The 85,306-nt window shown below is 45.8% G+C and carries 70 protein-coding genes, 1 other RNA gene and 11 pseudogenes; 44 read left to right on the top strand and 38 right to left on the bottom strand.

Annotated features, from left to right (window positions below; genetic code table 11):
* The 6 genes from JCM12259_RS13815 to JCM12259_RS04445 all read right to left on the bottom strand — a co-directional run.
* A partial coding sequence (locus JCM12259_RS13815) for a TraG family conjugative transposon ATPase (RefSeq protein WP_148299569.1) occupies nucleotides 1-603 on the bottom strand: 603 nt, incomplete at its 3' end.
* Nucleotides 600-935 (bottom strand): DUF4133 domain-containing protein, encoded by a 336-nt coding sequence (locus JCM12259_RS04465; protein WP_025065567.1) that lies wholly within the window; start codon nucleotides 933-935, stop codon nucleotides 600-602. The genes JCM12259_RS04465 and JCM12259_RS13815, both read right to left, overlap by 4 nt.
* A 3-nt stretch (nucleotides 936-938) precedes the next feature.
* On the bottom strand, nucleotides 939-1,241 hold the full coding sequence (locus JCM12259_RS04460) for a DUF4134 domain-containing protein (protein WP_004365152.1): 303 nt from the start codon (nucleotides 1,239-1,241) through the stop codon (nucleotides 939-941).
* A gap of 156 nt (nucleotides 1,242-1,397) precedes the next feature.
* Nucleotides 1,398-2,174, bottom strand: coding sequence for a hypothetical protein (locus tag JCM12259_RS04455; protein ID WP_025065566.1), 777 nt, complete (start codon nucleotides 2,172-2,174; stop codon nucleotides 1,398-1,400).
* The gene (locus JCM12259_RS04450; protein ID WP_025065565.1) at nucleotides 2,171-2,689 is read right to left on the bottom strand and encodes a DUF3408 domain-containing protein; all 519 of its coding nucleotides are present in this window, start codon (nucleotides 2,687-2,689) and stop codon (nucleotides 2,171-2,173) included. Before JCM12259_RS04450 ends, JCM12259_RS04455 begins: the two co-directional genes overlap by 4 nt.
* Nucleotides 2,676-3,479: a ParA family protein gene (locus tag JCM12259_RS04445; RefSeq protein WP_025065564.1), complete on the bottom strand. Its 804-nt coding sequence runs from the start codon at nucleotides 3,477-3,479 to the stop codon at nucleotides 2,676-2,678. The genes JCM12259_RS04450 and JCM12259_RS04445 overlap by 14 nt, the downstream gene beginning before the upstream one ends.
* 592 nt (nucleotides 3,480-4,071) lie before the next feature.
* On the opposite strand from JCM12259_RS04445, the gene JCM12259_RS04440 reads away from it, so the two are divergent.
* The 3 genes and pseudogenes from JCM12259_RS04440 (at nucleotide 4,072) to mobC (ending at nucleotide 7,839) form a co-directional block, all read left to right on the top strand.
* Nucleotides 4,072-4,485: a plasmid mobilization protein gene (locus JCM12259_RS04440; protein ID WP_025065563.1), complete on the top strand. Its 414-nt coding sequence runs from the start codon at nucleotides 4,072-4,074 to the stop codon at nucleotides 4,483-4,485.
* Nucleotides 4,482-5,759, top strand: a pseudogene (mobB, locus tag JCM12259_RS13810) (conjugal transfer protein MobB). Before JCM12259_RS04440 ends, mobB begins: the two are co-directional and overlap by 4 nt.
* A 76-nt stretch (nucleotides 5,760-5,835) precedes the next feature.
* Nucleotides 5,836-7,839 (top strand): conjugal transfer protein MobC, encoded by a 2,004-nt coding sequence (mobC, locus tag JCM12259_RS04430; RefSeq protein WP_025065562.1) that lies wholly within the window; start codon nucleotides 5,836-5,838, stop codon nucleotides 7,837-7,839.
* 21 nt (nucleotides 7,840-7,860) lie between these two features.
* On the opposite strand, the gene JCM12259_RS04425 is transcribed toward mobC, so the two are convergent.
* The 11 genes and pseudogenes from JCM12259_RS04425 to JCM12259_RS04380 all read right to left on the bottom strand — a co-directional run bounded on the left by JCM12259_RS04425 (nucleotide 7,861) and on the right by JCM12259_RS04380 (nucleotide 21,422).
* Nucleotides 7,861-9,165, bottom strand: a complete 1,305-nt coding sequence (locus JCM12259_RS04425) for a DUF1302 family protein (RefSeq protein WP_025065561.1) — start codon at nucleotides 9,163-9,165, stop codon at nucleotides 7,861-7,863.
* Nucleotides 9,166-9,167: 2 nt separating this feature from the next.
* Nucleotides 9,168-9,947: an outer membrane lipoprotein-sorting protein gene (locus JCM12259_RS04420; RefSeq protein ID WP_025065560.1), complete on the bottom strand. Its 780-nt coding sequence runs from the start codon at nucleotides 9,945-9,947 to the stop codon at nucleotides 9,168-9,170.
* Between the two features lie 45 nt (nucleotides 9,948-9,992).
* On the bottom strand, nucleotides 9,993-12,353 hold the full coding sequence (locus JCM12259_RS04415; RefSeq protein ID WP_025065559.1) for an efflux RND transporter permease subunit: 2,361 nt from the start codon (nucleotides 12,351-12,353) through the stop codon (nucleotides 9,993-9,995).
* A gap of 6 nt (nucleotides 12,354-12,359) precedes the next feature.
* Nucleotides 12,360-14,086, bottom strand: a pseudogene (locus tag JCM12259_RS13805) (ABC transporter ATP-binding protein).
* 21 nt (nucleotides 14,087-14,107) lie between these two features.
* Entirely contained in the window at nucleotides 14,108-15,862 is a 1,755-nt protein-coding gene (locus tag JCM12259_RS04405; RefSeq protein ID WP_025065558.1) for an ABC transporter ATP-binding protein, read from the bottom strand.
* A 27-nt stretch (nucleotides 15,863-15,889) separates the two neighbouring features.
* A pseudogene (locus JCM12259_RS13800) lies at nucleotides 15,890-16,503 on the bottom strand (TetR/AcrR family transcriptional regulator).
* 70 nt (nucleotides 16,504-16,573) lie between these two features.
* Nucleotides 16,574-17,038, bottom strand: coding sequence for an outer membrane beta-barrel protein (locus JCM12259_RS13795; protein ID WP_234396544.1), 465 nt, complete (start codon nucleotides 17,036-17,038; stop codon nucleotides 16,574-16,576).
* Entirely contained in the window at nucleotides 16,987-17,169 is a 183-nt protein-coding gene (locus JCM12259_RS17165; RefSeq protein ID WP_234396543.1) for a hypothetical protein, read from the bottom strand. The genes JCM12259_RS13795 and JCM12259_RS17165 overlap by 52 nt, the downstream gene beginning before the upstream one ends.
* Before the next feature lie 123 nt (nucleotides 17,170-17,292).
* On the bottom strand, nucleotides 17,293-17,682 hold the full coding sequence (locus JCM12259_RS04390) for a hypothetical protein (protein WP_106042318.1): 390 nt from the start codon (nucleotides 17,680-17,682) through the stop codon (nucleotides 17,293-17,295).
* Nucleotides 17,683-17,864: 182 nt separating this feature from the next.
* Nucleotides 17,865-19,103, bottom strand: a complete 1,239-nt coding sequence (locus JCM12259_RS04385) for a DUF4374 domain-containing protein (protein ID WP_051132058.1) — start codon at nucleotides 19,101-19,103, stop codon at nucleotides 17,865-17,867.
* A 21-nt stretch (nucleotides 19,104-19,124) separates the two neighbouring features.
* Entirely contained in the window at nucleotides 19,125-21,422 is a 2,298-nt protein-coding gene (locus JCM12259_RS04380; protein WP_159105370.1) for a TonB-dependent receptor, read from the bottom strand.
* 457 nt (nucleotides 21,423-21,879) lie between these two features.
* On the opposite strand from JCM12259_RS04380, the pseudogene JCM12259_RS13790 reads away from it, so the two are divergent.
* From JCM12259_RS13790 to JCM12259_RS13770, 8 genes and pseudogenes are all read left to right on the top strand, one after another.
* Nucleotides 21,880-23,279, top strand: a pseudogene (locus JCM12259_RS13790) (DUF3945 domain-containing protein).
* Nucleotides 23,280-23,300: 21 nt separating this feature from the next.
* Nucleotides 23,301-25,384 (top strand): annotated as a pseudogene (locus JCM12259_RS13785) (type IA DNA topoisomerase).
* A gap of 106 nt (nucleotides 25,385-25,490) precedes the next feature.
* Nucleotides 25,491-25,796, top strand: coding sequence for a hypothetical protein (locus JCM12259_RS17840; RefSeq protein ID WP_441294693.1), 306 nt, complete (start codon nucleotides 25,491-25,493; stop codon nucleotides 25,794-25,796).
* Complete coding sequence (locus JCM12259_RS17835; RefSeq protein WP_441294692.1) at nucleotides 25,769-26,614, top strand: N-6 DNA methylase; 846 nt, start codon at nucleotides 25,769-25,771, stop codon at nucleotides 26,612-26,614. Before JCM12259_RS17840 ends, JCM12259_RS17835 begins: the two co-directional genes overlap by 28 nt.
* Nucleotides 26,506-30,021 (top strand): helicase-like domain-containing protein, encoded by a 3,516-nt coding sequence (locus tag JCM12259_RS13780; RefSeq protein WP_441294691.1) that lies wholly within the window; start codon nucleotides 26,506-26,508, stop codon nucleotides 30,019-30,021. The genes JCM12259_RS17835 and JCM12259_RS13780 overlap by 109 nt, the downstream gene beginning before the upstream one ends.
* 257 nt (nucleotides 30,022-30,278) lie before the next feature.
* Nucleotides 30,279-31,532 (top strand): site-specific integrase, encoded by a 1,254-nt coding sequence (locus tag JCM12259_RS04360; RefSeq protein WP_025065554.1) that lies wholly within the window; start codon nucleotides 30,279-30,281, stop codon nucleotides 31,530-31,532.
* A 12-nt stretch (nucleotides 31,533-31,544) separates the two neighbouring features.
* Nucleotides 31,545-32,827, top strand: a pseudogene (locus JCM12259_RS13775) (site-specific integrase).
* Nucleotides 32,828-32,880: 53 nt separating this feature from the next.
* A pseudogene (locus JCM12259_RS13770) lies at nucleotides 32,881-33,365 on the top strand (DUF1896 domain-containing protein).
* Between the two features lie 77 nt (nucleotides 33,366-33,442).
* Here JCM12259_RS13770 and JCM12259_RS16910 read toward each other — a convergent pair.
* Nucleotides 33,443-33,598, bottom strand: a complete 156-nt coding sequence (locus JCM12259_RS16910; RefSeq protein ID WP_172792998.1) for a hypothetical protein — start codon at nucleotides 33,596-33,598, stop codon at nucleotides 33,443-33,445.
* Nucleotides 33,599-34,127: 529 nt separating this feature from the next.
* On the opposite strand from JCM12259_RS16910, the gene JCM12259_RS04345 reads away from it, so the two are divergent.
* From JCM12259_RS04345 to JCM12259_RS04330, 4 genes are all read left to right on the top strand, one after another.
* Nucleotides 34,128-34,397, top strand: coding sequence for a helix-turn-helix domain-containing protein (locus JCM12259_RS04345; RefSeq protein ID WP_023983530.1), 270 nt, complete (start codon nucleotides 34,128-34,130; stop codon nucleotides 34,395-34,397).
* A gap of 7 nt (nucleotides 34,398-34,404) precedes the next feature.
* Nucleotides 34,405-34,719 carry a helix-turn-helix domain-containing protein gene (locus JCM12259_RS04340; RefSeq protein WP_021825736.1) on the top strand — a complete coding sequence of 105 codons (315 nt, stop codon included), beginning with the start codon at nucleotides 34,405-34,407 and terminating at the stop codon, nucleotides 34,717-34,719.
* Nucleotides 34,707-35,216, top strand: a complete 510-nt coding sequence (locus JCM12259_RS04335; RefSeq protein WP_023983531.1) for a DUF3408 domain-containing protein — start codon at nucleotides 34,707-34,709, stop codon at nucleotides 35,214-35,216. The genes JCM12259_RS04340 and JCM12259_RS04335 overlap by 13 nt, the downstream gene beginning before the upstream one ends.
* Before the next feature lie 209 nt (nucleotides 35,217-35,425).
* Nucleotides 35,426-35,851: a plasmid mobilization protein gene (locus tag JCM12259_RS04330; protein ID WP_021825675.1), complete on the top strand. Its 426-nt coding sequence runs from the start codon at nucleotides 35,426-35,428 to the stop codon at nucleotides 35,849-35,851.
* A gap of 25 nt (nucleotides 35,852-35,876) precedes the next feature.
* On the opposite strand, the gene JCM12259_RS04325 is transcribed toward JCM12259_RS04330, so the two are convergent.
* The 9 genes and pseudogenes from JCM12259_RS04325 to JCM12259_RS17825 all read right to left on the bottom strand — a co-directional run bounded on the left by JCM12259_RS04325 (nucleotide 35,877) and on the right by JCM12259_RS17825 (nucleotide 46,283).
* Nucleotides 35,877-37,337, bottom strand: a complete 1,461-nt coding sequence (locus tag JCM12259_RS04325) for a PepSY-associated TM helix domain-containing protein (protein ID WP_021825756.1) — start codon at nucleotides 37,335-37,337, stop codon at nucleotides 35,877-35,879.
* 17 nt (nucleotides 37,338-37,354) lie between these two features.
* Nucleotides 37,355-38,226 (bottom strand): annotated as a pseudogene (locus JCM12259_RS13765) (hypothetical protein).
* Nucleotides 38,227-38,276: 50 nt separating this feature from the next.
* Nucleotides 38,277-38,984 carry an HmuY family protein gene (locus JCM12259_RS04315; RefSeq protein WP_025065553.1) on the bottom strand — a complete coding sequence of 236 codons (708 nt, stop codon included), beginning with the start codon at nucleotides 38,982-38,984 and terminating at the stop codon, nucleotides 38,277-38,279.
* 5 nt (nucleotides 38,985-38,989) lie between these two features.
* Nucleotides 38,990-41,047 carry a TonB-dependent receptor plug domain-containing protein gene (locus JCM12259_RS04310; RefSeq protein ID WP_025065552.1) on the bottom strand — a complete coding sequence of 686 codons (2,058 nt, stop codon included), beginning with the start codon at nucleotides 41,045-41,047 and terminating at the stop codon, nucleotides 38,990-38,992.
* A 235-nt stretch (nucleotides 41,048-41,282) separates the two neighbouring features.
* A complete protein-coding gene (locus JCM12259_RS04305; RefSeq protein ID WP_374188303.1) occupies nucleotides 41,283-41,918 on the bottom strand; it encodes a DUF4903 family protein in 636 nt (211 codons plus the stop codon).
* Between the two features lie 30 nt (nucleotides 41,919-41,948).
* A complete protein-coding gene (locus JCM12259_RS04300; protein ID WP_023983534.1) occupies nucleotides 41,949-42,437 on the bottom strand; it encodes a hypothetical protein in 489 nt (162 codons plus the stop codon).
* Nucleotides 42,438-42,488: 51 nt separating this feature from the next.
* On the bottom strand, nucleotides 42,489-43,928 hold the full coding sequence (locus JCM12259_RS04295) for a leucine-rich repeat domain-containing protein (protein ID WP_023983535.1): 1,440 nt from the start codon (nucleotides 43,926-43,928) through the stop codon (nucleotides 42,489-42,491).
* Nucleotides 43,929-44,028: 100 nt separating this feature from the next.
* Complete coding sequence (locus JCM12259_RS17830) at nucleotides 44,029-45,432, bottom strand: TonB-dependent receptor domain-containing protein (RefSeq protein WP_234396541.1); 1,404 nt, start codon at nucleotides 45,430-45,432, stop codon at nucleotides 44,029-44,031.
* Between the two features lie 194 nt (nucleotides 45,433-45,626).
* A complete protein-coding gene (locus JCM12259_RS17825; RefSeq protein ID WP_234396540.1) occupies nucleotides 45,627-46,283 on the bottom strand; it encodes a hypothetical protein in 657 nt (218 codons plus the stop codon).
* A gap of 649 nt (nucleotides 46,284-46,932) precedes the next feature.
* Here JCM12259_RS17825 and JCM12259_RS04285 point away from each other — a divergent pair.
* Both JCM12259_RS04285 and ssrA read left to right on the top strand, forming a co-directional pair.
* Complete coding sequence (locus JCM12259_RS04285; RefSeq protein ID WP_025065550.1) at nucleotides 46,933-48,492, top strand: helicase C-terminal domain-containing protein; 1,560 nt, start codon at nucleotides 46,933-46,935, stop codon at nucleotides 48,490-48,492.
* A gap of 85 nt (nucleotides 48,493-48,577) precedes the next feature.
* Nucleotides 48,578-48,976: a transfer-messenger RNA gene (gene ssrA / locus JCM12259_RS16065) on the top strand.
* 221 nt (nucleotides 48,977-49,197) lie between these two features.
* Here ssrA and JCM12259_RS04280 read toward each other — a convergent pair.
* The 6 genes and pseudogenes from JCM12259_RS04280 to JCM12259_RS04255 all read right to left on the bottom strand — a co-directional run bounded on the left by JCM12259_RS04280 (nucleotide 49,198) and on the right by JCM12259_RS04255 (nucleotide 54,281).
* The gene (locus JCM12259_RS04280; protein WP_004360032.1) at nucleotides 49,198-50,109 is read right to left on the bottom strand and encodes a nucleotidyl transferase AbiEii/AbiGii toxin family protein; all 912 of its coding nucleotides are present in this window, start codon (nucleotides 50,107-50,109) and stop codon (nucleotides 49,198-49,200) included.
* Nucleotides 50,102-50,866 (bottom strand): type IV toxin-antitoxin system AbiEi family antitoxin domain-containing protein, encoded by a 765-nt coding sequence (locus tag JCM12259_RS04275; RefSeq protein WP_004360031.1) that lies wholly within the window; start codon nucleotides 50,864-50,866, stop codon nucleotides 50,102-50,104. The genes JCM12259_RS04280 and JCM12259_RS04275 overlap by 8 nt, the downstream gene beginning before the upstream one ends.
* Before the next feature lie 198 nt (nucleotides 50,867-51,064).
* Nucleotides 51,065-51,373 (bottom strand): helix-turn-helix domain-containing protein, encoded by a 309-nt coding sequence (locus JCM12259_RS04270; RefSeq protein ID WP_004360030.1) that lies wholly within the window; start codon nucleotides 51,371-51,373, stop codon nucleotides 51,065-51,067.
* Nucleotides 51,361-53,426: pseudogene (locus tag JCM12259_RS13755) on the bottom strand (AAA family ATPase). Before JCM12259_RS13755 ends, JCM12259_RS04270 begins: the two are co-directional and overlap by 13 nt.
* Nucleotides 53,423-53,815, bottom strand: a complete 393-nt coding sequence (locus JCM12259_RS04260; protein ID WP_018910663.1) for a hypothetical protein — start codon at nucleotides 53,813-53,815, stop codon at nucleotides 53,423-53,425. The pseudogene JCM12259_RS13755 and the gene JCM12259_RS04260 overlap by 4 nt, the downstream one beginning before the upstream one ends.
* Nucleotides 53,802-54,281: a hypothetical protein gene (locus JCM12259_RS04255; protein WP_018910662.1), complete on the bottom strand. Its 480-nt coding sequence runs from the start codon at nucleotides 54,279-54,281 to the stop codon at nucleotides 53,802-53,804. The genes JCM12259_RS04260 and JCM12259_RS04255 overlap by 14 nt, the downstream gene beginning before the upstream one ends.
* 525 nt (nucleotides 54,282-54,806) lie before the next feature.
* Here JCM12259_RS04255 and JCM12259_RS16905 point away from each other — a divergent pair.
* Nucleotides 54,807-55,040 (top strand): annotated as a pseudogene (locus tag JCM12259_RS16905) (conjugal transfer protein TraG); the annotation flags it as partial.
* 112 nt (nucleotides 55,041-55,152) lie between these two features.
* Here the strand turns inward: JCM12259_RS16905 and JCM12259_RS04250 are convergent.
* Nucleotides 55,153-55,458: a hypothetical protein gene (locus JCM12259_RS04250; RefSeq protein ID WP_025065549.1), complete on the bottom strand. Its 306-nt coding sequence runs from the start codon at nucleotides 55,456-55,458 to the stop codon at nucleotides 55,153-55,155.
* Nucleotides 55,459-55,644: 186 nt separating this feature from the next.
* On the opposite strand from JCM12259_RS04250, the gene JCM12259_RS04245 reads away from it, so the two are divergent.
* Nucleotides 55,645-55,824 carry a hypothetical protein gene (locus JCM12259_RS04245; protein ID WP_025065548.1) on the top strand — a complete coding sequence of 60 codons (180 nt, stop codon included), beginning with the start codon at nucleotides 55,645-55,647 and terminating at the stop codon, nucleotides 55,822-55,824.
* 88 nt (nucleotides 55,825-55,912) lie between these two features.
* The gene (locus JCM12259_RS04240; RefSeq protein WP_025065547.1) at nucleotides 55,913-56,827 is read left to right on the top strand and encodes a hypothetical protein; all 915 of its coding nucleotides are present in this window, start codon (nucleotides 55,913-55,915) and stop codon (nucleotides 56,825-56,827) included.
* A gap of 539 nt (nucleotides 56,828-57,366) precedes the next feature.
* Here the strand turns inward: JCM12259_RS04240 and JCM12259_RS04235 are convergent.
* Together JCM12259_RS04235 and JCM12259_RS04230 are read right to left on the bottom strand one after the other, a co-directional pair.
* The gene (locus JCM12259_RS04235; protein WP_025065546.1) at nucleotides 57,367-57,939 is read right to left on the bottom strand and encodes a hypothetical protein; all 573 of its coding nucleotides are present in this window, start codon (nucleotides 57,937-57,939) and stop codon (nucleotides 57,367-57,369) included.
* Nucleotides 57,940-57,953: 14 nt separating this feature from the next.
* The gene (locus JCM12259_RS04230) at nucleotides 57,954-58,784 is read right to left on the bottom strand and encodes a DUF5715 family protein (protein WP_025065545.1); all 831 of its coding nucleotides are present in this window, start codon (nucleotides 58,782-58,784) and stop codon (nucleotides 57,954-57,956) included.
* 138 nt (nucleotides 58,785-58,922) lie between these two features.
* Between JCM12259_RS04230 and JCM12259_RS04225 the strand changes: the two genes are divergently transcribed.
* From JCM12259_RS04225 to JCM12259_RS04140, 16 genes are all read left to right on the top strand, one after another.
* The gene (locus JCM12259_RS04225; protein ID WP_025065544.1) at nucleotides 58,923-59,870 is read left to right on the top strand and encodes a PhoH family protein; all 948 of its coding nucleotides are present in this window, start codon (nucleotides 58,923-58,925) and stop codon (nucleotides 59,868-59,870) included.
* 26 nt (nucleotides 59,871-59,896) lie between these two features.
* Nucleotides 59,897-60,844, top strand: a complete 948-nt coding sequence (locus JCM12259_RS04220) for a phosphoribosylaminoimidazolesuccinocarboxamide synthase (protein WP_025065543.1) — start codon at nucleotides 59,897-59,899, stop codon at nucleotides 60,842-60,844.
* 7 nt (nucleotides 60,845-60,851) lie between these two features.
* Complete coding sequence (gene ubiE, locus JCM12259_RS04215) at nucleotides 60,852-61,586, top strand: bifunctional demethylmenaquinone methyltransferase/2-methoxy-6-polyprenyl-1,4-benzoquinol methylase UbiE (protein WP_025065542.1); 735 nt, start codon at nucleotides 60,852-60,854, stop codon at nucleotides 61,584-61,586.
* A 42-nt stretch (nucleotides 61,587-61,628) separates the two neighbouring features.
* Nucleotides 61,629-62,375, top strand: a complete 747-nt coding sequence (locus JCM12259_RS04210; RefSeq protein WP_025065541.1) for a shikimate dehydrogenase family protein — start codon at nucleotides 61,629-61,631, stop codon at nucleotides 62,373-62,375.
* Nucleotides 62,376-62,392: 17 nt separating this feature from the next.
* Nucleotides 62,393-63,556 carry an AIR synthase related protein gene (locus tag JCM12259_RS04205; protein ID WP_025065540.1) on the top strand — a complete coding sequence of 388 codons (1,164 nt, stop codon included), beginning with the start codon at nucleotides 62,393-62,395 and terminating at the stop codon, nucleotides 63,554-63,556.
* Between the two features lie 2 nt (nucleotides 63,557-63,558).
* Complete coding sequence (gene prfA / locus JCM12259_RS04200) at nucleotides 63,559-64,671, top strand: peptide chain release factor 1 (RefSeq protein ID WP_025065539.1); 1,113 nt, start codon at nucleotides 63,559-63,561, stop codon at nucleotides 64,669-64,671.
* 12 nt (nucleotides 64,672-64,683) lie between these two features.
* Complete coding sequence (gene pyrF, locus JCM12259_RS04195) at nucleotides 64,684-65,508, top strand: orotidine-5'-phosphate decarboxylase (protein ID WP_025065538.1); 825 nt, start codon at nucleotides 64,684-64,686, stop codon at nucleotides 65,506-65,508.
* A gap of 583 nt (nucleotides 65,509-66,091) precedes the next feature.
* Nucleotides 66,092-67,123, top strand: a complete 1,032-nt coding sequence (gene lpxD, locus JCM12259_RS04185) for a UDP-3-O-(3-hydroxymyristoyl)glucosamine N-acyltransferase (RefSeq protein WP_025065536.1) — start codon at nucleotides 66,092-66,094, stop codon at nucleotides 67,121-67,123.
* Nucleotides 67,124-67,137: 14 nt separating this feature from the next.
* Nucleotides 67,138-68,523, top strand: coding sequence for a bifunctional UDP-3-O-[3-hydroxymyristoyl] N-acetylglucosamine deacetylase/3-hydroxyacyl-ACP dehydratase (locus JCM12259_RS04180; protein ID WP_025065535.1), 1,386 nt, complete (start codon nucleotides 67,138-67,140; stop codon nucleotides 68,521-68,523).
* Between the two features lie 9 nt (nucleotides 68,524-68,532).
* Nucleotides 68,533-69,303 carry an acyl-ACP--UDP-N-acetylglucosamine O-acyltransferase gene (lpxA, locus tag JCM12259_RS04175; RefSeq protein ID WP_025065534.1) on the top strand — a complete coding sequence of 257 codons (771 nt, stop codon included), beginning with the start codon at nucleotides 68,533-68,535 and terminating at the stop codon, nucleotides 69,301-69,303.
* 36 nt (nucleotides 69,304-69,339) lie between these two features.
* A complete protein-coding gene (gene miaA, locus JCM12259_RS04170) occupies nucleotides 69,340-70,239 on the top strand; it encodes a tRNA (adenosine(37)-N6)-dimethylallyltransferase MiaA (protein ID WP_025065533.1) in 900 nt (299 codons plus the stop codon).
* 73 nt (nucleotides 70,240-70,312) lie between these two features.
* Nucleotides 70,313-72,802, top strand: coding sequence for a transglycosylase domain-containing protein (locus tag JCM12259_RS04165; protein WP_025065532.1), 2,490 nt, complete (start codon nucleotides 70,313-70,315; stop codon nucleotides 72,800-72,802).
* Between the two features lie 12 nt (nucleotides 72,803-72,814).
* On the top strand, nucleotides 72,815-74,560 hold the full coding sequence (locus JCM12259_RS04160; protein WP_025065531.1) for an AAA family ATPase: 1,746 nt from the start codon (nucleotides 72,815-72,817) through the stop codon (nucleotides 74,558-74,560).
* Nucleotides 74,561-75,020: 460 nt separating this feature from the next.
* Nucleotides 75,021-75,209: a hypothetical protein gene (locus tag JCM12259_RS04155; protein ID WP_025065530.1), complete on the top strand. Its 189-nt coding sequence runs from the start codon at nucleotides 75,021-75,023 to the stop codon at nucleotides 75,207-75,209.
* Nucleotides 75,210-75,494: 285 nt separating this feature from the next.
* On the top strand, nucleotides 75,495-76,973 hold the full coding sequence (locus JCM12259_RS04145; RefSeq protein WP_148299567.1) for a hypothetical protein: 1,479 nt from the start codon (nucleotides 75,495-75,497) through the stop codon (nucleotides 76,971-76,973).
* A gap of 385 nt (nucleotides 76,974-77,358) precedes the next feature.
* On the top strand, nucleotides 77,359-78,279 hold the full coding sequence (locus JCM12259_RS04140) for a DUF6261 family protein (protein ID WP_025065527.1): 921 nt from the start codon (nucleotides 77,359-77,361) through the stop codon (nucleotides 78,277-78,279).
* 132 nt (nucleotides 78,280-78,411) lie between these two features.
* Here the strand turns inward: JCM12259_RS04140 and panD are convergent, their stop codons facing one another.
* Complete coding sequence (panD, locus tag JCM12259_RS04135; protein ID WP_025065526.1) at nucleotides 78,412-78,771, bottom strand: aspartate 1-decarboxylase; 360 nt, start codon at nucleotides 78,769-78,771, stop codon at nucleotides 78,412-78,414.
* A pseudogene (gene panC, locus JCM12259_RS13750) lies at nucleotides 78,768-79,642 on the bottom strand (pantoate--beta-alanine ligase). Before panC ends, panD begins: the two are co-directional and overlap by 4 nt.
* Nucleotides 79,643-79,811: 169 nt before the next feature.
* Here panC and JCM12259_RS04125 point away from each other — a divergent pair.
* The 8 genes from JCM12259_RS04125 (at nucleotide 79,812) to JCM12259_RS04100 (ending at nucleotide 85,017) form a co-directional block, all read left to right on the top strand.
* The gene (locus JCM12259_RS04125; RefSeq protein WP_025065525.1) at nucleotides 79,812-80,624 is read left to right on the top strand and encodes a glycogen/starch synthase; all 813 of its coding nucleotides are present in this window, start codon (nucleotides 79,812-79,814) and stop codon (nucleotides 80,622-80,624) included.
* Between the two features lie 23 nt (nucleotides 80,625-80,647).
* Nucleotides 80,648-81,040 (top strand): DUF4270 family protein, encoded by a 393-nt coding sequence (locus tag JCM12259_RS17600; RefSeq protein ID WP_309546399.1) that lies wholly within the window; start codon nucleotides 80,648-80,650, stop codon nucleotides 81,038-81,040.
* Nucleotides 81,037-82,128, top strand: a complete 1,092-nt coding sequence (locus JCM12259_RS13745) for a DUF4270 domain-containing protein (protein WP_309546400.1) — start codon at nucleotides 81,037-81,039, stop codon at nucleotides 82,126-82,128. Before JCM12259_RS17600 ends, JCM12259_RS13745 begins: the two co-directional genes overlap by 4 nt.
* On the top strand, nucleotides 82,128-82,250 hold the full coding sequence (locus JCM12259_RS16060) for a dehydrogenase (protein WP_081784151.1): 123 nt from the start codon (nucleotides 82,128-82,130) through the stop codon (nucleotides 82,248-82,250). Before JCM12259_RS13745 ends, JCM12259_RS16060 begins: the two co-directional genes overlap by 1 nt.
* Nucleotides 82,251-82,673: 423 nt before the next feature.
* Entirely contained in the window at nucleotides 82,674-83,153 is a 480-nt protein-coding gene (locus tag JCM12259_RS04115) for a GFO_1088 family ECF-type sigma factor (protein ID WP_025065524.1), read from the top strand.
* Nucleotides 83,154-83,224: 71 nt separating this feature from the next.
* Complete coding sequence (locus JCM12259_RS04110) at nucleotides 83,225-83,671, top strand: PG0215 family putative anti-sigma factor (protein WP_081784150.1); 447 nt, start codon at nucleotides 83,225-83,227, stop codon at nucleotides 83,669-83,671.
* A gap of 31 nt (nucleotides 83,672-83,702) precedes the next feature.
* On the top strand, nucleotides 83,703-84,140 hold the full coding sequence (locus tag JCM12259_RS04105) for a DUF6108 family protein (RefSeq protein ID WP_025065522.1): 438 nt from the start codon (nucleotides 83,703-83,705) through the stop codon (nucleotides 84,138-84,140).
* Nucleotides 84,141-84,150: 10 nt separating this feature from the next.
* The gene (locus tag JCM12259_RS04100) at nucleotides 84,151-85,017 is read left to right on the top strand and encodes a hypothetical protein (protein ID WP_025065521.1); all 867 of its coding nucleotides are present in this window, start codon (nucleotides 84,151-84,153) and stop codon (nucleotides 85,015-85,017) included.
* Nucleotides 85,018-85,306: the final 289 nt, after the last annotated feature.

Raw genomic sequence — 85,306 nt, 5'->3', positions numbered from 1 at the left:
AGACGCATGCCCTTCTTCAGATAGAGAGAAATACCTGTCAAGCAGACCGCCCTTTTCATTTGTGCCAACCAACTCTTCTTCAGTCATGCGGACAATCCTTATCTGCTCGGTATCGTTGATGATGCGCTCAAACTGGTCCACTGCTTCCATGAACTTCATCACTTCATCCTTGTTGGTGATTTCCTTGGGCAGCAGGTGTCCACGGCAGAGCGAAGAGAAGTTGCTCTGCTGTGCCATACGCTGCTTGTTCGTCTTGGTAAGGAAGAGATAGACTGAGTGGTGGAGATAGGGACGCTCGTTGAAGTGCCGTTCAGATGCACGGGCAAGGAAGCTCAGTCCGCCATCGGAGAGTTTTCCTTGATAGTCCTCCTTAATGAACCAGTCCTGCTTGTGTACGATGCTGTAATTGGGTAGCACTTTTATAGCCTTGTGCCAAGCCGAGTGCATCGCCTCGTATTCGGCAGAGGTGACGGTAAAGAGTTCGGGTAGTTCCACACGGAAAGCCACCGTGATGTCAGCGTCCTTGCTCACCATACACCCCTGCTCTACGGAGAGCAGTGGGAACTTCGACTCTAAGGTTGTTATCTTGCTATTGTTTCTCATTTCTTCGCTTTCTTTGGTTGAAGGTTACGGATAAGGTGGCAGACCGTACGGCGGTTTACAAGGTAGCGTGGGTGAATACGCACTGCCCCCTGCTTCATCAGCCCATACTGCCCGTACTTGCGGTTCATGGCGAACGTTTGCCACACCACTATGGTGGCACCCGGCACGCCTATGACAAGACAGGTAATTTGGCTGACTCCACAGAGATAGAGAATAACCACAAGAATAAAGACTGCCAGCAACCCTCCTGCAAAGAGGAAGAGGTACTGCGCCTTCAAGCCCTTGAACTCCACCGTCCGACCTACACCTTTATTGATTTCCCAATTAGCCATCTTTTACAGGAAGAAACTTCTCAAGATTGTGGCAGCCACAATGAGAAAGATACACGCACCGAACCAAGAGGCTGCGGTCTTGCTCGTATCGGGGTCACCACTTGAGAACTTGTTGTACACTTTTATTCCTCCAATCAGACCTACCACGGCTCCGATGGCATAGATAAGCTTTGTTCCGGGATCAAAATAGCTTGTTACCATCTTTGTGGCTTCATTGATACCCGCCATGCCGTTGCCTTGTGCGTATGCTCCTATGGCTGTAGCCGTCAGCAGGAACAGCATTGTGATTTTCTTTTTGTTGTTCATTGTTCTTTTTATTTTATGTTGTTAAATGAATTATTTTCTTTTAGATAGAGGTGGTAAGGGGTGACTCGGTTTTATCGTATGACTGATATTGGTTGATTGTTTTACTTTTGAGCCACCCCTGCATTCCTCCAAAATATGAAAATCAAGAAACCATTTTTACAGATAATAGGACAGCGGTTTGTCGTCAGCATCGCCAACCGCTGTGTCAGATATGCCAGAAACAGGAGGTGTTGGGTTTTGTGATGAAAGCATTGCTGGTTGAGCACTCTGTTCTTCCTTTTCTTCCGCCTTACGGATTTTCTCCAATAGCAAGGCTTGTTCACCCAGCATCTTGGCGATGTTTTCTTTGTACTTATCCAACAGGTCTGAGTCTTGAAGCTGCAGAACGGTCTCTTTGACTTCTTCCTCATTAGCCTCCTCACTGTTCTTTGCCCACTTTTGCAGGCGGACTAAGTCACGTGCGAGGACGGACTGCTCCGAAATTTCGGCTTCGCCCGATGTGGACTCGATGGATAGGTTTAATTCCTCACGGACAATCTCATCTTCGTCCACTCTCTCCATCTCGAAATCAACGTCCATTTCGTTGTCCTCTTTCATTTCTTCCTCCTTTTCGGAGTTCTGCGGTGCAAAATTATTATTATTCTGCTTTGAATTTTCAGATGATGAAACAGAGGGAATTTGTGGGATAATCGGGGAAGTGGAACGGCTTTTTCCAATCAGTACAAACTCGGCTTGCTCTATTGTTCCTTTTCCTTTCTGTCCGTCTTTTTTCTTCGTTGCTCCTTTCTTCTTGCTATCTTCATCGCTCTTTCCGTTTTTCTTGATAATGAAGTCATACGGAGATACATACCGCATATAGAAATACAGGATACCAAGCATCATCCAAATGATGATGAGTACCAATATAAAACTGAAAAGTATTGTTTCCATCATAGTGTTATTGTTGTCTTACGTCTTTGCTTTGCTGCTGCATTATTGAGAAGTTCCTGATGTTCCCGCAGATGCTCCCGGAGGATATTATCAATATAGGAAGCAATAGATACCCTTTCTCCTAAGTCTTGTAGCACATTGCGCAGGTTCTGTAATGTCTCCAAATTGATGGAGAAAGCCGTCCGCATTTGCGAACGTACGGGATGAAAGTATAGGGAACGGTATTCCTCTATGGAAAGGGACGACATGCCAGACTTTTCTATTCTCGGTTTTCTTTCTCTTTTCGGTTCCGTGTTCCCGATTTCCTCTCCTCCAGTTTCGTCTGTTCGTTCTTCTTTTGCCGTCTTCATTTCTTCCGAACTTTTGTCTTCCTCTCGTGATGTTGCGAGGGAAGGCTCGGTGTCCTCGGATGGATCGAAGGGGTTGGGGACCGTGACAGGTTTCACCACTACATTGTCCTCTGCCATTTTCTTCAGCTTCTTTTCCAGTTGCTGCTTTCTTTCCTCAATCGTTGCCATGTTCTGTTTTTGTTTTTAGTTTGAGACGTTGAATTATCTCGGAGACGAGTTCATCCAGCCCCGTGCCCGTTCGTAATCCCCTTGCAGGAGGCTGATAGGTAGAACGGAACACGCCTCGTAGCCCGTATGTGGAAAGTTCGTGGGAGAAACGGTGTGTGGCATATACATAGCCGGGCAGGAGTGTGAGTTCGTGTCCTTGGATAAGTTTTGTGTATTCGTCAATGATGACGTTCCTTACCCTTCTGTCCACCTTGTTCCAGAACAGGATAATGTCCTTTATCCGTGAGTCGGACATAGAAACACCAATATCCGTGATGGTCTTGGCGTATGCCATACAAGAGACGAGTGACTGTATGTCGGCTTCAAGTGGAGATAGGATATAGTCCATCTGAAGGGACAGTTCCATCAGCTCCGTTGTTCCTGCATGACCGGGAAAGTCGAACACAACCAACTGGTACTTCTCATTGCTGATAGCGTCAATCTTACTTTGTGCTGCCTTGACGGCTTCCTTGGGGCTGGACTTGTAAATTCTGTATGCCTTTTTGCCGAGGTGCTGAAAGAATGCCTGCATGGACTTGGAAAGTTCCTCGCTTCCCTGAATGACACTTTTCTCACGTTCTCTCAGCTTGTAAAAGGAATCCTGCGACAGGTCGCAGTCCACCACGAAGAGGTTGATGCCCTGTTCGTAGTACAATATGCTGCTTACGATTTCGGCAAGCGTGCTTTTTCCGACTCCTCCCTTTTGCGAGGAGAACCCCAGAAAGATGGGGCGTTGTTGTTTGTTCTCCATAATGATAATTTCTTAGTTCATATTACTTGTCTATTTGATGTTTGGATGTGCTCTCATTCTTGAGAAGTATCAGCAGACAGTTTGTTCTGGCTGCGTATGGTTCGTGCGATAGTCTGAAAGGACGATTTATAGTTCTTGCTATCTGTTGTACTGACAATAGTTTGTCATGACAACAAATTGTCATGAATATGTTTCGTTTCTTCTTTGCATCTTTGGTGCAAGCCAATGGTAATACGATGTGTCTTTTGCTTGTGTCGTCATACCATAGTTCGCTCGTTTTGACTGCAAAATAAATGATATTTTGGCTGATTATATGACACCGATGAAGTGCAGGGAAATGCAAGGAAAAAGAGTGAATATCACTGATAATGAGATATTTGAAAATCCGCCGTAACTTTGCAGGCGAGAATAATACATGGAGGTAATATCCCGAAGCAGACGCCCCCAAAGGGTGGATACTTCAATCGTATCATTTCTTGATACCGGCAAGGTGTGTCTTTGTAACACAAACTTACAGTTGTACCACAAAGACCCTTGCCTCGGTGCGAGGGAGATAATCACTCCAAAGTCGTAATTAGAAGACCAAATGAATATGAATAAAGACACAGAACATCGTTCAGAACGAAAAAAGGTGGAAAAGCCACGCTGGGATAACTGGCATGTACGTCTTCCCAATCTCAAAGACCAGCAAAAAGCGATTGACTTGTTTCAGCGTTCAGGAGCAGAAACGAAGTCGGATTTTGTGCGTGGGCGTATTCTTGGAGAGAGTTTTAAGGTCATCACGGTGGATAAATCCGCCGTGGAATATTACCGGAAACTCTCGGAATTGACGGCACAAATCCATAAAATTGGAGTGCTATATAATCAAACTGTTCGTGCCATCAACAGTTATCATTCGGTCAAGACAGCACAAATCCTGCTTAAAAAATTGGAGAAACTGTCGACTCAAATCATAGCCTTACAGGAGCAGGCTATCAATCTAACCATAGACTACCGCAAAAGATGATAGCGAAGATTTCTGCCACAGAAAATCTCGGAGGGGCACTTGTATAACTTCAAAAAGGTGGAGAAAGGGGAAGCGAGCATTCTTCTTGCTGCTGAGTTGTATCAAGACAAGGAAGGTAATTATACGATGGAGGAAGTGTTTGCTGATATGGAGCTCTGATACCGAAGAAATGCCGAACGAAGAAAACGGTGTTCCATTGCTCGCTCAATCCGCATCCGGACGAGAAGCTATCTGATGAGCAACTCACGCAGATTGCGAAGGAGTACATGGAGGCACTTGGCTATGGCAAGCAACCCTACATCGTTTTTAAGCATAATGACATTGCCCGTGAACATATCCACATCGTTTCGCTTCGGGTGGATAGCCAAGGCAGAAAAATCAATGACAGGTATGAGGGCAGGCGAAGCAAAAAGATTACTGATGCTCTGGAAAAGAAATATAACCTCATTCCAAGTTCAAAGGTCAGTGAGAGAACAACAACAGAAACACCAAAGTTCAATGTTGTGCAAGGGAATATCAAGGAACAGGTGGCTAACACCGTACATTCTGCTATGAAGCATTATACCTTCTGTTCCTTAGGTGAACTGAATGCCATTCTGAGTAAATACAACCTTGCGGTAGAGGAGGTAAAGATCGAGTATCGGGGCAAGCGATATGATGGGTTGGTCTATGCGCTTACCGATGATAAGGGAAATAAGGTGAGCACACCCATTCACGCCTCGGACATCGGTCGTGGTGTGGGGTATGCTACTATCCAGAACAAGATGCAAAAATCGAAAGAGGCGGTTAAGTCATTGATACCAGCCGTCAGAAGAAAGGTATTAGAAGTAATGCGTACTTCTCCCCAAACGGAGGAAAGACTTCGACAAAGATTGGAGGAACAAGGCTTGCGTGTTATAATCCGCAAGAATGAGGGTGGACGCATCTATGGTATTACATTCATTGATGATGAAAAAGGCATTGCGCTCAATGGTTCTCGATTGGGTAAAGGATATGCCGCCAATAAGTTTAACGAGTACTTCTCTAACCCAGAGAAAAATCCATTCTCGGATGAAACGCTTTATGGTAATCCGTCCGTTAGCCATGAACAGATAAATAACATGCGGTTATTACAACAAGACGCAGAGGAAGGCGACAACCTTGTTGATGAACTTATCGACGATATGGTGGGAGAATCCTTCTCTTCATCGGGTAACGATGATTGGAAAGAAGCGGCATGGCAACGCAAACTCCGAAAACAAAGTAAGGTAAAACTTAGACGCAGGAAGCGATAATGGCACCATTCAAATGGTATTCAAAGATTTTTCAAATAGTATTCAAACGATATTCTAACAACAATAAAATAGCATTATGGCACAAGAAGACGATTTAAGAGCATTAGGTAAAGTCATAGACTTTATGCGGGGAATTTCGGTGATATTCCTCCTTATTAACTGTTATTGGTTCTGCTACGAGGCGTTTCAGTCGTGGCACTTCACGCTTGGTATCATTGACAAGATACTCATGAATTTTCAACGTACTACGGGATTGTTTTCATCTATCTTATGGACGAAACTCTTTTGTGTGGTATTCCTCGCTTTATCGTGTTTAGGCACAAAAGGCGTGAAGGAGGAGAAAATCACATGGCCAAAGATTTGGACGGTGCTTTTCGCAGGTTTTGTGTTTTTCTTCCTGAATTGGTGGCTATTGGCATTGCCTATTGGTAAGATGGGGGCAGCTTCGCTCTATATCTTTACACTCTCTGTGGGCTATATCTGTCTGCTGATGGCAGGTGTGTGGATGAGCCGACTGCTCAAAAACAACTTGATGGACGACGTGTTCAATACGGAGAACGAGAGTTTTATGCAGGAAACAAGGCTGATGGAAAATGAATACTCGGTCAATCTTCCTACACGCTTCTATTATAAGAAAAGGTGGAACAAAGGCTGGATTAACGTGGTCAATCCGTTTCGTGCCTCAATGGTACTCGGCACACCGGGTTCGGGTAAGTCATACGCCATTGTGAATAACTACATCAAACAGCAGATTGAGAAAGGCTTTGCCATGTATATCTACGACTACAAGTTCCCCGATTTGTCGGAGATTGCCTACAATCACCTGCTTCATCATTTAGATGCTTATAAAGTCAAACCACAATTCTATGTGATAAACTTCGACGACCCACGCAGGAGCCATCGCTGTAATCCCATCAATCCTGCCTTTATGACAGATATATCGGATGCTTACGAGAGTGCCTACACCATCATGCTCAACCTCAACCGCTCGTGGATACAGAAGCAGGGAGATTTTTTCGTCGAATCACCGATTATCTTGCTTGCCGCCATTATCTGGTTTCTGAAGATATATGAGAACGGCAAGTATTGCACCTTTCCCCATGCCATCGAATTCCTGAACCGTCCGTACGCACAGATATTTCCGATACTTACTTCCTACGATGAGCTTGCCAACTACCTTTCTCCCTTTATGGATGCTTGGGAGGGCGGAGCGCAAGACCAGTTGCAGGGACAAATTGCCAGTGCCAAGATACCGCTTTCACGTATGATTTCGCCGGCTCTCTATTGGGTAATGACAGGTGATGATTTCTCGCTCGACATCAATAATCCCAACGAGCCGAAGGTGTTGGTCGTGGGAAATAATCCCGACCGCCAGAATATCTACTCAGCAGCACTCGGACTTTACAACAGCCGTATCGTGAAACTCATCAACAAGAAAAAGCAACTCAAATCATCTGTGATTATCGACGAGTTGCCGACCATCTATTTCCGTGGGCTTGACAACCTCATTGCCACAGCCCGTAGTAACAAGGTTGCCGTGTGTCTGGGCTTTCAAGACTTCTCGCAGCTTACCCGCGATTATGGGGATAAGGAAAGCAAGGTGATACAAAACACAGTGGGCAATGTGTTCAGTGGGCAAGTGGTAGGTGAAACTGCCAAGACTCTCTCCGAACGCTTCGGCAAGGTGCTTCAACAACGGCAGTCTATGACAATCAACCGTAATGATAAATCCACCTCTATCTCGACCCAGATGGATAGTCTTATCCCTGCATCGAAAATCAGCAACCTCACACAGGGTATGTTCGTAGGTGCAGTGTCCGACAACTTTGACGAACGCATTGACCAAAAGATTTTCCATGCTGAAATAGTGGTGGATAGTGCTAAAGTCTCTGCCGAAATGAAGCAATACCAGTCCATTCCTGAAATCAATGCGTTTCAAAACGAAGATGGCTCCGATAATCTCAAAGAGACTATCGAAGCCAACTATAAATGTGTTAAGCGAGAAATAATTGTTTTGATTGAAAAAGAAATAAAAAGGATAAAAGAAGATCCTTCTCTTTGTCATCTTATAAAAGAATGAGATGCAATGTCTTTATGTCATTCAAAAACTATATTTCATCTTTGCCCATATTTCAGAATTTCTGTCATACATTTGAAACTTGCCTTTGTCGGCATGGAAGTAATCATAGCCGGCGGTGAGTTCGATTTGGTCGTTCAAGGCATAGGATGCAGAGAAGCGGTTGAAAACGCCGCCATTGGTTACGTCAATATAGGCGAATGTTGAAAGTTTCAGCATATTCCGCAGCAGTTCTTTCGATATTCTTGCCGTGGCAAGGCCGGCATTACGATAAACGGAAAGACCGTCAAGGTTCCCCGCCGTATATTTGTGGCAGTATTGTGCACTGAAGTTCCAATCGTTGCCCGGATACCAGTCCACACCGGCAAGGATATTGTACGTATTTCGGCATACTACGTCTTTTCCCACACCTCTGCTTTGCGCTTCATCGAAATAGCAAGCAGCCTCGCCGCGAAGGACAATCTGTCCGACAGGCAGAGAGCAGTCGGCTCCGAGCATCGTCATCCGGCGGTATTCCCCTTTGGCTAAAAGCGACTTTCCATCGTCGGACACAGCAAGGGAAAGAGCAGGCATCTTGTTCCACGTCCGCAGGGCACTCAGAGAAAAATCAATCCCGCTGAGATTGGTCGTTATCCGCCCGCCGTACTCCATATTCCGAAGTCTTTTCTCCGGTTTGCCACTTTCCAAATCTATGGTATAGGGAAGAGGGGCTGACGGCAGAGTCAGTGCCCACGGATTGCATCGGTCGGTGGGAAGGATGAAGAAATCCGCCACGGGATTACATATCGCCTCGAATGTTACCGAATGCCACGTGTATCTTGCATGCAAGGCATTGACGGGCATACGGATGTCATCGTAGTCCTGCGCAAGGAACTCGGTATAGTCGAACGGCGACACGCAGTCCGTAACGCGCAATGCGTCTGCCACTCCCCATACCACAATCTGCCGCCCCACCCGAAGGTCAAGGTTTCCTTTGGTGTATGCAAGATATGCCTCACGCAGTTCCAGTCCCGTGCGGTCTTTCAGTACGCCGTTGTAGGTAGCGTTCATGGAAACAAAAAGGGAAGCTGCTCCTTTTTCAAGTTTCACCTCTCCGCGCGCTCGGGTTCTCGAAGCCATCCAGTCGTTCCTGCCTTCTGTCCTGACGGCATGGTATGTGTCGAGGAAGCCTTTTACCTGAACACGCAAGGCGTTGTCATCCGTTTCTTCCTCTTGCATATATTCCGTATCAGCAGAATCATTCTCCACCGTCAGCGTATCAATCTGGGCAAATGCCTGTGCCGAGAATATCGGCACAAGCAACAGCGTCCATAATCGCAGTATTTTCATGGTCAGAGTCCTTTTTCCAGTTTGGAGACAGTGAAGAGATTGGGCGCAACCTTGACGTTGAACCGCTGGTTGTCCATCTTGATGATGGTCTTATGCCCCGTCTGTACATTCTCCATCTGCATGAGGTGCATCGTCCAGAATCCCTGCACTTTATTTATATTCGAAATGGTAAGGCTGCGATGCAGTTTATTGAGCTTATCGTAGTATTCCGCCTTAATAACCATCAGACAGTCCTGCCTGATCCATGTGATGCGCTTTGAGTATATTTCTCCCTTGTCCTTAGGCACGGACTGCACCACCCAGCATTTGTGTCCGCTTACCACTTCCTCACGCAGCAGCGTGTGTGTTTCCTCGTCCACGCTGCGTGTACTCATGTCGTCGTATGTAAAATCGCTGCCCATGAAGTAATCGGTCTTCGATGACTTTCCACTAATGCGCCTTGTCTTTTTCATGGCAGGGAGATAGAGCCATTTGTCGTCTGTCTTGCCGGGATTGTCATAGTCCCAAGTGAGAAATCCCGTGCCCTTCACGTCGCCGGGATAGGTGAAGAACATGATTTTCTTTGTGTCCTTACCTTCGTCCATTGCCCACGATTCAATTTTTCGCACACGCTTATGCCCACTTTTTTGAATAAGTGTCATTTCCACGGTGGCATAGCGTGTATCGCCATCGGCACGGTTCTTTACCTTTTGCATAATGTCTCTTCCGGTGAGACCAGCTGCTTGTGCAACACTCATTGTCATCAAGGCAATAAGGGATAAAATAAAATGTCTTGTTTTCATTTTCTTTATATTTTATGATTGAATATTTTAACCTTACTTGTTTGTTTAACTATTTGTTTTTGAACCTTTTTCCTTTCCGAACACCCGCAAATATTTGAAAAGTATCGGCGTGAGGAACAAGTCTGCCAACAATGCCGACACCATACCTGCTACAGCCAGCAAGCCCCAGTTCTTCGTCTGCGTGGCGTCCGACGACATGAAGCCGGCAAATGTAGCCGAGATGATGACCGTTGACATCACGATGGCCAGTCCCTCCGTGCGGAAAGTCTTGCGGATAGCCATGTTATAGTCATTATAACGATTATGCGCCACATGGCAATGGTTGATGAAGTGGATGGTGTCATCGACGGCGATACCCAAAACCATAGGAATGAGCGAGGCTGTCATCATGTCGAGCGGATAGCCCAGCCAGCCCATCATGCCGCCTACGATGATGGCGGGGGCGATGTTGGGTATCATTCCCACCAGTCCCACCTTCCAACTTCTGAACAGGAGTATGAGTATCACGCCAATGACCAGCACCGAGAGCAGCATCGACCACATCTGTCCACGCTCCACATACTGCTGCATCACCGTAAACTGCGGTATATTGCCCACTACCGATACATGTGCGCCGGGGAAGAGCTTGCGTGCTTCGGTTTGGAGCAAATCCATTTCTTTTTCCGCCTCGTTGGAGTTGTAGCTCTTCAACTCGATTTGCAGGCGTAGCCGCTGATAGTCATAGTCCATCCAGTATTCCGACTCCGTACCTCCGGCATTCTCATAGAGCAGCAAGAGCTGAGCCACCATGTCGGCATTGTCGGGAATGCGATATTCCTTCAGATTGTTGCCGTTGAGCGTGCAGTTCATGTCTTTCACAATGTCCGTGACGGAATTGTGCCGCTTGGTGAGCGGGTAGCTTTCCGTGGTGGTTGCCAGTTGGTCGAGTTTTTTCAAGTTCTCGGGCTTCTTCGCGTCGTCGGCATGCGGCAGTGTAATCATCAGGTCGTAGGAGTACATGCTTCCTAATTCCGTGTCGCAGAGGTCGAGGAATTTCTTTACATATTCCACCTTCCGTCCCATAGTCTTCTCAATGTCGAATGCCGGCTCGATGGAGAACATGCCGATGCCGCAAAAAAGCGTGATGGCTACCGAGACAATGAATATCGGGCGGTGGCGACGCAGGATGAAACTACCAAACTGCTCAAACCGTCCGCCGACGTATCCTTCGAGACTCTTAGATACGTCTATGCTTGGCTTGCGGTCTTTTCCGAATGAGAGTATTACAGGGGTAACAATCAGACAGGTAATCAATACCGAAAGCAGGCACAGCGAGGTGTTCACGCCGATAGCCTGCATGGGGACTATCTTCATAGATAGGAAAGTCATCATAGCCGCTATGGTTGTCAATCCCGACAGCAAAACACCCCATCCGGTTTCGCCTACGGCATCGGTGATGGAAGCCTTGCGCCTGCCTGTTTCCACAAACCGCGTCTTGAAGAAGTTGTACAGATGGATGTTGTAGGCAATGGAACAGGCAAAGGCCAGTATGACCGCTATCATGGCGGTAGTCATATCTATATACAGTCCGGTCCAGCCTATCACACCAAAACTTATCAGAAGACCAAACACCGACGTGAGCAACGGGGCGATGACTCCCCGCAATGAACGGGTTACGACAATCATCACCACAATGGAAACAAGGAAAGCTATGAGGAACAGCCGCCCCATTTCATGTTTCAGATAAACCACTTTTTCGTAGCTCAGATAGGGCATTCCTGCGGCAGCAGGCGACAGCTTCGCGTATTTCGCCTTGCCGATGATGTGCCCGGCTTCCTTGCCCGTGAGCATATCCGGGGCAATATCGCTCGTTTTCTTCCATACGCTATCCTCCGGGAAGGGACGCAGCTTCACCATGATCCATGTCATCGTACCGTCCTTCGACACCAGTTTCTTTGAGAGATAGGGCTTGCTGTATGCCTTGCGTCTGATTTCCTTTAGCGAAGCCTCATCCGAAGGTATCTCGTCGGGCACTATCTGCTCGATGGTCATTCCCTCCTCAGTGCCGACGGTAAATTCAAGGTCGGTGAGCGATGTAACCTTGTCGGCATACGACAGGCTGTCCTTCAGCTCCTCGCTCAACTCACGGATAAGTGTCAGGCTGCGCTTGGAGAAGACGTCCTTGTTCTTCACTAATACCGCCACGTAGTAGTCGTTGCCGAAGATGGACTTGAACTCGTTTGTCTTGAGCAACATCGGGTCATCGCTCACGAAATAGTCGTCGAACGATGTTTTCATGACGATGCGCTTTGTACCCACGAACGAGAAAGCGATAAGCAGGGCAAACAGCCCCATTACCAACAGTCGGTGGCGTAATATCCACACCGCCAACTGCCTGAATTTTCTGTTGATGTTTTCGATTTTCATTGCTATTTATTTTTCATTATTGTTTTCCTGTTGCAGTTTTACCATCCGTGCAAATTCTCCACCTTTAGCCATGAGGTCTTCGGGCGTGCCCTGCTCGATAACCGTTCCGCCACCGAGCACCACGATGTGGTTGGCATTGCGGACGGTGCGCATGCGGTGAGCGATAATGATGACGGTCTTACCCTGCACCAGTTCGGAGATGCCCGCCTGAATCTTTGTCTCGTTCTCGGCATCAAGGCTGGCGGTGGCTTCGTCCAAGAGAATGACGGGAGCGTCTTTCAGAAGCGCACGGGCAATGGAGATACGCTGTCGCTCGCCACCTGAAAGGGTTTCGCCGTTCTCGCCGATAACGGTGTCGTATCCCTGCGGCATACGGCTGATGAAGTCGTCGCACTGTGCCAGTTGTGCCACACGCCGCACTTCCTCGTCGGTGGCATCACGCTTACCGATGCGAATATTGTCGGAAACGGAAGCATTGAAAAGCAACACGTCCTGAAACACCACGGCATAGTTGCGAAGCAGCGTCTCGGGGTCGATGTGAGCGATGTCGTTTCCGCCTAATAGAATCTTTCCACCGTCAATGTCCCAGAAGCGTGCGGCAAGTTTGGCAGTAGTGCTCTTTCCTCCTCCCGACGGACCGACAAGTGCCGTTACTTCTCCCTGCTTTGCTGTAAAGGAAACATTGTGCAATACTTGCTTTTCGGTTTCGTAGGCAAAGCTCACGTTGCGGAACTCGATGTCGTAATTATCCATTTTTACCTCCTTGCTTCCCTCCTGCTCCGGCATCGCTCCATTTCCTTCATGCGATTGATGCGCACATCGAGGAAAGCAAGGATGGCGAGGTTGTTGCACACGTCCTGAATAGGATTATAGACCATTGCCGAAACAAGGAGAAATGCCAGATAAATAAAGATTGACACCTCGCCTCTTTGCAACAACCATGCGCCAGTGATAATGACAGTAGGCATACCCAATTTTAATATCATAGCAGAAAGATTAACAAAAACACCTGCTACAAGTTCATGGTTGACCAATTCTTTTTCATAATCTTTCAACCTCTTATCAAAACTTTGGTTATAAGCCTTTTCTCCGCAATACGATTTGATTTCCTGTACACATTCCAATCCTTCCTGTACTTGCTCGGTAACCCCACGTTTCACATGATATAGGTGTACAAATGCTTTGTCCAGCTGATGTCTTGCCAAGAGCAAAGTTGCCAGAGCCATCGGCACCACCCAAAAGAGGGCGACAGCCAGTCGCCAGTCGTAGAAGAACAGGCTTACGGCTATGATGAACATGCTCAGCACCGATGCGAACAATTGGGGTACTGCATGAGAAAATATTTGCTCCAATGAGGTGCAGTCTTCCATAATGGTAGAAGTCAGGTCGGAAAGGTTACGCTCGCCGAAGAATGCTAACGGCAGACGGCGCAGTTTCTCTGCCAAACTGATGCGGCGTTGCGCACTCTCGTTATAGATGGTGGTATAGGTGCTGTCATACTGCCACCGGGCGATGAAGAACATCATGCCCATCAACACCACTGCCAACAATATATAAAACCACAATGTGTGTTGGTCGGTGCCAACTTCCAAGTATTCCATGAGGAAGAGGAAGAGGTAAGTGGGTGGCAACATCAGCGCAAGGTTGAGTAGCGTTGAGAAGACGATACCTCTGCGCAAGTCCTTTGCCCCTTTGTCCGAAAGGGTGAAACGGTTTTGAAAATATCTAATCATCTTGGTGTCTCCTTTGATTGGTTATAGTTTCCATGCCACTGCTTTCTGATATTCGTTCCACATCGTGTGATAGCGTCCCTGCAGGGTCATCAGTTCCTCGTGCGTTCCTTGTTCGGCTATCTGCCCATTGTCCACCACCACGATGCTGTCGGCATTCTGCACGGTGGTCAGTCGGTGAGCTATCATGAGGACGGTCTTGCTGTGAGTGAGGTGTGCCAGAGCCTTTCGGATAAGATGCTCGTTCTCAGGGTCGGCAAAGGCGGTAGCCTCATCAAGCACCACGATGGGTGCATCTTTCAGAATGGCACGCGCAAGGACGATGCGTTGCTGTTCACCACCGGAGAGGTAAGTGCCCTCCGCTCCAATGACCGTATCCAAACCTTGGGGCAGTCGGTCGATGATTTCACGGCTTTGCGAGAGGTCTATCGCCCGGTCTATCTGTTCTGCCGTTGCTTCGGGATTACCATAGCGTAGGTTCTCCAAGAGCGAGGTCTTGAACAGGCGGGTATTTTGGAATACAAACGACACGCTGCGCATCAGTTGCGACTTATCCATCTGCCGGACATCCACTCCGCCGATGCTCACACTTCCCTCACACACATCCCAAAAGCGGGGAATGAGCCGTGCTATGGTTGTCTTTCCGCTGCCCGAAGACCCAACGAGTGCCACCGTCTGCCCCTCGGGAATGGTGAGGCTGAGGTGGCTGACGGCATCCTTTTCCGCGCCGTCGTATCTGAACGAGACTTCCTCAAAACAAATGTCGCAGGCTTGTGGCATCCGGGGCGTGCCGCTCTCGGGCAGCGGAGCAGTATCGGTGAGTTTCTCCAATCTGTCCACCGCCTCATTGGCAAGGAATAGATTCTGACTGAGATACATCATCTTCATCACATTGGTTGCGATGACCGGTGTGATGACGATAAAGAGAATGAGGTCGGCCACGATGATCGCCACGCTTCCCCCATGCCCAATCAGGATGATACCTACCGGTACGAGGACGAAGGCAAAGGCGTTGATGGCAACGGTATAGGCCGACATAGGCGACCGCCACATCAGCGTGTACTGGATGACAAGGTCGCGATAGCGGATGATGCTGTCGTGGAACCGCTTGAACGAGAAGACCGTCTGCTGGAAAACCTTTACTACCGGAATGCCACGGACATACTCCACCGCCTCGCCGCTCATCTTCTCCTGTGCATCGAGATACATCCGCTGGAAATCGTTGTTCTTGGGATTCATCATATAGCCCATGATGCCGAAGGCACAGATGATTGGCAGCATGGCTGCCAAGCCCAATTGCCAATCGACCGTCAGCAGTAGCACCATGACGCCAACGGGGGCAACGATGCTCCCCGCCACATCGGGCAGGATGTGCGCCACGAAGGTGTGGGTCTGCGCTGAGTCCTCGTCAATGATTTTGCGCATACGTCCCGTGTTCTGCGTGTCGAAGAATCCAAGTGGCACGCGCATGAGTCGCTGCATTGCCTTGCGACGCATGTTGGTTTCGATGCGGAACGCAGCAAGATGCGAGAACATGAGTGCAGCAAAGTAGAGCAGCACGTTTGCCACCGACACGATGAAGGCGGCAAGGGCATAGTCCCATACGGGTGCATCGGCGAGACTGCCCTCCGCGGTGAGCAGCGTGCGCACCACAAGCCACAAAAGAACGAACGGGACGAGCGAGAGCAGTCCGTTGACTGCCGACAGCCCGACGGAGCAGGGCAGCAACCACTTGCGCCCTCCCATGTAAGCTCCTAATCGTTTGAGTGTTTTGAACATATCATGATTGTTTTTTTGAATGTTATCCTATGGTTTCATCAGCTCTTTCCAACCTGCCGTTCCAAAGGTGATGTACTGCATGAGTGCTTGTTTGACTTCCTCCTCACTATATTCCTCGTGTTCCACCAATTCGCAGAGAGAGTCGTCCAAGCCGAACTGGTGAGATGAATCAGAAATGGAGAGATGTTGGTGTTGATGTGTGGGTATCGTTCTTTCATCAGTCGGAGGTATTCCATGCCGACCTTCATTTGGTGATCAATGATTTTGTTTTTATACCCCTCCAACGAAGTTCCCTCGGCATTGAACAGCAACAGGCGCAGTTCGGGGCGGAACTGCTTGACAAGAGTGAGCATCGCCATGATGTGATTGATTTGCTGTTGCCGCAAATCGAACACGTCGAGCGAGAGAAATTCCTCATCATTATGCGAGAGGATATAGCGGTCAAGCGCGGTCAGCAATGGTTGCAATACCGCACAAAACAGTGTATCCTTACTGTCAAAATAATGATACAGGTTTCCCACAGTCACGCCAGCCTTACGCGCCACGTTTCTAATGCACGTACGCTGCACACCATTTTTGATAAACTCTCTATGGGCAACTTGCAATATGCGTTGCTTTATGTCTGTCTTCAATGTCTGCATAGTCAAATTTTAAGGAAAGGGAATATAATTCATTCATATCGCATGGGTAATCGGTGAGAATACGGTATCTTCAGAACTCCAGTTCCAGACCGATCATCACTTCCTCCGGAGCAAAGTGGATCCCAAAGCCGTCATTGCCGATTTCCCGCTCCTCACCTGTGAAATAGTTTTTCCGATAGCCCGCAAACCCCATGCGCATACAGAGGCACAGTCCTTTTGTCAGGTCCACGCATGCGCCCGGACGCAGTCCTATCTCGAAGCCGTGGTGCTTATCTGTTTTGTTCGGATCGGTTGGAGAGATGTAGTTGTAGCCGATGCCACCGTCTAAGTAGAGGTTGAACGGGCCTTTGTGAAGATAATAGTAGCGCGCGAAAGGCGAAATTTTAAGGGTGTGTGTCTTTTCGCGCTCATTATCGCCACGCTCGGAGTTGAAGGCATAACCCAACATGATGCCCGCGGCCCACGTTTCATTGAAGTGCCAGCCTATCTCGGGCAGAACTGCAAAGTGGTGGCTTTGGTTTTCGTGTTGTTCCAATAAGTAACGGCACCGCCTATGAACAATCCCTCTTCATGATCGTCTTCTTGAAAAGCCGAAGTGTGTTGCTCTTGCGTCCGGCCGATGAGTGGAACGAGTGATAGGATAAATATAAATAGCTGTTTTTTCATTATCAAAAAGTTTATTGATAGCTATAAGAAAAGTGAACGCCGTTCAATCTGACAGGTTAAAAAACGCACTTATCATTTTGATATAATGCGTTTTTTATTTGTAGAATGAACGTTCGGAATGATTTATTCTTTATTATTCCATTTCCACGCTTCATAAGCGAGCGCAATGCTCACTATGACCAGCATAGGATGGATAAAGAGCTGCGGAAGCTCAAAGCTGAATATCAGTTCCGTGCTATGTACCGTACAGAACAGGGCTGTGAAGGCGGCGAGACAGAGATGTACCGTCTTATGCCAGCGCTTGCGGGCATAGAGCGAAAGGAGCAATCCTGTCATTGGTATCGTGAGTGAAACAACGGCCATCAATACGAGCATTGACATCGGTGCTACACCATCGTTATAAACGGCAATGTTGGCATTCCAGAAAAGAGGTATCATGTCAGTCAGAGAATGCGCGGACATGCCTGCGACTATGGCAACCCATAGAATTGAAATTTTAAGATTCTTTTTCATCCTTATATGTTTTTAATTTTGAATGTTTAATTACCGGACGAATCCGGCAGGTTTCCTAATGAAGTGCTGTTCAAAGCGGGACAGCGCTTTTTCTTTTCGAGAAGCATTGTCCCGGTGTGGGACAGCGCTTATTCTTTCATTTAAGAGAATGTGCCAACTTTTTTGATACACCCTCAACTCGTTTAGTCGAGTGAAATCACTTTATAGGCACCACTTGGCGTCTTCACGCTTGGTTGCGTGGAACCCTTCCCTGTTGCCATATCGTAACGATAGAATCCTATGCCGTTGTCGGTATGTTCACCGAAATAAATGGAGCTTTCCACCTTGATGATGGCATTGGCAGCCCAGCCGCATGACGCTGGAAGAGGAAGTATACGACCTGTTTTCTTGTTTACGTCAATCTCGTAAGGGACATAACATTTGTTGACGATATAAGTCTGATCGTTGGGATCCTTTACGAGTGAAGGTTTATAGAGGAACGTGTAGATTTTTCCATTGCCGCCATAGGTCATGTACATACCGTAGGAGCCAACTTCCGCGCCTTCGGTTGTTTGCAGGCTCATATAGAAGTCCTTGTCAAAATCCGTTTCTCCCTTCTTGATGCGCAGCAGTCCGTCTTTGTACCCCTTGCCGGGCATAAACTGACACATCATTGCCGCACGAGGTCCCGTGTTGAAATAGATGTTACCGGCTTCATCCATAACAGGCGATGTATGTCCGACCATACCGAGGCTCGTTGCACGGTCATCCTTTATAACCTTTTCTACCTTATCGGTAGCTACGTCAATGACAGCTACTTGAGCAGGCGTCGCAAGAATTTCCTTCATAGACTTTGCTTGGTTGAGAGGGAGGAACAGCTTGCCGTCACGCACAATGCCATTGCCTCCGTCCGGATCTTTATCACCCTCTGCATAGGGAGACAGGTCTATTTCCTTCGTTACGCTCATTGTGCTCGGATTGAACACGATAAGTTGTCCGCGGCTTGCACATGTGACTGCATAAGCTTTGGTATCATTCGCAAATATGATTTCAACCACATTGGGTGAACCCGGGAAGGAAAGTGAACCCACAGGATGAGAAGACAGTTGTCCATTTGCGTTTACTTCGTATTTGTGGAGAGTTTGCTCGCCACCATAACCATACATCGAGCCGGACTGAAGATAAACATACTTTCCAAGTTTCTCCATGAAGAGGTGTCCTGTGGGAAGCGTTATGGCCTTGTCGTAAGACACGGACGTACCCTCGTTGAAATTCTCGAAGCTGGTGATGAAGAAGCTGTTGTCTGATTGTGCAGACATTAGGAAATGATGCTTCTTTTCAGACTGTGGATGGTCGTCATTGTTTTCTGAACAAGATGACACTGTTGTTGCAAACAGCAGGGTAAGACAAGGCAGTACCCAAAAGATTTTTTTTGCTTTCATGCTTTTTACTTATGTTTATATTTAGTTAATAATATATTTTATCTTCAAGTGAAATGTGCGCCTTTCCATCGGATAGCGAAATTCTGCCCAGTTTTCACGGTTGAGTAGGTTCCGTATCTCAAAGCTAAGCTGGCAATGTTTGTTGAAAGAATGGTGAACGGCAACGTCCCAACTGTATCTTGCCGGTATAAGCATTGTATTGTTATTGCTTGCTTCCCAGTTGTAGCTGAATTCTTTGGTAAATCCGAACGTAGAGGAAAAGGCTGAAGAAGAAGTCTTGCCCAGCAAACCATCTTTGTGCAGGCGTAATCCGACGTTGCCAAACAGATAAGGCATATTGGGGATTCGGTAGCGGTAGTGAAAATTTTCTCCGCCGCCTACGGCATCCTTTCTCATGTCGCGGGCATCTTGCCATGTGATATTTCCCTGTATGTCCAGCCAGCGGTTCAGCTTGCTGTCGATTTCCATATCCAGCCCCATCACCCGAACCTTGCCGATATTGTCATAAGCCATGTTCATGGAGCTATACATCAGTTTAATCATGTCTTTTGCACTCATGTAGAATGCATTCACCCCGATTCGCACCTGCGGATAAGAGTTGGCATCACTAAGCCATATTGCACCTGCATTGACGTTAAAACTACGCTCCGGACGAAGTTTCTCTGAAGGGAGGAGCAATACTCCGTCACCAAACAGCTCATCGGCTATGGGCATTCTCACGGTTGATTGCACTGAGGCTTTCAGTGTCAGTGCATTATTGGGGAGAAGATGAAATGCCATTGCCTCGCTCCAGCCAATCATTGTGCTGTGGTTGGTCGATGTTTTAAGCTTGTCTTGCAACATGATTGCTTCGGCAAACGGAAGGACTTCCGAGTGGTGACTAAAAAGTTTTACTCCTATTTCGTTGGTAAATTTACCACTGTTTAGATTCAATTTATGAGACAATCCGGATACTATGGCGTGTACCGTACTTGGGTATCCGCTTGTAGGCAGACGCGAGTATTGGTCGGCAAGTTCGTCTTTTGGCATCTTCCGACCATATCGGTAATTGGTGTTCCATGTGATAAGTTGATTGCCACCAATCTTATAAGTCAGGTTGAGTAATTCACGAATGGTAGTATGCCTGTCATGTGAATCGTTTGGAACAGAGCCAATCTCTCCGCGTCCTGAACCGCTTGGGAATCTGTTACCTATGAAATCGTAACAATAATGTGAAGTATCTACTTGATTGACGAGACTAAGACCAACAATGGAATGTAGTTGTGCGGTGAGTTTACCGTTTAAGAAACTTTTCTCAAGACTCAGTGCCGCATTGGCAGAACGTGTCCGCGTAAAGGCATGCTGAATATTATTTTGCACGTTCATCAATCCTCCTTGTATCTCTTTGCGATAGTAGTCGGCACTCAATGTGATGTCAAATCGGTCGAACCATAATTGTTGGCTGCTCACACCCACGTTAAAACCTCCATGCGTGTACGCATCGTGGTCGCGATGGATAATGCGCCCCAATTCAAAAGGAGAAGAAAAACTATAATTGTTTTTAGCATAGTTCATCGTGGCACCGGCGTGGAAAGCCGTTGAGGTCTTGCCAATATATTGCTTCAGTTGCAGACTGCCGATATAGGTATTGTATGATGCTACCTCAAATGCCATTTCCAAATGATTTTTGTTGAAGTCTTTCAGCCGGATGTTCACGGCACCGCCTAATCCGTCACCTCCCAGCCATGCAGGGATGATGCCTTTGTATATCTCCACTTCATCTACCATATCAAGAGGAATGCTGCTGAGTTGAAATTCATCGGAATTTCCCATAGGCATACCATTGACAAAAATACCGACGCGCTTACCGTCCATCCCTTGTACGATAATACGTGAAGCATTGCCCAGTCCGCCTTGTTGAGCTACTTTGATACCTGCGGCATTGTCAAGAATCTCGTTTAATGTCGCAGTCTTGTATTTAAGAGATTGACCATCTATAATGGTAACTGCGGACGGGACTTCACGGTGCTTTTGAGCCTTACTCTTTCCAAACACCAGTACATCAGATAAGATGTTGTTTAATGGCTGTAATTCCACATTACAGCAAATGCTGTCCTTGACATATGATTTTTTATTGAGTATTATGTTACGACTATTATATCCTACATATTGAACAATAATCTTTTTACTGCTTTTTGGAGGAAGTTCCATTCTAAACACGCCTGCATGATTCGAAATTGTTCCGATATTAGTATTTTCTAAAATAATAGAAGCTCCATCTAACGGCAGGTGAGTTTGCTCATCCGTAATTTGCCCATAAACGATTTTTTGAGCTAACATATTCTGCCATGTGAATGAGAAAATTAGCACCAATAGGAAGTTGTGAAAAATATTTTTATTACTCATGATTACTATTAAACTCCATTATTCTTTTGCAAAAAGTACTTGTTCTATTCTTTTTCTCAAAAATGAACAATAGTTAGTTTTGTTCACAAAAAAAAGCGCACCATTCTATGATGAATGATGCGCTTCTATGCTGTTTCAATACAGAAACTCTTTGTATATGATATTTATCCTTTGTCATAAACTTTTTTTTAGATGCTGCAAAGTTAGAAATAATGACATTTCTCCACAATACCCAAAAATAGTGATTTCTTATAAAACGCATTATTCAATAATGGGAGATTTCCTTGCTTTTCTCACGAGTTCCCGCCTTTTCTTTAATTCAAAATCTATAATATTATTGCTTTAATTTTGCTATTCGACAATGATTTATTCATCTTAAAAACAATGATTTATGGAATCGAACAACAATGACAATTATGTGCTGGTATTGGAAGACCGCACGGAAGTGAAGAACGAGAAAGAAGCAGGAAAACTCTCAGTGGTCTCTGGGATTGACGACAAAGGCAAGCTCCAAACAACGGAAGCCAAAAACGTGCATCAGGCAGCCTTTTTCAAGTTCAATAACAAGGACGGCTTGTTGAAGAACTTCATGACCAATTTCCTCAAACAGTTCAACGAGCCGTCACGCTTTGGACTTTACAAGGTAGTGGCAAACAACGTGGAGCAAGGTGTGGCATCGCTCCACACCATGCTGCAGAACCGTGAGAAGCCGGAGAATAAGCAGCAGTTGGCAGACAGTCAGGTGCGTTTTGATGATTTCCTGCCCAAGCAGAAGAACGCCACCGCCATCGACGAGTCGAAGATTGATTGGAAGCAGCTCGACAACCTCGGACTTACCCGTGAGCGATTGGAGCAGAGCGGAGAGTTAGACAAGATGCTGAACTGGCAGAAGAGCGACCTCGTTACCATCGCTATCCCTATGGGCGATACGACCATCTATACCGATGCCCGTTTGGCATTCCGTACCGATGGCGAGGGCAACATCGGCTTGGCAGTTCACCCTCTTCGCAAAGAGCCACAGCTCGACTTCCCCTATATGGGACACAAGTTCTCTCCCGAAGAGAAAGAGCAACTCCTTGCAACGGGCAATCTTGGCAAGACCATCGAAATTACACCCAAGAATGGTGAGCCATTTGCCGCCTACATTTCCATTGACCCGCAGACCAATGAACTCATTGCCTTGCGTGCTGACCGTGTGAACATCCCTAAGGAAATCAAGGGCGTTACACTTTCTGATGCACAGTATAAAGACCTTGTTGAGGCAAAGCCGTGAAAGTGGAAGGAATGACCGCCAAGAGTGGTAAGTCCTTCAATGCCACTCTGCAAGTCAATGCCGAGAAGAAAGGCATCGAGTTTATCTTCAAGAACAAGCAAGGCTTGAAGGAGCGACAGCAGCACTCTCAGCAACAAGGCGCACCACATAAGCTCTGCGGTTTGGAACTCTCCGACAAGCAGCGTGAGGCATTGGATAGCGGTCGCACGCTTTATCTGAAAAATATGGTGGACAAGGAAGGGCAACCTTTTAATGCCTACGTCAAGATGGACAAGGAACAGAACCGCCCCCGCTTTTACAAGTGGAATCCTGACAAGAAGCAGGAGACCGGCAAGGAAAAGGTGGTAGCCGTAGCCGAAGAACACAAAACACAGATTGCCGTAAACAACCAAGGTAAGACCAACGAAGCCACCAAGAACGTGAACGAGCCGTTAAAGTCCGGGCAGACACAGCCCACTGCTGCCCAAAAGCAGAAGCAGGACGAGAAGAAACAACAGCGCCGTGGACGTAAGATGTAACCCTTAAAATAATACCCGAATATGATTACTTGTATTATTGCCGAGAAGCCCTCGGTCGCCAGAGATATAGCCCGTATTGTAGGAGCAAACAATAGGCAAGACGGATTTTTAGAAGGTAGCGGTTATGTGGTAACATGGGCGATGGGACATCTCATCACCCTTGCCATGCCCGAAGCCTACGGTTTTGCTGCCTATAAAGCCGAAGACCTGCCCATTCGTCCCAATCCTTTCCAGCTTATCGTGCGACAAGTGCGCAAGGATAAGGAGTACACGTCAGACCCCGCAGCACTCAAACAGCTCAAAGCTATTCGAGGTTGTTTCGACAGAGCCGACCGCATCATCGTAGCCACCGATGCAGGGCGAGAAGGTGAACTCATCTTCCGCTATATCTATCACCATTTGAACTGCCATAAGCCTTTTGAAAGACTTTGGATTTCCTCGCTTACAGACAAAGCCATTCGTGAGGGACTTGCCCATCTCAAGGCAGGAGGCGCGTATGACAATCTCTATCACTCCGCCAAGGCAAGAAGCGAAGCCGACTGGCTTGTGGGCATCAATGCCAGCCGTGCCCTGTCCATCGCTCGCAAAGGCGGTTACTCTTTGGGGCGGGTACAGACCCCGACACTCGCTATGGTCTGCCGTCGGTACATAGAGAATCGTGATTTTTCTTCCGTTCCTTATTGGAAACTCTCCATCGCAGCAGAGAAAGAGGGCATATCGCTGAAAGCCGTGAGCAGCAGTGCTTTCGAGAATGAAGCCGATGCACAGTCCGCTCTCGCCATGCTTCGCGAACAGAGCCAGCTTACCGTGACTTCGGTCGCAAGAAAGGTAGGACATACGTCGCCACCCCTCTTGTTCGACCTTACTTCTTTACAAAAGGAAGCCAATAGAAAGTACGGCTTTTCAGCAGACAAGACCCTCTCAATAGCACAAAGCCTCTATGAGAAGAAAATCACGACCTATCCCCGCACCGGTAGCCGATACATTAGCGAAGACGTTTTCGAGGAAGTACCGTCTTGCTTGGCAAGATAGGACAAGGATTATCTTTCTCACTTAACCGCCACTCTGTGGACAACGACAAGGTAACCGACCACCATGCTATCATCCCTACAGGTGAAACTCCATCGGGACTATCGGCAGATGAAACAACTATCTACCAAATGGTAGTCCATCGTTTCATCGAAACCTTCTCTCCCGACTCAGAGGAAGAGCGGATGCAGGTGGAACTTACGGATGGTACAAACACCTTCATTTGGAAGGCGTGCCGAAATATTTCTTTGGGCTGGAAAGCCGTACAGCATAGTACTGGCACGAACGATGAAAAAGGCAAGGAGGACGAAGAACAGACTTTATCCGTATTGCCCAATCTAATAGAAAACGAGGTGTTACCACTGCTTTCTTCAGAAATTACTGTGCACAAGACCAAGCCCAAACCGCTCTATACAGAAGCGACTTTGCTTTCTGCTATGGAAAACGCAGGGAAAGAGGTATCAGATGCAGAAAGTAAAAGAGCAATGGCAGAGTGCGGCATCGGTACACCAGCCACTCGTGCCAATATCATCGAAACACTCATCTTGCGTGAATATATCCGTAGAGAAAAGAAAGCGATTGTCCCTACTGAAAAAGGCTTGGCAGTCTATGAGATTGTCAAAGACAAACGAATTGCCAATGCGGAGATGACAGGAAGTTGGGAACTGACCCTTGCCGCCATCGAAGCAGGACAGATGCCGCCCGAGAAATTCGCGCAAGGAATCAACTCCTACGTGGAGACTATTTGCGAGGAACTCCTCGCCCTTGCTCCACCGATGCAGAAATCATATCCTACTTACCGCTGCCCCAAATGTGGCAACGAAAGTGTGGGCATCTATGCCAAGATTGCCAAATGCAGGCACGAAGGCTGCGACTTCCACATCTTCCGTGAAATCTGCGGCACGTTCCTTTCCGAAGACAATATCCGTGATTTGATAATCACCGGGCGAACGCCCATTCTCAAAGGATTGACGAGTAAGGCTGGCAAAAAGTTCAACGCACGTCTTGTTCTGGGCGAAGACCACGCCACCGCCTTTGAGTTTGAAGGAAAGAAAGGAAAAGCACGAGGGAGATAGTTATTACAGACTCGGAGCTAAAATAAATTAGTCGGAAGATAGGAAAATTTCTATATGACTGAAATTATCTCCCGACTATTTTTCCGCTCCATAAAAAAGAACAACTATGGCATACAATAAGAAAGCAGTCTTGGAGGGCAACACGGAAGCCATCCGTGTGGTCCTTCGATTAGAAAAAGAACGTCGTGAAGCCACCGATGCCGAAAAAGTCTTGCTTAGAGGTTATCAAGGTTTCGGTGGTCTGAAATGCGTCTTAAACCGTTGTGATAATCCCGATGACCTTCGTTATTGGAGTGCATCGGAGCAAAACCTGTTCAAGCCTACCCAAAGACTCAAACAGATGATTTACCGTGATGCCGTCGATGCCAATACCGCTAAACGCTATTGGGAGAGCATCAAGCAAGCGTACTGACCTCTTTCTATACCGACACCCGTATCGTCTCCGCCATTGCCGATGCCCTAAGTTCCACCGATGTGCAAGTAAGACGATGCCTGGACCCTTCCGCAGGTATGGGAGCCTTTACCGAAACCTTTGCCAAAAGTGCCGGTATGGTCGATGCTATTGAAAAAGACCTGCTGACGGCACGCATCACACAAGCCCTCCATCCTTATGGTAAGGATAATATCTTTGTTCGGCAAGAACCCTTTGAAGCTATCGGTGAATTGGAAGACAAGGACAAGTACGACCTTATCACCAGCAACATCCCATTTGGCGACTTTATGGTTTATGACCGTGATTATAGCAAGGGAGAGAATATCCTTAAACGGGAATCCACCAGAACCATTCACAATTATTTCTTTGTGAAAGGGCTGGACACTATCAAAGAGGGCGGACTTCTTGCATTTATTACCTCGCAGGGCGTATTGGACAGCCCCAAGAATGAAGCCATCCGCCGTTACCTCATGCAGAACAGCCGACTTATCTCCGCTATCCGTTTGCCTTCGGGTATGTTCTCCGAGAATGCGGGTACGGATGTGGGCAGCGACCTCATTGTCCTGCAAAAGCAGTCGGGCAAAGAAATTGGTGAGGGCATTGAGCAGCAGTTTGTACAAACTGCCTCTGTTCCCAAAGGCGATGGCTTTTCTATTGCGTTCAACCATAACTCCCTCTTCGAGGGCGAATGGAAGGATATTTCCCACCGCACGATTGCCACAGAGCGCACGATGGTACAGACCCTTACGGCAAGCCCGCTTGGGAATATACGTTTGACGGCAGTATCGAGGATATGACTGACAGCCTGCGTACACAACTCTCTTTGGAAGTGGAGCAGCGTTTCGATCGTAAACTCTATGAAACTGGCATACCCATGAACGGGGAGGAATGGCAGGTACACGTGGACAAAATGGTGCAGAAAGTGCAAGAAAACATAAAAACGGAAGGAATACCTCAAGAACAGGAAATCAAGGATAAGGAGGAAAAGAAAGAGGACAAGGAAGATGAAAAAGAAGAAGAAAATGCCTACAATTTGATGCCCGACAGCACCAAGAAGCAACTTCCCAAGCTCTATGCAACGGAAAAACGGCTCATTGGCGACCGCACGGCATACGCTCGCTATTTCTTTCCTATGGGAGCCTATACCGCATATATGTTGGAATACGACCCCAAAGAACGCATCGGTTTTGGTGCCGTAACGATGGGCTATGGCTGGGAACTTGGGTATATGTCCCTTAAAGAAATGGAGGAAGTAAAGGTCAAAGGCTTGGGTATTGAGCGGGACTTATACTTCAAACCCACAAAATTGCACGAGATTGCGGAGCTGGAAGAGATTGTCAGAGGACAATACACCAAAGAACCCATCATTGAGGAAGTCAAGGATGAAAGCCGTCAGGAAGTTCTGAGACCCGTGCAGGAAGACACTCAACCCCAAGAGAATATCGAAGAAGGTAATAAGATAGTGGGAGATGAAGCAAAAGACGAAGCAGAGACAAAAAAAGAAGCACAAGCTGCACAGGTACTTCCAACAATAGAGCCTGAAAATGAACCTGCTCCCGAAGGTGTCCCCGTAATCACCCTTCAAAGACAATATGAGCAGGCAAGTCATGAAATTCGCACGGACGTGGAAGCCCCACGTGAAATGAACGGACAGACGGTATTCTTTGATGAAGACCATCATCCGATTATGGATAGCACCATAGAGACCGAAGCAACGGAGCAGCTCTTGTTTGCCCCGGAAGAGTATAGTCTTTGGACACAAGATGTAACCCGTGTAAATAATGAAATCAAAGAGGCTGCTCAACAAAAGAAGGTCAGCGATAACCAACCGCTTTCTGCGAGCAGGCAACCTAAACCGACAAGAAGTACACCCACCAGTCCCCGCAGAAACAAGAAAACTGCATCGACTCCCGTCAGAGAGCCCTCGCTCTTTGACTTTATGGAGGAAGCCGAGCCTCGTAAGCCACAGCCCATAGCAGAAGTCAAGAAAGAGTTTGACGCTTCACCGCGTCCCTTTCTCTCATCGCCCGACTCTCATCTGAGGGACGGCTCTATTGTCGTGCAGAAAGGACAGGTCGGTTTTCTCTCTGACTTGAAACGGCATCCTACCTTCAATCCGATGGACCTGCCCTTTGCCCAGCTCTCACGGCTGAAAGCATACATTGAGATTAGAGAAAGTTATCACCGACTCTATGATTATGAGGCGAACAACCAAGCGGAGGACAAGGAAGAGCGTGAGAAACTCAACCGGCTTTATGACGGCTATGTAGGTCGTTGGGGGTACTTTAACCAGAAGGGAAACACCGATATCATCAAGATGGATGCCACCGGAGTGGAAATGCTGTTTTTGGAACGCTCCGAGAACGGCAAATACATCAAGGCGGACATCTTCGACCATCCGACGGCTTTCTCCACCTCCGAGCTTTCCATTGCCGCAGACCCGATGGAGGCATTGGGCGCATCACTCAACAAGTACGGTACGGTGGAACTTGATTATATGAGCTCCCTGCTTCCCGATATGGAAGAGAGTGATATGCTTTCCGCCTTGGAAGGACGCATCTTCTTTAATCCCGAAGAGGACGGCTATGAGGTAGCCGACAAGTTCATTTCAGGCAATGTGATTGAAAAGGCGGAGCGTATCGAGTCGTGGCTCTTGGAGCATCCAGAGCATGAGGAAGCGAAACAGAGTCTGACTGCCCTGCGTGCCGCCACGCCAACGCCCATTCCCTTTGCTGATTTGGACTTCAATCTCGGTGAACGCTGGATACCTGCTAAAGTCTATGGTAGGTTTGCCTCGGAGTTTTTCGGGACGGATATTAGCGTATCCTACCATTCCAACATGGACGAGTACAGCATTGTCTGCGACCGAAAGAATGCCAATATCTGGCACAAGTATGCCGTACAGGGGGAGTTCCGCCGTTATGATGGCATCAATCTCCTCAAGCACGCCCTGCACAATACCATTCCCGACATCAACAAGAGTAAGGAAGTGACGGACAAGGTTACGGGAGAGAGGAAGACCATTAAAGTAAGGGACGGACATGCCATCCAGATGGCGAATGCCAAGATTGAGGAAATCAGACAGGGCTTTGTAGATTGGCTCGGACGTACGCCCGACACGTTCAAGGAGCAGTTATCCGACCGTTACAACCGCCTTTTCAATTGCTTTGTGCGACCAAACTTTGACGGCACGCATCAGACTTTTCCCGACCTTGACTTGAAACGGTTGGGCATAACCGACCTATATAAAAGCCAGAAGAATGCCGTATGGATGCTCAAGACCAACGGCGGTGGTATCTGCGACCACGAGGTGGGAGCGGGCAAGACGCTTATCATGTGTACGGCAGCATACGAGATGAAACGCTTGGGATTGGCGAACAAGCCGATGATTATCGGACTGAAGGCGAATGTTTTCGACATTGCAGACACCTTCCGCAAGGCTTACCCCAATGCCAAGGTTCTCTATCCGGGCAAGAACGATTTTAACAAGCAGAACCGCCAGCGTATATTCAACGACATCAAGAACAACGATTGGGATTGTATTATCTTAACGCATGAGCAGTTCGGTATGATACCCCAAGCCTTAGAAATACAAGAGGCTATCTTACAAAAGGAGAAAGACTCTGTAGAAGAAAACCTTGAAGTATTGCGCCAACAAGGAGCAGACATTTCCCGTGCCATGCTCAAAGGATTGGAGAAACGCAAGCAGACCTTGGAGGCGAAGTTACAGGGTATTCAAGACAGCATAGCCGAGCGCAAGGACGATGCTGTGGACTTTAAGATGATGGGCATTGACCATCTCTTTGTAGATGAGAGCCATCAATTCAAGAACTTGATGTTCAACACCCGCCACGATAGAGTGTCGGGATTGGGCAATCCTGACGGCTCACAGCGTGCGCTCAATATGCTCTTTGCCATTCGCACTATACAGGAGCGGTCGGGCAAGGATCTGGGGGCAACCTTCCTTTCGGGAACGACCATCAGCAACTCACTGACAGAATTGTACCTTCTGTTTAAGTACCTGCGCCCACAGGCATTGGAAAGGCAGGGTATCAACAGCTTTGACGCGTGGGCGGCGGTCTTTGCCAAGAAATCAACCGACTATGAGTTTTCCATCACGAATGAGATTATTCAGAAGGAACGCTTCAGAACATTCATCAAAGTGCCGGAAGTTGCCTCGTTCTATGCGGAAGTATGGGAGTAGAAAGCAGAATATGGCATAAAATTCATATCTGACTGAAATACAGCGGATATTGCTTGTTTCTTCTTAGGGTTGCATCATAGAAAACAGGCAGAAAAGGGAGCGAAAAGGAGGGAGTTCAGTTACCAAATCGTTCGAAAAACGATGAAAGGAAAAGGACGGCTGAAAGTGGTAACTAAAACGGCGTTTTCTCTTTCATTATCAATGTTTTGCACCACTCAAAGTTCCTCAAAGAAGTGTAATTTTGCAAGTAAAAAACAATGGAAAAAGAAAAATTCAAGCTGCTTTTCTACCTCAAGAGAGGTACGCAGGACAAAAACGGAAAAAGTCCCATCATGGGACGCATCAGCGCAGGAAGCTCTATGGTACAGTTCAGTTGCAAATGCTCGTGTACTCCTCGTTTGTGGGACAGTCGCAAGAACCGACTGCTGGGCAAGAGTGCCGAAGCCGTATCGGTAAACAAGGAACTTGACCGCCTTCAGGTGAGTATACACAAGGTTTATGAGTCTCTTTCGGGTAAATCCGATGCTCCCATCACGGCAGAGCGAGTACGGGAGCTTGTATTCGGACTGAACAGTGAGTCACAAGGACTGCTTTATCATACGGACGAGTATATCGACCGCTTCCGTGAGCGTGTGGGCATAGACCGCAGCGAACGCAGACTAAAATGCCTGCTGCTTTTCCGCAAGCATCTGGCAAACTTCGTCAGGTATCGTTATCATGTGGAGGATATTCCCGTACAGAAAGTGGACACAGTCCTCATCAAAGACTTGGAGGACTACTTCGCCAAAGAAAAGGGATTCAAGCTCAACACTTCGGCTGGTTATCTCTCCATGCTGGCTTCCTTGCTCAAAGACCTGCATAAACGGCACATCATTGACACCTATCCCTTCATCAACCATTCCATTCGTTGGGAAGTGGGCACTCCACGTTACATCACAAGGGAAGAGGTAGGTCGTATCGCAGCCTTGGGAGAAGATAAATTGCAAGGCTATGAAAAAGTGTCGAGGGATATGTTCCTTTTCTCCTGCCTGACGGGGCTTTCCTATACCGACGTGTATCACTTGACGGAGCAGCACGTCTTTCACGAAGCGGGAATGACTTGGATATGCAAGCCGAGAGTGAAGACGGGCAACGTGTGCCACATCCCCCTACTTCCCGAAGCCGCTGCCATTATCAAGCGTTATCGGGGTATTCACACGAGGGCTTTCCGACACGAACCGCCCAAGGGGTATCTGCTGCCCATACCCGGATGCGACACGGTAAACATACACCTCAAAAAGATAGCACGGCTTTGCGGTATTCAGAAAACGCTGACCTATCACATGGCACGGCATACCTTTGCATCGCAGATGACACTGTCGGAAGGCGTGTCCATTGAGAGCGTTTCCAAAATGCTCGGACACAGTCAAATCAAAACCACGCAAGTGTATGCGGAGACTTCTCCCGAGCGTGTCTTTCTGGACATAGAGAAAATACTTCCACAACTCGCACATTATCAACTGACCAACTAAAACCGCAGAACAATGAAAAGTACATTTGCCATACTATTCTACATAGATAGAAGCAAGACCAATGAAGACGGACTATGCGTAATCCGTTGCCGTATCACCTGTAACGGAACGTCCTCATCGTTTTCCACGCAGTTGCAAACTTCCCCCGACGAGTGGCTTGCCCGAAAAGGGTGCATCAAGGCGACAACAGGTAATTCAAGCGGCATCAATCTGCAACTGAACTCAATAGAAGAGTGCTTGCATTCACTCTATGAACGTACATTAAGGGAAGAAAACTATATCACGGCGGAATACCTCAAGGAGCGTTATATGCAGCAAAGTCGCCCCATGCCAACACTTACGGAGTTATATCAATCCGTTTGTGAATACAAGGAGGAATTGCAGGGCAGAACCTTAAGCAAGGCAACCGTCAGGGCTTTTAAGGACAGCTACAAGAGTTTTGTTCATTTCCTGCAAGTAAGGGAAAGGGCAGACTGTATGCCCACAGAGATGGACAAGACTTTGCTTGAGGATTATCGCCTTTTCATGCTTCGGGACTTGGGAAACAAGGAAAGCAGTGTCGGCAACCGCCTACGCCACTTGCATCAGGTCATTCGCAAGGCATTGCAGGAGCGATACGTTCGTGAAGACCCTTTTGAACTCATAGACATAGAAACGCCTACCTACGAGCGCAATGCACTTACGGCGGACGACCTGCAAAAACTCTTGGCTTACCGTCCGCACCGCTCGACAGACAACCATTGCAGACTTATTTTCCTCTTGGGCTGTTTCACGGGGCTGGCATTCTCAGACTTAAAGAAACTCCGAATGGACGATGTTTATACATTCGGGGATGGGCGTAGGTACATATCGCTCTGTCGAACAAAGACACAGAACAGAAGTATTGTCCCGTTGCTGCCCGTTGCCGAGAAAATACTCGCCATTGTGAGCCACGAACGAAGGGAGGGGCTTTTCTTTCGAGAGTTTCCCAGCAACAGTAATTTCAATAGAACTATTCAGGAGATATGTATTAAGGCAGGACTGCCACCGCATACCCAAGCGACCTCACACACCGCACGGCACACCTTTGCCACGACCATCTGTCTGGAGAACGGACTTCCGATAGAGACGGTGAGCAAGATGCTGGGGCATCGCTTTATCTCCACGACCGAGATTTATGCACGGGTGACCAAGAGCAAGATTGCCAAGGAAATGCAACCCCTGATGGGTAGTGAGCATACAAGGTACTGCGTAAAGCCTTACGGCTGTGTCCGTCAAGAACACCGAAAAAGTCAAGTCCCATAATTGGGCTGTAACAGCCGTAATGAATGAATCAAAAAAGAAGTCTAACTTTTTAACAAGAAGAACAATGAAACAGAAGAACAAAAAGGAAGTTTCCTTCTTCCGATTGAAGTTGGAAAGCTATATGAGTGAACATCACCCGAGCGATTGGGAGACAAGGAGTTTATCACGGCAAGAGCCGATATGGCACTGACCGCCTACTGCGATGCCGTGGCGCAAGGTTTTAATCATTTAGAAGCAGAAAGAATAGCAAGTGAAGTGCTTTTCAGTGGACTGCATTTCTCAAAGTACGATACCCTTGTTTCTGTCTTGGAGGACGAGTTTGAGAGGGAACTTCCTGCACCGCTCCCCGAGAGGCTTTCGCTTTTATTGTTGGCGAACAAGGCTGTTCAAGCCACATTCGCTGGGTATGAACTGACGGACGCATTTGCCGCAAGCGGACAATACGACCGTCTTTACACCGAACTGACAGGCACAATAGTGCTGCTCATCGAGAGCAACAACCTGCCAACGGTCAAACAGACGGAGGAAGCAAGCCCGAAGGCGTTGTAGGCAAAGGCGCACGCAAAGTTCCTGATGCCGTTTCTTATCGTGCAAAGGTACAACGGCAGCCTGTCTGCCCTGAAAGGTCAAGTCCTGTGGATGAAGAGAAGAATCTCCACCGCAGGATTTTTCTTTTTCAAGGCAGTACTACAATTCTCAATATCCGTGCGGTCGTATTCATCTCTCCCAACCTTGCAGGGCAAGGCTGCCGTAGAGAGATAGGCACGACAAGAATACGGCATACTCAGGCTCTTTGGACGCAAAAGCGAATTGTAGAAACAATAGTTAGAACTAACGATTGTCTTAACAATCTTATTATATGACAAGCCATTTTTTGTACAACTTATTGTCTGTACAATTTGTTGTCATAACAATTTGTTGTCATAACAATTTGTTGTCAAGACTATCTGTTGTCAAGACTATCTGTTGTCAAAACAAACTATCGTCAAAACAAACTATCGTCAAAACAAACTATCGTCAAAACAAACTATTGATAGTTCGACATCTCGATTTGTCGAACTATCGAACTGTCGATAGACCAACAAATATGCAATAAAAGGAAAGAACTGGCACCTCATCTCATTACCGCAATAACGCTGAGGGATTTCCTCGTGGTCTTTTCTCTTGTTTTCCTGACATTTCCCTGCTTTTCCTCATCCCTTGTAGCGATGCTCTTGACCACTTACTTTTGCACCCGATAAGTACGGCAACGGGCAGCGTAACAGCTCGTTTGCCGAGTAACAATAACGTAATCAAAACAAAATTAAGGCAATGAAACTCATTATCATCGACCGCAAAGTGTGGGAGCGACACCGCTCCGAGTTTGCAGACTTTATCCACCGAGTGAAAAAACTCATCGGCAATCCTCCCGAGACCGAGCAATGGCTCAACAACGAAGCCGTGTGCAAGCGTTTGGGTATCAGCAAGCGTACCCTGCAATCATACCGAGATACGGGGAAAATCCCTTTCTCAATGATTGGACACAAGTGTTATTACAAACAGACCGACATCAGCGAAATGCTGAATGAAGTCAAAAAATGAATGAATTATGGCAGAGAATGAAATCATTACGCGGGAAGACCCTCAGATGCAGTTGTTTTCACAACTGATGGAAGGCACTTTGAAGAAGTTGGAGCGGTATTGTGCCACAGCTCGTCCGATGTTAGATGGCGAGGTTTACCTTTCGAGCGAGGAAGTGTGCAGGCAATTACGGCTCAGCACACGCACGCTCCAAGAGTACAGAAACTCAGGAACGCTTCCTTTCTACAAAATCGGAGGGAAGATACTCTACAAGCAGAGCGACATACAAGCCATGCTTGAAAAACACTATAACCCGATACCCAAGAAATTATGGCAAGAATAGATGAAAAAAGGAAACAACGCTTGGAACAAGCCATTAGAGATATGGGAAATTATGGCGTTAAGCTCCGCAAGCCCGAAGAGTTACCCGATTTTGACCAGCCCTCCGATTATGAAGAGGAAAAGAGAAGGTTTGAGCCTGTTGATAAAGTTGAGGAACAAAATGACAAGGAGAGTAACGAGGATTTTTCTCAACCGTCCTATCAAGAAACAGCGTTGTCGCCAACAGAAAGGGCTACTTCTACCGAAGAATTTCATCAAAGAATGGGAAAAACAAAGGACAGAAAGCAATTATCCGAGTTTCAGGGGAAATATCTCCAGCCCTTTCGCAACAGCCACCGCAAAGCCGTGTATGTATCAGAGGAAATCCAACGAAAGTTAGACTTCGTGGTGCGGAGAATCGGTGAGCATGGAGCGAGCGTTTCGGGATATGTCGAACAGGTACTGCGGGAACACCTCGACCAATACAAGGAAGATGTGGAAAGATGGAGGAAACTCTGAATTACTGCATTCCTCGAATGCAAGCCTACGCCGAGTTACTGTATTCAATGAATGCAGTAACACAGCAGGGGCTTATAATCCCATTTTCTACATCAGCAAGGTGTGTCTTTGTCCGACAAACTGCCATTTGTCCCACAAAGACCCTTGCCCCGAAAGGGGATTAAATCACTCCAAAGTCGTGATTAGAAAACAAACATAACAATACAATTATGCCCAAATTAGAAATAGCTAATAAGAACCGTTACGGACATAGAAATATAGAAGAAGTTCCCCGTTGGGACAGATGGGACACCCGTATGCCCGATGTGAAAGACCAGCTACGTGCCATTGACCTGTACAATAAATCGGGTGCGGTAAGCAAATCTGACTTTGTGCGTGCCCGCATTCTCGGAGAACACTTCAAAGTGATTATGGTGGACAAGTCCGCAGTGGAATATAATCGCAAGTTGTCCGAGCTTACTGCGGAAATTCACAGAATAGGAGTAAACTACAATCAGGTGGTCAAACTTTTGCACTGCTATACGGCAGCCAAAAGCGTGCAGGCATTGTTGAAGGAACTTATCAATCTTACAAACGAGGTTACACGCCTCCAACAGCAGGCAGTTGAGTTGACAGAGGATTATCGTATATCGTAATATTTCAAATGAAAGATTTGTAAACTCAATTAAGGTTGAAGATTTTAGGGTTTCTTCTATGTATCTTCCAGCCACTCCAGAGACACCAAACGCAAGCAATTCCCATGAGAAAAATGTATAATATAGAAGTTTTACCCAAGAATGTAAAGATGCGCCCTGTGTGAACTTCTATGCAAACATTGCGTAGCGACATGGGTAACGTTGCCATGATATTGGGCATGGAAAGGCGGGGACAACCTTTGTTGTAATCTACGACAAGCTCTGCATCTTCTATATCTGATGAAAAACCTGATATAGGATGGCTACTGATAGGCATTTCGCTTGTAGGCTGGGGTGCGTGGTGGGTGAAGTAATCGGTAACTTCCTCGTGGGGTCTGTCCCATACATACAGACCGCTGAACGAGCCAATCAGCCATTTGTGCCGACTGTCTTTTTGCTCAACATTGATGCCCATAACGCTCACGGGTGGTTGCACTTGCTCTTTTTGCGGTGTGTCGCTCAAATGGCGGAGAGAGTAGAAACCGTCGGAAGTGCATAGCAGCCAGTCCTCCTTGTCATCATCATACCGTAGTGAGCGTAGGCAATCGTTCCACGGGTTATCGCTATCCATTGCGGAAAAAGGTATCGGAGGGATTTTGGCTGAAGCGATGGCTATGAGTGCAGGTGGGCGTAGCATCCATCCCGTAATGGTAAGCAGCAACAAGAAGAATATGGATGCCCAGCCTATTTGGTTGTGCCATTTAATCAGCCAGCTTTTAATTCGTGCACCGAATGATGAATGCGGGCGAGGTGCAAAGGAATAGTATATGCCTGATATGGATAGGAACAAGAGGATAAGCCCCACTAAATCGACAAAGAGTTTGCCTACAATTCCAAACAGTCCGCCCCCATGAAGAAGCCATGTTGTACGGAATAGCGAAACTTTGCCTTTGTCATTGCCACCTTTCTTTAACGTGATTTTTTGAAAAGTATGATAAGGAACATGAGAAAGATAGATGTGTGAGCGCCCGGTAATGATGAGCGAATCGTTTTTCTGCGTAATGTCGCTTAGCCGTTCATGCTCATCATTGGGCAAGTCAATCCTCATCCAAGCGCCGCACTCGTTCAAGCAATATAGATTATACTGGCTTATGGCATATAGGAATCCGTTTGGCATAGAAACTACGCCACGGATACTTCTGTGGTCGGCACCATTGGGCAAGCCCCTGTTAAAATCTCTTATCGTGCCGTTGCTTTCCTCTTTTAACCATATACCTGAATTGCCATATATCAACGTCTTGCAATTCCACTTCATCGTTCCACGAAGCAACCCTTTGTTCCACCGGTCATACCGATACTCCGCTGGCAGAAGTTTTCGGCTTATGTTTACATCTGCTAACAAGCCAGCATGATTGAGAACAATTCCTGAGAAACAAAAGAGTATGATAAATGGGGCTAAGACTATTCCTAACCATTTATGGTGTTGTCTCCATGTTGATTTCTTCATTCGATACCCTTTTCCCTTTATTTGGTTCTCTTTCGTAGCCTACTCTTCAACCAAAGATAAACACCCAACAAAATAAAAGCCATGAGGATGACAAGCATTTGCCACACGTGTTTCTCTGGCTCTACCCAAAACTCTTGGAAGAAGTTCATCCTTCCCAATATTTCCACAGGTGTCCAAAAGATGATGACGGTGGCGATAGCATTCGTATATTCGCACCCCATGCAGCGATGTGCAATTGGTGGCGAAACATGAAGATAGACCCGACGAGACACCCCACTCCCACAAGAAACGTCACAGGGTGATGATCACCGAGGAAAGTCTTGTCGTAGCAGAACATGAGCAGCAAGTACATTGCCCAAAGAATCATGTTCAGTTCCATGAACGTGACGATGCTCGTGTGGCGCGTCATGGGTTGCACCACCACAACCTTGCGCTTGCTTCGGAAACATACCTTTTGTATCCATGTAATCAGGTCGCAGCCGTTCTTTGTGCTGAACACATACATGGTCATCACCATCATCCACAAGCCAAACGAGGCAGGCATGATAAGGTATTCGGGCTTCGTCACCACCACGCCATTCTCTATCTCAGGCGGTACGCCATAACGTCGGGCATAATACAGGAAGAGGAACTCCACCCAACCCGTCCAGAAAAGCAGTCCACCGAAGAGTCCCCACAGCGTTTGTCGGGTGTCGCCCTTCACAAACACGCCGACGATAACGAGGACAAGCCCCACGAAACCCATCGCAAACCCTGCTACATGCATGGCGCCCTCGTCCATAAACTTCTCCATCAATATCATCAGCGCATGACCCAAGGGCATGGCAAAAAGCACCAAAAGGAACGAGGCGATGGTGCGCCATGGATAAAGTTTGCTTTTTTCTTTCATCATTCTTATTTTATCGTTTAAAATTCATCGACGCTTATGCGAGTTGAAACTCATTGCTTCAGCTCGTCGCAGTAGTAGCTCATCTGGCCGCCCGTATCGTCTATCTCGGTATGCTGGTTATACCAACTGATAATCTGTAATTTGAAATAATGTTTTCCGTCGGCGGTACGCACTGCATAAACATGGTACGACGGCGTGTAGGTCATCGGCGGACCAGAGAGAAACATGTTTCTTTCCAACAGGGGGTTGGCACTTGTAAGCGTGCGCTGCGGCCCGTTGTTTGGGTCGAACCATGGATTTTCCTTCGGGTCTAGTCCGTGCGTGTTCACATAGCGAAACCAGTCTGACTGCGAGTAGGTAATCTTCACGGTCTTGTCGTCGTCCACGACCCAGCCCTGCCCTTTGGGAAGCTGGTCTATATGCTGCCAGCGGTCATAGTCACCATACCCTAAGTCGATGGCACCGCCCTTGCCGTTGCCGCTCGTACCGCTGTTGGTGCGGACGTGGTAGCCGCAAAAGGCGATGTCCCAGTCAAGACGGTTCTTCTGTTCGCCCTCCTTTATCTCCTGATTGGGAGCGGTGCGGTTGAACACCTCGCCCGTGCGCAGGTTGAAGTAGATCCAGTCGTTGGTCACGCCGGAGGTGTAGCTTGCCACCCTCGGCATAATTCTGCCAGTGAACTCGTCGGCGTCATACGAAAGACATGAGGACAGCGACAGGCAAGCCAATGCGAGGATAGGAAATATTCTTGCTTTCATATTCATCATATTTTGAATTCCAATTGTATGTATGCTCTTGCCCCGGCCGTGGCTGGAACGCTAAAGGCGGTAAGTCCCGAACCCAACGTCCGTGGCTTGTAGTTGAAGATGTTGTCCACGCCTACCGACAAGCGGATTTTCTCACGGAAAGTCTGAGCCACGTTCAGGTTGCACAGGGTGTAGGTGGGCAGCGTGCAGCGGAAATAGGCATCGTAAGACCTGCCGTCTTTTTCCACATACACGCGGTCCTGTACGTCGTATTGCTTCTCGCCCATGATCTGCGCATTGAAGTAGGCATCGAGCCGGTAGTTCCTCTTGTTCTTGTAACTGTACTTCACGCCTGCCGTAGCCGCATGGGGTGACGTGGTGTTGATGCGCAGTCCTTTCTCCTTGCTCACATATACATACGAGTAGCTAGCGTTCAGCGTGAGCCAGTCGGTCGGCGTCCAGCGTCCCAGCAAGTCAACGCCTGCTATCGTCTGGCGGTCGAGGTTAACGTACTCGAAATTGTACTGCATGTCGTAGATGCGCCATACGCCCTCTATCTTCTTGCGGTAGAAGTTGCCGTAAAGCGTGCTGTTGAAGAAGAAATGACGGTTGCTGTATTCCACGCCTGCCGAGACGTAGTTGTTCTTCTCTGGTTTCAGGAATTCGTTGCCCTTAATCATGAACATACCGAGGTGATCCCAGTTGAAGAACAATTCCTTGATGCTTGGCGAACGGTAGCCCATCGAGTAGTTGGCACGTATAGCCCAATAGCCGTCGGGCGAATACTTTGCCGCAATCTTAGGCATATACATGAATCCGAAAGCCTCCGAGAAGTTTGTTCTCACGCCGCCCGAGAACATCCAATGGTTGTTCACCGTCCAGTCGTCCTGCACATAGAACTCGGTCTCCTCCAGCGTGCGCGATGTCATCTTGTGATTGACGAAGCGGTCGCTCGTCAGTCGGTCTCCGCAGTATTCCAGTCCCATGACGAGTGCATGACCGGCAAAGTAGTTGCTGCTGAGTGTCAGTCGTGGCTGGAAGATGCGCGAGTGGTACACGGGCTTGCGCTCATCGCGCCGCTCATGCCGCTTGAAGCGGTCGTAATAATCACCGTGAACACTTGCCGTAATCGTCAGCCAGTCTTTCAGCGCGTAGCTCGCCTTTACCCCCCATGTATAGTCTCGTCCCTGTGTCAGCACGAGATCCTGCACCAAGTCATATTGGTTGATGAAGAACACCGAGCCGTATGCTTGCGCCTTGAAATGCTTTGACGGCTCGAAATAGAGCTTCTGTGAGGCGATTATGTGTTCGCGTCCCTCTATGCCCATGGGCGGACGTGGAAAACTGCTTTCCAGCACGATGTCCTTTTCCAAGAATGGATTGGCTTCCTTCGTATATACCTTGCGGTCGTTTTCCGCCTGATACAGATAGAAAGCATCGCTTTCACTGTACCATACATCGCTCTGCGAGGTGAACGCACCTTTCTTGAATCCTGCTGACAGCCATCCTTGCAGATTCGGACGGTCGGCATTCTTCTCGAACATATAGATAAAATCCTTCTTCTTGGGATTCCTGAAGTTGCGTTCGTTCATCTGCCCCCAGCGAACGCCAGCGTCGAAAGCGAAAGGCTCGCTGGTCTTCTTGGTGATGATGTTGATGACGGCTCCCGAGGCACGACTGCCGTAGAGTGTGCTACTTGCTCCTTTCACAATCTCCACGCGGTCGATGGCGTGCAGGTTGAAACGCTCGTAGTCAAGGTTGCCTGCCATGTCGCCTGTCATTCGCTCACCGTCGGTGAGGAAGAGCACATGACGTGCATCGAGACCGTCAAGGTTGATCTCGCTGCCAAAGTTTACTTTCTGTATGCTCAGTCCGGGCGTCTCGTGCTGCAGGGCTTGCTGAAAGTCGCTGTATCCGCTTTCCACCATTCCCTTTCCGCTAAGCACCCGCGTGGTGATGGGCGACAGCTTCACCGGTCGAGCCGTGCGTGAACCCATTACCACGATACCCTCCAAGTTTCTTGTTTTCGTAGTGTCCGCCTTTTCCGTCGGCTTCTCCTGTGCCAAGGCGGGCATCGTGCCTAAGCATGACAGCAGGAGGACTGACGATATATATGTTATTGCTATTTTCACTCTTGTTTCCTTTTTTATTCTCAAATCAACAAACCGCCGACCAACACCTTCATATAAGCGAAAGCTATGCTCTTTACGGGAAAAAGCATAGCTTTCTATACCTATCTATATAATAATGTAGGAGGCATAAGAGATGATTGTGTTCATCTGGCGAAAAGTTACTCGATATTTTCGCTCTTTACAATCCATGTGCTTGCTTGTATTTCTCCAAATCTTCTTCAAATTTAGCGAAATCTTCCTCGAAAGTGTCCATCTTTGAATAGTCGATTGTCTGTAAGTAAACATAACTCTGCATCAACATGACATTGAAGTTGGTGGAGAACTCTATCTGCTTGGTGTTCACGTTCAGGTAGCCCTGCACATAGCCGCTGCCTCCGTCGCCATTCTCATATTCGTGTTGGGTATCATTCTTGTTTGGCATATAGGTAGTTGCACCGTATTCGCCAATAAATTTCACCCAGCCATCTCCCTTGTATTCATCTCTCTCCCATGAGTTAAGACGAGTAAGTTTGCAATCGATGTTAAACCAAATCTGAACAGGCATTTTACCCACAGAGAAGTTCTTCAACTGAATGTTCAGAGGCTTGTCAGAACCTTCGTTCCAGTGAAAATAATATTTCAAAGGACATCCTTCGGGTAGCAATGTTTTGTCCACGGTTGCCATCATAGCCTTGGAACGCAAGACTATGCTATCTTTCAATATCTCCTTTACCTTGGCTGCGTATTCTGTATCAACAGGGGTTTGTTCAATCCTTTCGTCTCCCGAGCAGGAGGCAAAGATTGAACAAACTATAAATACTAAGTAAAGGATCAAATGTTTCTTACTTGTTGCCACTACTCAATGTTAGATTTTATTTCCAGTGAAATCAAAGCTGATGACATAACCACCCTTGTAGTCTGGGATGATAGCCTCTATATGGAATGTCAGGTTGTTGTCGGTAACATTTCCCGTGAGGCTGGTTACATTGAAATCTTTACTCAACACTGTAAATTTTCTGAACAGTTGGATATAAATATGTGCATATCCCGACGCATTGCTGATTGCACCATTCGGTTGCAAAACATCAAATACTACTTTTTTAAGTGTAAAGTCCATGTCATGATAGGTGATTCCTGCTGCAAGAAAGGCGGCATGTCCACTAAGGCAACATCTGCCGTCCTCCGTAGGAGCAACCGTGAAAGTTAAGTCGTTCATGTCTCTCACATGTTTACCTCCCATATACACGTTTGTTGCAGAACCCTTAAACTGGACTTCATTGTTAATTACTTGAGCGTTAACACCCACGAAGCTCGCCATAAGAAGTACGAGCAATGAAAACATTAATCGTTTCATACCAAATGAATTTTTAAAGTAAAAAAAGTTTATAAATAATACATGGCATTATTACCATGGATTCTTTTTCCATATATCCATCCATCTCACGTCCTCATGACGTTCCCAAGGATGTGGCATATACTGTCCTTCAACAGCAAAACTATTATTGTCTATATATTTTATATTATTCTTGATAAAGTCTTTTGTTTCCTGACGATCGAAAATATCCTGATCTATACCCAACCCAGAATGGCGTTCCTGTGTTTTTTTACCCATATAAACACTATATTTCATAGTTGGGTAGATAATCTGCACATTTTTTAATTCATATAAATCACATCTCCAAAAAGACTCAAATTGCGAAAGATCCAGCTTCTTTAATTTGGGCAAATAGCAGAAAGTCATATTGTTCATGATGTACGCCTTCTTAGGAAACATGATTTCCTCAAGATCCGGACAGTCTTTGATTTCCACCCACGATACATCCATATCTGTCATCTCCAATGGTATGCTGCGTTGTCCCAATTTGGTAGAATGGCTCATGTCCATTTTCTTGATAGAGCGACAAGTGTACATGTGCCCATGAAACAGATCGGTATTTGCAGACATATCTATGCCGTTAAGCAAGTCAAGATGCTCTAACTGGAAAAATGATATTTGTTTAGGCATTTTCAGATAAGGAACTTTTGTATATTCTTCTGAAGTGACACCTAATATTGTTCCTTTGAAACTCTTGTTGTGTAGAACATATTGGAAACCGTCAGCATTTTTTCCTTCAAAAATAGCAATAGAATTGTTGCTTTGCTCGGGTGAGGTCATTCGTCTGCTCACATCAATAAGTGTATCCTTATTTTCTGTAATGACAAATAATTGTGAGAAAAGATCATATAATTGTTTTCTGACTATGGCATCAGGCACATTACGCAAGGTGTTATATGTGTTCAACTTTCCATTTGCATCTGCCATTTTCATATCAACGGCTTTCTTGTCCATCTCCGACTTTTTATAAAAAGCTACAATCTGATCCTGATCGTATTTTGCTCCCTCAGGAAGATACAACTTTTCAAAGTGGCGTTTAATGTCGGTAGCCTCGTATCCTGTAGCCTCTACCTTGTCGGTATTTGCCAGTCCCTTAAATTCGTAAATGTCATTGCCGGTCAAATCCACTCCAGTAATCTGTGTAGGTAGTTGGGCGAAGTCGAAAACAGGTCCATACCCGTTATTGGAGAGTTTTACGTCTTTCAGATTGGGGAGAATATCAAGACCGCTGAGATCCTTCAGGTTTGTACCACTAAGGTCAAGCGATGTGGTGTTGTTTGCTAATTCGTTGAGTTCCAGCTTCCCGTCTTTGTCGAACTGATAACCTTTCGATTTCAACACAGTCATCAATTCTGTATTTTTAAGGGAGTTTGTGCTGTAATGAACTGTATTATCATCACTGCTACATGAGGCAAGTCCCATCACAAGGAATACCAATACTGGTAATGTTAAATTCTTTACTATTTTCATTTTCGATAATAAATTAATTGTTTTGAGTTACAAAGGTAGGAGCCTTGTTTGGATTTCACAATACCTATTTTTTATGATTTTATTTTTGTTTTTGCAATCCTTATTTATTAGGATTTTGCTGTTTGTGAGAATTTTTATCTGTTTTACTTTTGGTAAGGCTAAAACGGTATCGCAGCGATACGAGGGCATAACTATGTATCTGCGGTCGGAAACTCTCGTGATACCCGTAACCTGAAACGGAACGGTTGAGGTCCCTTCGCCTATTCAGAATGTCGTTCCATTTGAATGAGAGCGTGGCTTGTTTCTTCCTGAGAAAACGCCACGATGCTCCCACGTTCAATAGCCACTGGTCATCATCTGTGGTTGAATAGGTTCCTCGGCGCAGATGACAATTTGCATCGCCCCATATTTCAATGTCGTGGGGAAGTTCTACTGTGCCGCTGATGCCACAGTCGTAGTCAATGGTATTTACATGGGTGTTTGTCAGTAAGTTGTTGGAACGGTAGGGTTGCCAACTGGCGTGTAGGTCAATATTCCCCCATTTCGGCTGGTAGTTCAATCGTAGGCTAACCTCATTACCCGTTGTATGTGTCTTGCTCTTCAAAGCATTACCGTACGTTTGTTCGTGAAAGAGATAGACGTGGTTTTTAAAAGAAGTTCTCATAGTACCAGAGAGCATCAGACGCTTCACTTGTTTCTGCCATTGCAGCATCCCGTCCACAGAATAATTTCCGTTGATATTGACAGTTCTGTATGTCCGTGCGCCAGTATTTGAGTCATACGTTACTTCCTCTGCGAAATCATTGAACGAGTTGTGGTAATTGCCCATAAAGGTAATACCACATTTTCTCTCATTTAATCTGATGGACAGTTGTTGTTGATAGGCTGGCTTCAACTGCGGATTGCCTATCTTCACGAACAGCGGGTTGCTCTTGTCATCAAGTGTCAGCAAAGCCTGTATGGAAGGCTGTTGTGTGTTTCCGTTATAACGCAGTTCAACTTCTATTTTTCCGTTGTTCCACTTTGCGCCGAACTTGGGTTTGTATTCCGTAGCCTTGACTGTATAGTCCACTGTTTCCGAATTGTGTTGCCGGCAGATATTCCTGCGTTGCCATTCTACATCAATACCACCGTTTATCTTCCATTGCTTACCCTTATAATCCATTCGCAGGGTGAGTTCCTGCCCACATATAGATAGTGTGTTCTCATAACTTAGGCTATCTATGTATGGTCTATTCGGTATAGTATAGTCGTAAGTGTCGCTTGTGTTTCTATCCTCTTCGTGATTCAGTCCGTACCCTGTCTGCAATTTCAACTGTTTGCCAAAAGGATGGGTATATTGCAATGATATTCTGCTTTCGTTGCGCAGGGTGGGCAGTTGTTGGCAAAGATTGCGCAATAGTAGTGAATCTCCGCCCACAGCGTTGCGCAGGTGGTGGAATTTCGTCAGTGAGAGGCTGGTATTATTCGTTTCATTCGAGTTACCGCCAAGTGTCGCCTTCACGGTAAATGATGCCCCTGCCTTGCCAATCCGCCGTGTGAGGTCGGCAGATACATGGTAATTCTTTCCATTGCTTTTTGTGTTATTTCGCAGCGTTCCCGAGGTCAGCGTGTCCGCAGCCGTATTGCGCTCATATAGGTATGTTGTGTTGTCAGTCAGGTTGTCTGACCGTCCGAAGTTTCCATTGGCACTGATATTCAGGAGGGTCTTTGAGTCGATGTCATATCGCAGGCTGATGTTTGCGGCATTGCTGTGTTCTTGCCCGAGGAGAGCAGCACGGATTTCTGGTATTTCGTTCCCGATGCAAGATACTGCTCGTCGTAGTCATGGTTTTCGCTTTCATTGTGGAAGGCGTTGAGCGAGAGGCTTGCATTGAGCGTCATCTTCTTGCCGAATTTCTTCACGATGTTGCCCGACAATATGTTTTGGAAATTGTTTCTTCCGACGTTCATGTTGCTGAGATTGTCCAAACGCAGGGTCAGCGAGGTATTCTCGCCGTTGGCATTGAATAGATTGCCCTGTACCTCATCCCTGCGTCTGTCGCGATTGCCGTGTTCAGCCGTTAGTGTTCCTGTCAGGCTGCCATTGTAGGTAGATTTGGTCTTGATGTCCAGCACATAATTGTCGGCACCATCATCTACTCCCGTCATTTTCTCCAATGCGCTGAGCATGTCATACAGTTTCAGTAGTTCCACTGCATCGGCTGGCATATTCTCCAACGCTGCGATAATGTCGTTGCCCATAAAGGTCTCGCCATTGATGTTTACGCCGTTCAATGGCTTTCCTTTGAACGATAGTAGCCTGTTCGCCTTGTCGTATTCCATGCCCGGAATATTCCTGATTAAGTCTTCCAAGTTAGCACCTTTCCTTACTCGAAGGCAATCAGTATTGATAAACGTGGTGTCTTTTCTTATGGAAAACAATTTCCGCTGTCCAATAACTTGAACTTCATCGAGTTCTATCGTTTTATGTAATGAAGAAACATGTTTTCGAGTAGGGTATATAGTATCACCCACAGCTAAATTCAAAATAGTAGCATTAGCAGTGGGAAACAGCAAAAGTAGAATGATGAAGATTAAAAGAATTCTTTTGATTATCATTTTGCAAAATTACCATTGTTCATAGATATATGCAATACCTTAAAATGGCGATTTTATAGAATTAGAAATGTCTAAGGTTGATTTTCATTGAAAAAACAACGTAAATACTTTGCTTATATGAATTATATCGCTATCTTTGCAACATCAAACAGAGAGTTCTTTGAGGCTTTGCAGAATAAAGAAAGGGAAAGAAACTCGCTCGTTTCTTAATCGTTCACCTTATCAGATTATATATTCTGCTTTCTATTAGTAATCAACCGATTACATTCATACCCATTACTTTTATGCGGAGATTTGCGACTTCCGTACAGCAAAGGACATCGGTATCGACCGCCCTGAGAAGAACGAGATACTGCATAACATACCGCCAACTCCCGAACAGGAGGAGTTTATTGGAAAACTGATGGAGTTTGCCAAAACTGGCAATGCCACCCTTTTAGGGCGTGCGCCATTAACCGAAAAGGAGGAAAAGGCAAAGATGCTGATTGCAACTGATTACGCCCGCAAGATGAGCCTTGATTTACGCATGATTGATGAAAATGCGTACTCAGATCATATTGACAACAAGGCAAGTCATTGTGCGAAACTCTTGAATGACTATTATCAGAAGTACGATGCACAGAAAGGAACGCAGTTTGTTTTCTCTGATTTGGGGACTTACAAGCCTGGTGGAGACTTCAACATCTATTCGGAAATCAAAAGAAAGTTGGTGGAAGACTACCATATCCCAGCATACGAGATACGCTTCATTCAGGAATGCAAGAATGAGAAGGCAAAGAAAGCAATGGTGGATGCCATGAATCGGGGCGACATCCGTATTATCTTCGGTTCTACTTCTATGCTTGGAACGGGTGTCAACGCCCAGCAGCGTGCGGTGGCGGTGCATCAACTTGACACGCCCTGGCGACCATCAGATTTGGAGCAGCGCAATGGTCGGGCAATCCGTAAAGGCAATATGGTTGCCAAAGAATTTGCGGACAATAAGGTCGATGTGATTATCTATGCCGTGGAGCGGTCGTTGGACAGTTATAAGTTCAACCTACTACATAACAAGCAATTGTTTATCAATCAGCTGAAGACCAATACGCTCGGTAGTCGTACCATTGATGAAGGCTCAATGGACGAGGATAGCGGTATGAACTTTTCAGAGTATGTTGCCGTGCTATCCGGTAATACAGACTTGTTAGAGAAAGCCAAACTCGACAAGAAGATTGCCACGCTGGAATCCGAGCGTAAGAACTTTCTCCGTGAGCGTGATGCCGCAACAGGAAAGTTGGCGGAGATTGACAGCTCCGTGTCTTTCCATTCGGACAAGATTAAGGAAGCCAAGGCGGACTTGGCATGCTTTGAGAAGCGTGTGGAGCGTGATAAGGACGGCAATCCAATCAATAAACTCACCATCAAAGGCGTGGAGGACAGTACGGACCTCAAAGTCATTGCTGCACGCCTGCAGGAGATTAACGACAAGGCACGCACCAAAGGCGAGTACAACAAAATCGGAGAGATTTATGGCTTTTTCATCATGGTGAAGACAGAGAGTACCTCAAAAGATCTGTTTGACTGCTCCGTGAATCGTTTCTTTGTCAAGGGGCAGGAGAGTATCTATTATACCTATAATAATGGTAAGTTGGCTACGGATCCGAAACTTGCGTGTGAGAACTTCTTGGGTGCGCTGGGGCGAATCCCCAAGGTGATAGAATCGCATGAAAAGGAGAAAGAGAAGGTTACTGCCAATAAGGAAATCTACACTGCTATTGCTAATGGGACGTGGAAGAAAGAGGACGAACTTCGCTCGCTCAAAGGGCAGTCGGCAGAGCTGGACAGAAAAATCACTTTGACGATTACTGCGGACAAAGAAGGAGATGAAGAACTCTCCCCAAAATCAGACTTGCAAAATCCTCCTGATACAGTTTCAGAACACAGTGCAAAAGAGACAATAGTACGTCATAAAGTAAGATTTTGAATCTAAAAGAATAAATTTGCAACAAAATTATCGAATCTCATTCAGCAAATTCAGAAATAATATGTAACTTTGCAGAACATACCGAGGGCTTGTATGGATTTGACGGCAAGATGAGATGGTATGTAAGCATGCGGAGGCTCGACGGCTACCTCCTAAATCTGAGTGGTCAAAAAATTAATTGGCGAAAACAATTACGCTCTCGCTGCCTAATCGAAGCATAGTAGATTACTGGCTTTATTGCGTCACCAGGTGATGCGACGAGACACTGCTCCAAGGATGTTGTTCCGAATCTAAGGGTCAAGCGGTGCAGGTAAATCGGAAATAGTTTGTGTATGCCTCGATGCATAGATGAAATTTAGAGGATAAGGTGTTGGTTGGTGGTTCAGGTCTTGCCAACACTCGAAAACAGAAGGCTGAAATAAGCATGTAGAAAGCATATGGTTTCCTTGTGCGGACCGGAGTTCGACTCTCCGCAAGTCCACTAAAAGAGAGGACTATTAATTGTTTTTAAGCAGCTGATAGTCTTCTTTCTTATTATGCTCTATTCAGAGATCCATAAGATTTTGAAGTTTTAATACACCGAAAAGGGACTGTATCGACAAAGTACACAGCCCCATTTCCCCTTTTTAGAGTGCTAATAAAGCGACAAAAGTCCTTATCGGCACTATTTACGTTGCAAAGGTAGTGTTTATATTCGGATTATACCTACATCATTTTTTCAAAAAAAGTTTTGAGTTTATCAATTCCTTCTTGAAACTTCTTTTGATTTTGCTTTTTTAGTTTCTCGATATTGAGCAGTTTCCACTGTACGGATGGGTATTTGCTCAAATCACCAGCACAACATAGTTCCCATTGCGGGGAGCCTTCTTCAAAAGAAATGATGAAGTCTTTGTCCTCATCGGTAAGGCAGGCATTTACCTTTCTGATAATGTCGTTACGCGAGGACTCATAATCCTTGTAAGTGAAAGGAATATCGGTCATTCCTTTGAACTGATGTTCAAGAGCCTCCTCCTGATTAATGTCATTAGGACAAAGTGATTCTATGATGGGTTTGTCGCTTCCCAGTAAGCACAGAAACAAACCGTCTTTTACTTCATCCAATGTTTCGTCTTTCATGTACTTGCAATCAAACAAATCACGTGGGTGTTGGCGACTGAGAGCAGCCGCTATCTTACCTCCATATAGTTGTGGATAAGGTACGATGCGTGCCTTACAGTTAGCTTGAAACTCATCTTTCGCCTTTGGGCAGAGGTTCATTACTTCCGCTTCTCCAAGTATGCCACGTTTGGTGCCATTCACTTCGATTTTCACCGTAGTGCCATTGTATGTGCATTGCAGTTTCCATACATCAGTTTTATGTACCACATGTATTCCCGGTACGGCTCGTTCGATGCTCGTTTTCAAGTCTTGAAGATTCAGATTGATATGTTCCAAGCTCGTTGAACGTGCCTCCAAGGGAATATAGGTAAGATCTATATCCACAGAATACCGTGGCATGTTCTGATGAAACAAGTTGATAGCCGTACCACCATGTACGGCAAAATCTTTGATTCTATAAACCAAGGGCATGATGCGTACCAATAGTGCCACTTGACTTTTATACTGATGATTATTCATAGTCGTTCAATTCTTTGGGGATTGTCATTTTATACTTACTGAGATATACCCCCGACTTTACCAACTGCAATTTTGTAGTTCCCAAATCTATCCTAGATAAGTCTAATTCTTCAAACCAATAATGGTTTGCTTTTTCTGCCATATATAAGAATAGGCGCTTCATCTTATAGTTCTTGGTTGTTTCCAATAACGATTGGACAACCTCTGAACGCAATGTTGTTAGCTGTTCCATTATATAGTACAAGTCCATGTAGTTGTATTGCCGCGGCGATAGTAACAAGCATTCCATAAAAGCCTGTTCTGGAGTAGACGCGAGTAAATTCCAATCTAAATAAGACAAAGTCGTTATTTGTGCTTGCATAAATGCGTCTGTTTTGAAAAAATGAAAATCACGGTCGAATACGTTAAGCTTCATCCATTGAGGCATTCTCTCATTGGTAGCAGTTATCACTAGCAATGGCTTACCCATTGGCACATAATGATTGAAGCCCCATAACTCTAATGCAGAATGAGCAGCTATACGGAACTTCTTTCCTAACTGTTCATTAAACGACTGCAATGCACCATAGGCAGATAGGTTATCCCCAGTACGGTACATTACACCTCTACATAGAGGTGTTAACCATCCCGATATGCGGTATCTTTTTAATAGCTGACTGGAATATCCTCGTCCTGTTAGCCATTGAGCAAACAACAATCCGTTTTTTTGTCCTAATTGGAGCATTTGGTTGATTTTGTTACCTGTAGATACACTCATAGTTTACTTGCTTGTATTTATTTCAACCGCAAAGATAAGCAAATCATTTCAAATAATAGCTTATTGGTTGAAAATAATTCCCACAAATAAACTAATAGTTGATTTACTGTCCTAAAATTTAACTATCTTCTTCATATTCATGTCTATTTTAAGATGTGCCATAAGTTAGAATTCGGCAATAAACAAATTGCTTGTTGATCACCAACATTCTCGTTTATGAAGCATATCGTCTATCTCGTCACGAAGAAACAGCAGTCTACCATTCGCTTTGAGATATGGGATCTTTCCTGCCCATACCCAATTGTAAATGGTTTTCTGCTCTACTTTGAGAATCTTCGACACGTCGATTATGTCAAGATACTCTGGTTTAAGAGGCGGATGAATAGTTGTGTCAACAGATTGCTCTTTCATCACAAGCAGTTGGTCGAGTTTGCTCTCGATAGTTCTCAAGCTGTCAAACAATCGCTTGCACCAATCGTTCTCTGTTGTCTGTTCTAAGTATGGCATAGCTCACCCTTTTGATAGTTACCACTTGCGTCCTGCGACAATATACACTGCTCTTTCATATAGGCAATGTACTTCTTTGCCGTTCGGTCTTTGATTTCCATTTCACGCATCAATACGTCACATAGTTCTTGATATGAGAGTCTTAGCTTGGTATGGAAAGCTGATTTTACAACAGCCAAAAGTTCATCCGTCTTACGCTTTTCTTTATCCTCTTTCGACTTCTCTCCACGATAGACGTGCATATCCGCATCTTTGTCCCAGCCGAAAAGCATCATCGGCACATCGAGTGGACTGCCGTCACGCACCTTCAGAGCTTTTACAACCGAATATTCAGGGTTATCGTCTTTCTCTATGGAGAGAATACCTGCCGCCTTGCGCTGTAATTCGGAACCAATATGTCCACGCAACTTAATACCGTTAGGGACAAAATGGAGCACACAGATGATGCAAGTATTATAGATTCCTGCCAAACGATAGAGTTCATCCACAATGGCTATACTCTCCGTTTCGTCATTGGCAGATCGTATCAAGTCTGCAATGCCGTCAATTACCACAAGATGTATTCCTCCGTGCTTATGGTGAAACAAGTCCATACTCTCACGAATAATTTTCAATCTATCTTTACGAGAAAGTGAAGCCAAATAAAGAGAATGGTAGAACTCTGGTACAGACGTGACTCCTGCCCGACGAAGTGTCTTCCCCAAATTCTTATGCAACTGTGCTTCTGATTGCTCTGTATCGTAATGGAGTACAGCTAATCTTTTGGGGTTGGCGGTTACCTCCAATCCCAAAGTTTGTTCTGGTTGTAAGCGTTCTGCACCAAGAGTACCGGCAAGAATGGCAGCAATGTAGTTGCTTTTGCCTGTTCCTTCTCCGCCAGTGATGCAGAACAGATTATCCTGTGTACCGAGGGGTACGCCGTTTACTGCTACCACCGACTTCGAGGCATCGGAGGATTGTCATAGTCTATTTCACAAGATTGCAATATCATCATCGTCTGTGCATACATTTGGGTAAACATATCAGAAAGCAGTGCCTTTAAACCTTCCGAACCATTGCCTAAGGCAAAGTAATCGGAAATATCCTTTTCTGTTTTTGTGCCTTGTAAGGGCAATGTTAAGTGAAGCACCTTAAACTTGGATAGAGCTTCGACTTGTCGTTTAGTTTCTCTTAGTCCTGTTTCATCCGTATCATACAATATGATTAGATGTCGAAAACGGAGCAATAGTCCCTCAATGATATTCTCTGGTATCTGTGCTGTCTCGCTGTTGAAACAGATGGCATTGAATCCATGAGCCGAGAGTGAAAGCACATCCTTCTCTCCCCCCGTAATGAATATCATATCGCTTTTGCAGGGCAACTGCTCAAAACCAAACACATAGTCATCCACCTCCTTGCCTCCATAGAGGAAGCGCAATTTACTATTGGGACGATAAACTTTCACAAACCTGCCAAGGCAATAAGCAAACATAGGCTCTTCTCGCGTAGAAACAAGTGAGAATGGCTTGCCCTGACTTGAAACGGATTCATAGCGTGCTAATGATTTAACATGGAAGCGTAGCAAAGTCCTGGTATCAATGCCGTATCGTCGCCAATAATTTCGTTCCTCTTCTCCAAAGGGCTGTTCGATATATGTAAACCACTTCTCGCTTGTCATGGAAGTATTAAGGTCGGGTGGAGGTAATATAGGCTGCTTTGAAGGTTTTATTAAGACAGGTCGCTTATTACCGTATTCTTTTCTTTCTTCAAGACGAATATTGAGTTGTAAATCTCTGATGATTGTTTCAAGAACATTCATAAAATCTTTTCTCACGTCCAAACCGAGCATAGTTGCAGCAAACCAGAAACAATCACCTGAGTAGGCGTCATTGCCAAAGTCCTTCATGCGGTAGCAGCCAGACTTATTATCGAGGTAGATATTGCATGATGCACGCCTATCGTCATACAATGGATTACGGAAGTTGCGCTTGGGTACAAAGTTGATGGGCATGTAGAAGCAGAACACCTCCAGTCCTTTGTTCGTCCGGCTTAGTATTTCTTCTTTGATGTTCATAGTTCTTCAAATAAGGTTTGAGAATCCCCCATGTAGCCTTTAAGGACACCATCCTTGTAGGCGTTCAGACGCTGCAAAGCCTCCAAGCGGCGAAAGCCCTTGAATGTAGCCCTACCTGTCTTTACAGAAAGGTAGAGTCCTTTGAATGGATAGACCACATGATTACTTGATACATAGCGGTAAGGAATAGAGTTCGCTTCCCGCCATCTGGCAAGGGATGCCTTAGATATACCAAGCAGATGCAAGACATCTGCCGTACTTAACTCTATTTTCTCTTCTAATACAGAGTAGTCACGCTTTAGCTCTCTGATAAAGCAGGCTATCTGCCTGAACTCTTCGCGAAGAGTTTGAAGCTCATTCATTAGGGAGCGTGTTTCATGGTTTTCCATCATCATTAAGTAAGTTTTGGCAAAGTTCTACAATAGCTGACAGAAAGGGTTTCATCAGGTTCTCCTTGTCGTGTCTTGTTAGATGCCCTTTGAACTCTTCCATGAAGTTCACTATCTTCATTCCATCACTTGGCATAACCTTCATTAAAACCTTGATCAGTTCATCCAGTTCAATTGTTTCATAAAGATTCTTCACATGGGCTTTGGGTTTGGTCATCGACTCTATGGTTCCCAAAGGCAGATGTATGATTAGAACTTCTTTTCCTAAACCTGCTGCACATTTCCGATATGTGCTGATTCTGATGTCCTTTTCCATTTTGCAAGCCTTTAGGAAATTTGAATACTCGATGCTACTTGTATGAGCAGCATCTTTTGCATTGACGCATGAAAGAGCTAAAGTTTCAAGCGTAGGACAACCGATGTACAGGTGTCCCTTTTGTTCTGAGTTGCTGTTTTTGTTTGCCATAATACATTGGACTATAATGATTATGGCTGCAAAGTTCCTAATGAAATGAGCTTCTAACGGAATATCAAAATACCATTGTCTGGTAATATAATACCATTTTATATATTGATTATCAGCAGTATATCACAAGTGGCAAGGCTCTTCAGTGCACGGTGCAAGCCTATATATAGATAGGTCTTGCACCGTGCACTGAAAAATTGTAGCCACAAGCTTTCTAAAACATTTTTAGTCAAATATTTGGAAGATGTATCATCTTTTTGTAACTTTGAACCCGAAAACAAGAAGTCTATGCAACTTCTGTGCGTTCTCTCAAAAATATCTGAAATGGCTACAGATTGGCTACAGTAAAAATTGAGGTTCGGCTAAATTTCTGAATATCAAGGACTGATATAGGTAAGTTCATTTACCACCAGCTCCACTCTATATACTCTGAACAAGAGGAAAACAAGAAAAGACGAAATCAGATAATCGCCGTAACTTCAACGAGTTTCGGCGATTATGCATTTTTGTAATCCCTGGTTTAAGATAGTATATGGTATGTTCGTGGGTGCAGTATCCGTCAACTTTGACGAACGTATATTGACCAAAAGATATTTCACGCAGAGATAGTAGTGGACAGTAATATTTAATGAAACGAAAGTCTATCAACCTATACCCATAATCACAGACTTCACAAACGAAGTTGGCTCCGACAATCTCAAAGAGACCATCGAAGCCAACTATAAGCATATTAAGCAAGATATCTTGAGACTTGTTTGAGAATAGATAACTCGAATAGAATCCGGGCTATCTTTATTTCATTTAATCTCGCAAAAATAACTTTCTGAAAATATCTGATATGGCTTGCAAATAAATGTATAAGGAAAACCACTTATTTTTTCATTACTTTCTTTCCGTTGTCTATATAGATGCCCGTAGGCTGACCGTCGAGTGTGGTACCGATATAGTGGCCATTGAGGTCGTAGTAGCGCACGGTGCCGCCAAATACGGTGGACAAGATATCGCCACTCGGCGAAAAAGCCGCGAAGTAAACACGATAAGCGGGAATCGTGGCAGCAGTGTTATCCGTCGTTGCCTTGTGCCACTTACCGTCGTTCTGCAAGATGTAGGCATTGACAGCGACAATTGCAGCGTTGCTCATTCTAGCATAGGTGGTACACCATTTCACGCCGTTCACCTCTTCAATGACAGGTATCTCAGGTTCTTCCTTGATGATAATACTTGTTGTTCCATATATTTCACGATGAAAGAAAAACTACCATATAAAACTATAAATATAGATAGAATGAAATAAGCGGTTTAGTGAGATATAATATAAATAGTTATCTTTGCATTTGATAATTGTAAATCAAAGGCTTGGAAGATGAAACTGAACAAAATAAAGTTCGTGCTTGTGGAAAAAGAAGTTTCCCGTATGTTTCCCCTTAAAGATCTGGAAACAAAGTATGCCAGTGTCCCTAAAACGGAGTTTGACCCTCTTACAAATAATCTAACAGACTATTTTATGGAAGCCTACGATAAACTGAATGTATATGGGTTGTAACGGATATCATTTAGCATCAAAGCCCGTAGTAATATACAATTTGGAATCCTTGGTTCATGGTTTAGGATTAATTTAAAAATGTAACAAAATGAAGAAGACTTTCTTTTTACAATTGTGTGTTTGGCTTTTTCTTATAATATTGTTTTCCCAATGTACAAAGGTTGATGTAGAGAATGTAGGAGTGCGCAAGACAACGATTCTTCGGCATAATTATATTGCAATAACCACAAAAGATGATATTCCCGGCGAAGTGGAAGTGCATTATAGTATATTGGGCAATAATGGACAAAACGAAGTCAAAACAGAGAGGCTTTCTACTCCTTGCGTGATTGGTGGAGAGAACGTCTTGGTCGCCTATGATAGTATTGTTGGTACACATTCGGGGAAAAGCGTTTTTAGCCAGCTTACCTTGAAAAGAGACTATCAAGAAAACGGAGCGGATTTTCTTTCAATCAAGAATTTGTCTTCGGCCGTCCTTGAGTATGCCGTCATCGGTAACCAGCCTCTTGTGTTCCATAATCCCGCAGATTTAAACGAATACCATAATTTCACTAATTTAAACGAGATAGATAAAACCAAGGTTGTAAAAGAAAGCCCAACTCCTATTAATTCAGAAGGCATTCCTATTTTATATTTACTAAAGCCTGAACTTTCTAAAATCAACCAATACTATATTTTGCTAAGTATTGGGGATTGTGTGAATGGAGAGCTTACAACCGTAGAAAGTACCTATGCTAAGAATATTGGCATTAAACCTACACAACATACTATTCGAGAAATAATAAATTGCTACAAAGAGGAATATAGCCATGGCAAAGCCCTATTTGCAGACTACAACGACTATGATTTAAAATGCCAAAAGTACAAAGGTCTAGCTCGTTTAGACATAAAACTTTATGGAGAAATACAGCCTGAGTCTTTTGTAAGGAACTCTGGACAGATTTGGTTTATTAATACAACTTCGGGAATGAAGGGAATTGATACCTTTAAGATATTTCAATAGGAATGATACATACTAAATTTATGTTATGCTGTCTTTTGTCTGCTATTATTGGATTGCTCTGAAAATGATAACATAGTTAGGTATTAACCTTGGAGCAAAAAAAGATATGATTCAAGAAAGAATGGTTTCACTTCGCACCTGCTTATAGAAACTACCTTTTTTGGTTTAATTCTTAATAAATTGCAAATAATAGGGGTACAACGAGTTGCTTTTGTCGTTATTGATTCATCGTAGGCCTACGACGAACAGTTTTCGCAATTTTCCATCGATTGTACCCCTACGACGAGCAGTTTCTCTCGTTTTTTGATCATCGTAGGCCTACGAAGTCCTCTTTTCACTGTTTTTCATCGATCGTACCCCTACGACGAGCTGTTCTTCTCGCTTTTTGATCATCGTAGGGGTACGAAGACCTATTTTCGCTATTTTTTATTGATCGTATCCCTACGATGAGTTGTTTCTCTCGCTTTCGGCCTTTCCCAATGTTGGGATACGCTGATTTTAGCAAGAAACTCAACGTGCCCCAGGACCAAGGCAACTGATCACTTCAATCGATATTCATCTTTGGCATCCAGCATGTGGCCATCGAAATCATAGTAATGATCCTTGGCAATCCACTGCCGATGAGAAAACGGACGGGAAGGATTCAAACTTCGCACCACTTTTTTGATGATGATGCTGTCGCGACAACACACGATGGAAAAACCGGAACCCATGTTCGACGACTTTCGCGAACGAGAATCATAACGCCAAAGTTGCTCCATATTATAACTATTCGAAACCTCATCGCCCGTCTTACGCACTACAACGAAAATGCAATTGCCGTCAGGACTGAGGAAAGTACGCAGCAAACGTGCATAAGACGATGATGAAAACTCGACGCCCACACTCTTGTTTGTGACCACATCGTAACGGAAAAGGCGGTTATAAAGCGTGTAATAGAGGCAGTGACGATGATTATCCGTGTATTTGGACACCACTTCCGCGCCCGCAGGCAGATGTCGGGCCATGGCTTTGACACGGTTGGCCAGCGGCGTCTGAGCTGTAAGCAGCAATGGGAAAAGCGCTGCTGAAACAACAAGGAGAAATCGATGGGACAACAAACTAAATATCATCTGCTTGTGATTTTTTATCTGACGGTGATATGAAAACATCCTTGCTTCACCTCGTATTTAATATAACATCTGCCCGATTGGCGTATATCGTTAAGCACTTCGCTTAATATCCACTTCAGCGTATCGTTTCTCACAGCCCGTTTTTGCGGTCCGTCGGGCGCCTCAACGGTCTTATATCGGTTATAACAAACGTCGAATGTGGTGCCGTAAAGATGGCAACTGTTTTGCGTGGCATTGCCGTTGTGACCACGAAGTTTGTTCACATCAGCCTTACTCCGCATCACACTCGTAACAATGATTTTATGCAATGGAACGCCTTTCAGTTGTAGACTGTCGAAGAAATTACGCCCGATATCTTGCAGCAGAACGGCTGCCCGAGGCACAAGATAGGGAATGCTGCTGTGCAACCTGTCTACACAGAAAAAGGGGTTGCTGCCCACATAGACCAATTCCGACTTGCGATGTTCTGCCTCCTGACGGTCAATAACAGGCTGAACACCGTGTTTGTTGGCCGCAATCAATTGCACATCGTTTTGGTCGGGAAATGCATTGCCGAAATGAGGCACGCTCATGATGCGATGCTTCGCTATCGTCCCGTCTGCACGGAAGAATCGAGAGCCCTTGCGATTAACCGTTAGTCGACTTGCGTTTAACGGCTTTTCATCGTGCGAAAGACCGTTAGTTGCAGCGCGTTTAACGGTATCTGAAAATTCATTTATATCCGACTCGGGAATCGATGCATGTGAAACAGGTTGTGCAACAGATGGAAAGATCAAACGAATGAGCGCCAACAACAACACCGTTGCAGCAAATCCGCTTAGATATTTGTTCTTAGAAAGTTTCATTCTGAATACATTCGAATTGATATGCAAAGGTAACAAATTAATTCAGAACATAAAATTCGCAATTTGTTTTATTTGCAGCTTTCATATTTTTAGTGTACTTTTGTAGGCAAAATAACCATACTTGAAGGGTATTATACATTGATAGAGAAGCATATCGTATTAGAAGACATTGATCCGATGATGTTTTATGGCGTAGGCAATGGTAATTTGCAGATCATTAAGTCGCTATTTCCGAAGTTGCGCATCGTAGCCAGAGACAACGTTATTCGCGTGTTGGGCGATGAGGAAGAGATGTGTAAATTTGAAGAAAACATCGAGAACCTACGCCTGCATTTACTACGTTTTAACTCTCTTTTGGAAGAAGACATCCTCGATATCATCAAGCATCGTAAGACCAAAGCAGAGAGTGTGAAGGGCGTTCTCATATATAGCATCTCAGGGAGGCCCATCAAAGGGCGTAGCGAAAACCAACAGAAGCTTATCGAAGCATACGAAACACACGATATGTTGTTTGCCGTAGGGCCGGCTGGAACAGGTAAAACCTATCTCAGTATTGCTTTAGCGGTGAAAGCTTTGAAAGAGAAGACAGCCAAAAAGATTATTCTCAGTCGCCCGGCAGTAGAAGCCGGCGAGAAATTAGGCTTTCTTCCGGGTGATATGAAAGATAAAATCGATCCCTATCTGCAACCACTTTACGATGCGCTCGAAGATATGCTGCCAGCTGTCAAACTGCAAGATATGATGGAGAAACACGTCATTCAGATTGCACCATTGGCGTTTATGCGTGGCAGGACATTGAGTGACGCGGTCGTTATACTTGATGAAGCGCAGAATACAACACCTGCACAGATACGGATGTTCCTCACTCGGATGGGCTGGAACACCAAAATGATCATCACGGGAGATATGACACAGATTGATCTTCCGCACGAACAACGTAGCGGTTTGCGTGAAGCCTTGCGGGTATTGGGCAATATCGACGACATTGCTGTCATCACGTTAGGCCAGAAAGACATTGTGCGCCACAAGCTGGTAACAAAGATCGTAAATGCTTATGATACTTACGACAAAGGCAAAGAACAGTAAAACTAACTTATAACAAGATAGAAATGATGCAAGCACTGACTAAAACCGATTTCCGATTTGATAAACAAAAGAGTGTTTATCATGGTAAAGTACGCGACGTTTACAATATCGACGACGACTTACTGGTGATGGTTGCCACCGACAGAATATCTGCTTTCGATGTCGTTCTACCCAAAGGCATCCCCTTTAAAGGGCAAGTTCTCAATCAGATTGCAGCCCAGTTTTTGGATGCGACATGTGACATCTGCCCCAATTGGAAACTCGCTACGCCCGACCCGATGGTTACCGTGGGACTCAAATGCGAAGGATTCAGAGTGGAGATGATTATTCGTTCCATCCTCACGGGTAGTGCTTGGCGGGCATATAAAGAGGGAGAACGCGAGTTGTGCGGTGTTAAATTGCCCGAAGGTATGCGCGAAAACCAACGCTTCCCCGAACCTATCGTTACACCGACGACTAAAGCCGATGAGGGGCACGACCTTAATATCTCGCGCGAAGAGATTATCAGTCAAGGCGTGGTAACGGCCGAAGACTACACGGTTATTGAAGACTACACACGCAAACTGTTTCGTCGCGGACAGGAAATTGCCGCTAAACAGGGACTCATTCTCGTTGACACGAAATATGAATTCGGTAAACGTGACGGTAAGATTTACCTTATCGATGAGATTCATACACCTGATAGCAGTCGCTATTTTTATGCAGATGGCTACGAAGAAAAGTTTGAAAAGGGAGAGCCTCAACGCCAACTCTCTAAGGAGTTTGTGCGCCAATGGCTTATTGAACACGATTTTATGAACGAGCCTGGACAGTCGATGCCCGAAATAACAGATACTTATGCCAAGAGTGTGAGCGACCGCTACATTGAGCTTTACGAGCATATCACAGGCCAGAAGTTTGATAAAGCTATTGAGAATGGCGATATTTCCGCTCGTATCGAACGCAACGTAAAAGCCTATTTGGCTTCGAGATAAATGCCCGATGTACGAACAAGAGAAGATAAAGCCTTACAACGGCTTAGGCGAAAAGGGACGATTAGTGGAACGGATGTTCGATAGTATCGCGCCCACTTACGATACTCTGAACCATCGTTTGTCGTTGAATATTGATAAAGGTTGGCGCAAACAGGCTATAAAGCAGTTATTACCCTTTGCCCCGAAAACGGTACTTGATATCGCGACCGGCACCGGCGATTTTGCGATTTTGGCTGCACAGATGTTGCAACCAAGTCGACTTGTGGGCGTGGATATATCCCAACGAATGATGGATATCGGCCAGAAAAAAGTGGCAGAAGCGGAATTACAGGGAATAATCTCGTTCGAGAAAGAAGACTGTTTGTCGCTTTCCTTTGCCGACGAGACTTTTGATGCCGTAACCGCAGCATTCGGAATACGCAACTTTCAAGATTTAGACCGCGGATTGGCAGAAATGTGTCGGGTGCTGAAAAAGGGTGGACACCTAAGCATTGTCGAGTTAACCGCTCCCATTTCTGCCCCGATGCGCTGGCTGTTCAAGGTTTATTCGCACACGTTTCTGCCCCTGTACGGCCGACTGATTTCCAAAGATAAGGAAGCTTATCGCTATCTCACGGCCACCATTGAAGCCTTTCCACAAGGCGACCGAATGGTGAATATTCTGCGTAAAGCAGGCTTTTCTAAGGCCAGTTACAGGCGACTCACATTCGGCGTTTGCACAATGTATTTCGCAACCAAATAGTTTTTAGTCTGCTACACATTATGAACATAACAACCAAGAGCGATGGATAAATATGGATTAATCGGCTATCCACTGGGACATTCATTCTCGGTGGGCTTCTTTAATGAGAAGTTCGAGAACGAAGGAATCGATGCACAGTACATCAACTATGAAATTCCGTCTATTGAAAACCTGCGAGAGATTCTTGATTCAACGCCTAATCTGCGCGGACTCAATGTTACCCTGCCGTACAAAGAACAGGTAATCGACTATCTGGATGCCATTACGCCTGAAGCCGAAGCCATCGGAGCGGTGAACGTAATACGCGTAACACACAACGGAAAGAAGACTTTGCTTAAAGGATACAATAGTGATGTAATCGGTTTCAGCAAGAGTATCGAGCCTCTGTTTGAGCCTTGCCATAAGAAAGCGCTTATTTTAGGCACCGGCGGAGCATCCAAAGCGATCGATTATGGACTGCGTTCACTCGGGTTGAAAACTCTTTTTGTGAGTCGCAGTGACACCCATCCCAATACAATTCAATATGAAAGGCTTACGCCGGAAGACATTCGCGAGTATAATGTAATCGTTAATTGCACACCCGTTGGTATGTATCCGCACGCTGACGAATGCCCTAACCTACCCTATGAAGCGATGAATAGTCATACGCTTTTATACGATTTGATTTACAATCCAGACGAAACGCTCTTTATGAAACGTGGAAAAGCGCAGGGAGCGACCGTTAAAAACGGTCTCGAAATGCTGCTTTTGCAAGCGTTTGCAAGTTGGGACTTCTGGCACGAACGGTAAAACAGACACATTTCAATATGGAAAACAGATATATGATGCGCGGTGTAAGTGCCGCCAAAGAGGATGTTCACAATGCGATTAAGCATATTGACAAAGGCCTTTATCCACAAGCCTTCTGTAAAATAATACCTGATGTGCTGGGTGGCGACTCCGAATATTGCAACATTATGCATGCAGACGGGGCGGGAACAAAGTCGGCTTTGGCTTATATGTACTGGAAAGAGACGGGCGACTTGCGTGTTTGGAAAGGCATTGCACAGGATGCCGTGGTGATGAATACAGACGATTTGCTGTGTGTGGGAGCCGTAGACAACATCTTGGTTTCAAGCACAATCGGGCGCAATAAACTATTGGTGCCAGGCGAAGTAATTGCTGCTATCATCAATGGAACAGACGAGCTGCTGGCCGAAATGCGCCGAATGGGCATCGGAATATACCCTACTGGCGGCGAAACGGCTGATGTCGGCGACCTTGTTCGCACGATTATCGTCGATTCAACCGTAATGTGTCGGATGAAAAGAGCTGATATAATCGATAACGCCAACATACGACCTGGTGACGTAATTGTGGGACTTTCGTCTACGGGTAAGGCAGTTTATGAAGACCGTTATAATGGAGGTATGGGCAGCAACGGACTCACCAGCGCCCGCCACGATGTCTTTTCAAAATATCTCGCGGCGCTTTATCCCGAGAGTTTCGATCATAATGTCCCCGAAAAATTGGTTTACAGCGGACACAAAAAACTGACAGATGCCATAGAAGGACTATCTCTTGATGCCGGACAATTGGTGCTTTCGCCTACGCGAACGTATGCACCCGTTATCAAACGCGTACTGGATAAGCATCGCGCTGACATTCACGGAATGGTGCATTGCACCGGAGGCGCACAGACAAAAGTGCTGCATTTCGTGGGCGATAACTGTCGCGTAGTAAAAGATCATCTGTTCCCCACTCCCCCACTTTTCCGTATGATTCAAGCTGAAAGCGGCACTCCGTGGCAAGAGATGTACCAAGTCTTCAATATGGGTCACCGTATGGAGTTATACGTTCAGCCCGAAATCGCCGACGCGATTATCAATATCAGTCTGTCATTTGGCATTGATGCGCAGGTTATAGGACATATAGAAGAAGGCCCACGAGCGCTGACCATCTACTCCGAATACGGAACATTCAACTATTAAATATGGCAGAACAAAATACAATATTAGAGAAATTAGACGGTTTGGAGAGCCGTTATGAAGAAGTTTCGACGCTGATTACTGATCCAAACGTTATCGCAGAACAAGACCGTTACGTTAAACTTACACGCGAATATAAGGAACTTGGTGATATTATGGACGCCCGCAAGCGTTACATCGATTGTCTAAATGCTATCCGTGAGGCCAAAGATTTGCTGACTAATGAGAGTGATCCCGATATGCGGGAAATGGCTCGTGAGGAACTGCAAACCAATGAATCGCTGCAGCCCCGGATAGAAGAAGAGATCAAACTGGCGCTTGTTCCCAAAGATCCCGAAGATGCCAAGAACGTCCAGATGGAGATTCGCGCTGGTACAGGAGGTGATGAGGCTGCCCTGTTTGCAGGCGACCTGTTTCAGATGTACAAAAAGTTCTGCGATTCGAAGGGCTGGTCTCTCTCTGTAACCAGTGCAAGTGAAGGAGCTGTGGGCGGCTTCAAGGAAATCGATTTTGCCGTGAGCGGCGACGGGGTTTACGGCACGTTGAAATACGAATCAGGCGTACACCGTGTTCAACGAGTGCCTGCCACCGAGACGCAGGGCCGTATGCACACCTCAGCTGCAACGGTAGCCGTGCTGCCCGAAGCCGATAAATTCGAAGTCAACATCAACGAAGGTGACATTAAATGGGATACGTTTCGTAGCTCGGGAGCCGGCGGACAGAATGTGAATAAGGTAGAATCTGGTGTACGTCTACGTTATCCGTGGAAGAATCCCAACACAGGTGAGACGGAAGAAATACTCATCGAGTGTACCGAAACGCGCGATCAGCCCAAAAACAAAGAGCGAGCGCTCTCGCGTCTGCGTACATTCATCTATGATAGAGAGCATCAGAAGTATGTCGATGACATTGCAAATCGTCGCAAAAGTCTTGTTTCTACGGGCGATCGCTCGGCTAAAATTCGTACGTATAACTTCCCCCAAGGTCGCGTTACCGATCATCGTATCGGCTATACGACACACGATCTGCAAGGCTTTTTGGGTGGAAACATTCAAGATATGATTGATGCGCTCACTGTGGCAGAGAATGCCGAGCGAATGAAAGAAAGTGAACTATAAATTCATTCATCTATGAACAGACAGCAACTCATTGAACAAATCTTTGCCAAACGCACCTTTTTATGCGTAGGTTTAGATACAGATGTTCGGAAAATTCCTGCTCATCTGCGAATGAGCAACGATCCTATCTTTGATTTCAACAAAGCAATCATTGACGCGACAGCTCCTTTTTGCGTGGCTTATAAGCCCAATTTAGCCTTTTACGAGTGCTTGGGCGTGAAGGGGATGCAGGCTTTTGAACGCACTATATGTTATCTAAAAGACGTTTATCCGCAACATTTCATCATCGCTGATGCCAAGCGCGGCGATATCGGCAACACGTCGGCCATGTATGCCCGTACCTTTTTTGAGGAATACAATATAGATGCACTCACCGTCGCTCCTTATATGGGCGAAGACAGTGTGACGCCTTTCCTCGCCTATCCAGGCAAATGGGTGATTCTACTTGCATTGACCAGCAACAAAGGATCACGTGATTTTCAACTCACGGAAGATGCCACCGGCGAACGACTTTTTGAAAAAGTACTGCGCAAATCACAAAAATGGGGAGACGATGAACACATGATGTATGTCGTAGGAGCTACACAAGGACAGATGTTTGAAGACATTCGGCGACTCGCTCCCACGCATTTCCTCCTCGTTCCGGGTGTCGGTGCACAAGGTGGGAGCCTGCAAGAGGTGTGCCGATATGGGATGATCGAAGACTGTGGACTACTTATCAACAGTAGTCGCGGCATCATTTATGCCAGTCAAGGAACAGATTTCGCCGAAGCAGCAGCACAAAAGGCGAAGGAACTTCAACAACAGATGGAAATAGAATTAATGAATATCAGATAAATCTCTCATTTTCTTCATATTATAGATAATACCCGATTGCATTGCAATCCTATTAAAATAAGCGAATAAAAGGAGCAATAACATTTTACATTTGCTCCTTTTATTCATATCCATTAGATAGCTTTCGTCCAACCATTTATAACTTTCCAAACAATTACTCATCGTTGAATGGCTTGCAATTAACCATTAATCGCAGCACATTTAACGGTTAATCGCAAGGCGAAAAAGCACTTATCGAAAACCAACTATCGTTTAAATAGTAAGTAATTAATATACTATGAGATAAAAAGTATGATTAAACGATTTTACAGACAGTATTTTCCTCTATTTGCTCTGCGCCTACATAAGTAATCTTTTGCAGTAACACTTTCGTTATTTTCCATTTCGATAGGCACTTTGAAATCAATACTTACAAATCGATAGCCAACAAGTCATAAATCTATTGAGGAAAAGGGGCTTCCCTCCTTATTAACTGCGGAATAATTGCCAACTTTCAAAAAAAACGACAAATATTAGATTTCTTGTCCCCGTTTCTGCCTAAAAATTGCTATATTTGCAGAATTAAATTAAGTAACTGACAGAAATGGAATTTACAGCAGGGCAGATCGCTCAGTTCATCCAAGGAAAAGTCGACGGCGATGAAAGTGTTGTCGTCAATTCCTTTGCTAAGATAGAGGAAGGCGTTCCGGGAGCAATCTCATTCTTATCGAATCCCAAATATACACATTATATATATGATACGCAGGCGAGTGTGGTGTTGATTGACGAAGAAATCGAGCTAACACAACCCGTAAAAGTTACGCTGATACGCGTGAAAAACGCCTATGAGTGTGTCGCCAAACTGTTGCAGATGTACGAATCGGCCAACACAAAAAAGTGTGGTATTGATTCGTTGGCTTTTATTTCACCATCGGCAAAGATCGGTAAGGATTGCTATATCGGTGCATTTGCTTATATCGGCGACGGCGTAGAGATCGGTAACGGATGTCAAATTTATCCGCACGCCACACTTTGCAACCATGTAACCATGGGCGAAAACTGCGTGATTTATCCCCACACCACCATTTATCACGATTGCAAACTGGGCAATCGTATCACACTTCACGCCGGAAGTGTAATCGGTGCAGATGGTTTCGGATTTGCACCTGCGACCGAAGGATATGATAAAATACCGCAAATCGGTATCGTGACAATCGAAGATGATGTGGAGATCGGCGCCAACACGTGTGTTGATCGGTCTACAATGGGAAGCACTTACATCCGTAAAGGTGTAAAATTGGACAACTTGGTGCAAATCGCTCACAATACAGATATCGGCGAAAACACAGTGATGTCGGCACAAGTGGGCGTTGCCGGTAGCACGAAAGTGGGAAGTTGGTGTATGCTTGGCGGTCAAGTGGGCATCGCCGGACACATAACCATCGGCGACAAAGTGTTTTTGGGTGCACAATCGGGCGTTCCCGGCAACCTCAAAAGCGATCAGTCGCTCATCGGTACACCACCGATGGAACCCAAAGCTTATTTCAGATCACAGGCTATATTCCGCAAGTTGCCGGAGATATATAAGCAAATCGATGCCCTACAAAAACGAATTGAAGAATTAGAAAAGAAATAAATACGAGAAAAGTTATGCTGAAACAGAATACACTGAAAGGTAGTTTCTCTCTTTGTGGCAAAGGTTTGCACACAGGGTTGAGTCTTACAGTCACATTCAATCCAGCCCCGGAAAATACAGGTTACAAGATTCAACGCATCGATTTGGATGATCAACCCATCGTGGATGCTATCGCCGAGAATGTTGTCGACACGCAACGCGGCACTGTCTTGTCTAAAAACGATGTGCGCATCTCGACAGTTGAGCATGGCCTTGCAGCTCTTTATGCACTTGGTGTAGACAATTGTCTCATCCAGGTCAACGGTCCCGAGTTTCCAATTCTCGACGGTTCGGCTGCGATATATGTTGAAAAGATCCGACAAATAGGCCTCGAAGAGCAGAGCGCACCTAAGGATTATTACATCATCCGACACAAAATCGAGGTGAAAGATGATGCCACAGGCTCGTGCATTACGATCCTGCCTGACGATCAGTTTAGTATTACGGCCATGTGTTCGTTTGATTCCAAGTTTATCAACAGTCAATTCGCAACACTGGATAACATTGATGCTTTTGCCGAAGAGATTGCTCCGGCCCGCACGTTTGTTTTCGTTCGTGACATCGAACCATTGTTAAAAGCCAACTTAATCAAAGGAGGCGACTTGGATAATGCCATCGTTATCTATGAACGTCAGACCAATCAAGCGCTTTTGGATCAATTAGCCGACCAGTTGAAAGTGGCTCACATGGATGCCACCAAATTGGGATATATTCAGCACAAGCCGTTAGTTTGGGAGAACGAATGCACGCGTCATAAGCTGCTTGATATTATCGGAGATATGGCTTTGATCGGGAAGCCCATCAAAGGACGTATTGTCGCAACGCGTCCGGGCCACACCATCAATAACAAATTTGCCCGATTGATCCGCAAAGAAATCAGAAAACACGAGATACAAGCACCTATTTATAATCCAAACGATCCTCCCATAATGGATAACAACCGTATTCGGGAGCTGCTTCCACATCGTTATCCGATGCAATTGGTAGACAAAATCATTGCTATGGGGCCTAATAGTATCGTCGGAGTTAAGAATGTAACGAGCAACGAACCGTTTTTCGTAGGACATTTTCCACAAGAGCCCGTGATGCCTGGTGTACTTCAAATCGAAGCCATGGCACAATGCGGTGGTTTGTTGGTGCTCAATCAACTTGAAGAACCAGAACGATGGTCCACTTATTTTATGAAAATCGATGAGGTAAAGTTCCGTCAAAAAGTGGTACCCGGCGACACTTTGCTATTCAGAGTAGAGCTTTTAAACCCCGTAAGACACGGTGTCAGTTCGATGAAAGGCTACATGTTCGTGGGCGATCATGTTGTTTCGGAAGCCACATTTACAGCACAGATTGTTAAGAATAAATGATGAACGAGTATGAATCAGATCAGTCCATTAGCCTACGTACATCCCGAAGCCAAACTCGGTGACGGCAATATTATCGGCCCTTTCTGCTTTATTGACCGTAATACGATCATCGGCGACAATAACGTTTTCCAAAATAGTGTCACCATTAATTATGGAGCCAGATTGGGAAACGGCAACGAGATCTTTCCCGGTGCAAGCATTTCGACCAAGCCACAAGACCTGAAATTCAAAGGAGAAGATTCTATTTGCGAAATAGGCAACAGCAACAGCATTCGCGAAAACGTAACGATCTCGCGCGGAACGGCTTCGAAAGGTACGACAATTGTGGGTAACAACAATCTTCTAATGGAGAATATGCACATTGCACACGACTGCGTTTTCGGTTCAAATCTCATCATCGGGAACTCCACAAAGTTCGGAGGTGAAGTCGTAGTAGACGATCATGCCATTGTCAGCGCAGAGGTTTTGTGTCACCAGTTTTGCCACATCGGCGGCTATGTTATGGTGCAAGGTGGCAGCAGAACAAGCCAAGACATTCCCCCTTACGTGATTGCAGGAAAGGAACCGATACGTTATGCGGGAATTAATGTCGTTGGATTACGTCGCCACGGATTCAGTAACGAGCTAATAGAACTCATTCATGAGGCTTATCGTCTGCTCTATTCAAAAGGTATCAGAGCTGAAGGCATCCTCGAAATTAAGAAGAATCTGCGCATAACTCCGGAAATTCAATACATTATCAACTTTGTTGAAGCATCCGGACGAGGTATTATTAAATAAACGAAGTTGCGTTGCGCACTTCGCACTCCGAGTTGAATGGATACGCTGATTGTGGTCGTCGGTCCTACTGGTGTGGGTAAAACAGAGACATGTTTGCAACTTGCCGAACATTATGCGAGCCCCATCATCAATGCCGATTCACGTCAGATCTTCAAAGAATTGCCCATTGGTACAGCCGCTCCCACAGCCGAACAGCAACGGCGTGTGCAACACTTCTTTGTAGGCAATCACACGATCCAAGATTATTTTAGTGCTTCTTGCTTTGAGAAAGACGTCTTTTCACTGCTCAATCAACCGTTCATTGCAGCGCGAAAGCATGTCATTCTCACAGGTGGAAGTATGATGTATGTAGACGCCGTGTGTAAAGGCATCGACGACATACCCACTATCGACGACAAGACTCGTCAATGGATGAAACGCAGATTAGCCGAAGAAGGCTTACCGGCATTGGTAGAAGAGCTTCGGAAACTTGATCCGGAGCATTATGAAATCGTTGATCGGAACAACCCACGAAGAGTGGTTCATGCACTGGAAATATGCCACATGACGGGTAAGACCTATACTTCTTTTCGTAAAAACACAGTTAAAGAACGTCCGTTTCATATTATCAAGGTGGGCTTGAATCGCCCCCGCGAAGAATTATATGATCGTATCAATAAGCGCGTCGAGCAAATGATGGCCAACGGATTACTCGAAGAAGCTCGCCGAGTGTATCCTTATCGAGGTTTAAACTCGCTCAACACAGTGGGTTATCGCGAATTGTTCGACTATTTCGAAGGCCAAATTCCATTAGAAGAAGCCATCCGCAGAATCCAGTCTAACACCCGTTGCTATTGTCGAAAACAACTGACGTGGTTCAAACGCGATGAAGATATCGCTTGGTTTACACCCGATAACATTGAAGAAATCATAAATTATATAGACGGGAAACAGTAAATACAGACTTATTTTGTATTTTTGTAAATCTCAAAACTCATCTGCCTGATCAGCAGACAACAGCAAAATGATTATGAATAAGATTCGGAAAGCATTCTCTTGGAGCATCGGAAAATGTCGTGTTTTATGGCTTTGGTACAAGGGACTATATAAAGGTAGAGCGTGGTATATAAAAACCGGCGTTGCACTTGTATCGGGTATGATTGCTCTTTTTCTGTATCTCGGCATGGTGGATATCAATTTTCTCTGGCTATTCGGCAAGTCACCAGGCTTCGCTCAGATCATGCATCCCAACACGTCAGAGGCTTCCGAAATTTACAGTGCAGACAATAAACTCATCGGAAAATATTTTAATGAGAATCGGACACCTGTTAAATACGAGGAAGTAAATCCGCAATTTTGGCACGCTTTAATCGATACCGAAGACGAAAGATTCTACCATCATTTTGGCATCGACTTCCAAGGAATGTTTGCAGCGATGAAAGATGCACTCATTCATCATGATGCTCGCGGTGCATCCACCATCACCCAGCAATTGGCTAAAAATATGTTTCGCGTGCGAACACAGTATTCCACAGGTCTTCTCGGCAAAATTCCGGGGATTCGAATCCTCGTAATGAAGAGTAAGGAATGGATTATCGCATTGAAACTCGAAATGCTTTACGATAAGAAAGACATCATCACGATGTATGCAAACACTGTGGATTTCGGTTCAAATTCATTCGGCATCAAGACAGCTTGCAAGACTTATTTCAATACAACACCCAGAGACATCACCACAGAACAAGCAGCCGTGCTCGTGGGTATGCTTAAAGCAACCACGCACTACAACCCGATCACCTATCCGCAGAATAGCCTTCGCCGTCGAAATGTGGTTCTCAACAATATGGTTACACATGGAGATTTATCTAAACAGGCTTTCGAGTCGCTCTCTGCTGAGCCAATCAAACTGAATTACAACGTTGAAACCAATTATGACGGACAAGCAAAATACTTCCGTGAAGCTGTTGCCGACTATCTCAAAGACTGGTGTCGTGACAATGGTTACGACCTTTATAGCAGCGGATTGAAGATATATACCACCATCGACACACGTATGCAGAAGTATGCCGAAGCTGCTGCCATCAAGCAAATGAAACAGGTTCAGCGAAACTTCAATAATCATTGGGGCAACAAAGATCCGTGGATAGATGAGAATGGAAAAGTTATTCCCAATTTCATTGAGAATATTGCACAGCGCCAACCTGTGTATAAATCCTTGATAGCAAGGTTTCCCAACAATCCCGATTCCATCAAATATTACCTCAACAAACCGCATACCGTCAAATTGTTTGATTACGAAAAGGGTGTGATAGAGAAAGAACTGTCGACAATGGACTCTATTCGGTACATGGTTCATTTCATGCACTGTGCTTTCTTAGCCATGGAACCGCAGACGGGAGCAGTCAAAGCATGGGTCGGCGATATTGATTTCAATTCATGGAAATATGATAAAGTGACGGCCATGCGCCAACCCGGATCTACGTTTAAACTGTTTGTCTATACCGAAGCAATGAACCAAGGTTTGACACCTTGTGACAAACGACGCGACGAATATATCTCGATGCAAGTCTATGACAAACGCAAACACGAGATGACGACATGGACTCCATCCAATGCCAACGGCTCGTTTTCGGGCGATTCGATGGCATTGAAAGCGGCGTTCGCTCGCAGCATCAATTCTGTTGCCGTGCGTTTAGGTCAAGAAATGGGCATCGCCCGCATTATCGAAACAGCCCACAAAATGGGAATCAAGAGTCCTTTGGACAACGCTCCATCACTCGCTTTGGGTTCGAGCGATGTCAATTTGCTCGAGATGGTAAATGCTTATGCAACGGTGGCCAACGATGGGAAGCATCATGAGCCGGTCTTGGTGACACGCATTTTGGATAAAGACGGACACGAAGTCTATACAGCTCCCACCGGCGAAGAGCAAGTCATTCCTTATAAAAGTGCATTCCTCGTCCAGCAACTCTTACAAGCCGGTATGCGCGAACCTGGCGGAACATCGATGAGTTTATGGGGATATGTAGGTAATTATCGTGATACCGACTTCGGCGGTAAGACCGGAACATCTAACAATCACTCTGATGCGTGGTTTATGGGAGTGAGTCCCAAGCTCGTTGTCGGTGCTTGGGTGGGAGGCGAATATCGGTCTATCCATTTCCGCACAGGTGCTTTGGGACAAGGAAGCAGAACAGCTTTGCCGATATGCGGCTATTTTTTAGAAGCCGTTTTCAAAGATCCCACATTCAAACAATATCATGCGAAATTCCCAGCAGCCAAAGACGGCGACATCACACGCGACATGTATAATTGTGCCAGCTATTATCCGCATGCCCGTCGAGACACCACCCAACGCGACAGCACAAATATTTCAGAAGGCGAGATGATACTTGATGAGAACGGAAATCCCATTCAGCAACAAACGAATCCTAACGAAGCAGGAAACGATAAGACCGAGAAAAAAGAGGGAAAACACACTCGTCCCACTGAGCGAGAAGTGAATCTGGATGATTTATAAGCTAAAACGACCGTGACAGAAACCCACTTCGAGCACATCGATTTAGATAATCCGGAGTTGCAAAATGCACTCCAAATCATACAATTTACCCGTCGCTCGCTTTTCCTTACAGGTAAAGCGGGGACGGGTAAATCGACATTCCTGCGTTACATAGCTGCTACCACCAAGAAAAAACACATCATTCTGGCACCTACCGGTATTGCAGCAATCAATGCAGGAGGTTCCACACTGCACAGTTTCTTTAAACTTCCGTTCCATCCTCTATTACCGAACGACTCACGATATAGCATTCGAAATATTCGAGATACATTGAAATACAACGGTGAAAAGCTCAAACTCATTCGTGAAGTAGAGCTGATTATCATTGATGAAATCAGTATGGTACGGGCCGACATCATCGATTTTATCGACAAAGTATTGCGCATCTATAATCGGAATATGCGCGAGCCTTTTGGCGGAAAACAACTCCTGCTTGTCGGAGACATTTATCAATTGGAACCAGTCATGAAAGAAGACGATCGTCGACTGCTCCTTCCTTTTTACAACTCGGGCTTCTTCTTCGATGCCAAAGTCTTCTCCGAGATACAACTTGTGTCAATCGAACTGATGAAAACCTATCGCCAACGTGATCCTTCATTTATAAACATTCTCGACCACATACGAATTTCACAAGTCAGCGATGCCGAATTAGAAAGGCTCAACCAACAAGTGGGCGGCTCAATCGAAACCGAAGGAGATCAGCTGGCCATCACGCTGTCGGCTCGAAGAGACACGGTCGACTACATCAATACCCACCAATTGGAACAACTTCCGGGCGAAACGATCCACTTTCGAGGTTCTATCACGGGCGAATTTCCAGAGAACAACCTCCCCACCCCACTCGATCTCGAACTCAAAACGGGTGCACAGATTCTTTTTATCAAGAATGACAAAGACAAACAATGGGTCAACGGCACTCTCGGTATTATCACGGGGATCAGCGACGAACAACAAGAGAGCAAAATATACGTTCGCACCGAAGACGGCCGCGACCTTGATGTGAAACGTGAAGCATGGAGCAATGTGCGCTACACATTCAATGAAAAGGAGCAAAAGATAGAGGAAGAAGAAATTGGAACCTATACCCAATTCCCCATCCGACTGGCTTGGGCAATCACAGTGCACAAAAGCCAGGGACTCACTTTCAAACACGTAAAGATCGATTTCACAGGAGGTGTCTTTGCAGGAGGCCAAACCTATGTGGCCCTCTCACGCTGCACATCGCTCGAAGGCATCAGTCTGAGCGAACCCATTCGCCGTAACGATGTCTTTGTTCGACCCGAAGTCATAAACTTTGCACGTAATTACAACAATCCGAATATCATCCATTCGGCCCTGCAACAAAGCAAAGCCGACAAGGAATATCACGATGCGGCAATCGCTTTCAATCAAGGCGATATGCAAACAACCCTCGACCAATTCTTCTTGGCCATCCACAGTCGTTACGATATAGAACATCCAGCCTCCAAACGGCTCATTCGTCGCAAACTGAACTTGATCAATCGCCAACGGGAAGAGATTGCTCGATTACACAAAGCCCTTCAATCCAAGGAGAAGTTCCTCAAACGTTTGGCTGTAGAATATACCATGATGGGGCGCGACTGTGAACGCGAGCACATGCCCGAAGCCGCTATTCGAAACTACGAAAAAGCCCTCGAACTATGTCCGGACGTGCCCGAAGCCAAGCGAAGACTCAATAAATTGAAACCCAACAAATAACTTTTCTCCACCATTTCTTGCACAGTTAAGATTTATTACTTACCTTTGCCCCCAGTCTCCGCTTTCGCCTCCTTCGCTCCCTAAGTTAGGGGGATGGGGGTCTGAACAAGAGAGAGGCCGATCAAAAGGATCAAACGAAAAGTATGATTAAACAAGCAAATATAAACAGCAGCACAGCGATGCAAAGAAACTCGGATTTCCTTGCATCTTTTAACGCTTTATATTTGCATATCTCGGAAAAAGTCTTAACACACACACACACACACACACATCGCACCTGGCGTAACCGCCTTTCACGTCTCATCCTACGCGCGCGCGAGGGGAGACGACTAAACCCCAATAAGCAAAGGGCTCACGAGGAGTTCCCTTTGTTCGCTTTTTCATGCCCGTGCATCAAATGGCAGAAATGAAAATAACATAACCATCAATACTTAATTCAACAACTTTAATTGTAAAAAATATGAAAACAAAAAACAAGGTGGGATATATTCCTCCAAAATGTAAAATCATTCAAGCAGAAACAGAGAATTTTATTTGTACTACCATCACTCCTCATATGCAAGCCTCAGGAGAAGAAGGTTGGGACCCGGCGACGGGGCATACCGGTGGAGACATGTATATCGGTGAATACGAGTCGATAGCTCCTTAATACCCTAACAAAGAAATTATAAGATATAAATAATAAAACAAACAATGAAAATACGTTTATTCAGATTATCAGTATATCTGATAGTGTTTATTACCGGCATTTTATTGGCAGCCTGCAGCAATGAGCATGACAATATTACAGAGAAGGAAGACGCAGTTAGTGTGAATGGAATTAAATTCAAAGTGCAGTTCTTCGATTATGATACGACAAAAGTAGAAACACGATCGGCTGCTATTCACACTCGTGATACCCTCCGGCATGATACCGTAAGCATAGGCAATGCTGATGGCAGAAGTTTGCGTAACAAGCGACACACTTTTGCAGAAACCTGTATCACCGGCCCAAACGCGTGCTCTTAGCAACGGTATTTATCTTCTTGTTGCTTATCAATCCGGGGTGCTGAAAGGGGCTCTTGTGGGAACTATCAGTGGCGGAGTTTTCTCGCCCAATCCGGGTTATAATAAAAGTCTTTCACTGACTCCGGGAACATATACCTTTATTCTCACTAATCAGTATTTTCAGTCTATAGGAAATGAGCTGAGGATGGATCGTACCGCTGCCGGAAAGGCAATGATCGGAAAGCTGGATAATGTTGTGATTACCCCGACTCCCAGAGACCAAACACTCACACTCACATTCTCACTCAAGCATGTAGGATCGCTGGTAGCAACGGTGCTCCGCTCAGACGTCCCTATCGGGGAAGGTCAAATAACGGGTTATCTTTTTGCGCATGGCAGTCCGATGATCGGAACTTTTACGATGCCGGCAAATTCTTACAGCACCCCTTCCGTGGGCGATTATGTTATAGGAAATCTCTATTATAAGGCCAGTTCTCCACTTTCGGGCACCAACTATGCTTGGCAAAACGACTATCTGCCCCTCTTACCTCTGACATTAGGCAGTAATTTGAGCCTTGTGTTTACCGGGGGAAATCTTTTTAATCAAAATCTTACCGGGTACCATCTTCGGTTTAACACAACGCCTAATTTTTATGCCGACTTAAACAAGATTTATCACATACAGGTTAATCTGTGGCCCAACTTTCTCTATCTGATGAACGACGGCTCGGTGGCGCTTACGCGCGATGTTCCCGCGAAGGTGGCTGTCGGATTGCAGCCCATCGGTCTCGTGTTGAGCCGAAGTCATCGCATGGCCATTGCTTTGCACGATGTCCCAATGGGGCCAAACAACATTTATACCCGCAGATTTGATTTAATCAGTACAACCACAGCCAACAATTATCCTTACGAATGGTATATCAATGATATGGACGGGTGGCGCTACACCTGGGATCCGAATTATGTGGCACATCGCCCTCCCGGGACAACCGTTCTTTATCCAAGAGCCGACCAGGACAATTATGCCACAGGCATTCTACTCGATGGGTCATGCTGGCGTGCAGCAGGATATTTCAATCCCGGCCCTCCATTGATAGGTAGCCTTGCCGGTGGCAAAAAGTCGTATCTCCCTACAATAGGCGAATGGAAGTACCTCATTTCAGCCTTACATGCCGGTTCCATAGCCGGTGCGCCTACCGAAGTAAGCATCAATGCAAACATGGCAAATAGGGCTTTTACTCAATTTGGAGGCGGAACAGTCCCCAACGGATTTTATTATACAAGTACGGAGATTAATCCGGGCTTTACAAACTGTTCTTGGAATGTCAAAATGGAACCTGTTGGAACGTCATATAATCTCAAATTGAATGTATTGCATGGAAGTAATATTTACGGCGTGAAAGTTCGCCCGTTCTTTAAATATTAGGCAAAATAGTGAGTGTTTCTTATCCGTAGGAAAATTAATGCAGATAAAGACAGAGGTAAATTTACTTTTTAGTAGTAGAAATTGCTCGAAAATGAGTGCTGAAAAGCAGAACTACGTGTAAAACTACTCAGAAACGCATGTAAATTTGTTCCTAACAGCATTTTTTGCCCGGATACGGGTGTCGAAAAGCAGAATCATGCGTAAAACTACTCAGATACGGGTGTAAATTTGCTCCAAACGATAAAAACTACTCAGATACGGGCGTAAATTTGCTCCAAACGATAAAAACTACTCAGATACGGGTGTTGAAGACTAAAAAACAGTTCAGGCTGCCTTTCAACACCCGTATCTTGCTTAAATTATTCATCTTTTCAATAAAAACGACATGGAAATAAAATCAATCCGCAAGTTTTCGCTCCAAAACATGGAGCACTTCCAGTTTGCCGGCCACGTGTTGGCCATGTGTAAAACGGCTAACATCGAGAAGCTCAACCCGTTGCTCGCACCCCTCGAAGCGGCCATCGGCAAGGAGGACGAAGCGCTCAACCTGCCGCAGAAAATGGAGGGCACACGCGAGTTGAGCGAACTCGACAGCGCCCGCGACAAAGCCTATCGCGTGCTCACGCTGCTGCTCGACGCGTGCCTGCTCGACACCAACAAAAACATCGCGGGTCCGGCACAGATGCTGCGCGACATCCTCGATCGCTACCCCGACACAGCCGCACAAAATTATGCCAAAGAAACGGCCATGATCCAAAACCTGATCACCGATCTCAACACGCCCGAGGCCAAGTTAAGCGTCGGTCGCACGAATCTGCAAGGCGCCGTGACCCGCCTCACAGCCGCCAACGCCGCCTTCGACAAATGCTTCCAAGCGCGATTTAAGAAAACGATCCCCACCGGCACGTTCGACATCAAAGCCCTGCGCGCCAACACCGACGCGGCGCTCAACGCCGTGCTGCGCCGCATCGATTCGCTCGACGACCTCGAACCCAGCGCGAAAATTACGGCCCTCATCAACGAGTACAACGCCGTGGTCGACAATCGTCACACGCTCCTGGCCAACCGCGCCGCCACGAACAAAGCCCGCGCCGAGAAGCAGCTCGAGGCGCTCCGCAAAGAACTCGCCCCGCTGATCCGCCGCTTTGAGGAAGCCAACGGCATCGCCCCCAACGTCCTCACTTTTACCGGAAAAACGCAAGGCTCCGGCAAAAAGAAAGCCTATGAATTGGCTTACAGCACCGATCCGAAACGGACGCTGTGGGTTGTGCGCGAGAAGGATGAGCTGAAAGAAGTGAAAGAGTGAAAAAATGAATTAACCGGGGAAAGGGTGAAAAGATGGGTGATGGCTGTCTTTTCACCTTTTTGCTGTGTGGGGTAGGTGCGGTAGGTCGATTTATGATTCGCTTACGCGCAATCATAAATCATTCAACACTACTCAGTCCACATCGCGCTTTGTGCAACGGTTATGTTCGGGGAAGACAACGGTGGGCTTGAACGTCTTGGCTTCTTCGAAATCCATCAGTGCATAAGAGATGATGATTACGGTGTCGCCGACCTGCACTTTGCGTGCAGCTGCACCGTTCAAACAAATGCAACCGCTGCCTCGCTCGCCCTTGATGATGTAGGTTTCCAAGCGTTCGCCGTTGTTGTTATCCACGATCTGCACTTTCTCGCCGGCAATCAAATGAGCGGCATCCATCAAATCTTCGTCGATCGTGATACTGCCCATATAATTCAGATTGGCCTCTGTCACCTGAACGCAGTGCAACTTCGATTTCAATACTTCTATCATCATCGTTTTAATACTCCTCTCTTGGGCTCTCTATATTTGATATGATCAATCAGACGAATGGGCGTGGCGCCGCAATAGACGGTAATACAACCCACGATATACGGCGAATCGTTCCAGGAGCTGACTTCCTGCAAAGTTTCTCCGTCGACGATCGAGAAATATTCAACCTCCAAACCTTGGACGGAGTTGATATCTGTCGTGACTTTTTCCACGGTCTCTTTCACCGAATGCGCTTTCGCATAATCGACGCTTGCCAACAGTGATTGATAGATCGCCGGGACAATTTCGCGCTCTTGGGGCGTGAGCAAAGCGTTTCGACTACTTTTGGCAAGTCCGTCCGGATCTCTGACAATATCACATTCGACGATCTGAATATTTAAGTTGAGGAATCGGACTAATTGTTTGATGACGGCGATTTGCTGCCAATCTTTTTCTCCGAAATAAGCTCTCGTCGGCCGCGTGATATAAAACAGTCGCTGACAACTTGACAAACGCCATTGAAATGTCCCGGCCGCTTTGCTCCTTCCATCACGGTGCTAACGGGAGGAAACTCAAAACGACGCGTGTCGGGCACGGGATATATCTCGCCGACGGATGGAGCAAAGACATAATCGGCACCCACCTGTTCCAGCAACAGACAGTCGGCATCCAGCGTCCGCGGGTATCTCTCTAAGTCGTTGGGATCATTAAATTGCGTAGGATTCAAGAAAACGGAAACAATGGTAATGTCATTCTCGGCAACACTGCGCCTCACCAATGATGTATGACCTTCGTGCAAAGCTCCCATAGTGGGCACGAGTCCGATATTTTTACCTTCTTTCCGAAGAACAAACAGCTCATTTTGGAGGTCGACAATCTTATCAAATACTTTCATTTCATCTATTTTCTTTTGCGCTGCAAAAATACGATCATTTTCCTTAAAGAAGAAGGAATAATTATAAAAATATCCCAATAAAAATGCACTTTATCGTTAAATCCACGCTGAATCAGCCCTGTGTGAAGTATTTTTACTATCTTTGCAAGCCAAGAAAACAAGTTAGAGTATGGCTAAGAAAATCCTATTCATCAATCAAGAGATAGCTCCGTATGTTCCGGAAACCGAATTATCCGTTATGGGTCGCGAACTTCCGCACAAGATTCAAGATGAAGGACTAGAAATCCGGACATTCATGCCCAAGTGGGGAAATATCAATGAACGTCGCGGACAGTTGCACGAGGTAATCCGTTTGTCGGGAATGAATCTCATCATCAACGATACCGACCACCCGTTGATCATCAAAGTAGCTTCCATACCATCATCACACATTCAGATATACTTTATTGATAACGACGACTATTTCGCCAAACGACAGATGGCTACGGATGAATCGGGCGTGGAATATGCTGATAACGGTGAGCGCGCCATCTTCTTTGCACGTGGTGTTTTGGAGACAGTTAAGAAACTGCGTTGGGCTCCCGACGTAATCCAATGCCAAGGATGGATGGCTGCCGTCATACCGTTTTATATCAAAACAGCTTATAAAGATGAGCCGTCTTTTGCCAACACAAAGGTTGTGACATCATTGTTCCACGATCGCTTGAAAACAGATTTGGGCGACAATTTCAAACATTCCGTTGCGTTTAGAGAAGCAAAAGCCTCACTTTTGAAACCTTATGCCGAGAAATTCGACTTCTTCGAATTGGGCAAATTAGCAATAGACTATTCCGACGGTGTGATCGAAGCCACTCCCAAAGCCAACGAAGATTTACTCAAATATGCCCAGGAAAAAGGTCTTCCCTTATTGAATTATCCGGGCGAAGACTTCGGCAGCGCTTATAAAGATTTCTATAATCAGATCTTCCCAGATCAAGATTAATCACTTGTCATTTTCTTTTCACAATGAAACTTCAATTATTAGGAGGTCTGCTCATCGCCATATTGGCGCTCAGTTCATGTGACGACACGACGAATGATATCGGTTCCAGTCTCACGAATAATATCGACAAATTGGAAATCACCACTGATACTTTCACTATTTCCACACGTTCTATCTCGGCCGACTCCGTTCTTGCCCGCAACAGTACAGCTTATTTGGGAAAAATCCGAGACCCGGAGACAGGCGATTATGTCACAGGCGATTGTATGATTCAGTTCCACACATTAGAAGACTACACTCAAAATTTCCCCATACGCGATAGCGTTGCCAGCAAGCTCAATGGCGAAATCATAGCGACTCATGCGATATTCGTCTCTTTTACAGGAGTTTCTACGGCGATTCTTTGGCTGCTATGAAGCTCACGGCATACGAAATGGGCAAACCGATGGAGGAAGACGTGAAATATTATTCCAACTTTGATCCGTCGAAAGAGGGATATTTGCGCACTAACGGACTGCAAGTAGATCAAACCTACACGTTGACTGATTTGAGCGTAAACCCCAAAGAGCGAAATTCCAAAAAATATTCGCACAATGTTCGCATCCGACTCGATAAAGAATATACCGATAAAGACGGAACCGTTTATAATAACTACGGAACTTATGTGATGCGTAGCTACTACAAAAATCCGGCTAATTTCAGAAACTCTTACCGATTCATACACAATGTTGTGCCCGGTTTCTTCCTGAAAAGTCAAAGCGGTTTGGGATCGATGGCCTACATTACGAACAGTCAGTTGAATATATATATAAGGTATAAGACAACTGTCAAGTCAAAAGATCGCAAACGCGACAGTCTCGTTATAGCATCGGGCATTGCATCGTTTGCAGGAACTGAGGAAGTATTGCAGAAGACTACCGTGACAAACGATCACAACATACTTCCCAAATTGGTTGCAGACAACACGTGTACATATCTGAAAACGCCGGCAGGAATATTCACCGAGATAACCATTCCAGTAGAACAGATACTCTCAAAGCATAAGAACGATACCATCAATTCGGCCAAAGTGGTGCTGACCCGTATCAATAACAGCGTGCAAAGCGATTATGCATTGAAAGCGCCCACCACTTTACTGATCATTCCCAAAGATAGTCTCTACTCGTTTTTCGAGAACGATCGCATTACAAACAACAAAAATTCATTCCTCGCGACGTATGATAAAGGAACGAGTTATAACTACAATACTTACACATTCAACAACATTTCGGGGTTGATCTCAGCCATGAATAGATCAGATAAGAAGTCGGCCAACTGGAATAAAGCGGTTATTATCCCCGTCAACACAACTTATGTAACGAGCAAAAACGCTATGGGCAACGACGTCAATATACTGACCCGCATCGTTCACGACATGTCGATGACGAGCACCAGATTAGTCGGCGGAAGCCACAATACGAATGCCCCCGTGACGATTCAAGTCATTTACAGCAAATTTAAGTGATGGCAGACAACTTCTTAGAGCGTCATCAGCTCGATTATGAGCGGCGTAAGGCAGAGTGGTTGCGTAAGAAGGGGCATCTGCCCCTATCCAAACGCCGCCCCACTCCACCACATGACGATTAATAAAATTACATTCCATCATTATTGAAATGCGTTGACCCAAAATGTCAACGCATTTCTTTTTTCCGAAAGCTCATGATCGATCGCCAATCAGTCTATCACCATGTGCGTTACAACAAACCGTTAAATGCATTGCAATTAACGCTTCATTGTGCGTCGTTTAATAGTTAATGACAATTCAATCAACCGCTAACTGCGAAACAAAACAGGCTTACTCGGTCTCCATGAAATGATAAAGACATGGGAAATTAATTTGACAGAAAGACTTGGTTTGCAATTGTGTAAGTAGGAGAATATCCCTGCGACATAGGGTGACATCTCATTCATAAGGTTGACGTTATTGACGAAAAACATAAAAAAAGCGTTTTGGGATGTCACAAATGATGTAACTTTGCGTAATAGAAGCAAAGAACAGAGACGACATCGATGACCATCGAAGAATATAAAGAGGAAGTGGAACGCAACCGACCCCGCATGCTCGCCATCGCCCAAGGCTATCTGAAGGATGGTGATGAGGCCGAGGATGTCGTGCAGGATGTGTTACTCAAGCTCTGGCAACTGCTCGATTCGCTGCGCTTGCCCATGGGACCGCTGGCTTCGGTGTTGGTAAAAAATCGTTGTATTGACCTCATCCGGCGGCGGCAGCCGATGGTTGAAATGTCTGAAAACTTGGCAGAAGGCGAGCCGACGCGTGATGAACGCTATGCGAGGGTGATGCGAATTATTGATACGTTGCCGACATTGCAACAGACCATAATGCGCTTGCGCCATGTCGAGGGAATGGAGATGAGCGAGATAGCTGCATTGACGGGAAGCTCAGAAGTGGCTGTAAGAAAGGCGTTGAGCCGTGCCCGACAGGCCGTCAGGGAACGCTTTCGCTTATCCGAATGGGCAAAGACAAACTGACATTGGTCTTGCCTTGGCACGTGGGAAAGCGTTTGCAGGGAGTGGAAGAGAATAATGATTAAAATAACAGCATGATGAATAATGATGAAATAATCAGAGAATTGACAGACCGTTTCATGGCGGGCGAGACCTCGCTTGATGAGGAGCGGCAGCTCTATCGCTACTTTGCGGGCGGAGAGGTGGCTGAAGACTTGCGGCCGATGCGTGAGTTGTTCTGTTCGTTTGCAGCCATGAAGTCGGATGAAGAGATTGTGGCGCAGCGCAAGCCGAAGCCTGTTCGTCTGCTTGTACGCAAGGTGTTTGTGGGCGTTGCGGCCTCGGCAGCCATCATGTTTGCTGTTGGAAGCTTGTTGTGGAGTCCCGGTCGGCAGGATTATTGTGAGGCGTATGTCTATAATCGGCACGTGACTGACCCTGCACAGGTGATGCAAGAGGTTGATGGAACGCTGCAAAGTCTTCACCAGAATGATGCTGCCGGCGTTGATTCTCAGCTGCACGACATCTTCGGAACAGACTAAAATAAAACGGAAACTCATTAAATACAGCGTTATGAAACATCGCATTTTCTTGACAATCGTATTGGGACTGCTTGCCCTCGTGGGGCATGCTCAACAGGGATTGAGCGTGAATGCGCTCTTCACGGGCAAGATTGTGCCGCGCGAAGAGATGGTAGAGGTCCGCGTGAAAGGGCGTGCTATCAGCAAATATGGACTGCAGTTCTACCACAGTGTGCGTTTCAAAGCTAATGAACAGCAGCGCAAGGCCGCAGATGAATTAGTGGAACGCGACCGAAAGTTGGCTACGGGAACCGAACAGACCAACCGCAAAGGCACGGCAACGCTCATCATGAGCCTGCCACAGCAGCATGGTCTTTACCGCTATCTGTGCTATCTCACGCAGACGAAAGGCCGTTTGGCAACGGTTACTGTGGTCTATATGGAGGGAAGTGTGGCAAGTATTGCCGAATTAAGGAAATTGATAAATTAAATTATAGCTTATGAAAACAATCTTCGTTTGCCTGGCATTGGCTTTCAGCACGTCGGCCTTTGCGGCATCAACAGACAATGACACCGTGGTGGTGGAGAAGCCGCGGAAGGTCAGAATCATTACGGGCGACTCTGTTCAGCGTGTGGAAGTGTGGGGCAGTGCGACTAATCCGCTCTATCATTATGAAAACAATATCCAGTTGGTCGACAGCAACTATGTGAGCACTTCGGCTTTGAACGGTGAAACCTGGAACTTCTCTATCGCCGGTTTCAGTAAGCCTCGGAAAGGCAAAAAATCACAGAATGAATGCAAAATGCACTTTGCAGCAGGTTTCAATAATGCTGTGGGGATGCCTTCGGGTGCTGATGTCCAGCCTTTCAATTCGTGGGAACTATGGTGGATTGTGGCAGACTGGGCCTATTATCCATGGCGCAACGGTCATGCATTCTCTGTGGGTTTCGGACTCGATTGGCGTAATTATCGGATAACGGATGACCTGCGTTTTGTGAAGGATAACCGCGCGGTGGCTCTCGATTCCTATCCCGCAGGCAGCACGCCACGCTTCTCTCGCATCAAGGTTTTCAGCATCAACGTGCCTCTGCGGTATCATTATGAGGGGCGTTGGGCAGAGTTCAGCCTCGGTCCGGTTATCAATTTCAACACCTATGGCAGCTTGAAGACGCGTTACAGGCTAAATGGACACAAGGTGGAAGATGTGGATACAGATGTGCGTGTGAATCCGGTGACCGTTGATTTCATGGGTACATTCTCCGTCAAAGGCATTCCCGACTTCTATTTCAAGTATAGTCCTTGCCATCTTTTGCGCGATGGTTATGGTCCGAAGTTCAAGACATTATCATTCGGTTTAATCTTCTGAAGCGCAAGCATTCTCCCCGCTAACTTTTGAGGTTTCGGCTGCGGCCGAAACCTTGTTTTTGTAATTTTGAGGGCGTCGGGCATGGCATGCTAATTAATAAAAAGGAAAGAAATTTTTATCTTTTATTTTGCTATTCCAAAAGATTGTTATACCTTTGCCCCCGGTTCTTAGCCCCCTAAGTTAGGGGGATGGGGGTCTGAACAAGCGAGAGGCCGATCAAAAGGAACAATTAAAGAGATGATTAAACAAGCAAATATAAACAGTCGTAACGCGATGCAAAAGAACTCCA

The sequence above is a fragment of the Hoylesella enoeca JCM 12259 genome (genome assembly GCF_000613405.1).
Lineage (GTDB): Bacteria > Bacteroidota > Bacteroidia > Bacteroidales > Bacteroidaceae > Prevotella > Prevotella enoeca.
Note: the sequence above shows the minus strand (reverse complement) of the source record. Positions and strands in the feature narration are given on the sequence as shown.

Coding starts and splice junctions, on each gene's coding strand:
- JCM12259_RS04465 (WP_025065567.1), bottom strand. CDS start 935: ATGGCTAATTGGGAAATCAATAAAGGTGTAGGTCGGACGGTGGAGTTC.
- JCM12259_RS04460 (WP_004365152.1), bottom strand. CDS start 1,241: ATGAACAACAAAAAGAAAATCACAATGCTGTTCCTGCTGACGGCTACA.
- JCM12259_RS04455 (WP_025065566.1), bottom strand. CDS start 2,174: ATGATGGAAACAATACTTTTCAGTTTTATATTGGTACTCATCATCATT.
- JCM12259_RS04450 (WP_025065565.1), bottom strand. CDS start 2,689: ATGGCAACGATTGAGGAAAGAAAGCAGCAACTGGAAAAGAAGCTGAAG.
- JCM12259_RS04445 (WP_025065564.1), bottom strand. CDS start 3,479: ATGGAGAACAAACAACAACGCCCCATCTTTCTGGGGTTCTCCTCGCAA.
- JCM12259_RS04440 (WP_025065563.1), top strand. CDS start 4,072: ATGAATAAAGACACAGAACATCGTTCAGAACGAAAAAAGGTGGAAAAG.
- mobC (WP_025065562.1), top strand. CDS start 5,836: ATGGCACAAGAAGACGATTTAAGAGCATTAGGTAAAGTCATAGACTTT.
- JCM12259_RS04425 (WP_025065561.1), bottom strand. CDS start 9,165: ATGAAAATACTGCGATTATGGACGCTGTTGCTTGTGCCGATATTCTCG.
- JCM12259_RS04420 (WP_025065560.1), bottom strand. CDS start 9,947: ATGAAAACAAGACATTTTATTTTATCCCTTATTGCCTTGATGACAATG.
- JCM12259_RS04415 (WP_025065559.1), bottom strand. CDS start 12,353: ATGAAAATCGAAAACATCAACAGAAAATTCAGGCAGTTGGCGGTGTGG.
- JCM12259_RS04405 (WP_025065558.1), bottom strand. CDS start 15,862: ATGTTCAAAACACTCAAACGATTAGGAGCTTACATGGGAGGGCGCAAG.
- JCM12259_RS17165 (WP_234396543.1), bottom strand. CDS start 17,169: ATGAAAAAACAGCTATTTATATTTATCCTATCACTCGTTCCACTCATC.
- JCM12259_RS04390 (WP_106042318.1), bottom strand. CDS start 17,682: ATGAAAAAGAATCTTAAAATTTCAATTCTATGGGTTGCCATAGTCGCA.
- JCM12259_RS04385 (WP_051132058.1), bottom strand. CDS start 19,103: ATGAAAGCAAAAAAAATCTTTTGGGTACTGCCTTGTCTTACCCTGCTG.
- JCM12259_RS04380 (WP_159105370.1), bottom strand. CDS start 21,422: ATGTTAGCTCAAAAAATCGTTTATGGGCAAATTACGGATGAGCAAACT.
- JCM12259_RS17840 (WP_441294693.1), top strand. CDS start 25,491: ATGGCATACAATAAGAAAGCAGTCTTGGAGGGCAACACGGAAGCCATC.
- JCM12259_RS13780 (WP_441294691.1), top strand. CDS start 26,506: ATGGAAGGATATTTCCCACCGCACGATTGCCACAGAGCGCACGATGGT.
- JCM12259_RS04360 (WP_025065554.1), top strand. CDS start 30,279: ATGGAAAAAGAAAAATTCAAGCTGCTTTTCTACCTCAAGAGAGGTACG.
- JCM12259_RS16910 (WP_172792998.1), bottom strand. CDS start 33,598: ATGCCGTATTCTTGTCGTGCCTATCTCTCTACGGCAGCCTTGCCCTGC.
- JCM12259_RS04345 (WP_023983530.1), top strand. CDS start 34,128: ATGAAACTCATTATCATCGACCGCAAAGTGTGGGAGCGACACCGCTCC.
- JCM12259_RS04340 (WP_021825736.1), top strand. CDS start 34,405: ATGGCAGAGAATGAAATCATTACGCGGGAAGACCCTCAGATGCAGTTG.
- JCM12259_RS04335 (WP_023983531.1), top strand. CDS start 34,707: ATGGCAAGAATAGATGAAAAAAGGAAACAACGCTTGGAACAAGCCATT.
- JCM12259_RS04330 (WP_021825675.1), top strand. CDS start 35,426: ATGCCCAAATTAGAAATAGCTAATAAGAACCGTTACGGACATAGAAAT.
- JCM12259_RS04325 (WP_021825756.1), bottom strand. CDS start 37,337: ATGAAGAAATCAACATGGAGACAACACCATAAATGGTTAGGAATAGTC.
- JCM12259_RS04315 (WP_025065553.1), bottom strand. CDS start 38,984: ATGAAAGCAAGAATATTTCCTATCCTCGCATTGGCTTGCCTGTCGCTG.
- JCM12259_RS04310 (WP_025065552.1), bottom strand. CDS start 41,047: ATGCCCGCCTTGGCACAGGAGAAGCCGACGGAAAAGGCGGACACTACG.
- JCM12259_RS04300 (WP_023983534.1), bottom strand. CDS start 42,437: ATGAAACGATTAATGTTTTCATTGCTCGTACTTCTTATGGCGAGCTTC.
- JCM12259_RS04295 (WP_023983535.1), bottom strand. CDS start 43,928: ATGAAAATAGTAAAGAATTTAACATTACCAGTATTGGTATTCCTTGTG.
- JCM12259_RS04285 (WP_025065550.1), top strand. CDS start 46,933: ATGGAGTTTGCCAAAACTGGCAATGCCACCCTTTTAGGGCGTGCGCCA.
- JCM12259_RS04280 (WP_004360032.1), bottom strand. CDS start 50,109: ATGAATAATCATCAGTATAAAAGTCAAGTGGCACTATTGGTACGCATC.
- JCM12259_RS04275 (WP_004360031.1), bottom strand. CDS start 50,866: ATGAGTGTATCTACAGGTAACAAAATCAACCAAATGCTCCAATTAGGA.
- JCM12259_RS04270 (WP_004360030.1), bottom strand. CDS start 51,373: ATGCCATACTTAGAACAGACAACAGAGAACGATTGGTGCAAGCGATTG.
- JCM12259_RS04260 (WP_018910663.1), bottom strand. CDS start 53,815: ATGGAAAACCATGAAACACGCTCCCTAATGAATGAGCTTCAAACTCTT.
- JCM12259_RS04255 (WP_018910662.1), bottom strand. CDS start 54,281: ATGGCAAACAAAAACAGCAACTCAGAACAAAAGGGACACCTGTACATC.
- JCM12259_RS04245 (WP_025065548.1), top strand. CDS start 55,645: ATGAAACTGAACAAAATAAAGTTCGTGCTTGTGGAAAAAGAAGTTTCC.
- JCM12259_RS04240 (WP_025065547.1), top strand. CDS start 55,913: ATGAAGAAGACTTTCTTTTTACAATTGTGTGTTTGGCTTTTTCTTATA.
- JCM12259_RS04235 (WP_025065546.1), bottom strand. CDS start 57,939: ATGATATTTAGTTTGTTGTCCCATCGATTTCTCCTTGTTGTTTCAGCA.
- JCM12259_RS04230 (WP_025065545.1), bottom strand. CDS start 58,784: ATGAAACTTTCTAAGAACAAATATCTAAGCGGATTTGCTGCAACGGTG.
- JCM12259_RS04220 (WP_025065543.1), top strand. CDS start 59,897: ATGCAAGCACTGACTAAAACCGATTTCCGATTTGATAAACAAAAGAGT.
- ubiE (WP_025065542.1), top strand. CDS start 60,852: ATGTACGAACAAGAGAAGATAAAGCCTTACAACGGCTTAGGCGAAAAG.
- JCM12259_RS04210 (WP_025065541.1), top strand. CDS start 61,629: ATGGATAAATATGGATTAATCGGCTATCCACTGGGACATTCATTCTCG.
- JCM12259_RS04205 (WP_025065540.1), top strand. CDS start 62,393: ATGGAAAACAGATATATGATGCGCGGTGTAAGTGCCGCCAAAGAGGAT.
- prfA (WP_025065539.1), top strand. CDS start 63,559: ATGGCAGAACAAAATACAATATTAGAGAAATTAGACGGTTTGGAGAGC.
- pyrF (WP_025065538.1), top strand. CDS start 64,684: ATGAACAGACAGCAACTCATTGAACAAATCTTTGCCAAACGCACCTTT.
- lpxD (WP_025065536.1), top strand. CDS start 66,092: ATGGAATTTACAGCAGGGCAGATCGCTCAGTTCATCCAAGGAAAAGTC.
- JCM12259_RS04180 (WP_025065535.1), top strand. CDS start 67,138: ATGCTGAAACAGAATACACTGAAAGGTAGTTTCTCTCTTTGTGGCAAA.
- lpxA (WP_025065534.1), top strand. CDS start 68,533: ATGAATCAGATCAGTCCATTAGCCTACGTACATCCCGAAGCCAAACTC.
- miaA (WP_025065533.1), top strand. CDS start 69,340: ATGGATACGCTGATTGTGGTCGTCGGTCCTACTGGTGTGGGTAAAACA.
- JCM12259_RS04165 (WP_025065532.1), top strand. CDS start 70,313: ATGAATAAGATTCGGAAAGCATTCTCTTGGAGCATCGGAAAATGTCGT.
- JCM12259_RS04155 (WP_025065530.1), top strand. CDS start 75,021: ATGAAAACAAAAAACAAGGTGGGATATATTCCTCCAAAATGTAAAATC.
- JCM12259_RS04145 (WP_148299567.1), top strand. CDS start 75,495: ATGGCAGAAGTTTGCGTAACAAGCGACACACTTTTGCAGAAACCTGTA.
- JCM12259_RS04140 (WP_025065527.1), top strand. CDS start 77,359: ATGGAAATAAAATCAATCCGCAAGTTTTCGCTCCAAAACATGGAGCAC.
- panD (WP_025065526.1), bottom strand. CDS start 78,771: ATGATGATAGAAGTATTGAAATCGAAGTTGCACTGCGTTCAGGTGACA.
- JCM12259_RS04125 (WP_025065525.1), top strand. CDS start 79,812: ATGGCTAAGAAAATCCTATTCATCAATCAAGAGATAGCTCCGTATGTT.
- JCM12259_RS17600 (WP_309546399.1), top strand. CDS start 80,648: ATGAAACTTCAATTATTAGGAGGTCTGCTCATCGCCATATTGGCGCTC.
- JCM12259_RS13745 (WP_309546400.1), top strand. CDS start 81,037: ATGAAGCTCACGGCATACGAAATGGGCAAACCGATGGAGGAAGACGTG.
- JCM12259_RS16060 (WP_081784151.1), top strand. CDS start 82,128: ATGGCAGACAACTTCTTAGAGCGTCATCAGCTCGATTATGAGCGGCGT.
- JCM12259_RS04115 (WP_025065524.1), top strand. CDS start 82,674: ATGACCATCGAAGAATATAAAGAGGAAGTGGAACGCAACCGACCCCGC.
- JCM12259_RS04110 (WP_081784150.1), top strand. CDS start 83,225: ATGATGAATAATGATGAAATAATCAGAGAATTGACAGACCGTTTCATG.
- JCM12259_RS04105 (WP_025065522.1), top strand. CDS start 83,703: ATGAAACATCGCATTTTCTTGACAATCGTATTGGGACTGCTTGCCCTC.
- JCM12259_RS04100 (WP_025065521.1), top strand. CDS start 84,151: ATGAAAACAATCTTCGTTTGCCTGGCATTGGCTTTCAGCACGTCGGCC.